Raw genomic sequence first — 115343 nt, forward strand, 5'->3', positions numbered from 1 at the left:
GGGTATAAAAATGGGGGCTTAAACAGTTCAGACTTTGCATGGTTTTATTTATTCTTTTATTCTAATCAATTAAAGTTAGCATTCGTGATTTATAATTTTACCTTGTTCAGTCAGTTTAACAAGAGCTGCATAACCAATTCCTTTTTTAACGACAGTTGCCATACCTTCATTAACAAGTAAATTTAATGTTTTTAGTTCGTCTTTGTTTAATTTTGTATATCGGTAATAACCATCACCAATTTTGTGAATTAATCTGCCTTCTCTTGTCATTCCTAAAACAGTAGTCATATTTTTCCCTTCTTTCGAAAGTTGTTTAGATTAATGATTACATACTTATCGTAAATTGTTTGTGCAAATTTGTCTGTGTATAAATTGTGAAATGTTTTACAATATTAAGTCTGTCATAATTTGGAAGGATAAACATATTTTCATCCCGCCATACTATTTTTGTGTCTACTAAATGGAGGTGTGTTGGTATGTCATTTCAAAATCGCGGTGTCGGACATCCTGAACATCAAGATGATCCTAATAAATTACATATCGTCGCAGTACGAAAAAATGGCGATGGTGATATTACAGATGTAAAATTCCAAAATGGTGAAATAGTTGGGATTGAGCAAGCCATAGCAATGGCAGAGCTTGAACAAATTGAAGATGTGAACACAGGTCTAACTCGTGGAGATAATCCACATAAAACACTCCGTTCTTATCCTGACGGTGATCCTACAAATAATTTAAGTAACTTACCTACTTTTTAATGTTTAATCTCTAAAAGAGGATGTCTCAAACGTATTAACTTTTTGGGACATCTTTTTTTGTGGAAACGAAAACCCTAAGCTAGTCATGTACCAAAGGAAAAGAAATGAAAACGATCCAAGTCTCAATCGAAAATCAGGTTCAACGAAAAGACATCGAGGGTGTTAAGGAGGAGTAGTTCAATTACTTAATTGCTAAAATACATAATGACTCCTATTACTACTGGAAAAATAAAAATCATACTAATTCCAACTATTATCCATAATTTTTCTAAGTTATCATATTTTCTACCTTTTAGTTTGATAAGTATAGGACATTTATTTTAAATAACCTAAATCTTTGCATGCCATTTTTATTTTTGAATATTTTTTTCTTCGACAGTTTAAAAGATAATGCAATTTTTTTAATTTTTAACAGCAATCAATAGATTCCCCCTTCTTTAGATAACTGTATCATTTTAAATTAGAATATTTACGAAATAATGTTGCGAAATCCCAAACTTTAAATTGAAAAACATATCATTAGCGTAAATCAACAGAAAAATATGATCAAAAATCGATGAAAAATTCCAACAGATTGTGTTAGGAATCGAAAAAGTGATCCAAAAAGATAGATGTAGAACATGAAACAGACATTGAAACGAGCCTATCCAAAATACCACGGATTGGGGTCTAATTTGTGTTGCCTATAACCTAAAAAAGTGGAAATCCACTTCTAAAAACAAAATAATAGTCGGATATTTCTCTCCAAAAAACTCCATTTTTGTAAAAAACCTCAAAAAATAAAGAATTGAAAAAAACTGCCTCAAAATGTCTTATTCACCGACTTTTTAGACAGCCTCTTTTATATTTTCGATTGATTAAAAGGAAAAAAGTACCAGTAATGTAAGGAGCAATTTTTAATTTTTTTGCCTTAGTTCGAATTTAAGAAATTTGAGATTTGATCAATATCTCTTTGCGTAAGAACCGGTTCAATTGTAATGACTGGATGAATGATTTCTCCTTCAAGTAAGAAATCAGAAATAATAAAATCAATGTTTAATTCATTTATAATTGTTGATTCAAACTCACCTAATTTAGGAAGAAGAAAATCAATTTTATGATCAAAGGCAGAAATTAATTTCGTTTCAATATAACGATGAACGCCTGGACCATTACTTGTTAATAATAAAACTTTCTTCCTTGTTGATGATAAGTTAATTTTAGAAGCTTGAACATTTAATGCTACTTTCGCAATTTTATCTCTAGTAATTTCAGGGTAAGAATATTTTTTCGTCCAGATTTGTAATGCTTTTGATACCTTTTTATATAGGTCTGAATACTGATTTTTAACATATCGGTCCATTGAATAGGATGGTTCTTTTTTATCGATTGAGTATAAAATGAATGAGTATCTTTGGAATTGGTCATGTAATGTGTAAAGAAACTCCTCGTCCTCATTTAACAATAAACCTGTTTCTTCCTTTAATAGTTCTACTAGGTGATAGAGTTCCTTATAATACTTTGATTTTTGATTTCGATATAAATAAAGAAATTCGTTTTTTTCCATGTTGTCAAAACTGTAATAGGGAAGAGTGGATATTAATAACGAGAACGCAATGCGTTCATTCATTGAAATATGATGTTTATATTGATGTTCTAAATGATTACAAATTTCATTCGCAATTTTAAAATATTTTGATTCTAAAATTTTATTTATCGATTGATCAGCTAATTCAAGTTGCATTGTTTTATCGATTCGATATAACATTGTCCCTAATAAATAAACGTACTTATTTGCTGTAGAAGGATATAGGAATAATCTAAATTTTTCAGTAGTATCTAGTACAATTTTTTTAATATCTTGAAATGAGAATGCTTCAATTGGCCATTCTTGATCATTCGAATTGGCGGATAAAGCATCTAGAATATCTCCACACAAAAGCCGAATTTCAAATTCTCTTCCGACGATTTCGAGCGGCCCACGTTTTAAAGTTAAATGGTAGGCCTTCAATAATTCCTCAACGCGGTCAAGTATTGGATAGACTGCAGGTTGTTGTATATAAAGCGCGTTTGCTAATTCTGCAATACTTTTAATTTGAGTAAATTGTATTAGCATAATAGCTTGAAATTTCAATGAATTTTTTACATAAAGTGAACGAATTTGATTAATTGATGAAGAAATCGGTTTATTAATATAAATCCCTTTACCTTTTATTGTATCAATTTGCCATCCTTTAGGCAGGTGAGTGTTAATTGCCTGTAGATCATTTCGGATTGTTTTTTCGGTACAAAGTAACTCGTTAGCTAATTCTTCAGTTTTAAACCACTTATCTTCTTTACTTAAAATATCGATTATTTGTAATTTCCGCTTTGTTGATTTATCCATAAAAAATCTCCATAAATTATGTCTAATTTATTACTATTATTTCTTTTAAACTTCCCTCTTAATGCAGTGAAAGTTTATTTTATCTATTGAAAAACACCTTTTCATGCGATTTTTAGCTATAAATGTGAATTTTTTTGGATGATAAGTTATTATTTTTACCTAAATCAAAGGTAAAAAACATCATGGGAATCATTTTACTACAGCGATATAATGACATCGTTGAACAAAAAAATTTTATGAAGGAGTAGAGTGAAATGAAATTTACTAAAGTCGTGCTTGTTAGTGTAATTGGAATGTCATCATTAGTTGGAGTTGCTCACTCAACTTTTGCGGAGGTATCATCTGTAGGGAATTCAAAGTCTTCTATAACATTTGTTGCTGGAACAGGTCCGGTTGCACCTGTTGATCCTATAAATCCGATTGATCCATTAGAACCATCAGATCCTACAAATCCAACAGATCTGCCAACAGGGAATGCTGGTTCATTAACATTAGATTATGTTTCATCAGTTGACTTCGGTGTAAATGAGATTTCAAATAAAACAGAAGTCTATTCGGCTAAATCTAAAAAGCCATTTATTCAAGTGTCAGATCGCCGTGGTACTGGGGAAGGATGGTCAGTAACTGCTAGAGCAAGTAAATTTACAAATGGAACAGAAGATTCTCTACCTGGTGCAATCATTACATTTAAAAATGGCTCCGTTATTTCATTAAGTACAAGTGGAGCTCCTGTAGCAACAGAGTCAATTGTTTTAAAAACAGACGGAAGCACAGCATCACCTGTTGTTGCCGCATCTGTAGGTAATGGTTTTGGGACATGGGTAACTCGTTGGCTCGGGCCAAATCCAGAAGTGAATGATGGAGCGTTAAATGATAATGTCACTTTGACGATACCAGCAGGCTCGGCAACGATCGGTAATCATGAGGCAACTATCACGTGGACATTAACGGATGCTCCTGGTTTATAGTAGTTATTTTGAAAAATAAGATTTAATGGGATGGTCTTCTTATTGAACCTTTTTTAACTGTTTGATAGTAAAAATGATATAAAAGTATTCATTCTAAAGGGGGAATATAAAAATGGAACTTAAACGTCAAAAATTATTGCTAATTTTATCTGCTATTTTGTTAACTTTATCGTTCATCCCTCTATCTGTAAGGGCAGAGAATACTATCGATTTTTCCGTAAAAGCAATCATTCCAACAAATCAAATTGATCATATGAAATCTTATTTTGATTTAAAAATGTCTCCAGGACAAAAACAGGATTTTAAAATTGAGGTCTTTAATAATAGTAAAAAAGAAGAAACAATCGAAGCGAATATTACTTTTGCAACGACCAATAATAATGGATTAATCGATTACTCTGAATCGAATAGTAAAAATGCAGATAAATCACTAAAGTACCCCTTAACTAACTTAGTATCAGAACCTCAAAAAGAAGTTGTTATTCCAGCAGGTAAATCAAAAGTAGTATCTTTTTCAATTACAATGCCAAAAGATGAATATAATGGAGTTATTTTAGGTGCAGCTCACTTTAAGAAAAAGATTGATGAAACAAAAAAAAGTTCTGAAAACGAGAGCATTAATATAAAAAATGAGTATGCTTATGTGGTTGGAATCAAATTATCGGAAAACAGTAATGAAGTCGAGCCGAATTTACATTTACTTGACATAAAACCTACATTAGTAAATTATCGTACAACAATTGCAGCGACAATCCAAAATAGCGAATCTTCTATTGTGAAGGATATGAGTATAGATGCGCAAATCTTTAAAAAAGGTTCCAATAAAGTTTTATATAGTTCGAAAAAAACTGAGATGAGTATGGCACCTAATTCAAATTTTGATTACGCAATCGATTTAAATAACCAACCTATTGAATCCGGAACTTACCGATTAAAGATGAAAGCAATCATCGGAACCCAAATATGGGAATGGGATGAGCTATTTACGATTGGCAAAGAAGAAACTGATTTAAATAATAAAGCAGTTGAAATAAAAAATAATTATTTCTGGTATTATATCGGAGGAGGATTAATCCTTTTAATTGGGATCATTTGTTTAATTGTTTTCTTAAGAAGAAAGAAGGAAAAAGAACAATCGAATAATAATGAATGATTTTATATAGAGTAAATTGTATTAATCCGTTAGTTCACAAATGTATCTTAAAACAAATGCTATTTTGATAAAATAAAAAGGCTCATTTCGATATTGAAATGTAGCCTTTTTTATTAAGATGATATGATTTCATTTCTCATGAAATTGATAAATTGTTTTTCAACTTTTGATAAAATTTTCTTTTTTGAGGTGATTACCCCAAGCTCTGAGTTCACAGAATCATAATCTACGAGATCGATTTCAACTAGTTCACCATTCGATAAATATGGATGATTTTTTAATGAAAAATTTGGTCCCCATGTTATAGCACTGCCATTTAAAATTGCTCGTAATAACTCTTCAAGATGGTTGGATGAAAATAAAATATTTAATTTTCCTATATCTTGTTGGAAGTTATTTGTAAACCATCTTATGTAATCACCGTTATAAAGAACGAATTTTTGCTGAAGTATTTCTTCTGGAGTTATTTTTTTCGAAATGGCAAAAGGGGAATCTTTTTTTGCATATACTTTCATCTTTCCATCTATTAATCCTTCGTAATGAAATTCTTCTAATTCTTTCTTAATGCCTTCGTAAAGACAGATGATTCCTATATTCGCTTGATTTTTTTTTACAATTTCAATTGTACGCTCTGTTGTGTTTTCTAATATGTCTATATGCAAATTTGAATGTTGGTTTTTAAAATCAACTAACGGAGGTAATAAGTAATTAATAAAAGCGGGTACCATTGAAACTTTAAGTTCACTGAGTTGGGAATCTTTATTTTTCTGAGCTATTTCTTTTAATTCTGCGTATTTTAAGAGTACTTCTTTTGATTTTTCCACGATTTGTACTCCATCTACTGTTAATCTTGCGCCTAATCTAGATCGATTGAAGATTTTTATTCCTAGCTCTTCTTCTATTTTTGTAATCGCTTGACTTATACCAGACTGACTTATATGAAGATTTTCTGCAGCGATTGAAATCGACCCCGTGTTAGCGACTTCTACTAAAATCTCTAGTTTTTCTATATGCATTACATTGACCACCTTTAGCTTTCATACATGAACTAAAACTTTACTAAGATAGAATTTTATTTCAGTTTTTATATTACAAATCGTGAAGTTATATTTAAAAAATGTAAATTTACTTAATCATTTTGCAAATATAGAATTGTGTTTAACTAATAGTATTATTCTATTTTTTCGCTTGAATCATATGTAATTGAAAAATAATACGTTCTAATGTTGAATCAAAACATTCGATTTATCAAGTGCTTTCTTATATTTATAAAAATTTACAATAAATGATACTTTTTGTTCAATTTTATCGTTGCCTATTATAGAGGAGGCTAAATATGTTAGTTGGGGAAATCATCAAATATTATCGAGAGAAAAAAGGAATTAGCCAGTCTAACTTAGGTAAAGGCATTTGTGGTAAAGCGTATATTAGTCGATTTGAAAGTGGAAAAGTTACATTATCTCCTGAAATTATAGACAAATTAGCTAAAAAACTAGAAATTGATATTAACAAAGAAATCGAATCTTTTTGTCTAATTGAAAACCAATTAAATGATTGGAGTCAAGCAATCATTATGCAAAGATCAGTACTGATAGAAGGCATTAAATTAGTATTAGATCAAAATCCGTTTATTATGGCTTCTAAACATGCAGTAAATTATATGCTGTTAACTGGGAGATATTATTTGTACAAAAATATGGTTAAGGAAGCGAAAAATATAATCGAATATGTAGAAAAGGAGCTTCCAAAATTATCTAATTATGAAAAAAACCTTCTTCTGCACATTAAAGGAATATATTGTATAAGTACATTTAGAACTACCCAAGGTGAAGAAAGTCAGACTGCTGTAAATCTTTTAAAACAAATTGACATAGTAGATTATAATAATGAAGAATATTACTATCATTTAGCTCAAGCGTACCATTATGCAAAAGCAAAAATATCAGCATTTACTTATGCAAAAAAAGCACTTCAATTCTTTAATCGAACATATAATTACGTGAGTGCTATGAATGCTCAAATCTTAATGCTAATGCAATTCGATAGCAAAAGTGAAATTGATTTTTTAAATCTAGTAGAAAACTATAAGGATTTAATTCATAATTGTATGATTTTAGGTGCACAAGAAAGTAAAATAACTATTTTATTTAATCTAGGAGAAGAGTTTTATAAAAGAGGAATTTATGACGAGGCTGTCAGATATTATGAACAAGCATTTTTACTAACTGACAAATCGTCTACACAGTATTTAAGACATTTGTATCATTTTACCGAAGCATGCCTAGATGGAAAGTTACTAAATAAACAGAGTATTTTAGAAAATATCGAAATAGGTACGAAATTAGCAAAAAAACAATGCCAAATTTATTATAATCTATATAATTTATTAGCACTGAAATGTAAAAAAAATCAAAAACAATATTTTGAGTTTTTAGCAGAAGTAGTTGTTCCACAGCTTATAGCAACTAATAATGCTTCGTTTTTTGTACAATATGGAAAGATTTTATATAAACACTATGTGGAGAAAAAGGACTATAAAAAAGCCATTGAGGTAGATCAAAGTTTTAAATTGATGAACAAGGTGTTAAGTTAAAAGTCTTTAGATAACGATTATTCGTTGTCTAAAGACTTTTTTTATGATCTAGGAAATTGATATTTATTAAAAATAGTAAAATCTTGTCCAATGTTTATAAACATTGGACAAGATTTTTGTCGAAACTCGTTCGATTTATTCTATAGAACCAGTGTTAAAGGGGCGCTATAACCCAATTGATAAAAGAGTGGAAATTCACAATAATGAATTTAAATAAATGACAAATTGTTTGTTTATTTTTTGGGAAATAAACAAATGTTTTGTCAAAGTAAGTTTATTTTTGTACTTCAATGTAGAAATCTACCTTGTTGTAAATTTTTAGGAGGAAGAAAAATGGGGAAAAAGACAGAGAAGAAGTTTTTAAAAAGCTTTACCGTTTTAGCTTTAACATCGAGCTTCATATTGGGTTCACTTGGAGAAGTATCGAATACAACAAAAGCAGCAAGCCCCAAAAAGGTTGAAGATATTTTAGCAAAACTAACTTCAGAGCAAAGAGCAGCACTTGAACAGCTTTCGACTAGTGAACAAACTGGTCTTCAAATTTCTTCAGATATTAATTTAAATTCTACAGATCAAACAAATGTCATTGTCGAGTTTGCTAATAAGCCAGCAAAAGTTGCTCAAGTTGAAGCAAGCGTAGAAGGTAAATCTTTAACTGAAAAAGAAGCAGCAAAATTAGTCGATCAAGATCATGAGACATTTGCTGAAGATGTTGGTCAAGTATTAGAAAGTGGCAAAACTAAAAAAGTAGATTATACGATTAATCGCTCATATAAAAATGCCTTCAATGGTGTTTCAATGAGTCTACCAGCTAACCAAATTAAAAACTTATTAAAATCAAAAGCTGTAAAAACAGTTTGGAGTAACCAAACTTTTTCAATTGATCCTCCTAAGGAAACCAGTCAGTTAAAAGCAGATGAAGCGAATGTTGGAAACTATACACCTTATGACGCTTTAGATCGATTACATGCAGAAGGCTTGACTGGAAAAGGAATTAAAATAGGAATATTAGATACAGGGATTGACTATAACCACCCAGATTTGAAAGATGCATATAAAGGTGGATATGATTTCGTAAACAATGATAATGATCCAATGGAAACAACATACGAAGATTGGAAAAAGTCCGGCCAAGCAGAAATTCTAAGTGGCAGTGCGTACTATACAGAGCATGGTACACATGTAGCGGGAATTATTGGCGGTCGTGGAAAAGCGAATAGTGAATATAAAACTGTTGGAGCGGCTCCCGAATCTGATATTTATTCATATAAGGTACTTGGTCCATATGGTAGCGGGACGACTGATGCAATTCTTGCCGGAATTGACAGAGCAGTAAAAGACGGCATGAATGTTATTAATATGTCATTAGGTGCAACGTTAAATGACCCACTATATGCGACTTCAATTGCAGTAAACAACGCAGTTCTAAGTGGAGTAACGACAGTTGTTGCAGCAGGTAATAGTGGGGATCAAATGTATACAGTTGGTTCACCTGGTACAGCAGCTTTAGCTTTAACAGTTGGTGCATCATCTATTGCACTTGATATCTATCAATATGCAGGAGTTCAAGATGGTAAAAACTATTCTTTAAGACAATTAGCAAGAAATTATAAAGATGATTTAACAACATTAAAGGGCAAAACGTATCAGCTTGTTGATGTTGGTCTAGCCAATCCAGCAGACTTTAACGGAAAAGACTTAAACGGAAAGATTGCATTCATTAAACGTGGTTCAATTGCATTAATTGATAAAATAAAAAATGCAAAAGCAGCTGGTGCAGCTGGCGTTTTAATGTATAACGATGAAACGAATAAAGAAGAAGGTGCGATACAATCATTCCTTGGTGAATCAGTCGATGCGATTCCTGCATTCTCTGTTTCAAATGGCGATGGTAATACAATTTTAGCTGCAATTAAAGCTGGTAAAACAGATTTCAGCTTTGGCGATTTTACAAAACTTAAGACAGCTTCAGACGAATTAGCACAATTTAGTTCAAGAGGACCATCTCGAGTAAATTACGATATTAAACCTGAAGTAACTGCACCTGGCGTCTCAATTCTTTCAACAGTACCATTCTATGTAAACGATAAAAACGTTGATGGATCAAAACCAGAAGATTATAAATATGCATATGAAAGATTGTCTGGAACTTCAATGGCAACACCTTATGTAGCTGGTGTGTCTGCTTTATTACTTCAATCAAATAAAGATTTAAAACCAGAAGATATTAAATCAATTCTAATGAATACAGCAGACCCACTTTCAAAAGCATATAGTGTATTTGAAGCAGGAAGTGGCCGAGTAGATGCTTTTGAAGCCATTCACTCAAATGTAGAATTAGAGGTAGTAGACAAGACACCTACGATTATTAATGGACAGCAAAAATCAATTCAAGAATTAACTGGTGGAATGAGCTTTGGTTCATTTGGATTTGATGATCAAGATATCGCTGATTCACGTACAGTTACATTAAAGAACCGTAGTGAGAAAGCAAAAACATTTAGTGTAGATGTGAAATTCCAAACTGGATTAAGAGGTTCTTTAGATGCAGCTAAAAATAATGTAACGCTAACAGGACCTACATCTGTAAAATTAAATGGAATTGGCCAAAAATCAATCAAATTTAAATTAAACATTCCAAAAACAGCAAATAAAGGAACATATGAAGGGTATATCACTTTCACGAACACTAAAGATGCAACTGAAACATATCAAATTCCATTTGGTGGACGTGTAATAAATGAAGGCATTGATTCAGTTGACGCCTTACCAATGTTTTCAACTGATACAGCATGGCCGGAAAATGCATGGCCTTTTGAATCATTTACATTTTCATTAAAATCACATATGAAAACATTGGATGTTATTTTACAAAATGCGATTACAGGTGAAGACTTAGGATTATTAGGATCATTAAGTCCAATATTATTGAATGAAAACCAAACTTATTATGTTACAAAAGGATTTACAGGAACATATTATCCATTTACTGGTGACTCTAAGAATCCGATTAGTTATCAACCAGAATTTGCACAACCAGGACGATATAAAATAAAGATGGTTGGATCAAATGAACATGGTAAAACATTTACAAAATCTTCTGAGTTCATTTATGACCAAGGTGCACCAACGATGACTTCTAGCTTTGATTCATTAGATCAAAAAGTAATTGAAACGAATGACAGTCAATTTGATTCAAATGGACAATTTTTATATGACTTTAACATTAACTTAAATGATTCTGAAACAGAAGAAGCAAGTAAGCTAGGTCTTCCAGTCGATCAATCAAACAATTCAGTTGTTACATTTTTTAATAGTTCATGGCCAAAAGCACCAATTTATACAGATAAAAATGGAAATTACTCTGATAAACTTGTCGTTAGAAAACAAGCGGCACCTTTACAAGTACAGTTTTATGGAATGGATTATGCAAGAAACACTATAGGAAATGCATTTAATATGTTAAGAGTTGTTTTTGTGGATCACAATTTACCTTATTACTATTTAAAGGCAAATAAACAAATCGTATCAAATGGAGACACAGTCAATTATAGTGTTCGTTCAAATAATGTTAAAAACTTAAAAACATCTAAAATTACAATACCAGTTGATCCAAACCTTGCTTCAATTGAGAATGTAGTAGTGAATGATGCAGTTAAGCAGTATGGTGATGCGCAAGTTTCTGTAGCGGCTGTTCAAACAGATCCGTCTAATACGAACTATACAATTACATTTACTTATTTAGGTGACAAAACATTACCAGAAGACTTACAATTATTTAATTTCGACCTTAAAACGGCTAAAAAGTTTACAGATGGACTTTATGGAGGATCTGCATTTAATTGGTTTACAATGACAGCTTCAACAATTGATCAATCAAATGTAGAGACTAATAATGTCTACTCATACATGGAAAGTATCAAATATAAACCAACGTATTCAAGATTAGAAGGGACAGTACAAGTAGAAGGGGCAATGGATTCCTCAGGTCAACCTATTTACGCAATGGATCTAAGTAAAGTTGGAGCAAATGTAACCGTTACTTCTTATGACGGCAAAACAACTGCTACTCCGTCAAGTTTAAACAAGAGTGGTCAGTATATCATTGAAGGTCTAAAAGCCGACGTAACTCCTTATACATTAACTGTTGATGTACCAGGTCATTTCACTATGAACAAACAAGTTGTATTATCCAATAATGTACGTGGTGAAGTAGTAGGAAAAAGAATTGCCTTTAATTTACCAATCGCAGCAGCAGGAGATGTAAACAAAGATAATGTGATCGATATTCTAGATGCATTAGCAGTACAAACATATTGGGGTACTAATAAAGCAACTGCAGACTTTAACTTTGATAAAGTAGTTGATAAAAAGGATATGGATTATATTGTTGAAAACTTTGGACTAAAAAATCCGACTGTATCAAGTGCGCCAAAAGCAAAAACTGCATATAAAGGCGTTACATTAGATGATGTATTAACTCAATTAGGATTACAATAATCATAGAAAAAGAGAAGTCGTTTATCGACTTCTCTTTTTCTATTCTTGGCTAATTGTAAGATCGCTAGGATTCTCAACTAAAAAGTATATAAGAAATTTCAGGAGATTTTTATAGTATAAGAATTTCTTATTTAGTTATCAATATTTCGAATTTCATTAGAATATTCTGATTATGTATACTGTATATAACAAATGGGGAAGGAGTTCGAATAGGGTCGAAATTTGATAAATTATCCGTATCTAGAGCACATCTTGTAATAGGACCTGATTGAATTCTATCAAAATATTATACTTTGTTTTCGGGATAACTGGATAAATGGGGAAGAAGTATTAATAGAAAAAAATTGTAAAAAAAAAAATTAGAGTAAGAAAATACAGCTATGGAAATAAATTAAAAGGGGTGTTGTGTTTAACAGAGGCTTAGAGTAGTAAAAACAAACAATACAAACAACAATGGATGAGGAGAACTAGAGAATGAAGAAAAAGCAAACAAGCAAACTGCTAGTAGGCGCACTAACTGCTAGTTTCGTATTTTCACAAACTCAAATGCTTAATGTATTTGCACAAGGCCCAACTAAATTAGATAGTGCTGTAGAAAACCTTAAATCTAATGTAGAAAGCAAATTGAATCTAACAGCAGAACAACGTCAAGCTCTTAAGAACATTGACAAGTTCAATGCACGAGGACTTCATTTAACGGACGACGTGGACTTAGATAGTTCAAAAACTGTATCAGTTATCGTTGAGTTCAACAACAAACCAAAGAAAGTCGCTATGCTTGAAGCGGCTGTAAATGGACAAGCCCTATCTTCTTCAAAAGCACAAAGCGATGTAGACAACGACCATGCAACATTTAAAACTGATTTAGAAAATACATTTACATCAAAATCAGACGGAACATATAAAGTGAAACGTGAATTCAAAACTGCATTCAACGGGGTATCATTACAAGTTCCTGCAAATAAACTACAAGAGTTAGTACAATCAGGAGCTGTTAAAGCAATCTATAGTAACCAAACTGTACAGTTAGACGAGCCTAAGTCTCCTAAGTCAGAATCACTTAATACTGAAGGAAGCACACATGGAATGGCAGCTGAGCGTTCTTACCTTAAAATAGACCAACTTCACAAAGAAGGGTTTACTGGTAAAGGCGTTAAAGTCGGTATCCTTGATACAGGAATTGACTACAATCACCCTGACTTAAAAGACGCATACAAAGGTGGTTATGACTTTGTTGATAATGACAATGACCCAATGGAAACAACATACGCTGATTGGGTAAAAGCTGGTAAACCACTTATTAATGGTGGTGTTGATCCATACTACACTGAACACGGAACTCACGTAGCGGGTACAATTGCAGGTCGTGCAAAAGCTGACAATAACCTTTCGACTCTAGGGGTTGCTCCTGACGCTGATATCTATGCTTATCGTGTACTTGGCCCAGGCGGTGGCGGTACGTTTGAAGGGATTATCGCTGGTATTGATCGAGCTGTTCAAGATGGCATGGATGTTATCAACCTATCTTTAGGTGCAGTTTACAATGATCCATTAACACCTCAAAGTATGGCACTTAACTATGCTGTATTAAGCGGTGTAACATCTATCGTTGCAGCAGGTAACTCTGGCGATGCAATGTACACAGTAGGAAATCCTGGTAATGCAGCTTTAGCATTAACAGTAGGTGCAAGTGATGTCCCAACAGCGATTCCAACAATGAAAGGTCACGATGACACTTTAAATTTCGATACGCAATTATTAGCAAGAGGATTCGATGACAATATTGCATCATTAGCAAATAAGACATATCAAATTGTACGTATTCCTGGATTTGGTGAATCTTACAACTATACTAACTTAGATGTTACTGGCAAAGTAGTTCTAGTTGCTCGTGGTTCAACTACAATCAATGATAAAATCTTACAAGCTAAATTAAAAGGTGCAGCGGCAATCCTGATCTACAACAATGACACAACTGGTTATATGCCATTCTATTTAGCAGAAGGTACAGACTTTATCCCTGCATTTAACTTAACAAATGCTGATGGTCTTGCATTACAATCTAAAATCTTAAGCGGTAAAACAGAATTTACTTTTAGCGACTTAGCTCAAATCACAACAAAAGGTGATGAGTTAGCAGCATTCAGTTCTCGTGGACCATCTCGAGTAACGTATGATATCAAACCAGAAGTTACAGCTCCAGGTGTAAGCGTACTATCAACTGTTCCTGGCTTTATTCATAGCCCAGATAATCCATCTGACTATAAATATGCATATGATCATATGTCAGGAACATCAATGGCAACTCCATTTGTAGCAGGTGTCGCGGCATTATTAAAAGGAGCTAATCCTAACTTACAACCAGAAGATATCAAAGCACTTTTAATGAATACAGCTGATCCATTAAGCAAGACATACTCTGTATATGAAGTTGGTGCAGGTCGAGTTGATCCAATGCAAGCCTTACACACTTCGACTGAAATCAAAGTAAAAGATAAAACACCACTTATAATTAACGGAAAATTAAAAAACTATAAAGAAATAACAAGTTCTTTAAGTTTTGGTAATGTTGCTTATACGGGCAAAGATTTGGTAAATTCTCGTGCAGTAACAATTGAGAACAACAGTTTAACACCAAAAACGTTTGATGTGAAAGTGTCATATCAAACAGACGCAAGAGGTTCTAAAGATGCAACGAAAAATGGTGTATCTGTAGACTTTGACAACTCATTTAAAGTACCTGCATACGGTAAAGTAACGAAGGATGCAATCTTAACAATTCCAAAAAAAGCTGAAAAAGGAATCTATGAAGGGTATGTAACGTACACAAATCATAGTAATCCATCTGAAACATATCGTGTTCCGTTCGGAGTTCATTATGTTGAAGAAGGAATTAAAAATGTTACTCTTTCTCGTCACTCGCTTACTAATGACCGAAATGCATTAGCAAGCATGATTATGGATCCATCTATTAATGCAACAATAACATTGAATTCTCATATGAGATATTTATACTCAATTCTTTCTGATGCAAAAACTGGTGAAGATTTAGGTATGGCGAATTCATTCGATGGAATGAATTTCCAAGAAGGGAAACCAACTTTATTCAATCCGTTCTCAGGATTCTACTATCCGTATGCTGATAGCACTCACAAAACTATTAAGAGAGTGGGAACTTTACCTAGAGAAGGTCATTACAAACTGAAAATCGTTGGCGTAAATGATGATGGTCAAGAATTTGTTAATTCACAAGATTTATTCATTGATAACACAGCTCCTGATCATTTCGATGTGAAAGTACCAGGTGAAAAAGAAGGAAGCCCATTCGTTGAATTCAAGAAAGGTGAAACAACAATTCCAGTTACAGCCTCTTTGCATGACCAAATGGTTGATCAGATGAAAGCAGTTGGTATCGATATTAATCAAGGTACAAATGGAATGCCTTATTCTTGGAACAGCAATAAAATCACTGGAACGCTAAAATTAGATGAAAACGGAAATGGTGCAGACCAAATTGCATTAACTTCACCATTCACTCAAACAATCTTTGTTGGTGGAGACCAAGCAACAAATGCGAACGCACAAAAAGTGTACTACTTTGTTCAAGATGATTATGCTTATGTATACGGTAACCCACAAGGACCAACTCGATATAATCAAATGATTACGCATTATGGAGATACAAGAACCGTTACGCTTACAGCTAATAATGTAAGCAAAGTAAAAGAAGCTAAATATAATTTAACTGCAGACTCGGTTGATACAAACATCGTGGATCTTAAATTAACTCCTGAAGCGAAAGCGTTAGGTGGTGTATTAACAACTACAACAACACCTGGAAGTAATACAAATGTTAATACTAGTGTTACTGTTACATTCGACGGAACAAAAGAAGTAACAGGAGACATTCCAATGGTTGATGTAACATTTAAAATCCAAGAACCACAAGTGGTTAAAAGAAATTCAAGCTTAAAATTTAATGGTTCACCACAATTTAAAAATGTTGATGGTGTTGTAACAAAACCTTTAGGTGTGATGGCAACGATTGTTATCTTACCGAAGTTCTCGTCAATGGGTGGATATGTCTATGCTCAAGGATTGTTAAATGCTGATGGGACATTCAATGACAGCTCTACTAGAGATTACACAGCAATGGGCATCAAGACATACGTTCAAGATAAAGACGGCAAAACTTACGCTGGAACAATGGCTAAGAACGGTCAATATCTTGTAAGCGGACTACCACTTACTCATGACGACATGGCAATTGTCTTTGATGTTCCTGGACACTTTACAACATACACTAATTTCCATGGCGCGTATGGAAACCTTGGTAATGAAGATTACGGAGTTGCTGCTTATATTGGTTCTGACGTTTATACAGCAGTAGGCGGTGACGTTAATAAAGACAACGTAATTGATATCCTAGATGCGCTTCAAATACAAACGTACTGGGGAACAAACAAGCGTAGTACAGACATCAACTGTGACGGCACAACAGATGTAAATGACTTTGCATATGTTTACTACAATTTTGGAATGGGTAACCCAACAAATCCAATTCAAAATCCAAAAGCTAAGAAAACTTATAAAGGTCAAACGTTAGACAGCATCATCGTAGAATTAGGTTTAAATTAATTTAACTGGTAACCTAAACAGCTTCAGAGTTGTTTAGGTTACTCTCCATTTTTTAACGAATGGCTAATAAGTATTGGTCAAATTATATCAGCACAATCTAGAGAATAGTAAACCCTGATAAAATATATTTTTAGAACTTTGTCTTCACGATGTAAGCCTGTTCTCAATACGCGAGAACAGGCTTTTTAATTTTTTATACCTAACATTTTGTATAATGTTAAGTACCTAATATAGAAAAATATAGTTTGTAGTATACTAATAGCGTTGATAGAAGGAGAAGAAGATGAATATCGAAAAATTAGTATATCTTATCGAAGTCGCCAAAACAGGTTCCTTTTCGATTGCATCACAAAATCTTTTTGTAAGTCAGTCTGCCATTAGTCAATCGATTATTAGTATCGAAAAGAAATTTGGTATAAAATTGTTCGAGCGTAAAAGAGGTAATCGTGCGATTCTAACGAGTGATGGAGAAGAAATTATTACGAATGTGAAAGAGATTTTTATAAAATATCAAGAACTTATCGAAAAAGTACAAATGATTAATAATAATGTGAATGGTAAGTTAAAAATATCTACCACACCAGGTTTTTTTGCAGTCCTTTTAAACCCAATTTCATCGATCAGAGATGACTATCCTAAAATCAATATCGAGATTTTTCAAAAGCCTGGACAGGATATTATTGAAGATATTTTAGAAGAACGAAGTGATATAGGCGTGTTACCATTTATAAAACATTTACTTGAAAATGATGATCGCCTAGTCTATCATAATTTATTTGAAGCAAAAATGAAATTAATGGTAAATAAAAACTCTCCATTAGCAGAAAAAACAGTTGTTACACCGCAACAAATCGTCAATGAAACAATGATTACCTATGATGGGGAATTCATTCATTGGTTTAAAAAACTTTTCTATAGTGAGTTTGGCATAATGAATGAGTTATTTACCACTACTAATACTGATACATTAAAAAAAGCGGTCGAGGAAAACTTAGGTGTGTCATTTGTACCTGCCTTCAATGGGGTTAATTACAATTTGAGTGATGATGTTATATTACTCGATATTGTAGATTACGATGCTGTCAATCTTCAATATGTATGGATCATGTCTAGTAAAAAGCATTGTTCAAGTATGATAACTGATTATATATTGAAATTAAAGGAAGAATTAAATTCTTAAGGAGAAGGGGCTGTCCTATAAGTTAGAGTAACTAGCTTATGGGTGGCCCTTTTTAATTTTAAACTGTTTTAAGAATAGCACACTGTTTCTTAAAATATATTCAAAATGACATAGTAGTATTTAATATAGATCGGCAGCATTCGATGGATCGTTGAATTGGTTGTGGTTTTAACAAATAGTTTTTTTGTTTTTGAGAGATGTAATTCATAAAATATAAGAAAAACTTATAAAGTTATTAGAAGTTTATAAACTTTACGCTCGAATATTGTCGAAATAGATCGTTTTAGTGGGTAAACATTGGATTAATCTACTACATATAACCCGATTGAGTATTTTTGGAATATTTATAATAATTAGATTAAGGAAGTGGAAATGAAGAGCGATGAATGAACGAATTTAAAGACTTATAGTATTTTAGATTCAAAATTCCTCTACTATTCTAACATCATTTTCTGTGTATCTTACTACAATGGGGGAAGAGTATGTTAAAGAGAACGAGTAAAAGTAAAATTGCAAAAAGTCTTACTGTAGCTGCTTTATCAACAAGTTTTATTTTAGGTTCTTTGGGCCACGTATCAAATGTAACAAAGGCAGAGAATGCTTCAACTGCGGAATCCATTTTAGCTAAATTAACTCCACAGCAAAGAGAGGCGTTACAAAAGATTTCAACAACTGATCAATCAGGACTTTTTCTTGAATCAAAAGTGAATCTAAACAGTGCAGAAACTGTTTCAGTAATCGTTTCTTTCAAACAGAAGCCTAAGAAGATTGCTATAATAGAAGCGGCATTAAAAGGACAAGCTTTATCGGGTGAAAAAGCAGCAAGTAATGCAAATGCAGATCATGTAAAGTTTAAATCAGATTTAGGTTCATTATTTAAATCGAAATCTGATGGTGTTTATAAAATCAAACGCGAATATAAACATGCATTTAACGGGGTAGCGTTAGAAGTCCCTGCAAATAAACTAAATGATTTAATGAAATCAACAGCTGTACAAGCGATTTATAGCGATGTAACAGTGAAATCGGAGCTTCCAGTTGAAGGGAAAGATTCCTCTACAAGTTCAACAGGTAAAGGAATGGCAGATGAGCGTTCTTACTTACAAATTGATAAATTACATCAAGAAGGCTATACAGGAAAAGGAGTAAAGGTAGCTGTACTTGATACAGGTGTTGATTATAATCATCCTGATCTTAAAGGAGCGTTTAAAGGGGGTTATGATTTTGTAAGTAATGATAATGACCCGATGGAAACAACACTTGATGATTGGGTAAAAGCTGGTAAACCTGGAGGCACTTCAGGTGCAGCAAATTATATAACAGAACATGGAACACATGTATCCGGAACAATTGTAGGGCAAGGAAAAAATGAAAGTGAAGATGCAACAACCGGTATTGCTCCCGATGCTGATTTATATGTGTACCGTGTATTAGGACCAGGTGGAAGTGGAACAACGGATAATATCATCGCAGGTATTGATCAAGCAGTTGCAGATGGAATGGACGTTATGAATCTATCATTAGGAGCTAACTATAATAATCCTTTAATTCCGGAAAGTATTGCGATTAATAATGCAGTATTAAATGGAGTAACTGCAGTAGTTGCAGCTGGTAATGCTGGAAATAAGATGTATACACTAGGATCACCTGGAACAGCAGCTTTAGCATTAACAGTAGGAGCTAGCAGTGTTCCAATTACGACACTTGGAGGAAAAGGTGCGATTGATAATGTAACTGCTTCTTTACTTTTAATGGCCAAAGGCGCTGGGGATGACATTTCAAAATTAAAAGGTGTAACGAATTCGGTTGTAGATGTAAATCTTGGAGAAGCATACTCGGGTAAAGATGTTAAAGGTAAAATTGTTCTAATGAGTCGCGGAACTTATACATTAGATTCTAAAATTGCGGTTGCTAAATCACAGGGCGCTGCAGCAGTTCTTATGTATAATGACAACCCATCTGAAGGACAAATTCCAACATTCTTAGGCGATGGTGTAAACTTCATTCCAACGTTCTCTTTATCTAACGCAGATGGACTTGCGTTAAAACAAAAGTTACAATCAGGAGCTGTTAACTTTACGTTTACTGACATAGATGAAGCGAAAACTCAAGGCGATACATTAGCAGATTTTAGTTCAAGAGGACCAGCAAGATTAACTTATGATATTAAACCGGAAATTACAGCTCCTGGTGTAAGTGTATTATCAACAGTACCAGGATTTATCAACAGTCCGAATAATCCAACTGATTATAAAAACGCATATCAACGTATGTCGGGTACATCAATGGCTACTCCATTTACAAGCGGTGTTGCAGCATTATTAAAACAAGCTAATCATAATTTGCAACCAGCAGATATTAAAGCGATTTTAATGAATACTGCAGATTCTTTAAGCAAACCATATAGCGTGTTTGAACAAGGTGCAGGAAGAATTGACCCATATAATGCAATCCACTCAACAATTGAAATTAAAGTACAAGAAAAAACACCAATGATTGTTAACGGAAGAGAAAAACAAATCAATGAAGAAACAGGGGCACTTAGCTTCGGTAATGTATCATTTAATGGAACTGATTATTCAGACGACCGTTCAGTTACTTTAATGAACAGAGGCGAAAAGACGAAAACTTTTGATGTGAAAGTTAATTTCCAATCAAACCTACGTGGTTCTAAGGATGCAGCAGCAAATGGAGTAACTGTTCAAACCTCTTCATTTGTTACAATAAAAGGAATTAGTCAAAAGAAGACGGCTATTACATTAAATATTCCAAAGACAGCTGAAAAAGGAATTTATGAGGGATATGTGGTTTATACAAACAGAGATAATCCTTCTGAAACATATCGAATTCCTTTTGGCGTACATTATGTAGAAAAAGGATTCCAAAGTATGAGTCTTACACGCCAGTCGTACTCAACTGACCGTAATAATTTAAATAACGGATTATTTTATCCATACTTGCTAGCTAATTTCTCACTAAAATCACATATGAAATCAATCGATGTCGTATTGACTGATGCAGTGACAGGTCAAGATTTAGGCGTAATGAATTCATACGATGGTGTCGCTTATGATGAAGGTACAGAGTACCAAATCGCAGCTACTGTAGGGGCGTATTATCCTTTTACAAATGACCCAACAAACCCGGTGAGCAAAAAGCCTCTATTACCAAAAGAAGGTTTATACAAAATTAAATTAATTGGATATGATGATGATGGTAAATCATATACAATCGCCCAAGATTTTTTAGTAGATAATACAATGCCAAATAAGTTTGATATTCAAGTTGACGGTGAGAAAGAAGGTAATCCATTTATAGAGTATAAGGCAGATCAAACGTCGGTACCATTTACTGCACAAATTAATGATAAATCAGTTGACCTAATGAAAGCAGCAGGTATGAAAGCTGATCAGTCTCAAAACATTATCGCTTATTACTATAATAGCCCATGGATAACTGGAACAATGAATTTAGATGAAAATGGCTTTGTAATAGATGAAATTGCAATGGATCCAAGCTCACAATTCCTATCATTTAGATTCCTTGGAGGTGACCAAGCAACGAATGCATTTGGTGATAAGCAATACATTTTCACAAAAGAAGGAACTCCATATGTTTACGGTCAACCACAAGCAAAAACAAGATCAAATCGATTGATTACAAAACCAGGTGAGACAAATACAATTACGTTAACTGCTAATAATGTCGCTAAATTGAAACAAGTAGGCTATAGTTTTACAACGAATACAGCTGATACAAACATCTTAAGTATTGCATTAAATCAAGCGGCTAAAAAACTTGGCGGACAATTAAATGTATTAACAACAAATCCTACTAGTACAACAGTTAAATCAGACGTAAATGTAATATTTGATGGGACATCTGATGTATCTGGTGATATTCCAATGGTTGATGTCACATTTAAAATTCCTGAATTAAAAGATATTGTAAATTCTAGCTTTTACAATGTGACAACTACACTTACAGATGTAGATCATACTGTCACAAAACCTTATACTTATATCGTTCCAATCGCAATTCTACCAAATATTTCAGCTGTAACGAGCTTTATCCATCCAGAAGTTTTCCAAAGAGCTGATGGTACACTTCTTCCAGTAGATTTTACTAAAATTGGAGCAAACGTAACGATCGTAGACAGTAAAGGAAAGTCATACACTGGAACAATGAATACAAGAGGGCAGTTCTACATTACTGGATTACCAGTTACTAGCGATGAATTCACAGTAATTACCGATATTCCAGGGCACTTTACTACATCTGGTAAGTTTGACAATGTGTTCAATACAATGGACGGTCTCATGTATGGTATTAAAAAAACAATTGGTACAGAAGCAGTTGATGTTGCGACTGCAGGTGATGTCAATAAAGACAATGTAATCGATATTAATGATGCAATTGCAATTGAAACATATTGGGGTACAAACAAACGCTCAGCAGATATTAATTTTGACGGGACAGTTGATGAGAAGGACTTTGCGTATGTAGAAAAGAACTTCTTAATGCAAAATACTGCTGTAAACAATGCACCAAAACCAGTTAAGAAATATAAAGGTAAAGGTTTAGCAGATATTAAGAGTGACTTAGGGATTCAATAAACTAGATGTAAATTAAGATCTTTATAGATTAGATGATAAAGGTTGTTTCATTAGTCTTAGTACTTTTGAGGCAGCCTTTTTTATCGTAATAAAAAGGGATGTCTCATAGTTAGAAATCTAATCAATGAGACATCCGCTTTATATTTATTTGAATGACAAAAAATAATTAAAAGGCGAAGCAAAAAACAAAAACATTCTTAATCGATTGTTGTCCAATCTTGCGACCATTTCATTAATTCCTTAATAACTGGTTCTAAAGCCAGTCCTTTTTCTGTCAAAGAATATTCGATTCGAACTGGTGTTTCTGGGTAAACTTCTCGTTTTACAATACCTGCTTGCTCTAAATCTTTTAGTCTTTCTGAGAGGACTCGTCCGCTAATTGGCAAAGTTGATTCGATTGTACAAAATCGTTGTGAACCAGAAAGAAGTTGAAAAATTATCAAAATTGCCCAGCGTTTACTAATTAATTCTACGCTTTTTTCAAACCGAGGGCATAATAAAGAAAAATCCATTTAAAACCACCTCACCTCTATCCATATTATAACTAAATTTGTATTAATAACAAGATTACTATACATAATTTTATTACTTGACGTAAGTTTGTTACTAAATTAAACTTACTTACATAAAGTAACTAAATAATTTTTTTAGTAAAATAAGATATGTCTTTTAAATAGGTGGCAAAACAACATGAATATGAATACAGATGTATGTATTGTAGGTGCGGGACCAGGTGGTGCACTATTAGCTTATTTGCTTGCAAAAAATAATATTTCGACTGTTCTTGTAGAACGGCATAGTGGAATTGATAAAGAATTCAGGGGAGAGCATCTAAATTCTGAAGGTGAACAACTATTAAAAAAGCATCATCTTTATGCAAAAGTTAAAGAATACGGACTACTACTAATGGATCGTGTTGAATATTGGAATAATAATAAACTAATAAAAAGTATTTTTCCATCACAAGATTCTAAACACGTAGGTATTCATGTTCCACAAAACCATTTATTAAATGTTATTTTAAAAGAAGCAAATAAATATAAAAACTTTGAACTTTTATTAGGCACACGTGTGACCAAACTAATAGAAGATCAAAATGGTCGCTACATTGGTGTTAAAGCAATTAGGAATGGAACTGAAATAACAATTAATAGTTCGGTTATAATTGGTGCTGATGGACGATTTTCAACGATCCGTAAATTAGCAAATATACAAACAGAAATCATAAAACATGGATACGATTTACTTTGGGCTAAAGTACCAAGACCTGCTAATTGGGATCCAACAGTTAGATTAACATTGATTAATAAGCAACAATTGGCTTTGTTTACTCAAGCAGGAGGGTTTATTCAAATTGGATGGAACATAGAAGAAGGTTCTTTTCCGAACTTAAGAAGTAAATCTTTCAATCCTTTTGTAAATCAATTAATCGAAGCATTTCCAGAACTGACAGAAACCGTTCAAGAAAGTATAAAATCTTGGAACGATTTTGTATTATTAAATGTTCAAAGCAGTCGCAGCAAAACATGGGTAAAAGACGGCTTAATAATAATGGGTGACGCAGCGCACACAATGAGTCCTACTGCTGCGCTTGGTGTAAATATTGCAATGAAGGATGCAGATATTTTAGCAGAAATCATACAAGAAGCTATTCAAAACAATGATACTAGTACAATAGTGTTAAAGAAATTTGAATATGCTAGACGAGGAGAAGTTGAAAGCTTACAAAAGCAGCAACTAGAACAGGAAAGTAATTTCAAACACCACTTTGATGTAACGATTTAAAAATGGACAAGTAAAAATGAAGCATATTATAACTATAGGAAATCTTGTAAGAAAACAGGAGGAAGCCTCATGATCAACGAAAAAGTAGTTTCTTTATTAAAAGAGAAAATTAATGTAATAAAAAATAATGATAAATCAATTTATTTAGTTGGACCAATTAAACTTCCAGTTAATTTAGACGGAGAAACTGTCATTTTTCAATGGTATTGTTGGCTACGCTGTGAAGATATCGAAGGGGATTTTTGCAACGATGGTTCATATAACACTGAAAAAATTATTAGTAAACTAGCTTCATCAAATTTAGCAGAAATGCAACAATCAAGCGTATTAGTTTACGGTGATTTTGAGAATTCAGAGGATGCTCTGATTCGAATGCATAGTATTTGTCATACAGGTGATATTTTTGGAAGTAAACGTTGTGATTGTGGATTCCAATTAAAAGAAGCAATGAAAATGATTTCATCGAATGAATCAGGTGCATTATTTTATTTAGCAAATCATGAAGGAAGAGGAATCGGCTTATTTAGTAAAGCGATGGCTTATGTTTTACAAGAGCAAGGATTTGATACAGTTGAAGCAAATGAAGAACTTGGTTTTGTAGATGATGCACGAAACTATGAAGATGCGATTCGAGTATTAAAAACACTTCGTTCAAAACCAGTTACTTTAATTACTAACAACCCAAGAAAATTAAATGCTCTTCAAAATTCTGGAGCTAATGTATCAGGCAGAATTCAATTATGGGGAGACAAATCGAAGTATAACGAAAAGTATTTAGAGACTAAAATCGTTCGTTCTGGTCATTTTAAAGGAGGACGTACAAATGAGTAATCATGAATTTTATATGAATTTAGCCATTCAAAACGCAATGGCTACGAAAGGTCAAACCGATCCCAATCCATTAGTAGGTTCGGTAATCGTAAATGATAATCGGATTGTTGGAATCGGTGCCCATCTAAAAGCCGGTGAACCTCATGCTGAAATTAATGCGCTAAGAATGGCAGGTGATAAAGCTGAAGGTGGAACAATCTATGTAACGCTTGAGCCATGTTCTCATCATGGACGAACTGGTCCTTGTGCAGAGGCGATTGTACGTGCAGGTTTGAAAAAAGCTGTTGTTGCTACACTTGACCCAAATCCACTAGTTGCAGGAAGAGGAATAAAAATCCTTCAAGACGCAGGAATTGAAGTCATCATCGGAGTTTGCGAAGAGCAATCGATCAAAATGAATGAAGTATTTAACAAATATATTGTTAAAAATATTCCTTTTGTCGTAATGAAATCAGCGTCTACATTAGATGGGAAGATTGCTACCCATACTTCTGATAGTAAATGGATCACTTCAGCTGAAGCCCGAAATGATGTTCATCAATTAAGAAATGAAATTGGTGCGATATTAGTTGGTGTTAACACTGTATTAAAAGATAATCCAGAATTAACAACTAGAATTCCAAATGGACGTAATCCAGTAAGAGTAATTCTAGATTCAACTTTAAAAATTCCTTTAGTTTCAAAAGTTGTTACTGATCAACAAGCAGAAACATGGATCTTCACAAGTCAAAAACACACTGAACAAAAGAGAAACGAATTAGAAAACTTAGGTGTAAAAGTATTTGTTACAAACGATTTAAATCGAGTTGATTTAAACGAAATGCTAAAAATTCTAGGTGAACAGTCAATCTCCTCTTTATTAGTAGAAGGTGGTGGAGAAGTGAATGCTTCCTTTATGAATCAAAAATTAGTGGATAAAGTGATTGTCTATTTAGCTCCTAAACTAATAGGTGGGAAAAATGCACCTACATTTTTAGAAGGTACTGGGCTAGATAAAATGGGACAAGCGATTGAACTTGAAGAGATTGAATTAACGAAAATTGGTCCCGATTATAAATTCATAGGCTATCCAAACTATACTACTTCATGAGGAAGGACTCTTAGAATGAAATTCGGATTCGATATTGACGATACTTTGATTGATTTAAGACAACATGCTTTTCACATTTATAATAAGAAATTAAATAAAAACATCCCAATCGAAGCTTACAATGAATTAAAAACTGTTGAAATACATGAACCATTTGGCCTAACGGCAGAAGAAGGAAGCAAAATGTGGAAAAGTAATCTAGAAGAGACATACTTTACTACATGTCCCCCATTTCCATATGCAGTTGAAACATTACAAGAATTAGAAAAGCAAGGACACGAAATTTATTATGTGACAGCAAGAAATAAAGAATATGGTGAACGAACAAAAGAATGGTTAGTAAAAAATGGATTTCCAGTTCATCATGAACGATTTTTTTGCGGAATGAAAGATTCCGAAAAAATTCATATCATAAAAGAATTAGCCTTAGATTACTATTTCGATGATAAACCAGAAATAGTAAACACACTCTCAGAATTAACTTTAAAAGCGTATGTAAAAGACACCTCATATAATCGAGGATTGGATATCCCACGTATTACTTGCTGGTCTGAATTAAAAGAAATCATTGAGAGCAATTAGTAAAAAAACACCTTTAATGGGTGTTTTTTTGTATGCTGTTGAAATGTAAACTTGTAACGGTTTCATGAGCTCAAGAACACGTTCTGAGTAGGTAAACATCAAAATTTTGAAAAAGGGGAGTTACTCATGAACCCACTATGAGGAAGTAAAACTATGTATTAGATCGACAAACTGAAAAAACACCCATGATAGGTGTTTTTTCTAGTAAGATGTTTGTAAAACTTAATTAAATCTTTTAAATCCTAAAAAATGTTCGTTCCAATATGGATTGTTTATTTTAGAAATAGTTACTCCTGAACTACTACTTGCATGGATAAACTCATTATCATTAATTACTATACCCATGTGGGACGGTCCGTAAGTATAAGTGTTTTTGAAAAAGATTAAATCTCCAGGTTGAAAGTCGTCTACGGTTTTTAAACTTGAATTATTATACCAATAACCAGCAACATTTGTTCTAGGAAGTGACAGGCCAGATTTTTTGAATACATAAGAAATAAAACCACTGCAGTCAAAGCCAGATGGCGTTTCTCCTCCCCAAATATAAGGTACACCTGAATACTTTTTCGATACGTTGATTAAAGTTTGAACATTGAATGATTGAGAGTTATTTGAATCAACTTTATTTGTTTCTGTCTGATTTGTATCTGTTTGATTTGAATCTACCTTGTTTGAATCGGTCTCTTTTCCGACATAAGATGCACTAATATATCCAGTTGTTCCATTATATTTTACCTTATACCATCCACTAGATAATGAAATGACATCTAGTTTTTGATTTTTGTTAACACTACCTAAAATGTGATAAGAAGTTCCAGCACCAGACCTTATGCGGACACCATTACCAGTAGAAATATAGTTTCCTGAACTAATAGTTTGATTCGTATTATTCGATTCGGTAACTTTTCCAACATAAGATGCACTAATATATCCAGTTGACCCATTAAATTTTATTTTATACCAACCATTAGAAACTGAGATGACATCTAGTCTTTGATTTTTATTAACACTACCTAAAATCTGATAAGAAGTACTGGCACCAGATCTTATGCGGACACCATTACCAGTAGAAATATAGTTTCCTGGACTAACAGATTGATCCGTATTATTCGATTCGGTAACTTTTCCAACATAAGATGCACTAATATATCCAGTTGATCCATTAAATTTTATCTTATACCAACCATTAGACAATGAAATGACATCTAGTTTTTGATTTTTATTAACACTACCTAAAATCTGATAAGAGGTACCAGCACCTGATCTTACACGGACACCATTACCAGTTGATTTGTATGTACTAATGTTATTTGAATATAGTTTACTAGATTGCAGAGTTTTTTTGGAATCAATCGGGGCTGCAGCTGCAGTAGTATTATATGGAATTTGAATTGTTAATGTTGAAGCAAGTCCAACTAATGCTAATGAGTTTAATGTTCGCTTTTTATTTCTTTCTCCTTTCATGTTTAACTGAATTAAGGTACTTGCTGATTTCGTTTTCATTACTAACCTTCCCTCTAACCAATAACTGAAATAACAAAGAAAAAGTCCCTTACCTCTTTTAATAGTAAGGGCAAATCTAAGATTACATGAACTTGGTAATTAAATTATTTAAAATGTGAAATCACATTTAGTTTAAATTCTAACATAAAAACATAGGTATCTTCACTTATTCAGTGTCAAATTTTACCGAAAAAGTAAAATTACCTCAAAATTTACTAAAAAAAAACAACAAAAAATAGGAATCTCTTATTATTCAAAAGTGCAAAACTAAATATTTTTTTAGTAAGTACAACTAAGCTTATTGTCTTTATGAAAGTTTTGCTAAGTAAACTAATAAGATAGATTATACAAGTTGTCAAGAAATACAAGTGTACAAAAGTCTATAAAAATTCAATCCTATCATTAACTGGAGGTGCTAATCAAAATGACAAAGCTAGAACTTGATATCCAAAATATACGAATTACAAAACATACGGATTATAAAGGCTATAAAATTAGATTATCGATTAATCAACAGCAGTATGTACTTTTAGTCGGTAAAACAAACTTATTATTTCCTTTGTCTCTCATTCACAATTTTAATGAAAAAAGTACATGCAAACTTTGCAATAAATTAGTTCTTCCATCAACAATTAGTCAACAAGTTTGTTCAGCATTATTAAATAGAAGAAAAGAATTATTAGCTTATTTCCAAGAACATTATTCTGAACAATTTTAATCAGGTTTAAATTGGCTTATGACAATCGTCGACCAAAGCAAAATAATAAATTATTAAAGAAATCGTGATTATTAATTACTTTTTAGGTAGTTTTTATTTTTTTATGAAAATATTTAACGATAATGAGTCATAAAAATAGCATTTCGTCATATATTTTGTTGAAAACGGAGGTGTTATATAACATGGTGATTCAAGACTTAGATATTCAAAACGTTGTTATTAGTAAGCTTGGAGGATACGACGGTTTTAAAATTAGCTTTTTTGTTAATCATCAAGGTTACATATTATTAGCTGGAAAACAAAAAACGATTTTTCCTTTGTCTATTAAACATGCATTTATTGAAAAGGAAAAGTGTCAGTTTTGCAATAAACTTGTATTTAAATCTGCGATTAGCCAGCAAATTTGTTTGAATCTCCTTCTTAAGAAAGGTGATTTATTATCGTATTTTCAACAAAATTATCCAGAACCATTTGAGCAAATCTAGTTTTTTTGAAAATCGGCTAGGAAAAACCACTAAAGGAAGTGGTTTTTTGTTTTGAATTGACTACATATAAGTATTTAACCTCCAATAATTTAAAATAGTTGATTAAGAATTGTAGTGATCAAGTAAAAAAATACTATAGAAATGCGACTATAATTATTGTACTATTCATATAATTCTATTTTTATTGGAGGATATTTTCATGTCTAATTCTTTATTGCCGACTAATACTGTTTCTTTAATATTTTATAATAATCAATACGAGGATCAATTAAAAAACTATTTTCTGGCTGATGAGCATTTAAAATTTACTGGTCTACCTATTGATAATATTGAGAAATGTGCAATAGAGGCTGATCGTCATGCGATTTTAATTTTGAGTAATAATGATGTTGCAGGATTTTTTGTTTTGCATGGTTGGGATGGAGTTAGACAATATAGTGATAATAAAAATGCAATTCTATTAAGAGCTTTTTCTGTTGATACAAATTTTCAAGGAAAAGGGATTGCAAAACAATCTTTACATTTATTGCCTTCTTTTGTAAAAGAGAACTTTCCTGAACGAGATGAAATTATTTTAGGTGTGAATCATAAAAATATTGCTGCTCAGCATGTTTATTTAACAAGTGGATTTATTGATAAAGGAAATAGGGTCATGGGGAGAAAAGGTGAACTCTTTATTATGCATATGGATCTAGTATAATTTTAGAAAGAGAGGAGACTCATGTACGGAGTTGTAGCGTTATTTGATGCAAAAACTGAACAAATCATTAAAGATATTTGGACAGAGTTAAGAGAAAAATCGATTTCTTTCTATGCTGATGAAGTAGTAGATCGTAAACCGCATATTACTTTAGCAAGTTATCATGATTTAGATAAGTTAAGTTTTATTGAACATTTAGATGATTTTTATGAAAATAAGCAAGAGATTGAAATTAGTTTCACTTCAATTGGATCCTTTTTAAATACTGGTATATTGTATTTTTCGCCAATTGTTACTAAACATTTGATTGAGTTTCATGAGAATTTTCATATTCAGTTTAGACAGTTTAATGATGATCCAAATTCTATGTATCTACCTGAAAAGTGGGTACCACATTGTACTTTAGCCAATCGATTGTTACCGGATAAACTTGTAGAGGCATATAATTATTGCTTACATCGAAATGATACGATTGTAGGAAAAATACAAGAGATTGGTATTATTGAGATGGTTAATAAAAGTAATGCACCAATTATCTATTCTAAGTCTTTAAAATCTCTAGGTTGAAAAAAAGTTCAAGTATTGTACTTGAACTTTTTGTTGTTAAATCTTTTTAATTAACCGTATCAATTGCTTTTAGTTCATAAAGCATATAAGTATTCTTATTTCTCCATTCGATTTTCTGTATTACAGCTACACCAAAAGGTTTTTCATCATTTTTTCTTGTGACATTGATTGGTGTGTCAATTGGATATAAATGGTATCCGTTTTGTTCAAGCGTGAATAGATTGTTTTCATGTCTAATGGCGTGATCATTCGTTACAATTAACCAATTAAATTCAAATGGCATACTCATATTTTGAAAACTCCTTAAATTGAATAGATAGTATATTTACTATAGAAAAGATATAGCACTTAAAAATATCTTAATATATTTTTGCGCTGAACACAAAAAGCGATTGTATAAAATTATACAAGATAAGTAATACCCAATGCTGGTATAAAGAAAGGCTTGTATCGATATTTCAATGGTCAAGCTGGCAATCCGCTATCTTTTACATCGATACAAAACGTATGGTCATTGATTCGGTGATTCGACTATATAATAAAATAAACGGTATTTTTTGTAATTGCTTTTTGGAAGGGGCTGATGTTTATGCGAAGAAACAAAAATGCGGCTCTTATTGCAATTTTATGGTTAGTCATGGTGATTTTTATTATTATAAATGCATTACGTCATATTCGAGTATATATGGTATATAGTTCAGGCCTAATGCCTTTTATTGTTTGTGGAATGATTCTCTTTGCGATTATTATCCTTTATGTAAATGGTTTGAATCAGCGGAGATAACAGTAGTAGGAACCCATTTTGTTTAGGGTTCTTTTTTTGGAAATTGCTGAACCTGGTGGGGGATTTCAACTTTTGTTCGGTTGATAAACCCAAAAAACTTTGAGTAAGTAAGCTATTTAATTTTCTAACATTAAAAAACGAGGGTGTCCCATAAAACATTGGGGACACCCTCATTTTTTCTTATAAATAGAAAAGAATGTAAAATATAATTGACACTGATAATCATTATCATATAGAATTACAATTGAAAATGATTATCAGTGTCAAAAAAGATTGATTCTCTAATTTAAAAGTTGCTCAGGATAGGTAAGAAAGAGCCATTAAGGAGGCCGTTGATGGATAAACATTTCATTATTTTAGAGCCATTTCATCAGCAAGTAACATGCTGTTGTCCAGGTCAAAAGCATCAACACGTAATTGAATTTAGTGAAGGTGATGTATGGACGATGACAAGTGAGAGGAAATACGTTGATTGTTTAGGATGGCATTATTTAATTGATAACAACGATGATTTTGAATTTTATTTGCATGTTGAAGACATAGAAAACTTATACGAAAGTGGTGTGCTTTGTTCCAACTGGGATTTAGATCTGAAATTAAACCATTTGAATTTTAAAATAAACGAAGCACTTGATGTGAATGATCGCGAGTCATTTCTTACAATTGCAAATGAATTACGTAGTTTAAAAGAATTAAAGAACAAATTCTTCACTAATAAAGACGCTGTTTAAATAATAGTCATAAATAAAACCTTTGAATGAGGAGAGAGAAGAATGGCTAAAATTTTAATCGCTTTTGCAAGTATGTCAGGTAACACAGAGGAAATAGCTGAGTTAATTAAATCTAGTATAGATACGATGGGGCATGATATAGAGATGAAAGAAATTGAACATATTAATACCCAGAAATTAGTAGAGTTTGATGGCATTATATTAGGGGCTTATACGTGGGGGGACGGAGAGCTTCCATATGAAGTAGAAGATTTTTACGATGACCTCGAAAACCTAAATTTAACTGGTAAAAAAGCTGCTGTATTTGGATCAGGTGATCATGCTTATCCTAAGTTTTGCGCTGCAGTAGATCTTTTAGAAGAGAGATTAAAAGAATGTGGTGCCCAAATAATACAGGAAGGATTAAAAGTAGAATTAGCACCGGAAACGGAAGAAGACATTGAGCGTTGTGTTACGTTTGCAATTAACTATATTAGCCAATTTGAAGATCAATTTGAGGAAACTGTATGAATACCATGTTCAGTTCTACAGCAGTAACAAGAACTGAACATGGTCGTACGATTATCGCTACCCAAAGTATTAACGAGGAAAATTGTCGTTGGAATCAATGTTATAGTACAAGAAGCAATGTTAGTTATTTAGATATTAGTACACATAATGACATTGTGTATACAACCTCCAGTCAAAACGACTCAGGCTATAGCACAGTTTCAAGGGTATATTTAGAAAATCAATTAATTGTTCCGTGCGAGTACGTTAAAGGTCATGGCTGGCGAATTTGCAATGAAAACGAAAATTATATCGTAGCTGGACAATATGAAACTAGGTTTTTTGAGAAAGATTCTAAAAGAGTATGCTAAAGAATTGAGGAAAAAAAAGGGTCCATCGGTCAATGTGGTGACAAATGGAACCCTTTTTTATTTGAAAATTATTTCACTAATCCGCCTCTTAACTTAGTTACACCAAATTCTAAATAACATTTTAAACAGCTAAGCATAAATACCCAGCCTTCTTTATTATCGATTAAATGATGAACATATTCCGGGTTGCTTTCACTAAAGCCTTCTTCCACGACTTCAATGATTGTGTTATTTTGATCTTGTTCGTTTAATGTAATCGTTACGATATTTCCTTCTGCTGTAGGACCCCAAGCAAAGACAATCTTCTTATTCTCCTCAACTTCGATAATTTTTATTTTACCTTCTGCATTGTAAAGATCGTATTTTAAAGTAATGACTTTTCCTTCTTCCCAACGTTCAGAACTAGAAGAAAACCAAAAGTTTCCTATTCTAGTTGGATCAACAAATGCTTCGAATATATCTTTTGCCGGTGTGAAAATCTTAAACTTAGTCACATTATTCATTTCATGATCATCTCACTCTCAATTTATTTAATATGTATCATCAAATTTCGTACAAATATATTTTATACTTTAATTTTTTTATTGGGAATATATATGTTGTAATTTTCAGATAATAGATCATTACGCAAAAAAAGGATAGGAATTTATCCTATCCTCATTTATAGTTCAATAGCGATCCGATTCATGCCCCATATTTTTGGCTTTCTCAGATGCGGCATCAGCTGCCTCAGTACTAGTATGTTCCGTTTGACTACGATTCGCTTTTTCTAATCCTTCGCGCACTCTGCGTCCGTATTCTTCATCAGCTTTTGTAAAATAGCCGACCATCGTTTCTTGAATATGAGGTTTACATACTTTTAGTGCATCTACTAAATTTGAAATTAATTCACTTTTTTCAGTTTCGTCGAAAGCACGGTATGTATTACCAGCTTGGAGAAAGTCGTTAGGTCGGTCAATTTTTTGGCGTACTAATTTATTATTGTATGCAGGCTCATGATCTTTTCCACTCTTTGGTGCTTCTTTTAATCCACCTAGTGATGAAGGTTCATAGTTCACATGTGGGTTTTGACCTGGCGCTGCGTCAACTTTATATTCCATTTGTCCATCACGTTGATTTGTTGCTACATGTTTTTTAGGTGAATTAACTGGTAGTTGTAAGTAATTTGTCCCAACTCGATATCGTTGTGTATCTGAGTAAGAAAAAGTACGGCCTTGAAGTAATTTATCATCTGAAAAATCAAGTCCATCAACTAATACACCTGTTCCAAATGCAATTTGTTCAACTTCCGCAAAATAGTTTTCTGGATTTTTGTTTAATACCATTTTTCCTACTGGTAAAAAAGGAAACTTTTCTGGATCCCATAGCTTTGTAGGATCAAGTGGATCAAAATCAAGCTCCGGATGTTCATCATCACTCATGATTTGTACACATAATTCCCACTCCGGATAATCGCCTTTCTCAATAGCTTCGTATAAATCTTGAGTAGCATGATTATAATTTGTTGATTGAATTTCATTAGCTTCACGTTGTGTTAAATTTTTGATTCCTTGTTTTAGCGGTTCCCAGTGGTATTTAATTAGAACGGATTCGCCATCTTTGTTTACCCACTTATATGTATTAACACCGGACCCCTGCATTTGTCGATAGTTAGCTGGAATTCCCCATGGTGAAAAGATAAAAGTAACCATATGAGTGGATTCTGGTGTTAGATGAAGAAAGTCAAACATTCTTTCAGGATCAGGAAGGTTTGTTACTGGATCTGCTTTGAATGAGTGAACCATGTCTGGAAATTTTAAAGGATCACGAATAAAAAAGATTTTTAAATTATTACCGACTAAATCCCAATTTCCATCTTCTGTATAAAACTTTGTAGCGAAACCTCGTGGATCACGTAAAGTTTCAGGAGAATGTGCACCACCTACAACTGTGGAGAAACGCACATAAACAGGTGTTTTTTTTCCCTTCTCCTGAAATAATTTTGCTCTAGTGTATTTAGCGATTGGATGATCGCCTACTTTTCCATAGGCTTCGAAATATCCTTGTGCACCGGCCCCGCGTGCATGTACAACTCGTTCTGGAATTCGTTCACGATCAAAATGAGAGATTTTTTCAAGAAAGTCATAGTTTTCTAATGTTGTTGGTCCCCGATTACCAACGGTTCTAACATTTTGATTATCTGTTACTGGATGGCCTTGCCGATTCGTTAATATTTCTTCATTATTTGGTTGGTTATCCATAATTTTCCTCCATTCCATGCAAATACAAAATTTAGATTGTCCATAAGTTTGGAACAATATGCAAATTTTTCCAGTAGTTGTATCTAATTTAATCCAACCTGAAAAGTTTACAAATTGGATACATCTCATGACTAATTTTGAAACATTGATTTAATATTATAGAGATGTATTAGGAGAGGAGGAATTTAATATGAAGAGAAAATTATTAAAAGCATTTGTATCCACGATGGCTTTATCTGGCGCATTATTAGTTTCAAATGGTGTAATAGCTGGGCCGACACAAGTTAGTGCAGCGGTTTTAAATGCTCCGATTAGTGTATATGAGGTAACTGCAAGTGTATTAAACGTACGAAGTGCTCCAAATACGAGCTCAAAAGTAGTTGACACTTTAAGAAAGAAAGATCAAATTGAGATTGTAAAATTCTATAATGCTAGTTGGGCACAAATTAAAACAACAACTACTAAAAATGGTATAGCTTATGTAAGTACAAAATACTTACAAAAAGTACCAACTACTGTTACAACAAAAGCCAATTTAAATTTGCGTAGCGGTCCTAGTACAAAATATAAAATTCTTACAGTAATTCCTAAAGGTGCAAAAGTCAGCTTCCTTGGCTACCAAACTGAAGGGAAAACCAAAATCGATTATAATTGGGCAATCGTTTCCTACAATGGTAAAAAAGGATTTGTGAGTACTAATTATTTAAATATGAAGTAACCACAAATGGTTACAGTGAAAAAAGATTACCTTAACTTTTGAGTTAGATGTTTCATATCCCTATTCCCCAAAAAAAGAAAGTGAGCTAATAACTCACTTTCTTTCGTTAAACCTAATTAGGAAGTACCTTATAAGCTAACTTATTAATAATCTCTTTATGTGCAGGGTATTTATTATGTAATTGCTCTTGAGTAAATAATTCAAAATCTTTAAAATCAAATCCAGGTGAAACCATGCAGCCTACTAATGAAAAAGTATTTTCTTCCATAACTGATGAACCGAAAATTGAATTTTTTGGTACTAAATATTGGGGAACTTCTCCATTTTCTAAATTAAGTCCTAATTTTATTTCTTCGTACTGACCATTCTCATGTATAACATGAATCGTTAATGAACTACCTGCGTGAAAATACCATAATTCATCAGATTTTAATCTGTGAAAATGAGAAATATCATGTGATTGTAGTAAAAAATAGATACTAGTATAAAGGAATCTATGATCATCAAAGTTTACGGTTAATTCACAATCAGATATTTGCTCACTTGGTTGATAGGTAGATTTATAATATCCCCCTTCTGGATGTGCTTCTAGTCCAAGTTTAGAAATCCAATATTCTGGATTATTGTTAAACATTTTATCAATCCTTTCTATTACTACTCCAACTATAATAACTTAATTTTTGTTATTTCTATGATAAATATGTTTCAAAATATCTTATTTTAATTCAAAAAGTGCAGAATTTTCCCAATATACAATTTAATGGAAATAGATTACATTAAACTTATTAAATGAAAATATATGGAGCGAAATATTCGATGGTTAAAAAGGGGATCTTATATTTAGTAGCATTCTTTACGATTTCGATTATTATTCATGTAACAATATTGTCTAATGATGAAAAACCGGAAGTTAAATTTGAGCTAGCAGATAAAACAATTCCTTATAAAATAGCAAATTATTCTTGGGGAAAATTATTAGATAAAGATCAATCAACAAATGAAACATATAAAACTATTAAAGAAGAGGTAGCTATTCCAGCACTAGAGGGAGAGCATTTAAGAATATATTTTTCTAAACAACCCGAAAATGTAGAAATATTAGAGCATATTGGGACGAAGAAGGCATATATTTATGACCAAAATTTAGAACATTACGGAAGTTACTCTTTCCAACTAGGATCTAAAAAAGGGGAGAGAATATATGAAGTAAAAGGTATTTGGAAGGGGAATAATTATTTTACTTATTTGATAAAAGTAAAGGTTATTTAATAGAAAGGCATTACTTCAAAACTAGAAGTAATGTTTTTTATTTCCACTAATTTTTAGTAATGATTAATTTCGAAAAAAAGTGTAAATGAGGTATAATAATAAATGGTAAGTGTTTGGCGTAAGTCAAATACATAGAAAATTAATCGTAGATTTAAAGTTGAAAGAGAGTGGAACAAGATGGGTCGTAAATGGAATAATATTAAAGAGAAGAAAGCTTCAAAAGATGCAAATACTAGTCGTATTTATGCAAAGTTTGGACGTGAAATATATGTAGCAGCGAAGCAAGGTGAGCCGGATCCAGAATCAAACCAAGCTTTAAAAGTTGTACTTGAACGCGCGAAAACTTATAGTGTACCAAAGCATATCGTTGATCGTGCGATTGAAAAAGCAAAAGGTGGATCTGAAGAAAACTTTGATGAACTACGTTACGAAGGTTTTGGACCAAATGGATCAATGGTAATTGTTGACGCGCTTACTAATAATGTAAACCGTACAGCAGCAGAGGTTCGTGCTGCATTTAACAAAAACGGTGGTAATCTTGGGGTAACAGGTTCTGTTTCATATATGTTCGATGCAACGGCTGTAATTGGACTTGAAGGTAAAACTTCAGATGAAGTTCTTGAAATCTTAATGGAAGCGGATGTTGATGTTCGCGATATTTTAGAAGAAGATGACGCTGTTATTGTTTATGCTGATCAAGACCAATTCTATGCAATACAAGAAGCGTTTAAAAACGTAGGGATTACAGAGTTTACAGTAGCTGAATTAACTATGTTAGCGCAAAATGACATAACTCTTCCAGAAGATGGACTTGCAAAGTTTGAAAAAATGTTAGATGTTCTTGAAGATATAGAAGATGTTCAACGTGTTTATCACAATGTAGATTTAGGTGAATAAAATCTTAGAAAATAACAACGCGTTCATATAGATGAGTTAATTTTCATCTGTATGAACGCGTTTTTTTTATTAGTGTAAGCATTTGGTTAGGATTGCTCATAGAAATTTTATGATCCATAAATTGGTAGACAGGAAAATATGAATAGTACAGAGAATAGTATTGTTAGTCAAGGTTTGCTAAAGAATGATGAATAATCATATTCAATTTGAGGAGATCAATAAATATGGATAAATTAATAAAAAACGGGTACAAAGCTTTTAAGTACGCGGCTCTTAGAATTGGTGTTTTTTTGTTAGTTTTAGCAACTCCAGTAGGTATTTTAATGAGCTTTAATGCTAATGCAGATGAGCGACAAGAACAAGAAATAAATTATTATGAACAAATCAAAGGCGAAAAAAGATTGAAGTTAGAAGAGCAACGAAGAAATGCAGTTATTCAAATTAAAAATAGCTCAAACAACATTGAATCCTTAACGACGTGTGATGATGAAGCAAACTCGTTATGTGAGTAAAATGTTTGCGTTTATCTAAATTAGATGAAATACATATTTTAAATTTTTTTATAAAGAGGTAAATTATGGAAAAGACGATTAAACAAAATAACTTCACTCATAGGGACCTGGCTGTTTCATGTTTTAATAAAGTGTGGGATTTACTTGAATTAGAAAATAGATCACAAAGTGAATCAGAAGAGATGGTTCATTTATGTCATAGTTCTTTTTGGCATTGGACAAAAGTAGAGAACCATACACCAAAAAACATATCGATTGGCTATTGGCAATTATCAAGAGTGTATGCTGTTATAGGGGAAGGACAAACAGCTTTAGATTACGCAAAAAAATGTGTCAAGATTAGTTTAGAAAAAGAGTTAGAGCCGTTCTACATAGCTTATGCATATGAGGCTTTATCAAGAGCGCATGCAAGACTAAATCAGTCCCAAGAAAGCTTAGCTGCTAAAACTAAAGCGTATGAATATGTAAAAGATGTAATGGTTGAAGAAAGTAAAGATTTGTTGTTGAAAGACTTAGATACTATTTAATCATTTTTGGTATAGGGTGACTTAAAAAGGAGGTCTCAAAGTCAGAGTACTTTTGAGACCTCCTTTTTTGTATAAATTTTAGAAAACTATAAACCAGGGCAGGGAAATAGATTAAATACAAAAAACAACCATAAGGGATCTATTTCCTAATGGACGTTTCTTTTATGATGGTCTTTATTGAGAACGTATGTCTATTTAAATAACTTTTAAATTATAAATACTTGTAATAACCCATTTATTTTTAAATTTAACAAGATCCATTGTTACATTACATATATTTCTACCATTTTTAAAATTTCCTTCGGGTTTTATCCCATCAACAAATGTTATTTCATATTTTATATATACTGTAGTTTTATGATCTTTCTTATTTAAATGAATGATAGATAAGTTATCACCGATAAATTTTGCATCAAGAACATTAGACATTATCTTAGTAAAGTAGTAAGAGTGATTGCTGATTTTTAATGAATCTACAACAATTGAATTATAAAGCTCAACATCTTTCCACTTTAAAGCTGTAATATAGTTTCTTACAGAATTTTGTACATTTTGTTCTATTATTAGTTCGGTAGACGCTTCATTGTCTAATCTTTTCTGTTTTTCTTTTTCAATAGATAGTTTTAATGTTAATATAATAATGACGGTTATTCCAAAAATTACCAAATATAAGGCGAGTGATTTTTTTGTCATATAGGACCTCTATGAGTATAAATGATGTTGGATGATTTCTAGTAAAACTTGTTGGCTTAAAAATTAAAAACTATATTTAAATTATTTATAGAAATAAAAATTGCTTATATCAAAAAAATCGCAAGATGTAATGATTACATCTTGCTTTAAACTGGTTATTAAATGGGGGTGCATTTAAAAAATACTAATGAAGTTATTAGTCGTTAGTATCGTTTAATTGCTTGTACTAAAATCATACCACTCTGTTTGAGATTTTTGTATTGGGAAAATTTTTTGAATATAATTTGTATGAAAAAAATCGAAAAAGTATATTAATCTGTCGGAAAATTTAATAAAATTTAATTGTTAAGAGAAAAATAAAAATATTAATATAGGAAATTAAAAGTTTCTAATCATATAAATTTCTATTTTAAATAAAGCAGAACAGGAGATTTTATTATGAATTATGGCATGATGATCTTTCATCATCGAAAAAAATTAGGATGGACCCAGGAGAAATTAAGTGAAGGAATTTGCTCTGTTTCGCATTTAAGTAAAATTGAAAATGGTACAAAAGAGGCTGGTATAGAAACGATTGAATTACTTTTAAAAAAGATGCGAGTTGAAATAGATGAAAATGACAGTATAGAAAAAGTGAATGGTCAACTTAAACGATTATGGAATTCAATCGAACGAGCTGACTATGATTCTAGTAAAATGCTGTATGAAGAATTAATTAATCAAGAGGAAAGTATAAATTATACGAATATATCAAATGATTTTTGTATTACAATTTGGAGATATTATATATTTATAGAAGATCTTAAAATGGCAAAGAAAAAATGGAAACAACTTGAGATAAAAAGGAAGAAATTTTCCCAATATGAAACGATTAAATATTTGTTTACACTATCAATATATTACATAAAAGAAAAAAGATATAATGACTCTCTTCTAGTAATGGATGAAGTACAAGAAATTACGCCAAACCTTGAAATCGATTTCCAGGAATATTGCTTCTATAGAGCTTTAGTATATAGCTTTATAAATCAGACTTCCTTATCTATGTATTTTTGTAATAAGGCGATACCTATTTTTCTACAAAATAATAATATTAAACGGATTCTAGATGCAAAAATGTTGCTTGCACTTCAATTAATAAAGAGCAAATTCTTAGATCGAGCCGAGCAATTTCTAATAGAAATATTAGATTCTTCAGCCATATTAAGTGATAAAACAATACATATGAGTGCTTTACATAATTTAGGCTATTTATACTATCATTCTAATCAACATAAAAAAGCAATAAAGTATTATCAAGAATATTTAACGAATATACAGGAGGGGACTGAAGATTATTTTTTAGTCATTTCAAATATAGCGAATAATATGATGATCATGAACGATAACGAGACGGCTACTAAGCTGTTATGTAAGAATCTCTCTAAAATAAAGGATAAAAATAGTGCATCTTATATTCGAATGAAAGTTTTATTACTAGAAGCGAAAAAAGACGAAGCAAATTTAGTTAAATATTTACGTGAAGTTGGCTTACCATTATGGGTTCAAACCAATGATTATGAAAAATTAATCAAATACTATGATGTTGTTACAAATTACTACGAAAAACACGAATCATTAGAAAAACAAAACATGTTATATAAAGAATACAATAGCACTCTATTAAAAATTATCGAAAGCAGGAAATAACATGATGAAAAGACTATCCAACATTATAACAATATTTTGTTTGTTCACTGTTCTATCTATTAATTATGGTCCTAATTTAGTTTCCGATGGTTATGAGACTTCAATTGTTTCAGATAACCCAGGAACGCAGACGAACTCAGATGATATTAATCAAAATGAGTCTACAGATGAAGGGTTTCAACCATATGATCGATCAACTCGTTCTTTGGGAGATGAGCCGATTCATCCTAAAGTAGAAAAATTATTATTTATTCGAAACTAAATATATCCATTAATAAGTATCATACATTTTGTGTGGTACTTTTTTAATTAGGAGGTAGGAAGGCAATGTCTTTTGAACAATGCTTTAAAATAAATAAATTAATGCAGGATTTTAATAAAGGCTGGTATATAGCTGGAGGATGGGCGATTGACCTTTTCTTAGAAAAAAAGACAAGAAATCATCATGATCTTGAAATCGTCATTGCACGAAATGATCAGCTATGTCTTAAAGAGTATTTACATAACTGGACGTTTAATAAAGTCTTTAGAGGCAAATTATCAACTTGGGAAAATGAATATTTAGAACTACCTATTCACGAAATACATGGCGAAAATGATAAGACAAAAGATGAATTAGAAGTTTTATTAAATGAAATCGAGTTAAATGAATGGAAGTTTAGAAGAGATAAATCGATTACATGTAAGCTTGACTCACTTTATAGTGTTTCAAATGAAGGGATTCCTTACTTGAATCCAGAAATAGTGCTTTTATATAAGGTTCGTAATACGAGAGAAAAGGATCATCAGGATTTTAAAAACGTGAAGGATTATTTAGATTCCTCACAGAAAACATGGTTACGTGAAGCGATCTTGATCCATCATCCTAATCATGAATGGCTTGAAGATTTAAAATAAAAAGATGTTATTTTTTAGATTAAAATAGACCGGGAAGTAATTACCCGGTCTTTCTTACTTTTTGTAGTTTAGTATAAGCTATTAATTTCATTAGCAGCCCGTATCCCTGATTCAATTGCACCTTGTATCCATGCGTGAGAACGAGAAGTGTGCTCCCCTGCAAAGTGTAATCTTCCCTCAGGACTGCTTATATAAGAATTCAGTTCTTCCTCTTGTCCCGGTTCAAAAAATGTAAAGGCACCAATTGAAAATGGATTTTGACTCCAGCTAAAGGAGGTTCCAGCTACATATTCAGAATAAACTTGTTTACCCCAAATCTTAGCCAAGTCCCGTAAAGCATACTGAATGCGTTCTTCTTCAGTTAAAGCACTCAATGTTAGCGCCTCATCAGACCATGTATAGCTTGCATTCACTACTGCACTACCAGTGTTACCAAACCCTGTACTAGGATAGAGTGAAAGTCTGGTAGGCAAATCGGTTGTTGACATACCACCGAATTGACCATATTTCTCCCAAAATCTACTTTTAAACTCGATTCCTATTTTTGTTGCAGACATGTAGTTTATTTCGCGAATTGCTTTTCGTTTGTAATAAGAAATCGAATGGAATGGTTTAATCTCCACAAATCTTAAGAGTGAAAATGGTATAGCTATGATGGCAAAATCAGCGTTCATACTGTACTGGCTTGAGGTATTTTTGTCAGTTGTTTGGATTGTTATGGAATTACCATTTTGAATAATTTTCGTCAGTTTTTGATTTAATCGAATAGTATCTTTTAATTGAGGAAGAAACGCTTTTGGTAATAAGTCCATTCCTCCTGTTATTTCATAAAATTTCGTTGCGGATTTAAAAGCGACTTGTTCCCTCAATACTTCTAAAAAGGACATTCCCATAAATGCTTCAAAATCTAGTAGTACACCAATCATATCAACTGCACCTACTGAAAAGTATGAATTTAAAAAGGAACCAAATGAAATATTACCATACCCTTTTTCGACGATTTCCCAATTCGTTATTGGATTTTGATTAATAAAGTTGATAAATGGCTGCAATGCTTGATCCAATAATACATCTGATGTTTTTCCTTTTTCGTTTGCTGCTACTGGAAAGTTTAATAGATCGGGATTTTTTTTATAGTTAGCTTGATTCGTTTTTATTCCATTTACATAAATGAGATCGTTTGGCGTTTCATTAATAAATTCATTTACTGGCAAGTTGAATTTTCGAATATATCCTAATGTTAAATGATGGATATTTGGGATTCGTAATGGACCAGCATTTAAATATAGTCCATCACTAAACGGGGCACGCAAAGTATAAGCGCGACCTCCAATTCGATCATTTGCCTCTATAATGGTGACATGGTGTCCTGCATCCTTTAACAATGAAGCTGCTGTCAAACCGGCCATTCCAGCACCAACAATCACTACTTTTTTGGGGAATTCAGTTTTTCTAAGTCCGTTTTGAATAATTAAAATCATTTGTTCAGTTGTTAGTGGAGAACTTGTCATTTATTCTCCTCCTTTACAATTCCTTCGTTATACTGTATTCGCATTCAAGAAAACGTATGTAATTGATTGATTTAAATTTGAAGGTGTATTATTAATCTTTTTTATAACAATTAAAGGAGAATGCTGCCAGAAAATATAATAATAGGATATCTCCTTCTTTTATTACTTTCATACTTTGGTCGTAGACAGATTGATACTGCAGGATGTTATCTAGATTTTTTAATTTCCATAAAATGAGATTAGTAGAAGTTTTCAATTGGAGGTTAAAAAATGAAAAAAATATTTATTGCTGCTTTATTAATAATTACATCAGTATTCGTTTTTGCTAGTTGTTCAATTTTTAACAATGAAAAGGTAAAAGAAGAAACTGTTACTATTCATAAAGATCAAGCTAAAAAATTGGATGTAAATTTAGATTTAGGTGCCGGAGTAATGAATGTTTCAAAAGGTACAAAAAATTGGGTAGACGGTACGATTGAATATAACAATATATATTTAAATCCAGATGTATCATATAAACTTAAAGATTCCACGGGAGAAGTAAGAATTGACCAATCTAAAAAGCATTTTCCAAAAGTGAATATTGGCAAATATAAGAATGAATGGAATTTGAAGCTTTAAAATAAACTTCCGGTTGATTTAAATGTGAATACAGGCGCATCAAAAACAAATCTTGATTTACGTGGACTGGATTTAAATAAATTAGAAATCGAGGCTGGAGTCGGAGAACTAAATGTTAATTTAGGTGGACAATGGAATAAAAGCTTCGATGCAAATATTGAAACTGGCCTTGGGAAAACGACCATCGTGTTACCTTCTGATGTAGGTGTAAAGATTAATTTAAGCAAGGGAATTGGCAAGGCAAATATTGCTGATTTTATTTCGAAAGGTAATGGTGTTTATGTTAATGAAGCATATGAGAACGCTGATGTTAAATTAACAATAAATATGGACTTAGGTGTAGGAGAGGTAAACTTTAAGGTAGATTAATAATCAATTTGAACGTAATAGAAAAATAGTTTCATATATATTTTTATTTTTAAGGAGGAATTCAATGATAAAAAACGCAGTTGAATCAGTAATTGATTGTATGGCATCAGGTAAGGGGATGTCTGATCTACAAAGAATTCAAACAGAACATCGTTTTAAATTAGTTGAGTTTTGGAATATAGAAATGGGAAGTAAAGTATTAGAAATAGGTTGTGGTCAAGGAGATACGACTGCCGTTTTAGCTTATAGTGTCGGGGAAAATGGACTTGTTCATGGTATTGATATTGGCCCAAGAACATACGGAAGTCCTATTTCATTAGGGGATTCAGCAGACTTCTTATTACAATCGAATTTAGGTAATCAATTAAAAATGGAGTTTGAAATTGACATATTATCGTCAACTGTTGATTTTCGTGAACATGAGTTTGATTATATTGTTATGTCCCACTGTTCCTGGTACTTAAAATCAAAAGAAGAATTGATTGCTGTCTTAAAAAAGATTAAAAAGTGGGGTAAAAAATTATGCTTTGCTGAATGGGATACTAGAATTAGTTCAATTGAACAATATCCACATTTATTATCTATTTTAATTCAGGCTCAGTATGAGTCATTAAAACAGAATAGTGAATCAAACATTCGCACCCTATTTACTCCAAATGATATTAAAAATATTTGTGAAGATTCAGGATGGAACATAATGAATGAAACAACGATAAACTCCCCAAATTTACAAGATGGTAGCTGGGAAGTTAAAAAGACTTTAGAAGATATAGATATCGAACTAAATAATATTGAAAATTTACCAAGTAAATTAAATGAACTAATCCGATCAGAAGTAAAAATGCTAGAAGAGTCTATCACTTCTATTGTAATCAAACCTTTATCGGTATTTGTATTTGTAGCGAAATAAAACTTCAAAATTTAAAATGAAAAAGCATCTAATTTTTTAGATGCTTTTTTTTACTATTGAGGATGATAGTTTCTATGATAAATATATGGAAAACTTGGGTAGTAATACGGATACAAGTATATTGCTTCAACTGAAGAAAGTGGTACAGTGACTTTTTTATATACTCGGTATCTAGGGCTAAAAGTTGCACCACTGCTTTGTCTTACTTCAAAATATCGTGATTCAGGTGCGGCGAGGTCTTGTGGGACGAGTAAGTCCGCGCTACTCAAATTGTTATCTAATAATACCCCTTCTAATAATGCTCTTTCAGAAGTTTGAAACACTACATGGCATAGTTTATATTTTTTACATTTATCTTGCATATTTCGAATATGGTAATTTTCCATGGAATCCCTCCCATTTATATTCATTACTAAATGTATGATTTCAGATAAAGCACTAGAATATTGTCCAAACTATTAATGATCAGAACATAGATTAAAAAAGAACAAGATGTTTCCAAGTTGTAAATTTTTTGCATTTATATGAAAAACGTTTAGTAATTCCATACTGAGCCATCTATAATTTTTTCTAAGGAAATTATTAATAATCAAAAAATAAAATATAAGGAATAAAGATAAAAACATAAATTATGAATTTAGGTGAGGTAATTGCAAGCGAAAGTATTAATTGTAGATGATGAAAAAAGTATTGTAGATCCATTAACTTACGCATTTCGTAGAGAAGGATTTATCGTAGAATATGCATTTAACGGAAAAGAAGCATTGGATAAGATTCCAGCTTTTAAACCGGATATTTTAATATCGGATATTATGATGCCTGTAATGAATGGTTTAGACTTATGTAAACAAATAGGAAATAAAGAAGGACTTGGCATTATTTTACTTACAGCTAAAGATGATATTATTGATCGAGTTTTAGGATTAGAGTTTGGAGCTGATGATTATATAACAAAACCGTTTGATATTAGGGAATTACTTGCTAGAACTAGATCTTTACTCCGAAGATTAAAAAAACAATCTTCACTTGATGAAAAAAAGAGCATTTCAATTAATAAGCTACAAGTAATTCCTGCTCAAAGAAAAGTGATAGTTGATGGAACCAATTTAGAATTAACCCCAAAAGAATTCGACCTTCTTGTTTTATTAATTTCTAATATTGATCGAATTTTTAGTAGAGATGAATTATTAGATTTAGTGTGGGGAATGGAGTATATCGGTGGAACGAGAACTGTCGATATTCATATCCAACGTTTACGTAAGAAGCTTGGTAATTCTTATCAACATTTAATTCACACTGTTTTTGGAGTCGGATATAAGATATCTAGTGAAACTAAATGAAATTAAGTATAAAAGTTAAGTCGAGCTTGTTTTTAGCTATGCTATTAATTGGAACTGTCATTGTATTAAGTATATTAGTTTTACAAGGGATCAAACAAAACCAGCAAAAACAAACTGAAGAAACTCTTGCTAGGCAAAGTAAATTAGCAAATGTATATGTGAAGCAAGTTTATTTAAGTCAAACATCGGAGAATCCTCAAGATTTTTTTAAACGATATGGTCGGGAAATCGCTAGACAGATTGGGATTATTAGTAGTCTTCATGTCACAATTTTTAATATGGATGGAAAAGTTGCAGGTGACTCTCTTCCTTTACAATCTACAAGAGATGTAGGAGATACGTTAAGTTATGCGCTAAAAGGTAAAATTGCATATCAGGAGAGTGGCGAAACATTATCTTATTTTGCACCTATTTATAATGCTAATAAGCAAATAGGAGTTGTTCAGTTCGATTATTCATTAATTAATAATCAGGAGTTTTATGATAGTACCATTAAACTGTTTACAAAAATTGGTTTAATAACGACAATTCTTAGTTTTATTATTGGATATTTCTTTTTTAATACTCTTGTTATGAGTATTTTAAAACTTAGGAAAGTAACGGAGGAAATTAAATTAGGAAACTATCCTGACCGGCCTACTTTAAGTCGAAAAGATGAGCTTGGTTATTTAAGCCAAGCGATCTTTTACATGAGTAATGAAATTCAACATAATATAAAAGGCATTCAACAAGAAAAAGAAAATCTCCAATTAGCTGTTGAAAAGCTTAAAGTTTTAGAAAAACAACAAAAGCAATTTATTGGATCAATTACTCATGAGTTTAAAACCCCACTGACTGTAATAAGGGCTTATATCGATTTATTAGACATGTATTCGGATGATCCAAAATTATTAGAAGAAGCAATTAGTAATATAGGAAAAGAATCACTTCGACTTTATGATATGGTTGAAAAAATATTAAAATTAGCAGAACTTGAGAAATATGACTTTGAAATTATAAAAGAAAAAGTCGATGTATTTTCCCTTTTAGAAGACATCTGTTTAAGAATGAAAGGGAAAATGACTAAGTTTGGCTTATCAATCCGCACAAATTTTGAACATGCAACCATTCTTATTGATAAAGAAAGCTTTACATTAATCATTATGAATTTATTAGATAATGCGATTAAATATAATAAAACGAATGGTGAGATAAACGTTTCAAATAGGGTTGAAAATGATCGCTTAGTTATTAATATATCTGATACAGGGATTGGTATTTCCTCGGAATTAGTGGAAAAAATATTTGAACCATTTTTTACCGTAAATAAGGACCGTTCGCGTCAATCTGGGGGATCTGGTTTAGGGCTTGCTTTAACAAAAGATTTAATTGAAAAGCAAAATGGTACGATTCGTGTTGAATCAACAGAAGGTAGTGGATCCAATTTTATCATTACATTTCCGTTAGTTAAGTAAAAGTTTACAAATTGGAAACATGAAAAGGTAAAAATTGAAACAACTTAAACGTATCATAAAATCGAAAATAGGAGAGTGATGCGATGTTTAACAAGTGTTTGATGAAAGTATTTTTTCTAGTTAGTACATTTCTACTAATAACTGGATGTCAAAATCAAAATGAAGATATAGTGATTGAAAAAAAACATAAAAAAATTACCGTATTAACAGGAAATGAAGAGGTTGTAACAAACGAGTTAGCCCTTGAGAAAATAGATCGTTATGAAGGGATTCGTGGGACGGATTGGTTGGATGATCATACGATTTTAACTGAACAAAAAAATACGAAATTACCAAAATCAGTTATGACAGATAATGGTGAGTATACTTATCCCATTAATTTATTTTCATATGATCTAAGCACGAACAAATCGAAAGTATTAGCAAGTGAGGAACATGACCAAGTAGGAGCCGTTATTTCACCTGATAAAAAGCATATTTTTTATAAGATAACAGAGGATGGAACTTCTGGTACTGGCTATATTATAAATTCTGAAGGAACCGGTAAGGTTAAAGTGTCAGAGCCGGATACCATTTTTGCATTTGCGACAGAGGGACGATGGATCAATAATGAAACAATCATTTATTCAACAATATTTCAGCAAATGTTTTCAGCTGATATTAATGGACAAGTAAGAAAGATTGATGCTAACTCTGATAAAGTTAATTTAATTAGAAAAAAATACAACGAGCATAAAGTTGAATGGGTTATTCCGTCTCCTGATCAAAAGCAATTCGCTATTGTTAGAAAAATTGCACCAACTAAAAGAGAGTTGTTTATTACCGATGAAAATGGAAGAAAAACAGTATCTTTAGCTACTGGAACTCAAATTTTCGGTGCAGGTTGGTCGCCAAACTCCAAAACATTAGCTTTTTCCGTAATTTCGGAAGATAAGGGAGAAAGAGGATTATTCGTAATCGATGTCAAATCTAGAAAGATAACACAATTATCGACTGATTTAGACGAGCTTGCTGGACCAATTACTTGGAGTCCATCTGGTAAAAAACTATTGGTTTCTAAAGTGATATTAAAAGAGCGTCTAAATGAATTTGTGTCTTATGTATTAACGTTGAAAAATTAAGAAACGAAATAGTTTCTTCTATAGGAAAGTGAGAGAAATGCTCACTTTCTCTTTTTTCACTTTAAGAAAGGATACGAAAATATATTTCCAGTATAGAGATAAAAAGGAGAAATAAAAACATATGAGGAGTCGGAAGGATAAAAGTACTGAAAAAAGAAAAAGTAAAAAAATAGTTATATGGATTATGACATTGTTTCTATTTGGTTGTTTATCAGGATTTAGTTATTTTATTTATAAGAAAGTTTATGAAGAAAGCAATTTAGTAAAAAACGAAACTAAAAATAAAGTAGTGGAAAAACCAAAATCGATTAATAAGCCAGCTACAAAGCCACCAGTTCAAAAGCCAGAAAATAACAATACTACAATACCAAAAAATATAGAAACGTCTATTAAAATTAGTGCAGCTGGTGACTTTACACTTGGATTTGATGAAGATTTTCAATATGTTAATTCTTTTCCAGCAGAAGCAAATAAAAATGGATTAGCTTATTTTACAAAAGGGCTAAATAATATCTTTAAACAAGATGATTTATCAACTGTTAATTTAGAAACGACGTTAACGAATTCAAAAATTAAGGCAACTAAAACATTCCGTTTTAAAGGTGATCCTTCTTATGCCAAAATATTAACGTTAAGTGGGATTGAAGCAGTCAATTTAGCCAATAACCATAGCCATGATTATTTGCAAAAAGGTTTTGAAGATACAATTAACAATTTAAAAAAAGAAAAAATAGGTTATTTTGGCTATAACGATCAATATGTAACGACGATTAAAGGGGTTAAAGTTGCTGCACTAGGATATGAAGGTTGGAATGATTCACCTGACTTAAGGATTAAAATTAATAATGATATACAAAATTTAAGAAAAAATGGTGTAAAAATCATTCTAATCCATTTCCATTGGGGAATCGAGCGAGACTATGTACCAAATAGTACTCAAAAGAATTTGGCCCATTATGCAATCGACCATGGAGCTGATTTAATACTTGGCCATCATCCACATGTTGTTCAAGGAATCGAAGAGTATAAAGGAAAATTTATAGTATATAGTTTAGGGAATTTTATGTTCGGCGGAAATAAAAACCCTAAAGACAAAGATACATTTGTTTTCCAACAAACCTTTCATCTAAATAATGGGATACTCACAAATCAAAAAGAAATAAAAGTTGTTCCATTTTCAGTTTCTTCAGTATCTTACCGAAATAATTACCAATCATTACTTTTAAAAGGCCCTGAAGAACAAAGAGTTAAGAAAAAAATAATTTATGTTTCAAATAAGATTCATGGATCTAGTTGGACTCAATATGAAAAATAAGAAAGCAATCCTTGAATGGGTTGCTTTCTTTAATATACCTTGGATTTTTAAACCAAAAGTTATCTATACAAGATATTTTTTGCAATAATAATGCTATTTTTTGGAAGGGATTTCTTCAGTTATAACGAATTATTCTTATATAACGAATGAAAAGAATACCCTAATAGTAAGTTGATTGCCAAATAAAATTTAGGAGGAATAAGAATGAATCTACAGCTTATTGAATTCCTTAGTATTATTTTCGTATCCTTGATTTTATCTGTTTGGGTAGAAGTTAAAATGCAAAATAAAACACAGAATGTATTAGCTACAATGTCGATTGCATTTAATATTAACCTATTCATCCTAGGCATTGCGAGTATTTGGTGGATCCTTAATGCTAGTGATAACGCAAGTGTGATTTCAGGTATTCAGTTATTATTAGCAGCATTTTTAGGAAATTTATTAATTAATATCGGTGTATTCTTCTTTGTTAGAAACAAGGTAGTTTCGAAAATTTAATTTGATCGATTAGTTTGTTAAGATTTGATAGACATAAAGTAAAACCTAGCATTACTCTATTTTAAATGAGTAATGCTTTTATTTTTGCAGTGTTAACAAATTTTGCAGTGTTAACAAAGTAGAAAATGAGGAGAAATCATGAAATTATACATTAGTCATATGACACAGTCTTTCGCTACTGATATTCTTAATTGGAGTTATGATCCACCTTACGATTTTTATAATAATGAATTAAGTCGAGAAGGATTAGCTGAATTGTTGAATAATCAGTATTTTGCAGTAATCAACCAAGAAGAGAACTTGATTGGCTTTTTTTGTATCGGGCAGTCGGCACAAGTACAAAAAGGGAACGAGTTTGGTGTTTATGAAAAAAGGATGGTTGATATCGGATTAGGAGTTAGACCTGATTTAACGGGAAAAGGATTTGGGAGTAAATTTTTTAAATTTATTCTTGGAGAAATTCAAGGGATGACCAATCTTTTCACATTTAGATTAACAGTTGCTAAGTTTAATAAAAGAGCGATTCGGCTTTATGAAAATTTTGGATTTAAAGTGGAAAATGAATTTTGTACTGAGCGTGCTGAATTTATCACAATGGTAAGATCACAATGACATTACGCCTGACTTTTAATCATAATTTAACAACTTAAGGAAAAAAATAAGTTCGTAATAATAGATTGACATAAAACCAAATGGTTGTATATAATTTTAAATGTAACCAAAAGGTTTTATATTGATTGGAAAGAAGGGTCAAAATGGGCGTACAAAATCAAGTTGAAGATATTAAGCAAACCCTTATCTATAATGCACCTATTCAAAAAGTCTGGGAGTTCGTCTCAACATCGGAAGGTATATCTGCATGGTTCATGCCAAATGACTTTAAACCAGTCGTAGGTCACGAGTTTCATTTGCAAGGTCCATTCGGTCCATCACCTTGTAAAGTTTTAGAAATAGATGAACCAAATCGAGTATCGTTTACTTGGGATGTTGATGGTTGGGTAGTATCGTTTAATTTAAAAGAGCTAGGAGATCAAACTGAATTCACACTAATCCATAGTGGATGGAAAACAGCAGATGAAATTCTACCAAAACCAAACCAAAAAAGTGGTATTGTCCGCGACAATATGAATGGTGGTTGGGCTGGCATTGTTCAGAAGCTTAAAAAGGTTGTTGAAAACTAGTGTCTAATTCTGCACAAAAATATGACGTATTTCAAGCGATAGCCGATCCTACTAGAAGAGAAGTACTTAAATTATTAGCTAATAATGAATTACCGATTTCAGAGATATCAAGTAATTTCCCGATGAGTCGAACAGCAATTGCAAAACATCTTCATATCCTTTCAGAAGCTGAATTGATTAGTGGAAGAAAAGTTGGCAGAGAAAGAAGATACAAACTACAACCAGATGCATTTTTAGAGATTAAACAATGGTTATCATATTACGAGCAATTTTGGACAAATAAATTATCCATCTTACAACATTTGGTTGAAAATAAAGAAGAGCAAAGTATAAAACTAGTTAAATCAACTATAGACAGTAGTAAAGAGTAAATTCGGGGCGAATCTAATATAGGTTCGTTTTTTTTGCATAGACATTTTTAATTATACCTATATAATAAACTAATGTGGCAAAAAATTATTATGAATGAATAGGATCATACTTGAGGAGTTAAGCAATGCATAAAGGGATATATATTTTAGCAATTGCAACATTTGTCGCAGGAACCGTTGAGTTTATTATTACAGGTTTACTGTCAATGATTGCAGGGGATTTACATGTTTCAGTTGGTGCGGTTGGTCAACTAGTTTCAATTTTTTCAGTCGTATTTGCATTTGGGGCTCCTATTTTTATAGCACTCACTTCAAAAATAGAACGAAAAAAATTACTATTAATCGCATTAACAGTATTTTTCGTTGGAAATATTCTTTCCATCATTAGTCCGAATTTCACTGTATTATTAATCGCTCGTATTATACTTGCAGCAAGTTGTTCAGTTGTAATTGTCGTTTCAATAACGACTGCAGCAAACATCGTTTCTCCTGAAGTTAGAGGCCGAGCAATTGGAGTTATTTTTATGGGGATCAGTTCATCTCTAGTATTTGGTGTTCCATTAGGTACGGTGATTGGAGAAAACTTTGGTTGGAGAATGACCTTTGTCTTAGTCGGTTTATTAAGTTTATTGGCTATGTTAGGGATTTATAAATTCTTACCGAAAGTTAAAGGACAGCCTACAATTCCATTGATTAAGCAAATAGCAACACTTAAAAATAAACGTATTTTATCGATTCAACTAATTTCTTTTTTACAATTAACAGGGCATTTTACAATTTATACTTACTTTACACCATACTTAATGAAAACGATGGGATTGTCTACTAACATGATTAGTATTGTTTTACTAGTATTTGGTATGGCAGGAATTTTAGGTGGATGGTTAGGTGGGTGGTCTACTGATAAATTTGGTGGAAGTAAGACATTGGTGTTTAATTTAGGGTTATTAGCTATTTCTATTTTAACTTTAACATTCGCACCTAGTTCAATTATAAGTTTATTTATGATCGTTATTATTTGGGGAACTGTGTCTTGGTCAATTAGTCCAGCGATTCAAGATAGTTTAGCGAGAGTGGCAAAAGATTCTGCTGATATTCAAGTTGGGTTAAATAACTCATTTTCTCATTCGGGGATTGCTTTAGGTTCAAGTTTAGGTGGAATCCTAATTACTCAGTATGCAGTAACAATGAACGCATTAGTAGGAGGTATTATTGTTATTTTTGCATTACTTTCTGCTATTTATTCTTTTGCTCTGACAAACAAGGTGAATGAGCGTAAGTTAATATAAAATAAAAAATGCTTGGAGTTTATTACGCTCCAAGCATTTTTAATAACAATCTTTGTTGAATAAAGACGTGGCATTCTATCCCTTCTTTTGTTGAAGACGACCTTCAGCAATCGAGTGTGCCTCTTCAATGAGTTGTTTCACTTTTTCTAAATTTTTGCCCTTAGGATTAAGGATGCAGATAAAGTGTTGCTTTGCATAATGAGGGTGTGGGAGAAACACATTTAATAATGAATAATCAATATCCCCTTCCAATTGATAAATGTTGAGTTTGTTGTATGTCTCTTTGCTTATTCCGATATTGATGCGAAATACTCCATTCCGTTCAAGATTGGACACATTATCAAAATCATTGTCTGATTTGGCAATGGTTACGAATGGTAAACGGTGGTCATCACCAACAAAGAAAATTTTTTAATATTAACATAAATAACCATTTTACCCTTATAAAATTTCAGCACATTATTTAACTTAGGGTTTTATAGGATTGTTTTTTATTATTTATTTTTTAAGAATTGGACATTCTAATAATGTAGTTTTGCGGTATAAAACTAATCTTAATTAGAAGGTGATTTGTATGGAAAATAAACCAGCACATTTTGATGGCAGTGGAATGAATGAAGAAGCATTAGATCAAAATTACCAACAAGAGGATTATGAAGTAACAGATGAAATGAGAAATAACATAAGCGGAAATCCATATTTTTTTGAGTGAATTTGTAAGCGGTACATTTGGTATCGCTTTTTTTTTGCATTTTTTTGAATTTGTCTATGTTATTTAACTCCTTAATCAAATATGATTTATAGAAGAAGGAGGGATCATAATGAGTTCATTTGCCAAGATGCCAAAACCTCCATATTATGCGGTAATTTTTTGTTCTAAAAGAACTGATGGAGATAATGGGTATAGTAAGATGTCTGAAAAAATGGTTGAATTAGCAACGAGTCAACAAGGGTTTCTAGGGGTTGAAAGCGCTCGTGATGATGGGATGGGGATAACGGTTTCATATTGGGAGTCATTGGATGCTATAAAGGCATGGAAAGAGAATGCAGCGCACAAAGTTGCTCAAGAGCGTGGGAAAAAAGACTGGTATGAATCATTCGCATTAAAAGTGTGTAAAGTTGAAAGAGATTATTATTTTGAAATGGAGTGATTAGATTAAAAGAACTAAAATAGAAAATGTAAAAAAATAAAATAATTGGAATATATTTGAATGAAAATGATAGTTATTATCAATACTATAAATAAGAAAGGGCAACCATCGAAATAGGTTACCCTTTTAGCAATTACATTCCAGCTTCAAATGTTTTACAATCTGTTTCAGCATTATTTCTAGCTTGTTTCCCTTTATGGCTCACAACATAAATGGAATCTGCACTACATTTGTTTCCAGAAGCCCAATATTTACAGTTATCAACTTCGCAAAGAACATCTTTTGCCATTATAAGACACCTCCCTTAATTTTATCATTTACATTAATTAGGGGATTGATACATCGATAATCGCTTTTTTAGTGTAAATTAATTCAAGCGAGGATCTATATAAGGCAAATTTAAAACCTTAGCGAATTCGGTAAGAATTTTTTATTGTGCACTCTTTGACCTTGGTTAAATACATTGGAAATTGAATATAATATCTTTAACTTTTTAATACAATTCTTTTATTTTATAAAGTTAAAATCCAAAGACTAAGCTCAACATGTATTTTTCTTTAACTTTAACTTATCTTTTCAGGCTGGGATGGATAAAGATAAAATTGTATACCAAAATCAGGTATTTATGGTATAATTCCTTATAAATCACACTAAAAAATATCATTTGGTATACCAAGGTTAAAGGGAGGATGGTGATACAGTTGTTGAAGTATGTGTTTGGAATCGTAATTTTTTTCTATTTATGTTCCTCTTTGTTTCAATGGGATTTACAATTTATTATTTCTTCTTTATGTGCCTTTATTGTTCTTTATACGATGTTTACTGTTAAATCGCTAGTTAGAACAATAGGAAGTATTTTTTTACTTATTGGATGCACTCTTCTTTGGAGAAGCAATGCAAGTATAAAAGAATATATCCTTTCATTCGGTCCAATGCTTGATTTGCTTACTTTGTTTGCAGTAATTCCAATATTAGGTTTTCCGGTTAAACTAGGTGGTTATGCAAAGGGCATTCAAGCGATTATACAGAAAAAAGTAAAAACATCTGGTCAATTGTACATAATGACATCAGGAATTTCATACTTTTTGAGTATGTTTATGAATTTGGCAACTCTACCAATGACATATTATTCTATTCAACCATCTTTAAGTCTTTTTTCTATAAAAAAAGAAGATCGTTTTATGAGTCGAGCCATTACCCATGGATTTGCGATGCCTCTACTATGGGCACCCATCACACCAATCGTAGGTATTGTAATTGGGGTAACTGGGGTAAAGTGGGCATCTATTTTACCATACGTATTACCATTAAGTATTTTAGGGATTGTGTTAGATTGGGTATTGGCATCAAGGAATTCACGGAAAAATGTTACGAAAGGGCATAGAAATGATTTAGTAACAGATGAAACTGCTGCTTCACTAGAAGGTGTGGTTACACAGGGAAAAGTTTTTCATATTATCATAGCTATTATTCTATTCAATCTTATCATTTCATTTGCAGAACATCTTTTTTCCTATTCTTTTGTTATTATCGTATCAATTCTAGTCATTCCGTTTGCGCTTGGTTGGTCGCTACTGATTAAGCAACATATTGCATTTTTACATAGTTTTAAGGACTATTTTCATACCTATTCTTTTAAAATGAAAGACCAATTTTTTATCTTTTTGTCAGCTGGTTTTTTTATTTCTGTTGTAAAAGATACGAATATTAATGAAACAGTAAATATTGCAGTCACTCATTTTAAAGATAGTGTAGGACCAGAGGTATTTTTAATTCTATTACCGTTAATTCCGTTAGCATTTGCGTTCACAGGGCTACATCCTGCTGTAACCTTAACGTTAATGGCTGAAGCGCTTGATCCACAAAGCTTAGGTATTTCACCGTATATTTTAACCGTGTCATTACTTGCCGGAGCCATTTCTGCGTTTTTAGTAGGTCCATACAATGCGACGATTGGATTAATGTCGAGCATCGTTAAAGAGAACTCATTTAAAGTATCGAATTGGAATATTCCATATACAATTAGTTATCTACTTATTGTCATGTTTTACTTGTTTGGTTTAGAGTGGCTTATTTAGAGGGATCAAAAAGACAACATGCTAATTGTTGTCTTTTTTTATTTATAAAATTAAGAAATAGCACTGGATCAGTGCTATTTCTATGTAATCTATACTGTTAGAATGTCTGACTTCACTAATTTGGAATGTTGAGAGTCTTCACTGTTTCCTTGAGCTTTTACTATTTCGTATAATTCTTCATGTGCTGCTTCGATCGTTTCAAATGTCTCAAAGAACTTTACGCGAATTTCATTCACGTATTCTTTTCCTTCATACTTTTCGTAAAGTTTAATTTTAATATTGTCATCTAACACTTCAGCAATTGTATATTTAGCTTTTAGTTCGTTGAAAAAGTAAAAGTGGTATGTTTCGAGTGCCTTTAATCCTTCGTTATCCACAATCGTTTGAAACGTGTCTTTATTCGTTAAAACAATATACTTACCCATCTTTGCACACTCCTCATTTAATTATGTAGTATTGAGCATAAGGTATTTTGTATACCAAATTTCTATTCATAGTGTAATACAGATGAAAATATTAATCAATAATTTTCTGAATTTTTAATCAAAAGTTATTTTTAAAGACAAAACAGTCTGTGTTAAAAATTTCCAAATAAATTATAGTATTTACATTCTAAAAAATTCGAATTATAATCAGATTAAATTTTTCAAATTTTGAGAAAATTACATTGGAGGGATATATATGCCAAAAGTACGCTTGCATGTAGAAGGAGAGATTATTGAGCAAGAAGTGCGTGATGACGCAAATTTAGTCGTGTTGGCAGGCATCCGTCAATTTCCAAAACTGAAATACGGGTGTGGGATGGGAAAATGTACAAAATGTGCATGTAGAGTGCTAGAAGGAGCAGAAAAGCTTGATCCGCCAAACTGGAAAGAGCAGAAAATGCTAGGTGAAAAGGTTGAAGAAGGCATTCGATTATGCTGTCAGCTAACGATCAAAGATGATATTGTCATTTCACAAGAAAATATAAATGCCACAAAACCGAAAGTTGCAAAACCAGTCAATGCACAATAATTTTTTTGCACTTTCTAGGTATACAAAATACCTCTTTAATTTAACTGTTGGATCATAGAACGAGAGTAGAAGTTTTTGTAAGCGGATTCAACTATGAAAGGGGGTGAAAGTATGAAATCATATTTGTTAACTGAGATGACTTGGGAAGAAGTACAGGATGCACTACATACTGTAAAACTAGCAATCATTCCAATTGGTGCACACGAACAGCATGGGCCTCACATGGTTGAAAGCTGTGATGCTGTACTAGCCGAAAAAATGGCTGAGAAATTAGCTGAAAAAATGTATCCTCATGTAATTGTAACGCCTACTGTTAATATGGGAGTCTCGCATCATCATTTAAACTTCCCAGGAACAATTTCATTGCAACCGACTACTCTTATAGCAATTTTAAAAGATATGATCGTATCTCTTAAACAACATGGTATTCAAAAATTTTTATTCTTAAACTCTCACGGTGGCAATCAGTCAACTTTAAATGTTGCTTGCACCATGTTGTCAGAAGAGCTAGGTTCTGAAATCTATTATGCTAAAACGACTGCATCTGCTAAACTATCAATCTCAGAATTTATTCACTCGCCATTGTTCGGTCACAGCTGTGAACGAGAAGTGTCAGAAGCACTTTACTTGGCTCCTCACTTAATTAGACCAAATAAAATTACAAAAGGTAGTATCCAAAATGAAGGCAAATGGAAGCAGTTACGACCTGGTAAAGCTATTCAAGGGTTTTATCGATACGAAGAGATGACGACTAATGGTTGCATTGGAGATGCAACACAAGCAAGTTACGAAATAGGGGAAAAGATTGTAGGTGAAGCACTCGAAAACCTTTCAAATGAACTCCAAAAGCTATTACATCTAGAAGAAGAATGTAAGTTGTAAGTACCTATAAATGAGAGGGTGGAGTTTATGGATTTAACTGTTGCTCACTGGCTTTATGGTATCATGACACTTGTTGTTATTGTGACTATGCTGTTTCGAAAAGGGGTTGTATTGCCTACTATCATTGGAACCTTTCTTGTAGCTGTTGCTTATAAGGGATCAGTTGTTGGTGGATTTCAAGCGTTGTTCAACGCAAACCTTGTAGCAGCAAAAGAGTTATTTACTATCTTTTTAATCATCACTTTTATGGTGGCTTTATTACATTCTTTAAAAGATACTGGTGCAGATGAAAGAATGATTGCTCCTATGCAAAAGGTGATGAAAAACGGACATATTGCTTTTGCTGTTTTATTAGTGGTCACATATGTCATTTCTTTATTCTTCTGGCCTACGCCTGCTGTTCCGCTTATCTGTACATTATTAGTACCTGCGGCTATTCGTGCTGGCTTGTCGCCGATTGCTTGTGCCATGGTTGTTTCGATTGCAGGACAAGGTATGGCATTATCTTCAGACTATATTATGCAAATTGCTCCAATGCTTACTGCAAAATCAGCAGGTATTCAAACATCAGCTGTGTCAGGTAAGGTAATGATTCTCTCTTTAATTACAGGGGGAGTTGCAATCGCGATTACGTATTTTACTGAACGCAAATCGATCGGTAAATCAGAAAGTGATGCTTCATTGCAACATTTAGAGTCACTTGTAAACAAAAACTCTTCTGCAAATGAAATAGCTGCTGCAACAGAAGCAACTGTGGATCATAGAGAGCGTGAAAAATGGGGTAAAATTTTTGCTGTATTAGTCCCAGTGTCACTACTAGCAGTTATCATATTTATGTTTTCAACGAAATTCGGAAATGGAAAAATGAGTGGTTTTGAAGGAGGAGACGGTGCAGCATTTATCGGTGGTGTTGCAACTATGTTGTTAGTAGTAACATGCGTAGCGTTCCGTCGTTTACAAGCTCTTGATAAAATTAGTGAGCATATTACAGAAGGATTCGTATTTGCATTTCGTGCAATGGGACCAGTTATTCCAATTGCAGCATTTTTCTTTTTAGGTAGTTCGGATTTTAGCGGTACTATTTTCTCCTTAGGAGAAAATGTAGCAAAGCCAGCGTTCTTAGTTGATTTAGTTCAGGCTGGTCAATCGATCATTCCTCATAATTCGGTTTTAACGGCATTTGGTCTATTAATTACCGGAGCTATTACTGGTTTAGAAGGATCAGGTTTTTCTGGATTGCCACTAGTAGGAGCTTTATCAGGAGCATTGGCACCTGGAGTTGGAATGGAGCCTGGAACGCTAGGAGCTATCGGTCAAATGGGATCTGTGTGGACAGGTGGTGGAACGTTAATTGCGTGGTCATCATTGGTAGCGGTTGCTAGTTTTTGTGGTGTGAATGTTTTAGAGTTAGCGAGGAAAAATTTACTTCCTGTTGCTACAGGATTAATAGTCTCTACCATTGTCGCGCTCATTATATGGTAGAGCACTTCTTTAAAATTTAGAAAAATTAGAAAATTAAATAAAAATGTATTTACAAATAAAAAACAATGGGTTAATATAAGGTTAGTTGGTATACCAAATACAAAATACAAATAAATACATACTTTTAGTAGTTTTTTATAAGTGTTTTAAGTGATTTGGTATACTTGAATTGTTTAACTAATCTATTAAATTACATAAACATATTGGAGGAGGAGTTTGGATGACTAGATTATTATCTAAAGATGAGTTTCGTAAGGAATTAGAAGAAGCGATTAAAGGGAACCACAGCCAAAAGGCACCTTTTACTGTAGCATGGGCTGAAGGAAAATTAGAGCGTAGTCACTTCGCTCGCTGGGCTGAAAATCATTACCATTATGTTGGGCCGTTTGCAGATTACTTAGCTTATATCTACCATAACACTCCAAACTTACCAAAATATGAAGATGCAAAAGATTTCACATTACAAAATATGTACGAAGAAGAAATCGCTGGCGACCGCCATACTGACTTATTAATCCGATTTGCTGAAGCTTGTGGAACAACTCGTGAGCGCGTGTTAGATCCAAACAACATGGCTCCTACAACATTAGGTTTACAAAGCTGGTGTTATTCGGTAGCAGCACGTGAAAACTTCGTAGTAGCAACTGCAGCGTTAGTTGTTGGACTTGAATCTCAAGTTCCAGACATTTATCGTAAGCAAACTCCAGCATTACGTGAGAAGTACAACTTTACAGATGAGGAGATCGAATTCTTCGACTTACACATCGTATCAGATGAAATTCACGGAGAGCGTGGATACAAAATTGTACTTGATCATGCTGATACTCCTGAGCTACAACAACGTTGCTTAGAAGTAGTTCGTACTGGTGCAAAAATGCGTCGCATGTACATGGATGGCTTATGGAGAGAATATCTTGAAAAGGATTTAGGTGCTCTAGTACAAGCATAATAGAAAATAAAATGGCAGTTTCCGTATAGGGAACTGCCATCTTGTTCAGAAAGGATGATAAATTTGCTAACTACTAAACTAGAAACTTATAAAAATTACATATCTGGAAATTGGGTCGAGTCTGTAAACAATAAAACGTTCCAAAGCGTTAACCCATCTAATAAGGAAGATATTGTCGGCACATTTCAAGCGTCGACAGAACAAGACGTGATACAAGCAATAGATGCAGCTCAAAAGGCTTTTCCTGCCTGGGCACAAACGCCACCTTCTAAACGTGCTGCAATTTTAAATAAGGCAGCAGCAATACTTGAACAGAGAGTAGAACAACTAGCAGAGGAATTAACAAGAGAGGAAGGAAAAGTAATTACTGCAGCCAAACAGGAGGTGCTTCGCTCAGCTGAAACACTTCGTTATTATGCAATTGAAGGACAAAGCTTTACAGGGGAAACGTTCCCAAATGATGATCCAAATATGAGAGTTACATCAGAAAGGGAGCCTCTTGGTGTTATTTCAGTCATTACACCATGGAATTTCCCATTATCCATACCATCTAGAAAGATTGCTCCAGCACTAATTACTGGAAATACAGTAGTTTTCAAGCCTTCATCTGATACACCTTTAATTGCATTTAGACTAGTTGAGGCACTACATGAAGCCGGTATACCAAAAGGAGTCATCAATTTTGTAACAGGAAGTTCATCCGATATCGGGGATATTTTAGTAAAACATCCTGCTATACGAGGAGTTACTTTCACTGGGTCTACTAGTGCTGGGGAACATATTCATCAAAATACATCCTTTACTACAAGAACACAAATGGAACTTGGTGGAAAAAATCCTTTAATTGTAATGGATGACGCAGATGTTGATTTGGCAGTTAACCTAACAGTGAATGGAGGATTTCACCTTACTGGTCAAGCATGTACAGGCACTAGTCGTGTAATTGTTATGAAGGAAGTAAAGGAACAATTTGTTCAAAAATTAGTAGAAAAAACAAGTACTTTAAAAATTGGCGACGGTTTTGACGAAGGTGTCATTATTGGCCCATTAGCAAATGAAAAACAGTTAAAAAATGTGCTGAAGTATATAGGTATTGGGAAAGAAGAAGGGGCTACTCTTGAATATGGTGGCCAACAACTTACGTTTGGAAAATACAAAAACGGCTACTATATTGAACCGGCTATCTTTACGAATGTAAATCCTGAAATGAGGATTGCAAAAGAAGAGATTTTTGGCCCTGTAGTTGCTGTAATTGAAGTAGAAAGCTATGAAGAAGCATTATTAATTGCTAACGATGTTGAATATGGATTATCAGCATCGATTGTTACGAATAATTTGAAACTCGCTCATCAATTTACAAAAGATGTTCAAGCAGGGACAGTTAAAGTAAATCGTACAACAACAGGTAATTTGATGAATGCACCATTTGGTGGAGTAAAACGCTCTAGTACTTCTACATTCCGTGAGTCAGGTAGAGTTGGACTTGAATTTTTTACCCAAATAAAAACAGTCTATATCGGTTACTAAAGGAGGATTTTTAAATGAAAAAAGTATTAAAATTAGAACTAGATGAAGCAAAAGTAATGATTGAAGCTGCTAAGAAAAAATCTGAGGAAATCAACGTTCCAGAGACGATTGCAATTGTAGATGACGGAGGATATGTTATTGCACTTGAACGTATGAATGGTGCTCGTATAACGGGTCCTGAAATTGCTATTGCTAAAGCATATACAGCAGCGGGGCATAAACGCTCGACTCATTTATTCAATACAGAACCAAACGGGCCAGCCCTACCTGGAAATGAAGCATTTGGAATCCAACATATGTTAAATGGAAAATTTGCCATCTTTGTCGGCGGTTTTCCAATTGTAGTAAATGGTGAAGTCATTGGGGGCGTAGGGATCAGTGGTGGAAATGGTGCTCAGGATACAGCAGTAGGTACTGCTGCCCTGCAAGCTTTGCAAGAGCTCCTTTCAAATGACGGTTATGAAGTCGTTACTGCTGCAGACATTAAAAAATAATACTTAGGAGGCGGTTAGGTGTTGTTCCTACATCGCCTTTTTTGGTGTACAAACATTTTTATCGAAAATAAACAGGAGTAAAGTTTGTATTTGTATGTATGAAAAGTGGTTAAATATAATAAAATCTACTTATCGAAATATAGGATTTAAGAGATAAAAGAACTACAAATTAGAGGTTCATGTGTGAGGACGATTGTGCTATATTTTCAACTATGTACTCGATTACTCATTTAATAGTTACTATAATAGAAATATCGATTTACTTTTAACGAAATGATGATAAACTATTTTAAAATAGGCAAGAAATGGGAGGCAGGTGAATGGAATGGAGATGGAAACTAATTTTCTTTCAATCCGGGAACATGCGTATAGATATTTAAAAGAATTGATTTTAGAGGGGCATTATAAGCCAGGTGATCGCTTAATTGAACGGGAGCTTGCTGTTAAGCTAAATATTAGTCGTACACCTATTAGAGAGGCTTTATTCCGCTTAGAATCACAAGGGTTTGTAAAAACGGTCCCTCGTAAAGGTGTTATCGTTTCGAATATTTCTGATGAAGACATTATGGAAGTGTTTACGATTTTATCTTCACTAGAAGTATTAGCAGCAAAATTGGCTGCTAAAAAAATGACGGATGAAATACAAAAAGAGTTTGATCAGAAAATTGAGGAGCTTCTTTATATTGAAGAACACTCAGACGAAACCTTTGAGAATGAACATATCGAAATGAATCTTCTTTTATATAAGGCAGCGAGAAGTCCGAAGCTATTTGAAATTTTATCCGGATTAACAGATTATATTCATATGTCTGCTAATATGGGGTACGAAACGCCTGGAAGACGTAAGGAATCATTGAGAGAACATATTGAAATCATGAAAGCGGTACGAAATAAAGAAATAGAAATGTCGGAGTATTTAACGAAAATTCATATCGAAAATTCTAGACGTGCTTACATGAACTACATAGAAAAAAGAAAAGAAAAAACGACATAAAATAGTTGATGTTTTTTCTAAAATAATAAAAGCCCCTATTCATTAGACAATTTTGATGTCTAAAAAATAAGGGTCTTTTTATTTTAGCTTCGTATTTAAAAATAGTAAAAGTGAAAATATTAGACACCAATAACGATAGCTGACGTTCTATTTTTTAATGTATTACAAATACTCATTGCTACAATATACCCAGTCTTTGGATTAGTAGAAGAAGGAATATTTTGCACCTTTACTTCCATTTCACCAAAAAATCCCTTAACGAAAATTTGATGTGAATTTCTGGCTATGTTTGGATCTACATAAACTTGAACTTTTGTTTTATCAAATCCGATTCCGGCAAGGCTCAAAGTTGCTGAAACATTTGTACTTTCTGGAAAAAGCATAGAAGATTCTCTAGCAACACCATTATAAATGCAAATTGGCTCTTTAACAGTGTCTAAATCTACCTTTTCCTCTGCTATCGTTCCTCGCCATGCACTCGGTGGTTTTCTCGTTACAAGTTTTACTTCATCAACCTCTTGTAGCATTGAAGCAGCTACACGATCTAATCCTGCAATCGCAGCAGAAGGGATGATGATCTTGCTGTTAGTAAGCTTTGCAGCATTTTCAAGTTCTACTAATAATGTATCATCTGCTAGTGCACCTACAGAAGAGATGATTAAATCACTACTAGAAGATAGTGTCCTCTTACCATACTTGTACACAGCATCATGTCCTGCAGCCTCAATTATGATATCCAATCCTAATCCGAAAAAAGCCTCTTCGTTGTCGTAAATTAAATCGCTAATATGTGTTTCGTATTGATCCTTTCTCCGTACGAGAACGGCCTTTAATGATACATCGCCAGCCTTGCCCTCGTTGATATATTTGACGATGTCTTTTCCAATCGCTCCATATCCGATTATTCCAATAGTAAGCATTTCATCACCTCGTTTTTTGAATATTTAGTTCTCTTTGGTATACAAAATATTATATCAGACCGGTATATAAAAACAAATAGAGTAATATAAATTAAGAAAAATAGCTTAATTTATGTAATTTATATATTGTCAGAAAATTATAAATATGGTATATTGTATACCAAAGAGGTAAAGAGGAGGATTTAATTTATGCCGAAACTGAATTTTGCTACTAGTGGAAAAGTATTAGAAGTACCGGAAAACTCCAATATTTTACGTATGTCTCTTCGATTTGATGGAGAACTGCCAAATCGATGTGGTGGAGGCGTTTGTGGATCATGCGTTTGTAAAATTGAAAAGGGTACTGTTGATCATATAAAAGTACAGGAGCGTCGAAAACTTGGTGAAGAATGGTTAAGCAAAGGATTCCGATTAGGTTGCCAAGCTTTCATCACTGACGAAGATGTAACGATTTCATGGAACGAAGAAGTAACAGATGAAGTGAAAAAACGAAAATTAGATCATCCAAAAAAGAAAGTGACATCTACACCATAAAATCCAATTTTAAGAGCGGGAGTGAATGATATGTTGTTAGTATGCGACAAACATATGAAAGAAGCCTTAAAGTTAGTAGATATGACTCAAATACAAAAAGCTCTGACTAATGAGACATGCACGCTTTGTAATGAGGAGACCTCGTTATTAATGAATATGGTAAGTCCTAATCCAGTCAAGAAAAAACCATGCGGAAATTGCGTGAAGTGCTCTTGTCTTATTGCAAACTAAAAGAAAGATAAACTAAAGGGATGGATTTTATGAAACAATTAAACATCTTTATCGCCTTTTTTAGGAGCAGCATGCTCGGATACGGAGGTGGACCATCAACCATTCCTTTAGTACATAAAGAAGTGGTTGAACGCTTTAAATGGATGAATGATGAAGAATTCGGAGACGTGCTCGCTATTGGAAATACACTACCAGGACCGATTAATACTAAAATGGCAGGATACATTGGATTCAAAGTAGGCGGTAAAATGGGGATGATCAATGCAATAGTTGCAACAACCATACCAACGATTATTTTAATGGTTATTTTATTGACTACACTAGTGACATTTAAAGATCTAAAATGGGTGCAAGGAATGACTAAAGCAATTGTTCCAGTAGTTGGAGTCATGCTTGGTGTACTAACTTGGCAATTTGTAGAAGCTTCCGTTAAGGGACTGAAATGGCCATTTACAATCGGACATATTTTAGCAGGGATCGTTTTAATGCAATATTTTCATATACATCCAGGAATTATTATTGGAGGGCTATTATTATTTGCGGTCATTAAGCCAACCAAATCAGTAGAAGGTAAAAAATCAAAAGGACTGTCTGCATAATGATATATTTGAACATTTTCTGGGCGTTTTTTGTTGCTAATATTTTAGGGTATGGAGGAGGCCCTGCAACTATTCCTCTTATTCAAAAAGAAGTCATCACAAGGGGTTGGCTTACGAATCAAGAATTTAACGAGGCTCTTGCGATGGGGAACTCTTTACCTGGACCAATTGCTACAAAAATGGCAGGGTATATTGGATTTCATGAAGGTGGTATACTAGGTTCATTTTTGGCTGTATTCGCTACAATTGCACCCTCACTAATTCTCATGCTGACTTTAATGGGAATATTGTATAAATATCGTCATTCGATTCAAGTTAAACGAATGACTCTATACGTAAAGCCAACAATTGCAGTTTTACTTGGCGTTATGGCTTATAACTCATTTCAAGATTCATATTTTCAAATTGGGATTGGACAGTTTTTATTTTTAGGAGTAATCAGTTACATATTAATGGAGAAAGTAAAGCTACATCCTGCTTTTATTGTTATGGGAGCTTTGTTATACGGTGGATTAAATTTATAATTTGAAAAAAGGGTAAGCAAATTTCATTAAAATTTGCATACCCTTTTTTGCACATTAGAAAGGATAAATTTTCTAGCGATGAAGGGACTAGTCGTAGTTGCATAAAAGTGAAGCTTTTGTCCCTGTCTCCACATAAAGTTCGCCAATCGGCGAGTTTTCTTTAGAATGTTTAATACATGTTTTTGTAATTTGTTATTGTAATCTACTTTCAACTTGTTGACAAACCTGCTCAGCTGTTAAGCCGCCTGCCTCAATTACTGATCCTTTTGTAGCAGTATCTTGCATTCCCATTACGTTTGAATCAAGTCCTGTTACTACGCAGCAATCGCAACCATTTGCATCTGATTCTTGTTTTAATTCAACAACATCGTGTCCCGCTGAACGTAATGCTTCTTGGACATTTGTTAAAGATTGTTCTACTCCGATTCTAGCCATAAAAAACACCTCCTCAGAAATATAAGATTTGCAATTTACAGGAAAAATATTCTTTGAATAAAGAAGTTTAAGTTTAGAAAAAGTAAAGATGGAGGTGTTTAATATGGGAAAAACTAAAAAAGATCCATCTAGAATTGGCTTAGGATCACCGAATGTACAAGGTCAAGGGACTACAACATCTGAAACTGGTGTGGAGATGTCCTCTAGTAGAAAAAAACAAAAAAGAGAGATTAAATAAAGACGATTGGTCTTAGGATTTTTTTGAAAGAAAAAAGAACCTATCTCATAAAATAAGGGAATGTCTCGCCACCTATTAATAATAGGTGGTTTTTTATTATTTAAGAGGAATCTGCGATCTGTAGGAAGAATTAAGAAGTTAATTATATAATCTTGTTATCATACATTACATCAATTATGGCGTAATGTATTTTCTTTTTAGTTAACCCAATGGAGAAAGTAGATGAAATGATGAATCATATTGTAAATGGTGATGTGGTTGGAGAAAAAATAAAGTCTTTAAATGATAATATCATCGTATGGAGAGAAATGTATGATTTTGGGCCACATAGCCAAGATTGGACTTTAGAAGAAACATATAAAAGAAGAGCAGAATTTTTTGAACAAAAACTACAAATTCCATCGAGTTTTTTTATTGAAAACTGCAAAAGCCAATATCAATTATTAAATGAACTATCCCGTTCTGAGGAAGTTGTTCTATGGTTCGAACATGATCGATATGATCAGGTGACGATACTCTACTTATTATCAGAATTATCAGCACTTGGATTTCAAAAAATCTCGATGGTTAGTATATATGAATATGAAGGAATTGAACCATTTCACGGATTAGGTCAATTATCATCTGAACAATTAATTGAATTACTGCCAACTAAACAGGAAATTACAAACGAACAAATAGAAGAAGCATGTGCAGGGTGGAAAGCCTATTGTTCAAATAATCTAGATGAGCTCAATGAATTTATTCAAAAATGTCATGTACTTCCGTTTTTAAAACAATCTTTATTAAGCCATATGACATATTTCCCTTCTCAACAGAATGGATTAAATGAAGTAGAATTTTTAGCATTATCAATGATTAATGAAGGTATTATCACTTTTGCAGAACTATTTAATAAAATTGTAAGACAAAGAACAAATGATGGAATAAGCGATTTATATTTCGCAGCAATTTTAAATGAATTAATGAAAGGTGATAACCCTTTAATAAGTAGCGACAGTAAATTACCAAGCTACCAACAATATAACCAAAGAGCAAAACTTGAATTAACAAAATGGGGATTAGACGTACTAAAAGGGAAAGCAAATCGTATGAATTTAATTGGGATCGATTGGTGGATTGGAGGGGTTCATTTAGTTAAAAATGCACGGTAATGAGGAAGATAATGGGCCAAAATTGGAGATCTACTTCCTCATAGAAGGTTCATGAGGAAGTAAAAAGGTCAGAAGCGGAGATAAACTTCCTCATAAAGTGGCCATGAGGAAGTAAAAAGGCTAGAATTGGAGATTTACTTCCTCATAGAAGGTTCATGAGGAAGTAAAAAGGCCAGAAGTGGAGATAAACTTCCTCATAGAGTGTCCATGAGGAAGTAAAATGGTCAGAAATGGAGATCTACTTCCTCATAAAGTGTCCATGAGGAAGAAAAAAGGCCAGAAGCGGAGATCTACTTCCTCATAAAAGGTTCATGAGGAAGTAAAAAGGCTAGAATTGGAGATCTACTTCCTCATAGAAGGTTCATGAGGAAGTAAAAAGGCTAGAATTGGAGATCTACTTCCTCATAGAAGGTTCATGAGGAAGTAGAAAGGTCAGAAGCGGAGATAAACTTCCTCATAGAAGGTTCATGAGGAAGTAAAATGGTCAGAAATGGAGATCTACTTCCTCATAAAGTGTCCATGAGGAAGTAAAAAGGCTAGAATTGGAAATCTACTTCCTCATAGAAGGTTCATGAGGAAGTAAAAAGGCTAGAATTGGAGATAAACTTCCTCATAGAAGGTTCATGAGGAAGTAAAAAGGCTAGAATTGGAGATCTACTTCCTCATAGAAGGTTCATGAGGAAGTAAAAAGGCCAGAAGTGGAGATAAACTTCCTCATAGAGTGTCCATGAGGAAGTAAAAAGGCCAGAAGTGGAGATAAACTTCCTCATAGAAGGTTCATGAGGAAGTAAAAAGGCTAGAAGTGGAGATAAACTTCCTCATAGAAGGTTCATGAGGAAGTAAAAAGGCCAGATGCGGAGATAAACTTCCTCATAGAAGGTTCATGAGGAAGTAAAAAGGCCAGAAGCGGAGATAAACTTCCCTATAGAAGGTTCATGAGGAAGTAAAAAGGTCAGGAATGGAGATCTACTTCCTCATAAAGTGTTCATGAGGAAGTAAAAAGGCCAGAAGTGGAGATAAACTTCCTCATAGAAGGTTCATGAGGAAGTAAAAAGGCTAGAATTGGAGATCTACTTCCTCATAGAAGGTTCATGAGGAAGTAGAAAGGTCAGAAGCGGAGATAAAGTTCCTCATAAAGTGGTCATGAGGAAGTAAAAAGGCCAGAAGCGGAGATAAACTTCCTCATAAAGTGTTCATGAGGAAGTAAAAAGGCCAGAAGTGGAGATTTACTTCCTCATAAAGTGTCCATGGGGAAATTAAAAGACAAGAAGAATTATAGAGGTGGTAATATGCGCCCGATACTATTAGGAATATTAGCGGCATTGTTCTTTTCAATTACATTTATTTTAAACCGCTCGATGGAATTATCTGGTGGGAGTTGGATTTGGAGTGCATCCTTAAGATACTTTTTTATGGTACCTTTTTTATTAATCATCGTAATTACTAGAAGAAATTTGTATGATTTATTGATAGAAATGAAAGGGAAATTAAAAAGTTGGGTTATATGGTCAACCGTTGGATTCGGTTTGTTTTATGCACCAATCTGTCTAGCAGCGGTTTATTCTCCTGGATGGCTTATAGCTAGTTCATGGCAGATAACAATTTTATCTGGGTCACTTTTAGCACCATTTTTCTTTATTTCAATTCAAACATCAAATGGAACTCGGAAGGTACGTGGAAAAATTCCTTTTAAAGGATTAGGAATGTCTTTACTAATCATATTTGGTATTTTGTTAATGCAAGTTGAGTTAGCAACAAAAATAGCTATTTCAACGGTTTTAACAGGTATTTTGCCAGTTATTATTGCCTCATTTGCATACCCACTAGGTAATCGGAAAATGATGGAATTATGTGATGGAAAGCTAGATGTATATCAACGCGTTTTAGGAATGACTTTAGCAAGTTTACCATTTTGGATCATCCTATCAATCTATGGCTTATATACAATAGGACTACCAAGTCAAAGTCAAGTATCACAATCCTTAATTGTAGCGATCTCATCAGGAGTAATTGCTACTGTATTATTTTTTCGAGCTACCGACTTAGTAAGGGGAAATATGCAAAAATTAGGAGCAGTAGAGGCAACTCAATCAATGGAAGTACTGTTTGCAGTAATTGGTGAGATGATCTTTTTATCATCGGCATCTCCTTCAATTATTTCTTGGATCGGAATGATTATTATCATGATTGGTATGATCTTACACAGCTACCTATCACAGAGAGGAAAGTCCGTACAAGAAAAGGAAACTGTTAATTTATGAATAGTAAATCAGTGGAATTTCAGTTTGAATACTGAGATTGTAGGAAGAGGTAATTTAATATGTATAAAGAATTCAATGAATCTCTTGTATTAGATAATAAAAAGAATTCGATCTTAACACCAAAAGATTTTAGTATTAAAGAATGCCAAGTATTTTTAGCCCGATCTAATAATGAGGTACTCCATCAAGTTAATGGGGAAAATTTTTTAAAACTTATTTATGGAGATCATTATTATCTTAAATAAGGAATAGTAAGCAAATAAAAATTTTAAAAGGAAGCCAATTCTACAAAGGAATTTCAGTTTAATAATAGAATAGTATTAGTGCCTAAAAAATTACTTTTACATTCTTGTTTAATCATGACAAAATATAAATAAGAAAAATTGAAGAGGACGGGACTATGATTAAATTTTTTAAACGATTATTTAGGAAAGAAAAAACAAATCAAGTTACATTGCCATTAAAAGAAACTCGTTCCCTTTCAAAAGTGGAAATCGAATATATTATTAGTGAGTTTACTGATAAACAGAATAAATTAATAGAAGATATGAAAAAAAAATCAGTTAATACTGACGATATTGAGTTTTATGAACTAATCACAAATAGGATCACGAATAATTTAAAGTACAGAATACCATTTTTAGAAATTGAGTTAATTTATTTAAATAATGTATTAAGGGGAAAGAAAATAAAATCAATAAAATATAAATTGTTTCATCAAGTCAAGGATACTGAAACGACAGAAATAACAGATATGGTTATCAATCAAGGATACTCATTCGTTCCATCAGTAGGTTATTTAAAAATTGGATGATATCATAATAAAGTCCCACAAGATTATGTACCTTGTGGGTTTTTTTTGTTTTACTAGAAATAAAATCATCTTTACAAAAAGTTCAGGTTAGAAATCTGAACCTGTCACGATTCCATTTGATCATTTGTAACATCATTCACAGTCGCGGTTGATTTGGGTAGATCGTTAACTTCATAAGCAACTCTTATTCCAGATTCGATTGCTCCTTGAATCCAACCTGGTGCTGTAGAAGTGTGATCACCCGCAAAATGGATTAGTCCCTCGGGAGTTGAAATATATGGAGCAATTTCAGTTTGCTGGTCAGGTTTGAAAATAGCAAAAGCTCCACCTGAAAAAGGATTTTCTGACCAACTAAAAGTATTACCAGTCATAAATTCATTATATATTTCTTTACCGTATATCTTTGATAAATCTTCCAGCGCATTCTCTATTTGTTCTTTTTCAGATAAGCTATCCCAAATTGATGCGTTATCTTCCCATGTATAGCTTGCTAATATGACACCTGGGCCATCTGAACCAACGGATTGACTCGGGAAATAGGAATAACGAACAGGGAGATCAGAAATCATTTTTCCTCCAATAAAACCCTCTTTCTCCCAAAATCTAGTTTTAAATTGTAAACCAATTTTAGTCGAAGGAACATAATGTAATTGTCGAATTGCTTTATATTTGTTATAAGTAAACAAATCACGTGGAATGATTTCAACGAAGTTTAGTAATGAAAAAGGTATAGTAATGATGGCTAAGTCTCCAGTTACAGAATATGCCTGTGAGGTTTGTGTATCCACTGTATGAATCGTGACAGAAGAGTCGTGTTGTTCAATTTTTTTCATTTTTTGATGATAATAAATATTTTCTTTTAGCTCTGGTAGGAATGAATAGGGTAAGTGATCATTTCCACCTTTAATTTCATAAAACTTTAGTCCAGGCGTAAATAGGATCATTACTTCTCGAAGTAAGGCAGTGAATGAAAGTTCAGGGAAGCCTTCCATCCCAAGCATAACCTTAATCATATCAATGGCTCCAACTGATAATGTTCTGCCATATGGATTATATTTCAAATAGTACTCCATCGAAAAACGATCAAGTAATTTAATAACGATTTCCCAATTCTTCTTTGGATTCTTTTTTATGAAATCAGTTACTGGTTGCATGGCGTATTGAGCCAAATATTCAGCAGTTTTACCTTTTTCAGATGGTGATGTTGGGAAGTTGAGAATGTCTGGATTTTCTTCATAAAGCTTTTGAATAGTTCTTACATTGTTTACGAAAATAATATCATTTGGGGTGCTATTAATGAATTCTTCTAAAGGAAGGTTAAATTTTTTAATATACTCTAAAACAAGCAAGTGAATAGAAGGGATTCTCATAGCACCATTTTCCATATACTGTCCTGCAAAAAAATTACGATTAGTAAAAATACGACCACCAATCCGATCATTTCCTTCGAGAATAGTTACCTCATGTCCTGCTCCTTTTAAAAGTGAAGCAGCTACTAAACCTGATATCCCAGCACCAACAATAATAATATTTTTAGGTTCAAATGTTTTTGGTAGTCCTGTACGAATTGTTTGAAGCATTTGTTCCATTGATATAGGGGGCTCCATACTAACAGTCATAATTTCGCTCCTCTATTGTTTATGACATTCATAGAAGTTTATTCAAAAATAGAGGAATATAGAAGAGTAATATGGCATAAAAAAAGAGCTTAAAAAACAAGCTCTCAGTTTTTAGAAAAAGTATTCTCTATAAATTTGCTACTTTTTACGTCTAAATAGGTTCACGATAAATACAATAATTGCAATAATTAAAAGAATATGAATTAGTCCGCCCGCGATATGGAAAGTAAAAAAACCTAGTACCCATAAGATTAAAAGAATAAAAAATAAAATCCACATAATATGAACATTCCTTTCTTAATGACTGTACTATTACCTTGTCCAATTTTTACTTTCATATCCATTTATTGTGTTCAAAAATCAAAAAGCTACCAAAATTGGTAGCTTTTTAGTGTCCTGAAAATATTAACCGATTTCAGACTGAGTGGTTGGCGGGCGATCTGTATTAAAATTTATCAAAGACAGTGTATGGCATTTGTCTCTTATGTCTTGATTTATTAAACCATGATTCGATTTTTGCTTGAGCGTCACGATTAATTTCTTTACCTTCTAAATAATCATCGATTTCATCATATGTAACACCTAGAGCAACTTCATCTGCTAATTGTGGGCGATCTTCTTCAAGGTCAGCTGTTGGAACTTTTTCATATAGCTTAGGTGGGCAATTTAGTTCTTTAAGCAGCATCTTTCCTTGACGTTTATTTAGACGGAAAATTGGACAAAGATCTGACCCACCATCGCCATATTTAGTGTAGAAGCCAGTAACAGCCTCAGCGGAATGGTCAGTGCCTAATACAACACACCCATTCATAGCAGCAATGCTATATTGAGCTTTCATTCTTTCACGTGCCTTTTCATTACCTTTTGCAAAGTCAGTCAGGTCAACGCCAATAGCTTTTAATGTATTAACACTTGCATCTACAGCCGCTTTAATATTCACTGTGTAAGTCTTAGTTGGTTGGATAAACTTTAACGCTTCCTGGCAGTCATCTTCGTCCATTTGAACGCCATATGGTAATCGAATTGCGATAAATACATATTCTTTTTCTGATTGCTCATTATTTAATTCATCTATAGCTATTTGTGCAAGTTTACCCGTTAAAGTTGAATCTTGACCACCTGAAATACCTAATACAAATCCATTTAAAAAAGGATGTTTTTTAAGATAGTTTTTTAGGAAATCAACACTTATTCTTATTTCCTCTTTAGGATCGATAACTGGCTTTACTTTCATTTCTTCGATGATTTCTTTTTGTAAACTGTTCAATCTTCATTCTCCTTTTGATACAGATTATATTTTTTTATATAAGCGTAGCAATCTTCTGGCAATAAATATCTAGGCTCGCCTCCTTTAGCAAATTCTTCTCGGATATATGTTGAACTTATCTCCATCGCTAATCCTTTATCAATCAGATGAAATCTTGAACCGTTATCATTATTTCTTAATAAGGGAGAACGAGAGATCGTCTTTAACATATCAATTCCATCACGGGCCATTACAATGAATTTATTTTCGGAAACTAATTGATCACCGTATTTCCATTTTCCTTCTGCAATGTCTTCTAGGAGATCAGCACCCATTATGAAATACACTTCATCTTCACTATATTTAGCTTTAAAATGGTTCATTGTATAGTAGGTGAATACTTCCCAAGCCTCTTTATTCATTTCATAATCGTCTGCAATAAACTTTGAGTTGTTTTGAATTGCCAATTTTAACATATTCCAACGATGTTCATCAGTATTATGTAATTGTTTATCTCTTCTTTTTGAAGAGCAAGGTAAAAAGATAACTTTGTCTAATTGACAACGATGAGCAATCGTACTTGCAGTCCATAAATGAACGTTTGTAATCGGATCAAATGAACTGCCATAAATCCCTATTTTAGCCATTTTTCATTTCCTCTGTTTTCTTTATAGCTTCTGCTATTTTTTCCATTTTGTTATCCCAACATTTTTGACTTAAGTCTACAGGATATTCTTCAGGGTTTAATGCTCGCTTGTATTCTTCCCAAAGTACACTTAAGTTGTTTTCAGCAAAATCTTGAATATCTTTAATCGCAGGCAATTTGTAGACTAATTCACCTTTTGTAAAGATTTGGTGATGAAGTTCTCTAGCTTCAAAATTAGTTACAAACTTACTGATGTATGGATGTACCGGGTGGAATAACTTTATTTTTTCCTCAGACCCTGGATCTTCATCTTCAAGGGCAATATAATCAGCCTCAGCGTGATGGTTAACTGTATTAATTATTCGATACAATTTCTTTAATCCAGGAGTTGTTACTTTTTCAGGATTTTGAGAAATTTTTATTGTATCAATCATTTTCCCAGTTTCATCTTCAATACTGACTAATTTATAAACTGCTCCCAGAGCCGGTTGATCATATGCTGTAATAAGCTTTGTTCCGATTCCCCAAGAATCAATTTTTGCTCCTTGTGCTTTTAAATTTAAAATTGTATATTCATCTAAATCATTCGAAGCAACAATTTTTGTATTTACGAAACCAGCTTCATCGAGCATTTTTCTTGCTTCTTTCGATAAATAGGCTAGATCACCACTATCAAGTCGGATTGCTGCAAAGTTAATTTTATCACCTAGTTCTTTGGCAACTTTGATTGCATTAGGTACTCCGCTTTTTAATGTATCGTATGTATCAACAAGGAATGTACAGTTGTAATGACGATCTGCATATTTTTTGAAAGCGATGTATTCATCTCGATATGCTTGCACAAGCGCATGAGCATGTGTACCTGAAACAGGAATGTTAAATAATTTACCAGCACGAACATTACTTGTCGCATGGAATCCACCAATATAAGCAGCCCTTGCTCCCCAAATAGCAGCATCAAATTCTTGAGCACGTCTTGTTCCAAATTCCATTAACGTATCATTACCAACGATATGTTTAATTCTCGATGCTTTCGTAGCGATTAATGTTTGATAATTGACAATGTTTAATAAAGCAGTTTCAATTAATTGTGCCTCTAATAGCGGAGCCTCAACTCTTAAAATTGGCTCATTGCCAAATACTAATTCGCCTTCTTGAATTGCTCGAACTGATCCTGTGAATTTTACATTAGACAGGAATTGAATAAACTCATCTTTATAACCTAGTTCCTCTTTTAAATAGTCAAGATCTGAACTACTAAATTTAAAATTTTGCAAATAACTGATTATTTTTTCTAACCCCGCAAAGATTGCATATCCATTTCCAAATGGGAGTTTACGAAAATAAAGTTCAAAAATAGCGTTTTTATTGTGAATATTGTCTCCCCAGTAAGTTTCAGCCATATTAATTTGATAAAGATCTGTATGAAGTGCAAGGCTATCATCTTGAAAGTTATAATTCATCTTATTTCCGCCCCTAAAGTATTTTTAAAATGACTTAATGCCCATTCATGCCCAGCTGCATTAAAACTTGCTACAGCCTTTTGATGAACGACTATTTTATAACCTTTATTATAAGCATCGACTGCGGTATGTAATACACAAATATCAGTGCAAACTCCTATTAAATGAAGTTCGTTAATGCCTCTTTCATTTAGTTTAATCTCAAGGTCTGTTCCAGCAAAAGCAGAGTATCGAGATTTATCAAGCCAAGAAACCGCTGAATTGCTTTTTGTCAAATTGTATAAATCCATTAATCCACCATATAAATCTCTTCCTTTAGTATGTCTAATATTATGAGGTGGAAATAATTTTGTTTCGGGATGGAACGGATCATTCTCATCATGGACGTCTACAGCAAATACAACATAATCTTGATTTTCAATAAAATGTTTAGTTATTTGAAGAATACTTTGTTCAATATCTTGTGCAGGTTTACCACAAGTTAATGAACCAGCATCTGCTACAAAGTCATTCGTATAATCAATAATAATGAGTGCTTTTTTATCCATTTATGAATCACCCCAACTGTAAGAATGTTAATTTCTTCACATAATAGCAAAAATTAAATTTGTTTTTCATCTTCAATATTATTATAAGTTAATCCATATGAAAACCTAAATCTTGGAAATTTAGTAGATGATTTTTTATATTATTAACTTTACAATTTAAAATTACTATTTTTTGTAGATATTGTAACCTAGTTTCGATTAAAGGAAATTTCTGAAATGTACCGAACTAACTAATAGATTAATGAATAGTTTGAAGAGGTGACATGATGGAAGTCGTTCGCGCAAAATCAGAGCATATTTTTGATGTGGCAAATTTATTTAATCAGTACAGAATGTTCTATAAACAAGAAAGTAATTTAAACGGAGCGATTGACTTTATAACGGAACGTATCAATAACAAAGATTCAGTTATTTTCCTTGTGAAAGAGGAAGATCAATCTATAGGATTTACACAGTTATATCCTTCATTTTCATCGGTATCAATGAAAAAGTTATGGATTTTAAATGATTTATATGTAACTGAGACAGCAAGGCAAAAAGGAGTAGCTCAATTGTTGTTAAATGCAGCAAAGAAATTTGCAATCGAGTCGAAAGCAAAAGCATTAGATTTACAAACAGCGATTGATAATAAATCTGCACAAGCTTTGTATGAAAAAAATGGCTATCAAGTTGATAAAGAATTTCTTTCGTATTCTTTAAATTTAGAAAATCTAAAGTAAATCGTCAAAAAAGAACTATTACCAAATGCTTTGAAATAGTTTAATAAAGTTAGACCATAAAAAAACTAAATTAAAGGAGAACAAGAATGCTTACAGTTAAAGGCTCATTTAATGAAGCCAAAATATTTACAGATAATGTGGATCAAGGAGCAATTGGGCAAATTATTGAATTATGTAATCAAGAGTTCGCAAAACGTTCTAAAATTAGAATTATGCCTGATACTCACGCAGGAAAGGGATGTACGATTGGGACGACAATGACGATTCAAGATAAAATCGTTCCAAATCTCGTTGGGGTTAACGAAATCGGCTCCAACGTAAAAAAACTCGCTCAATTGCTGGAAACCCTAACGTGAAATATAGTCGAGGGCAATCAGCAGCCAGAGGTTATGGTGACATAGTCAAATGGTTCAGAGACTTGCACGTTGTTAGCAGACGATTGTGCAGAATTATTCTACTTACTAATGATAGATGGAATAATTAACACGGCGAGCCTACATGAGGAGCTGCATACTCCGATAATTGTAGAGAAGGTATAGTCCACTCTCTAAGAAATTAGAGGTTAAAGTACGATATTGGTTGTGGAATGGAAACAATAAGAGTTTCACAAAAAGAAATCGATTTTCAAAAGTTAGATGCAGTCATTCGTAAACATGTTCCATCAGGGTTTTCAATTCGAAATAATAAACACGAATTTGTGAAGAAAGTTGACTTTTCGAAGCTATATTGTTTTAAAGAACTAAATGAAACAAGAACAAAACTTAGCTTAGGATCGCTTGGTGGCGGAAATCATTTTATAGAATGCAATGCTGATGAAGACGGGAATATTTATTTTGTTATTCACTCTGGTAGCCGAAATTTAGGTAAAGTTGTAGCGGAGTTTTATCAGAAAAAGGCGTATGAATTGTTAAAGAGTCAGGCAGAAAATCGTTCAAAAGTCATTCAGCAATTAAGGGATGAGGGCCGTGAGAAAGAAATTGAGGCAGCATTAAAAAACCTACCTTCACAATATATTCCAAAGGATTTAGCTTATTTAGAAGGAGTTTGGTTTGATCGATATATGCATGACATGGCAATTGCACAAGAATATGCTTTATGGAACCGCAAAGCAATGATGGATGAAATCGTAAGGAATATGGATTTAACGGTTGTTGAACAATTTACGACCGTTCATAATTATATTGATATCGAAAAAATGATTCTTCGTAAAGGAGCGATTTCTGCTCAAAAAGGTGAGAAAGTATTGATTCCAATCAACATGCGTGATGGTAGTTTGATTGCAGTCGGAAAAGGAAATCCAGACTGGAATTATTCAGCTCCTCATGGTGCAGGTCGAATTCTCAGTCGTTCAAAAGCAAAAGCAACTCTTTCACTAGATGAGTTTAAAGAAACAATGAAGGATGTTTGGAGTACTTCAGTTTTAGAGAGTACGCTTGACGAAAGTCCGATGGCTTATAAGGAAATGAAAGAAATCATTGAAAATACTAAAGATGCCATCGAAGTCATAAAAATCATTAAACCACTTTATAATTTTAAGGCAAATTAAATCGATTAGATAACAAACTGAAGCCACCTATAGGGTGGCTTCAGACTGTTGAAATAAAACATTGTCAATATAGAACAACAAATGTCTAAGTATATATTTTTTAAGCAAAAATTTAACTCATAACAGGTTCATGAGGAAGTAAACCAGCGGTATGTTCTTTTCCAGAATAAACTACACTGCAATCAGTCTGAAAAATTTACTTACATATTGATGCAATACTTTAAAAAGAGTCTTGCTTTTTCTATGTATAAGATTATCAAGGGGGCAAAAAAAATGTTTGATCAATCTAATTATGAATGCCGTGTAGAATGGGGAAAAAGGGGGGCAAGAGAAGCAGCTAAGCGCGGGGATATTACAATTATTGTTGATGTTCTTAGTTTTTCATCGACTGTTGTTTCAGCAGTATTTCAAAACGCAATCGTCTATCCATATCCACCAAATTTAGATGGAAAAGCTTATGCTAAAAAGATAGGAGCGGAGTATATATTAGGAAGAAATGAAGCGGCCGTTTTAGGGAAGGCAACACTTTCACCGGTCTCATTTAATGAACGTCATGCCAATAATAAATTTGTTTTATGTTCGCTAAATGGGGCATTTTGTTCATGGATTGCTTCAAAGGTGCCAGCGTTATTGATTGGTTCTTTATTAAATGCGTCTTCGGTAGCGAGATTTGCTAACCGTCTAAAAAACGAAAAAAGTGTTAATATTACAGTCATTCCGTGTGGTGAGGTTTGGAATGATTTACATGAAAATGAGGATGCACTACGACCTTCTATTGAAGATTATTTAGGAGCAGGAGCAATATTAGCAGAGTTAGAAGGAACAAAATCACCTGAAGCGGAAGTCTGTATTGGTGCATTTCTTCACTCGAAACATAAAATAAAAGAATTGATTTGGGAATGTGGAAGTGGAAGAGAGCTGAGAATGAAGGGCTTTGAAGATGATGTTATGCATTGTAGCCAATTAAATCATTTTAACGTAGTACCGGTTTTACACAATGATTGCTTCGTTAATAGCCTTGAAATGGAATAAGGATGAAACTAAATTCATCCTCATCTTTTTTACCGCTCAAAAATAGCGTATGAACTAACATTTTTTAATAAAATTTTAGGTTTACTACCATCTAGATTGGCGATCCATACGTTACCGACAACATCTAATTCCCCTTTTCTTGTCCACATTATTTTATTAGTGGTCTTAGAGTAGACTGGGTTATAATCCCCCTTTCCAACTGGTGGATTAGTTATTTTCAGTTGTTTATGAGTAGAAAGATTGATCACGTTTAATGACGGTTTTGGGCGTTTCTTTTCATCATTTGACCACTCACTTTCTTTTACTCTTGATACTACAATTGATGTGTCATCACACCATGTAAATCCTAATTCAGCATAGTGTGGTGGTGTTAAATTTGTAGATGTAAATGCTGGCATTTCAGTAATATTCATCTTTTTATTTTTGTATCCGGAAACCAATCTTCCTCCACCTGCAATGTATCCTAATATATTTTTATTTTGGGCCCATTTTGGATTATCTAAATGTAAAATAATTTCATCTTGAACTTCAAAAACCTTTCCATCTGAAGAAATGATACATAGCATGTCGCTATCCATAGACCAAGAAGCTGTTGGATTAACGATAAAAGAGATCCATTTTTGATCAGGTGAAAATTGAAATGTTGACGCATTTATAGACGGAATGGAGGTATTTCCTTTTGTTAATGTTTTCGGAACAACAAAAAATTGTTTTACATTGTTTGTTACACTAGTAATATTTTTTAAATCATTTGGTAAATTGATTTTATATAAAACTGGATTTGTCCAACCGTCTGGATTTAGCGCTGCTGCTGATGAAGCTATAAAACCTTTACCGTTTGGAGTCCAATTATAATCATCCACACCTAGTGCAATATTGTAAAAATTATTAAAATCAGAAACATTTAATACACCGCTATCTAAAAAAGCAAAAATATTTTTAGTAGGAGACCATTTTGGATTCTCACCATCGAAAATAATTCTTTGTTCTTTTTTTGTTTTCATATTATAAATCCATATTTCTGACCGAGTAGGATAAGATGCGGTAGGACCAGTAGGTATTTCTTTTTGGTACATTAAATAATTTCCATCAAATGACCATTTTGGTTGATTCGTATAAACCCCTTTTGCTTTTGTTATTTTTTCCTCTTTATTATTTATTTTTATCCATACGAATCCATCGCGAACAAACGCAATTTTTAATGGGTTAGCACTTGTAGTATCGGCGTAACTAAAGTTCGGAAAAATCAAGCAAACAACGATCAAGAAAATAAGTAGTAATTTGCGATTCATAAATTCACCCCGTTTTACTAAATTTGCTTTATTTTTCCCAAGAAATTATCTAAATATCAAAAGGTGAATGTTCAACAGCCTAAAACATTAATGCTCGAGTAGATAAGGTATAAAAAGTAAAAAAAGAGGTGGCTTTTCATGGAGAAATGGATTGGAGCAGCTGGAATTTGTATCAATCTTAAAGGGCAAATCTTAATGGTTCTTCAAGGGAGGCCAGATGAAAAAAAGCGTTGGACTGTTCCATCAGGCGGTTTAGAAAAAAATGAATCGATTGAAGAGTGTTGTAAAAGAGAGGTACTCGAAGAAACAGGATATGAAGTTGAAGTAATTAAGCAATTGCTTATAAAAGAAGGTATCTCATATGGTTTTCAAGTAGAAGTACATTATTTTGAGGTTGAAATTATTGGTGGTGATGCCAAAATTCAGGATCCGGATCAACTAATATATGAAATTGCTTGGAAATCAGTTGATGAAATTTTTGAATTAGAACTTAGTTTTCCTGAGGATCGAAACTTATTAATCGACTTGATTAACAAAAAAGTTAATAAGCAATAAAAAAGCCGTTTGATAAAAATATCAACGGCATGTTTTTGATTAGTTTAATATTCTTCTACAGTTGCGATATACGGTAGGTTTCGATATTGCTGTGCATAATCAATTCCATAACCTACGATAAATTCATCTGGAATGACAAAACCTACATAATCAACTGGTAAATCGATTTTTCTTCTTTCGGGTTTATCTAATAAAGTACAAATCTTAATTGATTTTGGCTTGTGCATTTGAAGATGGTCACGTAAAAAGTGCAATGTTAAACCACTATCAATGATATCTTCAATTACAACAACGTTTTTATCAGTAATATTTTCATCTAAATCTTTTAATAGTCTTACTTTTCCAGTTGATTCCGTTTGGTTACTATAGCTGGAAACAGAAATAAAGTCTACGTTAATATTACTCTTCATTTCACGAACTAGATCAGCTGCAAATACAAATGATCCCTTTAAAACAACTATAAGGATTAGTGGTTCGTTATTAAAGTCTTGTTCAATTTGTTTTGCAAGTTCTTTTACCCTATTTTTTAAATCAGTTTCAGAAATTAAAGTGTCTTTAATTCGATAAGCCATGTATATTACCCTCTTTACTAATTATTAACTACTTTTTTACTTTGTTAGGTGAGCATTCATCATTATCTCCATTTTAACTATATTTACTAATTTGTAGTATTTAAAAGTTAGTTTAATGAACATTCATCAATTTGGTAATAATAACCACATAACATAAATGGAGGTATCCAATGATGAATGAAAAGATTGATTATAATGGCTTGCCGAAGCACTCAAAGCCAATATGGAGAAGTGGACTAAATATTCCTACTTTTGAACCATATAATGATGACGCAGAGTTTGATGCCGTAATCGTTGGTGCCGGAATAACGGGTATTTCAACCGCTTATTTTTTAACGCAAGCGGGTATGAAGGTGGCTTTACTTGAAGCGAATAAAATTATAAATGGAACAACTGGTCATACAACAGCAAAAGTAACGGCACAGCATGATTTAATATACGACGAGCTAATTCAACATTTTGGGTTGGAAAAAACAAAAATCTTTTATCATTCTACTAAAAATGCGATGGACTTTATTAGGAAATATACGAATGATAACCAAATAGATTGTAATTATGAGGTCCAAGATGCAACAATTTATACGACTTCAGATGATTATGTAAGAAATTTAGAAAATGAATTGAAAGCCTATCAAAAGATAGGAATTGACTCATTTGGAGCAGTAAAAACATTATTACCTTTTGATACAAAATATTCAATTACAATGAGGGATCAGGCTCAGTTTCACCCACTAAAATATTTGATTCATTTATTAAAAGCTTCCATTGAAAACGGATTAAAGGTTTATGAAGAAACTGTAGTCATTGATGTTGAAACAGGCAATAGTCCAGTTGTAGTCACTCAAAGTGGTAGAAAAATTAAATGTAAGCATGTTGTTAGTGCATCCCATTTTCCTTTCTACGATGGTAATCAATTGTTTTTTACGAAATTACATGCTGATCGTTCATATGCCCTAGCTGCAAAAGTAAAAACAGCATATCCAGGGGGCATGTACATAAGTGCGGAAAATCCAAAAAGGTCTCTAAGATCATTTAAATATAATAATGAAGAATTAGTACTAATAGGTGGGGAAAGTCATAAAACTGGTATAGAAACTCGTACAATGAGTTTTTATGAAAATTTAAAGCTATTTGGTGAAGAAACTTTCGGAATTGAAGATGTAAAATTTAGATGGTCTGCCCAAGATTTAATCACTTTAGATAAAATGCCTTATATTGGCAGACTATCATCAAAACATCATAATATTTACGTTGCAACAGGTTTCCGTAAATGGGGCATGACAAGTGGGACTGTCTCTGCCCAGTTAATTAGTAATTTAATTTTAGAAAAAGAAGCAGTTGATGCTGATGTGTTCACTCCTTCGAGATTTCAAGCAGATCCTAGTATCAAACATTTCTTAATGCAAAACCTAGATGTAGCAAAACATTTAATCGAAGGAAAATTAGAACCCGTTTCTAGAAAAATAGAAGAGTTATACAATGATGAGGGCTCAGTAGTAACACTAGATGGGAAAAGAGTTGGAGCATATAAAGATGTAAATGGGAAAGTTCATTGTGTAGACACAACATGTACTCATTTAGGTTGTGAGGTCGAATGGAATAATGGTGAAAAATCATGGGATTGTCCTTGCCACGGTTCAAGATTTTCAATTTATGGTGACGTTTTAGAAGGGCCAGCCGATCAACCTTTAAAACAAGTATTTGTTCAATAGCTTTAATCTTTAAGATGATGAGGGATTTCTCAGGTGAGTGAGAGATCCCTTTGCATTGTTTCGTATTCATCCCATGCAGTTTTAACCCAATAAAAAATTCAAACTTTTAAATTTCTAAAGACAATCTATTCAAAAATGTCTTAGCAATTTGTGATGAAAACTTTCCATCGTGTCGAACCCAAACATAATGAATAGGTAAATAATTAGGCAATTTAATTTCAATCGGAACAAGGCCTTTATTTTTTAAAAATGAAAAGTCTAAACCGATTGTTATGCCTAAACCGCTCACTACCGCATTTTCAATAGCGAGCGTATTATTCGTTGTAAATAAAATATTTGTCTTTCCAAATATAGAAATATATTCTTCTACGAAATTTTTGATAATTGGATCGTCATAAAGAATTAGCGTTTCTTGTTGCAGTTTTTCAGGAGAGAGCGATTTTAAAGAAGATAAGGGAGAACTTGAGCTAACTCCAACAACCATTTTACCTTCTAGTAATCTTTCGTATAGTAATCCACTGTTTTTAGGAATGATCTCCTCGGACACAATTAAGCCTATATCAATTTTGTGGGACTGTAAATTTTCGATAATTTCATTAGGGCCCCTTTCAAAAATTTCTATTTTTACATTCGGAAAGTCTTGTTTAAAACGAGATACAGTATTAACAAGTAGGTGAGTTGGGCCAGGTATCGTTGCAATTCTAAGTTCACCAGATAAAGTATTTTTAAAATCATTTGCTTCTTCTTTTAACTCATTTACTTTCATTAAAATTTCAGTTGCTTTTGCAATAATTACTTTTCCTTCTCTAGTAGGTATAGCACTTTGCCCCCTTGAGCGCGTGAAAAGTGATACACCTAATTCGTTTTCTAACATTGAGATTGATTGGCTAATTGCAGATAAAGTGATGTGTGATTTTTGGGCTGCCAAAGTTAAAGATCCCGATTTTGAAACCTCTATAATATATTGTAATTGTTCAAGATTCATTTTTTTCTCCTAATTAAGTTTTAGTGAATTATTAGTAAGTATAACTAAATTTTATTTAATATGAAAGGTTGTTAAAATGAAGTTGTAATAAAGATCTATGCTTAAAAAATCATTTATTAGATCTTAAGGGGGAAAAATAATGAAAACAAAAAGAGTAGCAGTAATTACAGGTGGAGCTAGTGGGATTGGGAAAGAAACCGCTTTAAAGTTTGCAAGAAAAGGTGATCAAGTTGTAGTTGCAGACTTTAATGAAGAACTAGGAAAAGAAGTAGTTGATTTAATTAAAGCTGAAGGTGGAGAAGCATTATTCGTAAAAACGGATGTTTCTAAATTTGAGGATATTGAGAGTTTAGTTGAAAAAACAGTTGAAACATTTGGCCGTATCGATGTGATGTTTAATAATGCAGGGATTGGTGCGAATTCACCATTAATTGATATGAATTTAGAAGTTTATAACAAAACAATAGGCGTTAATCAACACGGAGTTGCATATGGCATTATGGCAGCTTCACGTAAAATGAAAGAGTTAGGGATAAAAGGTGTCATTATAAACACGGCATCTGTATTCGGATTTTTAGCATCACATGGTACTTTTGCTTATCATGCAACGAAGGGCGCTGTCATTATGATGACGAAATCAGCAGCTCTTGAATTAGCTGAATATGGTATACGAGTTGTTGCAGTTGCACCTGGAGCAGTTGATACGCCAATTATCCAAGGATATAAAGACAAAGGGATTATTGATATGATGAAAGCAAAAGTAATGGGCAATAAATTGACTCAACCAGAGCAAATTGCAGACACAGTTTACTTACTTTCTTTAGAAGAAGCAAGTGCTATTAACGGTAGTGTCGTAATGGCAGACGAAGGGTATGCATCATTCAAATAAATAAAATTAAGGCTGTCTAACAATAAAATTAGGCAGCCTTTTAGTTAAATTTGCTTATATTCCATCACATAACAATCTCTATATTCGCCTTCATGTAACTCATGTTTCGGAAGTAATCGAACTTTTTTAAATCCACATTTTTCATAGCATCTAATGGCACGTGCATTCCATGTTTGTGGATCTACTACCACTTTCATTGCGTTTTGATTATTTACTAAGAAATTCACCATTGATGAGACAAGTAAACTTCCAATCCCTCGATTCCAAAAATTAATTTCGCCAATAAATTGATCCATTCCGTAAATAACCTCACTTGTATTATCATAACCATATTCAATTTTGGATTCATCGTCTAGTTTATAAAATTGTAAGTAGCCTATTTCAATATTTTCATAAACTACAATACACATTTGAATAGAAGGATCTTTAGTAAAAAAAATACGTTTAACTTTTGCAGCGTTGAATGGATTATCACGGCCTTCATAATATTGTAAAACTTTTGGGTTCGAAAGCCATTTTGCAAGAAGGGGAATATCACTTTCTTGTAATTGACTAATAGTAAGTTTATTTGATTGGAATATCATGTACAAACAAACCTCCTTACATGTTAAATGATTGTCATTAAATCATATCATCTTAGAGAAAATCTTGATAAGTTTAAAAGTCGGAATTTTTTAAAAAATAAATAACTTAATGCTAAAATATAAATAATTATAAATTACATTAATCTGGTAGGAGGAGAAAAGCGGTGATTAAAAGTATATATGAAATTCATTTAGAAGTGGGTTTTACGAAAAACTAGGTATTAAGCTTGCTCACAAAATTGAGAAAAGAAGAGTAGCTTTCTTTTTTATTGGTGAGGACAAACAAATGCTCGGAATATGGGAAGTAGAGAAAGGAAAGGAATTTCACAAAGGTCACTTCGCTTTTGGGGTAAGTCTACATGAACTAGAGAATAGTATTAAATGGTTAAAAGAGAGAGGTATTCAACCAACTGAAAACTTTTTTGGACTAGATCCAATTGAACCTGTTGTACATACTTGGATGCCAGCAGCAAGTGTATATTTCCAGGATCCTGATGGAAATAGTTTAGAATTTATTACGCTGCTTGATGGTGAATCTGTAAAAACAAGTGAAGTTCTCTATTTAAGTGAATGGAAAGAAAAATATTCAAAATAACTCTATTGATATTTTTTTCTTTAAATGGTGTGAAATCAATCTATACACCTGCCAGATAATAAGTGTAAATAAAAATCACTTAATTTGCTCGTTTTTTATTTTTACAATTGGTATTTAAACATAATTTGTCGAATATAGTTATTCCGAAAGCAAAATAATATTTTATCAAATTTACCGTCAAAGCTTCTATTTCATTCAGTCATTAATTTTCAAATGAAAAGAGGGGGAAATTTGAGAAAGATTCGAGTTAAACCAAGTAAAGGGCAGTCTTTTTTAGGTTTTTTGATTGGGGTAGTTTTTATTGTCCTCGGTTTTACCATTGTAATACCAAAAGCTGGATTGTTCGGATTGATATGGACCGGAGTTGCTCTAATGATTACGATTATTAATGGATATAACGTGTTTAGTGATCGTGGTATATCAAATGATAAAGTTAATGTTGAAGAGTATATTATGAGTGAGAAATTGGACTTTGAAGTGAAACTTCGTAAATTAAATAAATTAAAAAATGACGGGGTAATCACTGATATTGAATTTCAGAAACAAAAGGAAAAAATTTTTAACCGGGATATGTAGAGCAAATTATAAGCGGTTGATCATCTGAAAGAAGGAAAAGAGATGGTAATAAAATTACTACTAGAAGTTATGCTACCTCTATTTTTTTATGTTTTATTAGGTTATTTCTTTAATCGATTTTTTAAACTTAACTTGCGTACTTTAACAACCCTCTTAGTTTATTTATTTCTTCCAGTAGCAGTATTTATGAAAATATATGATAGTCCGTTATCTGGTAAAGTTGCAGGGATTGTTTTATTTTACTTAGTTATTCAATTTGTCCTCATGTCCATAATTTCGACATTAATATGTAGATGGAGAGGAATTGAAAAATCTATGCAAGGTAACTTTACTAATAGCATCGCATTAAATAATTCAGGAAATCTTGGATTACCAGTAAATGCGTTAGTATTTAAAAATGATCCTTTTGCATTGAGTATTGGCGTTTTAATCGTTTTGTTTCAAAATATCATGACATTTACTGTTGGGGTATATAATGCAGAGGCTTCAGTTAAAATGAAAGAAGCAATTATAAAAATGCTTAAGCTACCAATCATATATAGTGTAGCAATTGGCTTTATCCTGCAACTCTCTCATGTGAAATTAAATCATGAAGTGGTTACCATTTTAAATCCGATTACTGAATCATTCGCCCCATTTGCGCTACTTACACTTGGAGCTCAATTAGCTGAATCGGGGAAAGAAATTAGCTGGAACAATTTAGCGATTAGTAACTTCTTAAGATTAATTGGTGGTCCGATTATTGCATTTGCTCTCATAAAAATTTTCGGTTTTGAAGGCGTAGTTGCAAAAGCCCTCTTTATAGGTAGTGCTTTTCCAAGTTCAAGAAACAGTGCATTACTATCATTCAAAGGTCCGTACGCAAGTTTTGCAGCACAAACGGTTATTACTTCAACGATATTAAGTAGTCTAACTTTACCAATTGTAATCCAACTTGCTAATACGTTTTATTAATGTGTTTAAAAATTCATTCCAATTGCTAGAAGCACCTCGGTTTTCCTTAAATTAAAAATAAATGTTTGATTCAAAAATAATATTTACACTGCATCAATAAATTAATTTAGGGGTGATGAATAGAATGAAAAGATTATTATTTATTGGACTCATAATTTTAAGCATATTCTGTTTTACAAGCTGTCAGTCAAGTGACTACGGTAAAAAAGATGATCAGTCATCACATGTTGATACGGGAAAAACACCAGATAAAGGTAATCAAAATCCGCCTAAAAAGGATGAAACAAAGCCACCCGTTAAAGTTTTTACACCAGTTGAAAACGATGCATTTAAAGTAACTTCAGTCGCAAATGACTCAACTAGCGAAAATGTATTAATTGTTGAAGGGAAAGCTCGTGTTTTTGAAGCAACATTTTTATATCGAATAGAAGATGGTCATAATGTGTTAGCGGAAGGTCATACAATAGCTGACATGGGAGCTCCTGAATGGGGGAACTTTAAATTAGTCATTCATTACGATCAACCAACTAGTCCAAATGGAGTGCTTACACTATATGTAGCAAGTGCAAAAGACGGCCAATCAGAAAATATACTAAACATTCCGATTCAGTTTCCTAATTATAAATAAGTAAGGAAGATGAGGTAGTGAGAATCAAATTGCTTTTTAGTATGAAAATGACTTTAGCAAATGCTAAAGTCATTTTTTTTGAATTAATAAAAAGCTTTTACCAAATATATTCTTAAATAAATTTTAATCGTTTTCAAGTGGAATTATTAGAAAATGTACACAATAGGTAGTATTATCAAGATAATTAAGTTAAAGTATTAAAAAATTCTAATAAAACTCTAATTGAATTTTAAAATATTCATAAAGCCATTTTCATCTTAAACAGATATCCTTATACAATACAAATAATAATTTTATAGATGTTATTATAAAAAAAAGAGGGATAAAATATATGAAAAAAATATTAATTATAGAAGATGAGAAAGAATTAGCAAATTTTATACGATTAGAATTAGAATATGAAGGAAATGAAGTTCATATTTCAAATGATGGTAGAGACGGATTAAACCAAGCGATTGACCAAGAATTTGACTTAATCTTGCTTGATTTGATGCTTCCTAATTTAAGCGGAATTGAAGTTTGTAGACGAATTAGAGCGCATAAAGACACACCAATTATTATGATTACAGCAAGAGATAGTGTTTTTGATCGAATTTCTGGATTAGATAGTGGTGCAGATGATTATATCTCAAAACCATTTGTTATTGAAGAACTTTTAGCTCATATGCGAGCAATTTTTAGACGAATCGACCGTTCAACAAATTTACACTGCTTAAAATTCAAAGATTTGTCTCTAGATTCTGCAGCTCGAGTTGTGAAAAAAGATGAAACGATCATCGATTTAACTAAAAAAGAATTCGATTTATTGTATTTATTAATGAGTAATGTAAATCGTGTATTAACTAGAGAAATATTATTAGAAACTGTATGGGGCTATGGCTCTACAATTGAAACAAACGTAGTAGATGTTTATATTAGCTACTTAAGAACAAAACTAGATGATAAGAATAATACCTATATTCATACTGTAAGGGGTACAGGGTATGTAATGAGGATGTAGAGGTGAATTTTACCTTGATGAATAAGCTTTCGATTAGATGGAAAATAACAATTACAATCGCTGTGCTTATGTTTGTCATATTTACAGTATGTAATCTTATTCAATCTGCTTTAATTCAAATGTCTGTAATGAAACAGCAACAACTTCGAATTGAAAAAAGATTAAATGAAGCGTCAGCTTATTTAGATGAAGAGTACAAAACAAAGAAAGTAAATGCTAACTCATTAGTAGAAAACAAAGTGTATTTTGAAAAAATTATACAAAATAATGAAATGATTCGATTATTAGATAAAGATGGAAAAGTAATTTTTACAGTTTCTAGAAAAATGCCTAAAATTCATATTAATAAAAATGACTTCGGAGAAATCCAAAAATATAGGTTGCACAATCAAGAAATATTAATTAATAGTAAGTCGTTACATTATAAGAATTTTGACGGTGTTATAGAAGTTGCGATGAATGTAGAAATCTTTTCGAAATTAATTAAAGAAGCTTTCATGATTTTTATTCTGGGAACAACGATTTCGTTAATTTTAAGTATATTAAGTGGTTATTTCTTATCTAAAAAAATATTAAATCCTATTAAAAATTTAAACCAAACAATGATTAAAATAAAAAATAATCAATTAAAAGAGCGAGTTTTTGTAGGAGAAACAAAAGATGAGCTGGCTGAACTCGGTCTACTCTTTAACGAAATGATGGACGAGTTAGAGACATCAATAACAAGGCAAAAGCGATTTGTTGAAGATGCTTCTCATGAATTAAGAACACCACTAGCAATCATTCATGGTCATTTATCACTCGTTAATCGCTGGGGGAAAAAAGACGAATCTGTTTTAGAAAACTCATTAAATACTTGTATTAATGAAACAAACAGAATGATTATCTTAACGAATGAACTGCTACAGTTGACGAAGCTTGAGAAATATAGTGAAAAACTCGAACAATATGCGCCAACCAATATTAATGAAGTATTAAACGAAATCATAAGCAATTATCAGCTATTACATGAAGATTTGGAAATTCGCTTCCATACTCCTAATCAAATTGTCGATAAAGCCAATATCGCAAGAGAACATTTAATGCAAATATTAATTATATTGTTTGATAATGCAGTTAAATATAGTAAAGAACACACCATTATCGACATAGCTACAGCACAAGTTGCAAACAAAATTGAAATTCAAGTGAAAGACAACGGAATTGGTATTAAAGAAGAAGATATCAATCATATATTTGACCGATTTTATCGAGCAGATAAAGCAAGAAGTAGAGCGAATGGCGGTAATGGTTTAGGTTTATCAATTGCAAAAAACCTAATTGAAAATTATAGTGGAAATCTACAAATTACAAGTGAAATTGATGAAGGCACAACTGCCATTATTACAATAAATACGATTTAAATAAGATGGTGTATTTAAAAGAAGTAAAACCACAAGATTGCTACAGGATCTTGTGGTTTTTTATTTAGTAATTAGTGAAAGCATTCTCTATTCTCATCAATATAATAGTGAAGCAAGGTATTTTATGATAAAGTTGAATTAAAAGAAAATTCTTTTAATTTGGAGGGAGTACAAAGATGAGCTTTGTTAGTATTGCGATAAATAATGCAATTATGATTGAAAGTCTACGTAGTGCTGGTGTAGAAAACATTCAGTTAATAAACGCAATGAAAGAAGAGAATTTCGAGTTTTTAAATCAATATGGTAAAGGTTTTCCTGATTGGCAAACATTAATAAATCTGTACAAAAACAGTGAAGAAAATTTTAATAAAATAGTTAATGATGGCTATCAAATAAAATTTCTAACAAAAGGATCCTTAATGACTTTATTAAGATATAAATTTGGAATTGAAGTTGAAAAAGATTATGAAGATATTGGAACTGCCATACAAGGAGTTTATTTATCTGAAGAAGCAATTGATTTAATTAAGCATACGCTTTCTGCAAATTGGAAATTAAGTACATATGTTGATGGAAAAGATGGGCTTAAAAAAGTGCGTATTGAATTAGTCAAAGGTAGTGAAGTTATTACAAAGTAAGTTTAGAAGAGGAACAATCTGTATTGTTCCTTCAGACTGCCCGAAAACGCTCGCTTTCTTCGTTGCTTCGCCTGTCTGCGGTGCTCATTACCGTCTAGGGTAACTTAAGCTCCTCACCAGGCTTCGCGCCTCGAAAGACAAGCGCTTGCAATCAGTCTGAAAATCAGATTTTTTGTACTTTGTCGACACACTGGTGGGGCAATTTATATTGTTTCTTTTTTTACTCACTGGAAACCGTTTAATGGAAATGACATTCACAACAAAAAAGAATAAGGGGTAAAACGATGTGCGTAAAAAAACTTTTTTGGGAAGATCCTTATCTTGCTAAAACTTCTGCAATTGTTACGGAAGTGGAGGGTAGTGAAGTTACTTTAAATCAAACTATTATTTATGCTTTTTCGGGTGGCCAACAATCAGACGCTGGGAGAATTGGAAATTATGAGGTGATTGAAGCTAGGAAGAACGGATTAGATATTATCTACACTTTACCTGAAATTCATGATCTTCAAAAAGGACAAGAAGTAGTGGTTGAAATCGATTGGGAGAAACGATATCGAATAATGAAGCTACATTTTGCGGCAGAAATCATCTTGGAGCTAATGTATCAAAACTATAATAATCCAGAAAAAATTGGAGCAAATATTACTAGTGATAAAGCTAGAATTGATTTTTATTGGGATGGAAAAATCTCTGATACATTCCCATTTTTAGAGAAAAAAGCAAAGGAGCTCATTGATGCGGATTTGGAAATAATTAGTGAGTTTGATGATTTAAAAAATCAGAGAAGATATTGGGAAATCAAAGGCTTTGGTAAAGTTTCGTGCGGTGGGACACATATTAAAAGAACAGGAGAAATTAAAGATATAAAGCTAAAACGAAACAATAAAGGTGGCGGGAAAGAACGGATCGAAATTTATTTAATTTGATTATATTAATATATTATTTAGAAAGACGATTTAAAAGGTTGAGGTAATGACTTTTTGAATCGTCTTTTTTATGTAATTTTTTATTAAATCTAGAACTTTATCAAATTGACACAATTTTACGGTGGAAATATGTCGAAAAAAAGTAAAAAATAGACAATTCCTTACTAAATATGGATAAAAATGTCCCAATTGACTGAAAAATATAAAAAAATATAATTGAATTTAATGAATCAGAGAAATAGAAAGTGATATTCTGTATTCCTTTAGTTTGCAAATGTGTTTTAGTAGTGTTCTTAAAATAATCATATCAATAGAAAAGAGGGATTAAGTGAGGAAATCAAAAAATAAAAAATTAAGTAGAGTAGTAAAGGGCTCTGCGGTGGCAGCCATTTTTTTATCGATGTTATTCCCAGCTAACCAAAAAGATTATGCTTCTGCAACAATTGTAAATAGTAAAACGTCTGAAAAAATCTTAGCTTCGTTGACCAAAGAACAAAGAGATGCTTTAACGAAGCTAAAATCGTTGGAGAGTGATGGACTACAAGGTTTTGATAAAAAGGACTTAAAGAGTAGTACTGACATATCTGTTATTGTCGAATTCAAATCTAAGCCAGAAAAGATTGCTATTTTAGAGTCTGCATTAGAAGGGAAATCTTTAACTCCTACTGAGGCGAAGAGGAGAGTAAAACACGATCACACTGCTTTTGAAGAGGATTTAACAAAAATTTTACCAACTTCTAAGGAGAAAAATGGCGGAAATAAATATAATATTACTCGTTCATTTGATACTGTCTACAATGGGGTTTCTATGAAACTACCAGCAAATGAAGTTGAATTTCTATTAAAGTCTGATTCAGTTAAAGCTGTTTATAAAAGTGTAGAATTTACAATCGATCCACCATCTGAAAGGGGTAATCCAGAGAACCAAGATTCAATTAAGAGAATAGAGAGTTTACCATTTTTAGGTGTAGATAAGCTCCATAAAGAAGGGATTACAGGCAAAGGGGTAAAAGTCGGTGTAATCGATACAGGAGTTGATTATCATCACCCTGATTTGAAGGATGCATTTAAAGGTGGATACGACTTAGTAGATAATGATCCAGATCCGATGGAAACTACATATGACGATTGGAAAAAATCTGGTCGTCCTGAGTTTGATCAAAATCTATCAACTTACTATACAAATCATGGGACACATGTATCGGGAACGATTGCAGGAAGAGCAAAAAATACTGGTGGTGTAGCTGTTAAGGGAATTGCACCTGATGCTGACCTGTATGTCTACCGTGTTTTAGGTCCATATGGAACTGGTGATATGGACGATATTTTAGCTGGTATTGAAAAAGCTGTTGAAGATAAAATGGATGTGATTAACCTTTCTCTTGGAGCTAACATAAATGATCCGATGTATCCGACAAGCACAGCTGTAAATTACGCTGTACTAAATGGTGTGACAGCATCAGTATCGGCGGGAAATAGTGGGCCGAATTCTTATACGCTAGGTTCACCTGGGGCAGCTGCACTTGCATTAACGGTAGGGGCAAGTAGTGCACCTATTTCAGTAACTAAATATTCTGGTGTTCTTAATGGAATCGAAACACCATTTCAGTTAAGTACGCTCTATAATGATTTTGTTTCAGATTTAAAAGTATTTAATGATCAAACGATAGATGTAGTAGATTTAGGTGTCGGTAATGACTCAGATTACTTAAATAAGGACGTTACTGGAAAAGTTGTTTTTGTAAGTACTGGTGTTATTGGGACACAGTCAAAAACTGTTTATGCAAAAAATCACGGTGCAAGAGCAATCATTGCATATAGTAATATTCCAAATGCAGGTCCAACACAATTCGTAAAAGAAGATCAAAACTTTATTCCTGCATTTTCGATGAGTTATGAACAAGGTTTAGATTTTAAAGCACAATTAGCAGCGGGCCATACTAAACTGACTTTTAAAGATTTGAAAGAAGTTAACACTGATGCAGACAAACTTGCTAGCTTCAGTTCACGTGGACCATCCAGAAGTAATTACGACATAAAGCCAGAAATTACAGCACCTGGCGTAAGTGTATTATCAAGCGTGCCTGCTTACTCTATTTACAATAATGATCAAACTAATTATCAATACGCATATTCCCGTATGTCAGGTACTTCTATGGCAGCACCACATGTTACAGGGATTTCAGCTTTATTACTTCAAGCAAATCCAATGCTTGAACCTAGTGATATAAAAACGATATTAATGAATACAGCAAAGCCTTTAACAGACAACTATAGTGTATTTCATGTGGGCGCTGGTCGTGTCGATCCTTATCGAGCAATACATACTGGGATGAAAATACAAGTTCAAGATGAAACAGCCTTCCCATTAAATGGGGAGAATGTAAAAGTAAAAGAATTAACAGGTGGACTTAGCTTTGGTAATCACTATGCAAATGAGGATATTTTAGTAGAAAAGAAATTGAACTTTACAAATTTAGAATCTAAACTGAAGAAATTTAATGTAGATGTTAACTTTCAAACAAATGTGAATGGTTCGCTAAATGCTAGCGAAAACGGTGTAAGTGTAAATATTCCTTCAGAAATTAAAGTACAATCGTTAGATGCTAAGAAAATACCTGTTTCTATTAATGTTCCAGCGAGCGCTAAAGCAGGTATTTACGAAGGATATATTATTGCGACAAATAAAGATGACAAGAATGAACAATATCGAATTCCATTTAGTGTCCGAACAACAGAGGAAGGGTTTAATTCAACAACATTATCTAATCAATCAATGTCACCTTCATTTTTACATGTGAAACGTAGCTTTAGTGCGTATCAATTTATAGACTTAATTTTTAATTTTAAATCACCGATGAAACGAATGGATATCGTTTTACAAGATGGAAAAACAGGAAATGATTTAGGTGTAATTGGAACGATCGATCTAAGTTCGGCATACGATGGGACAAATTATTTACTAAATACTTTCTTTAATGGTACATACCATGCTTATACTGGTGATACAACACAGCCAATTTCACCGATATTAAGTTATGTAAAACCTGGACCATATCGAATTAAACTAATTGGTACGAGCACTAGAGATAAAGTGTTCGTAAACTACAATGATTTATATATCGATAATAATATCCCTACTATGACAACATCATTTGATGGAAATGAGTCTCCTGTAATGGAATATCAACCTGGTCAGAAAACAATTCCTGTTCAAGTAAGTGTAACTGATCAAGAAGTTGCAAATATGAATGATTTTGGAATGAAAGTCGATCAATCAATAAACAAAGTAAATTATTCAGTTAATGGTAACTTCAATCCTGTACTACCTGTCGGGGTAGATGGGAAAATTGATTTAAGTGTACCAATAAACGAAACAAGCACATTCATGACCTATACTTTGAATGGATTAGATGGTGCGAATAACACGACACAAAAGAAAAGTTACTACTTTGTTAAAGTTGGTACACCTTATGGATATATAAAAACAGATAATGTAAATGTGAAAATGGGCGATTCAGTTAACGCTACGTTTGTTTTAAATAACGTACAAAACATGAAATCAGCAGAATGGACACTTAATAATATAGGTCAAAACTTCGATATTATTGAGGCAAAGGCAAATGAAGCACTAAAGGATTTTGGTGCATCAGTAACTGTTGAAACGACTGGAAATAATTCAAAAGTAAAACTAGCTTTAGATGAAACAAAATCGTTTAGTGGAAAAATTCCTGCGATTAATTTGAAATTAAAGGTGAAGAGTACAACGTTTGCGGTAAATGCTCTTGTAAATCCAACAATTGCTTATACGAATGATCAAGGTAATCAAATTACGCTTTCTTCAGCTGGAATGGAGTGGTTAATCCAACCAATATTCTCTGAAGTATTTGGAACAGTAGGTGCTGAAGCTTCAGGATACAATCGAAATTGGAATTGGACGACTTCTGGTGCTACAATTCGAGTGATTGATCTAAATGGCAAAGTATATGATGGCTCATCATCTCTTGTAAGTTATGGAGATTACAAAATTTCTAATCTACCTTTAACGACTAAACCGTTTATTTGGGAATTAAAAGTGCCGGGTCATTTTACAGTGAAACGTGAAATTCCTATCGGATTAGATAAGAATGGTACAATTTGGGGACAAACATTACAATATTTTAGCGACAAAGCAACTGCAGGAGACGTTAATGGAGATGACGTAATCGATGTCTATGATGCGTTATATATTCAAACATATTGGGAAACGAATAAACGAAGTGCGGATATTAATAATGATGGAATCGTCAACATAACAGATTTCCAATTCGTAGAAAAAAATTACTTAAAACAAAATCCATCAAACCAAAATGCGCCTATTCCGAAAACGAAATACAAAAAGCAAACAATAGATACAATTAAAGCACAAATAGGAATCTAGTGGGATAAGAAAAAATGGCTACCTTTCAAAAGATTGGTAGCCATTTCTATTAAAAAACCGACCTCTTAAAAATCAAAATTATCAGGGTCTGGACCTACACGTTTATTTGCATCAAGTGTAGCGATTTGTTGCATATCATTTGATGAAAGCTCGAAGTTGAATACTTCAAAGTTTTCTTGAATTCGTGAAGGTGTTATTGATTTAGGAATAACGATTACATTGCGTTGTAAGTGCCAACGGATGATGACTTGGGCAGTTGTTTTACCATACTGATCGGCAATCTCTTTTATAACAGGATTTGTTAAAGCCTCGCCACCTTGCATTAATGGGCTCCATGCTTCTAATGCAATGCCGTTTTTATGACAATATTCATGTAATTCGTTTTGTTGGAACATTGGGTGCAATTCGACTTGATCGACCATTGGTTTAATATTTCGATTAGCTGCAATATCCTCTAAGTGATGGATATGAAAATTTGAAACACCAATTGCTGGCACAAGTTTTTCGTCGTAAAGTCTTTCTAATGCTTTATATGTATCTAAATATTTCTCTTTTACTGGCCAGTGAATTAAATAAAGATCAACATAATCCAGGCCTAACTTTTTAAGACTTTCTTCGTAAGCTTTTAAGGTTGAATCATACCCTTGATCAGCATTCCAAACTTTTGTTGTAATAAAAAGTTCATCTCGGGCAACACCAGATTGACGAATTGCTTCACCTACTTGTTCTTCATTTTGATAGACAGCTGCAGTATCAATGTGACGATAACCTACTTCAATTGCTGTTTTGACTGCATCTACACCATCTTCTGGTGACACACGCCACACACCTAAACCTAATTGAGGCATTTTAACTCCATTATGTAATGCAATCGAATGTTCAAACTTCATTTTAATTCCCTCCTTATCAAAGACTATATTTAGTGTACAATATAAACACAAAAAATAAAAAAAATTTGAAAGATATTAATAATAAAGTATTTCGTTTAATTGTGTATTAACAATCAAAAAAAATAAAAAAAACGGTATAAATGAACTCATAATTTTAGAATAATACTATAAATGAATGCAAAATGTTTGTAAATTTTGAGCTTTTCATTCAATATAAGTGTAGGGAAATGCTCTTTATTTTTTGTTTGGAGGGGAAATTATATGTTAGATCAGATTTTAGATTTTAATAAGAAGTTTGTGGAGAATAAGGAATATGAGCAATACATAGCTTCAAAGTTCCCGAATAAAGAGGTTGTAGTTGTTACTTGTATGGACACACGTCTTGTTGAACTTTTACCAAAGGCTCTTGATATAAGAAACGGTGACGTGAAAATGATTAAAACAGCTGGTGCTGTTATTGCGCATCCGTTTGGTTCTGTTATGAGAAGTATTCTAGTTTCAATCTATGAACTTGGAGCGAAAGAAGTATTAGTAATCGGTCACCATGAGTGTGGTATGGGTAATACAAATCCTACACGAATGAAAGAAAGTATGGTTGAACGAGGAATAAAAGAAGAAAACTTAGAAATTTTAGGTTTTTCAGGTTTAGATTTAGATAAATGGTTAACTGGATTTACAAATGTATACGATAGTGTTAACCATAGTGTATCAATTATAAAAAACCACCCACTTGTTCCAAAAGAGGTTGAAGTTCATGGTTTAGTAATTGACCCACATACTGGAAAATTAGAATTAGTTAATCGAGATGAAAAAACTGTCAAATAACGATTTTTTTTAAAAAAGTTATCCGTTTATGAAGGATAACTTTTTTTATGGTGTTGAAATGAACATTTATTGTCCCTCGACCAACTAGTTACGTTTACCAAGATTCAAACAAATCTCTACCATTTAATGGCTGAACAGGGCGGCTATTTGGATTGAAATAATTTTGATAAGTTTGGATTTGTTCTTCGGAAAATTGTATCGGTTTATTATAGATGATCCATTTAATTCCTTCAGTACATGGAGGTGTTGTAAAAGAGCCAGTGTACGAAAATTTTTTACTAGTATACGGAATAAAGGATTGCAAATTTAGTTTAACAACTTTCCCCACGAAATCGTCATCTATAGGATTTGTATGAAGGATTTTTTGAAATTCTTTATTTAATCTACCACTTTCAACAACTACTCCGATCGTAATTATCGATTTTTGTTTACTTTCATTTATAAAATGAATCTCTAAATCACTCCGTTTTCCATTTATCGTATGTTCACTTGGAGTATGGAAATGAAATTGTTGTAATGTATAGTTTATTCCATTTAAATTAATTGAGTTGGAGTGATTAATTGGAATAAAATTTAGCGTGTATTGTGATTTTTCTATTTTAAAAAGATCATTATGATAGTTTATTCCTAAAGGTAGTGATTTTTTCTTTGTTTGATCAATATTAACTGGAGATTGTTGCTTACCATTTGAACATAGTGCATATTCTTTATTGATTGAACCCCAATAATTAGGTCCAGTTTTACCTGTGTAAGACCAGTCTTCATTTCTTGCAGCTGTAACCGCTGATTTATTTAGGTGAAACTCATGTATAATCTGGTTTTTTGAACAAGCTGAGAGTGTAAAACTAAATAGTATAACGAACAGAAAAAAATAGTTCATTCTATACTTTCCTTCCTTAATATGTATGATACGATACATTTTAGACAACGATGTTAAGGAACAAACCTTTTATAAAGGGGGAGAAGATGATGACATTAGAAGAAGTTATGAAATCATTAGAGGAAATGGGTACGGAACAAACAAAAAAAACATTTATGCGTCATGGTGCCAAGGAACCTTTTTTTGGGGTCAGAATTGGTGATATGAAAAAGCTTGTTAAATATGTAAAAAAAGATCAAGATTTAGCTTTGGCACTTTATAGTACTGGAAATTCAGATGCGATGTATTTAGCCGGTTTATCAATTAATCCAAAATTAATGACAAAAGAACAGCTTCAAAATTGGGCAAAAGAAGCTCAGTGGTTTATGATTGCTGAAAGCATTGTAAGTGCAGTTGCCGCAGAGAGCCAGTATGCAATCGAGTTAGCTAAAGAGTGGATGAATTCAGATGAAGAATTAATTGAAACTTGTGGATGGAGTACTTATAGTCATTATTTATCAATTGCACCAGATGAAGAGATTGATAAAGAAGAAGTTCGTAAATTACTTAATTATATTGAAATGAATATACATACTTCAAAAAATAGAGTTCGCTATACGATGAATGGGTTTGTAATTGCTGTAGGAAGTTTTGTCCCAAGTCTAACTGTTGAGGCCACGATGGTCGCTCAAAAAGTCGGAAAGGTCCAAGTAAACGTTGGCAATACAGCATGTAAAGTACCTCTTGCTACAGATTATATTGAAAAGGTTGAAGCAAAAGGTAAACTTGGCGTTAAGAAAAAAACATGTATTTGTTAATTTGATAGATCACCTATTTGTAATAGGTGACTTTTTTATTGAGAAAAAAAACATCTATTCAGTAAAAATCCTCGAGAATATAGGATTCTATTTAATTTTAGATGCAATTGATGATGAAAATAGTAAATTAACCAAATATTATCGTTAAGACTGGCATAAATATTAGAAACCATTCAATGATCTAAAAGGAGAATCAAATGGACGTTAATATCCAATTTAACGAATTTCACTATGTTTCTGCTATTATTATTACGCTAGTAAATTATATTACTCTTGGAATTTTACTATTTTGGATCTATCGGACAAATGAATTGAAACCAGAAGTATGGAAGGCTATTCTTGCAATGCTTATCGGTTTATTTGTTTTTAGTATAAATCTAAACTTTAATCAATACCGAATTGAAATACCAATTTTACCACTTGGGGCCTGGATTTTAATGTGGATTTGCAAACGTAATGATAACCAAGAACGTTGGGGAAAATATAGACGTTTTGTGTGGGCTGGTTTTTTGATTAGATTTTTCTTTTTATTTACAAGCTTGCTACAAATGTTAATTGATTCAGTATTTAGTTGATGGTGTTATGCGTTGTTTTCCACTCCAATAATGATTAAAATAAGATTAACGTGTATATATTGGAGGAAATGATGAAACGAAAAACAATTTATAATGTCCTTTCAGCTTTAACAATTTCCATGTTATTTACAGGATGTAGTCATCAACAAGCTGAAAAGAATACTACTACGAATAACCACGAAAATCATGCTGAACATATTCAAACAAGTGATATTAGAGAACAAACAATTAATAATGAAACTTTGCCGAAGTTTTTAGGTGAAAAAGAACAACAAATTCAACAAATATATATGGTGGCAGCACGACATGCTGATCTACTTAAAAATATTCCATGTTATTGTGGATGCGGTGAAAGTGTAGGTCATAAAAGTAATTTAGACTGCTTTATTCATGAGGAAAGAGAAGACGGTTCAATCGTGTGGGATAGTCATGCAACTACATGTGTGAACTGTATGGAGATTGCAGTTGAATCAGCGAAATTACAGCAAGAAGGAAAAACGCCGTTAGAAATTCGAAAATACATTGATAATAAATATAAAGATGGATATGCCAAGCCAACAAATACTCCGTTGCCAAAAGGACAGGGTGTATAGGTTAATCAGGGGATATCAAATAAAAAGTCAGACAGTTACTTAAGAATTTCTAGTAACTGTCTGACTTTTTTAGTCTTCGATCATTCTTAAATAATTTATGTATTACTAATTCTTTCTTAATTAAATTTTACAAATATTATTTTGACACATATGAACATTCACTCATATAATAGATGTATAGAAAACATATGAATGATTGTTCATGTATTCATAGGAGGACATTTAATGATCGAAGAAAAAAAGAAGGTCGATGAAGTTTGTGATGAAGCTTGTCAACAAACAGTTATGCATGAGGATATAATTCTTTCTGTAAAGGAAAGTATGTTAAATATTGAAACACTGACAGGAGTAGCAGAACTTTTTAAAGTTCTTGGAGATAAAACTAGAACGAGAATATTGCATGCACTCAGTCAATCTGAGATGTGTGTATGTGATTTAGCTTATTTATTAGAAATGACTCAATCATCTATATCACATCAGTTACGTGTATTAAAACAAGCGCATTTAGTAAAAAATCGTAAAGAAGGTAAAGTAGTTTATTATTCGTTAGCAGATGACCATGTTACGCAAATTTTCAATCAAGCATTAGAACATATTTTAGAGGATTAAATTAAGTGTTTCTTGAGAGGAGTTGAGTTTGTTGGGTAGGGGGCAGAGGCAAGTAAATAGTGAATTAAAATTAGAAGGTCTTGATTGTGCTAATTGTGCAATGAAGATTGAAAAAGGAGTTTCCACACTTGAAGGCGTTGATGCATGTTCAGTAAATTTTGCAACTTTAACAATGACAATTACGACGAGTGAGGAACAAAAAGAATCAGTTATCGAGAACGCTAAAGATAAAATTCGTGTATTAGAACCGCATATTAAACCTGTTTCAAAAATGGATACAAAACATGAACAAGAGAAACAGGGTATGAGTAATGAAACGAAGAAACTTATTGTCAAATTAGGGATCGGTACTGCTTTATTAATTTTAGCTCAATTTCTTAATGTACCGCCGTTCTATCAATTGCTTATTTTTATAGCTGCCTATTTAATAGCTGGTGCTGATGTTGTTATAAAAGCGATTCGAAATATTTTTAGAGGGCAAGTATTTGATGAGAATTTTCTAATGGGAGTAGCTACAATAGGTGCGTTTATTATTGGAGAGTACCCCGAAGCTGTTGCAGTCATGCTTTTTTATCAGCTAGGTGAATTGTTCCAAAGTATTGCAGTAAATCGATCACGGAATTCGATTTCGAAATTAATGGATATACGACCTGATTTTGCTAATTTAAAAAAGGGTGACAAAATAAAGCAAGTATCTCCTGAAAAGATTCAAATTGGTGATCTAATTATCGTGAAACCTGGGGAAAGGGTTCCGTTGGATGGGATTGTAAAAAGTGGATTTTCAAGTGTTGATACGTCTGCATTAACGGGTGAGTCATTACCAAGAGAAATCGTTGAAGGTGACGAAGTATTAAGTGGATTTATTAATGTTCAAGGTTTACTCGAAATTGAAGTCACAAAAGAATTTAACGAATCGACAGTCTCAAAAATATTAGAGCTTGTTCAAAATGCAACAAATAAAAAGGCACCTACTGAAAATTTTATCACAAAGTTTGCAAAGGTTTATACACCTATTGTTGTCATTACAGCAGCGATTATTGCGATCATCCCACCAATGATTATTCCAGGTGAGACATTATATGATTGGGTATATCGAGCATTAATTTTCCTAGTTATTTCTTGTCCATGTGCTCTAGTTGTTTCAATTCCTTTAGGATTTTTTGGAGGAATCGGAGCAGCATCAAAATCGGGAGTATTAGTAAAAGGAAGTAACTATTTAGAAGCATTAAATGATTTGAAATATATTGTGTTTGATAAAACTGGAACGTTGACGAAAGGGCAATTCCAAGTTAGCTCAATTATACCTACAAATGGTCATTCGAAAGAGGAGCTACTAGAATTAGCTGCGTACGGAGAGTTTTATTCTAACCACCCAATCGCATTATCAATTCGTCAAAAGTATGGTAAAGAAATTGTCGAAGCAAAACTATCTAACTATACGGAAATCGCAGGGCATGGTATTAGTGTTACGATTAATGGAGAAGTACTGTTAGTAGGCAATTCAAGATTAATGGAAAGTCAGTCTATTTTATATGAACCAACGAAAGAAGTGGGCACAACGGTTTATTTAGCAAAAAATAAGCAATTTATCGGATCAATTGTCATTGCAGATCAACTAAAAGATGATGCAAAAAAAGCTATACTTGAGCTTAAAAAAGTTGGAATTAAAAAGACGATTATGTTAACCGGTGATTCGAACTTAGTTGCGAAATCGATTGGTAAAGAATTAGGAATAGATAATATTTATTCAGAGCTTCTTCCACATCAGAAAGTAGAAAAGCTTGAATTGATCGAAAAAATAAAATCATCGAAGGAAAAAATTGCATTTGTTGGGGACGGTATGAATGATGCACCAGTTTTAGCACGAGCTGATATAGGGATTGCAATGGGAGGAATTGGTTCCGATGCAGCGATCGAAGCTGCTGATGTTGTATTAATGTCGGATGAACCTTCAAAAATTGTTGATGCAATTAAAATCGCTAAACGTACAAGACAAATTGTATGGCAAAACATCTTTTTTGCTTTAGCGGTGAAAGGATTTTTCCTATTACTAGGTGTAATCGGAATCGCTACAATGTGGGAAGCAGTAATTTCAGATGTTGGTGTTACTGTATTAGCAGTATTGAATTCGATGAGGGTACTAAGACTGAAATAAAGCTAAAAACTCAGACTAAACGTAATTAGTCTGAGTTTTTTTTGTTTAAGCAGAGCGTTTTCTTTTTTTGATAAAAAGGAAAATAAAAACGATCAATCCAATCGCTAAAATTCCATAAATAATACTTGAATACACATCCATATACTCAACGATCGTTTCCCATGATGAACCGACTGATGCACCTATTAAAACTAAAATTGTATTCCATATTAATGAGCCTAAAGTTGTAAATAACAAAAAGATCCAAAAATTCATTCGGGCCATTCCAGCTGGTATAGAAATTAAACTACGTATTAACGGAATTAGTCTACAGAAAAAGACTGTCCAAACACCGTATTTTGAAAACCATTCGTCCGCTTTATGGACATCCTTTTTAGTTAACCGTAAAAAATGCCCCCAGCGGTCTACGATTTTTTCTAACGTTTTAATATCTAGTAAAGTACCTATCCAAAAAAGTATGATTGCCCCAATTACTGATCCTGAAGTTGAAAAGAAAATAACGCCCATTTTAGATAGTGAAGTTTCTGTCGTCATGAACCCACCAAACGTCAAAATTACTTCGGAAGGAATTGGAGGAAATATGTTTTCTAATGCAATTAATAAAAAGATACCTAAATAACCATATGTATCCATTGTTTCAATAATCCAGTTTTGCATGAAATTACCTCAAGTTTGTTTTTTATTTTAAGAAGTTTTTACGTTTCCTTGTGAAAAAATATACTATGTAACTAGTGAATTAGGCAAGTAATTGGAAAACTTCTTCCCATAAAAAACAACTAATAAACAATGGATCAACATTGTAGGAGGAAATTTTTTTTAGAAAGTCAGAGGATTTAGTACAGTCGATAGAGAAATAAAGTAGATTAATATAAAAGCAGAAATTAGTACTGGTTACAATACTTCTCCTAAATCTGAAGAAATGTAATTAGCTATTTATGATTAATGTCTATGTAAAAAAAGGAGGATGGCTATGTTTAAGGTTCAATTAAGTGAGGATTTATCAATCAATTTATTAACACCGAACTATGCCCAAGCATTAGTAGAGGTGCTGAAGGAAAATCAAAACTCATTAAAAGAATGGTTGGTTTGGGCTGAAAATATTCCATTGATTGAGGATTATCAAAAATCAATTATACCTATGTGGTTACAAAAATTTGCAGATAATAATGGTTTTGAAACGGGCATTTTTTATAAAAATGAACTTGTAGGTATGTTAGGATTACATTATATAGACTGGTCGAATCAAACAACTGAAATAGGCTATTGGTTGAGTGAACACCAGCAAGGTAAAGGAATAATGACGCGTGCCGTAGAAGGGTTAGTATCATATTGTTATGATGAACTTAATCTTAATCGAATTGTGATTAGAGCAGCTGTTGAAAATCAGAAGAGTAGGGCAATTCCAGAACGTTTACATTTTAAACAAGAAGGTGTCCAAAGAGAGGCACAGCAAATTAGGGAAAAATTTTATGATATAGCTGTTTATAGTATGTTGAAAAAAGAATGGAAAAAGTAAATGAATCAATTTGCGTTAGCAAAAAAATGCTAACGCTTTTTTGTGGAGTCAGAATGATGGAGGGGTAAAATAATGACTTATCATACAATTTTGTTCGATTTAGATGGTACATTGACAGACCCAAAAGTAGGGATATTGAATTCGGTGAAGTATGCATTACAGAAAATGAATCTAGCTATTCCATTAGAAGCAGAGCTTTTAAAATTTATTGGGCCACCGATTCAGCAATCATTTTCTGAAATTTGCCAACTTAATGAAAAGAAAGTATTAAACGCAGTTCGTTTTTATCGCGAATACTTTTCGCAGGGTGGTATGATTGAAAATAATGTATATGTTGGGATACGTGAACTTCTAATCGATTTACAAAAAGGGAAAAAAAGATTATATGTAGCAACTTCTAAACCAACGAAATTCGCAATGGAAATATTGAGTCACTTCCAACTGGATGAGTTTTTTATTCAAATTGTTGGAAGTGAACTAAACGGTACAAGAATTAATAAAGGCGAGATCATCGAGTATATTTTTGAACTGAATAAGGATCTTTCTAAGGAAGATTCGGTAATGGTTGGGGATCGATTTCATGATGTAATTGGTGCAAAGGCCGCTAAAATTGACTCGATTGGAGTAACTTACGGTTATGGAAGTGAATTGGAATTAACTGATGCAGGAGTGAATGCAATTGTAAATAGTGTAGATCAGCTTAAAAAGATGTTAATAAATGAGAGAATAATAATGGTCTAATAATGAAGGAGGAGATTGATTGAAAAGTGGAAAAATGCACTATGCTTGGATTATTTTAATTGTTACGTTCTTATCCGTCATAATTGCTGCTGTAACAAATACGATGTCTGGAGTGATGATGATTCCTTTTGAAAAGGAATTCGGTTGGAGTAGGGCATCAATCTCTGGTGCGTTTGCGATTTGTATAACGCTTGTTGGATTCTCTGGTCCATTTATTGCAGGTCTATATCAAAAGTTTAGTGTTCGAAAAGTATTGCTAGTAGGTATGGGAACCTTATTAACAGCTATCTTACTAACAACAATCATGTCGCAAATTTGGCATTTATTTATCATTTGGGGAATCATTATTGGATTTAGTGCGGGGGCATTTTTGACGGTGTTAAATGCGTACGTAGCAACAACATGGTTTGAAAAAAAGCGTGGTTTAGCACTAGGCCTTTTAACTTCTAGTTCAGCAGCAGGTCAACTTGTTTTCTTGCCACTTATGGCATATATCGTTGATCATTATTCATGGAGAAATGCCGTTTTAACTATATTTTCTTTTGGTGTTTTCATTTATGTATTACTATGGATTTTCATGAAAAATGATCCAGCAGACGTTGGCGTTTTACCATTAGGAGCAGAAAAAAGTAATAAGAAGCACGCGAATAATGTTAATCCAGTGAAGGCGGCTTTTGATGGGTTAAAATTAGGTGCTAAATCGAAAGTTTTTTGGTTATTAGCTGGGAGTTTCTTCGTTTGCGGGTTTTCAACTAGTGGTTTAATCGGTACTCATTTTATTTCACTTTGTATCGATTATGGATATAAAGAGGTGACGGCTGCTAGTATTTTAGCGTTCATGGGAATATTTAATATGATTGGAACGACTTTATCCGGATATATTTCCGATCGCTTTGATAATCGTTGGTTATTATTTTGGTATTATGGTTTAAGAGGTTTATCATTACTTATTCTTCCTTTTGCTCTATCGACTAATTCACTAATTTATTTAAGTGCTTTTGCCATTTTCTATGGAATGGATTGGATTGCTACAGTTCCTCCAACTATTAAACTAGCAACAGATCATTTTGGAAAAGAGAAGGTAGGCGTAATTTATGGATGGATTTATACTGCCCATCAATTAGGTGCTGGGGCAGCAGCATATGGTGGCGGTTTAGTTTATTCTTGGTTAAATGCCTACCAATCAATCTTTATTGCAGCAGGTATCTTTTGTATAGTCGCAACTTTATTTGTACTAAATATTAAAAAAAAGAGTGGTATTAAATCAAAATCTTTCTGTGTAGAAGGAAAAATAATACAAAAAAAATGTAATAATTGAGGTAGAATGGATGACTTATCTTTATAAAATAACAAAAGAAAAATATAAAATAATGCGCGAGAAAAACTGTTTTTGGGAAGGTAAGATTCGTAAAATTTGTGAGCTTGAAAAGATAGATTTTGAGAAGCTTACTCGATTTTCGTACGGTGGAAATATTGTTTTTAGTATAGATGGTGAAATTGTCATTAAATTATATCCTTCTTATGTGAATGAAGAGTTTATAAAGGAGAAGCAAGTTCTTGAGTTTTTAAATGGCAGAACTTATTCCGTTGATGTCCCTAAATTAATTTCAACTGGTCAATTTGAAGGCTGGAGCTATTTAATAATGAGTGAACTAAAGGGGACTCTTTTAATTGATCTATTTGATGAGCTGTCTTTTGAGGAAAAAAAGCAAATTGCGTTTGATTTAGGAAAATTAATAAGAGAAATCCATGACGCAACGATCTCAACGAAACAAACTGATTATGATCAATGGAATCAATTTATTACGAATCAATTCATGCAAGTAGAAAATCATCATAAAAACAACGGAATGAATGATGAAATATTTACCCAATTAACAAGCTATGTAGATGATGAAATATTGCAACGAAAAGAACAAATCGTGTTATTAACAGGAGAATATACACCATTTAATTTAATCATGAATAAAGTTGATGGCATGTGGAGGTTTACTGGTTTAATTGATTTTGCTGATTGCTTTGTAGGAAACGCAAAATATGATTTACTTGGGCCAATAGCGTTTATGTTTTATCCAATTGAAGGACTAAATAAAATTTTTCTAGAGAGCTATGGCTATACGAATAACGAATTAAATCAGGACTTACAAAAAGAATTAATGGCCTATTTATTACTACATCGTTTTAGTAATATTCGTTTCTATCAAGAAAAGTCTGAAGTAGCTAAGAAAGCTACTTCGTTAAAGGAATTAGAAAAGATATTTTTTAATTTCAAGTAAATAATAATAAAAAGTGCATCGAGAATGGATTGAATCAGTTAATTTCGATGCACTTTTTGTATTCAATCTAGTGCAATTAAAAATGGATATAATTCAGCCGTCATGACATTCTTTTTAACAGCTGGATCATTTTCCATGATTTCCTTTGCATGTTGTAAGCTCTCTGTTTTTAAGATGACAATACCAAATTCAGCTTGTTCGGTTCTTCCTGCTAAAGATACTTTCTTTTCTTTATTTAAGTTCTGTAAATAATGAAAATGCTCCGATACAATATTTCTTTCTTCTTGTGTTGAATCATGTAAAAAGGTTGATCGAACTGGTTTTAAAACATAAATAAAGTTTTCCAATTAAGCCACATCCTATCGAATAATATAATTATACTATAGCACGTGATCACTAATTGTAAGGGGGATTATTATGCAAGACGTCATTAAAGAAAAACTAAAGCAAATCGAAAATGAACATGACGTAAAAATACTATTTGCAGTTGAGTCCGGTAGTAGAGCATGGGGATTTCCATCTAAAGACAGCGATTATGATGTCCGTTTTGTCTATGTTCATCGCAAAGATTGGTATTTAAGCATTGACCAAAAACGTGATGTAATTGAATATCCAATCAATGATTTACTCGACTTAAGTGGGTGGGACTTAAAAAAGGCTCTTAATCTTTTTGCAAAATCAAACCCGGCCTTATTAGAATGGTTAAGATCTCCAATTGTTTATTATGATGATTTAACGATTTCAGTCGTTTTAAGAAAAATCGGTAATGAAATTCTTTCTAAAAAGGCGTGTATTTACCATTATCTCCATATGGCCAAAGGGAATTACCGTGATTATTTACAAGGGGAAGAAGTTAAGATTAAAAAGTATTTTTATGTATTAAGGCCAATTTTAGCTTGTATGTGGATCCAAAAATATAATGAAATCCCACCGGTTTTGTTTGATGAACTCTTAAAGATGGAAGGGTTAGAACAAGATTTTTTAGAAGAAGTAGAGAAGTTATTAATCCGAAAAAAACAAGGTGAAGAATTAGATTTAGAGCCTAGAAAAAAAGCATTAAATCAATTTATTGAAAATAATATTCAGATTTTCGAAGAGTATGTGAAGGGGATTAAAGAATCAAACAAGGTGAATATTGAGTACTTAAGCGAACTTTTTCGAACTACTATTGAACAATCATGGGAAAAATAGAATAGACCACACACTTTTTGGGAAAAATTTCTTTGTATGTTAACAAAGAAATTGGAGTGTGAATGAAGTTGGCAAATTTAGAAAGTCTATTAAATCAACAACTGGCAAATTGGAATGTGTTGTATGTAAAATTACATAACTATCATTGGTATGTAAAAGGACCTAATTTCTTTACTTTACATGAAAAATTTGAATTGTATTATGATGATGCAAAAGTAATGGTAGACGAATTAGGAGAACGTATTTTAACAATTGGTGCAAAACCAATTGCAACACTTCGTGAATACCTAGAAACGGCTACGATCAAAGAAGGTAATCATACGTTTTCTGCAGAAGAAATGGTATCTGATTTGATTAAAGACTATGAAAAAATTGTACAAGAATCGCGTGATGTAATCTCGGTAGCAGAAGAAAGTGATGACCAAGAAACAGCTGACTTATTTCTAGGTAAAATTGCTGAAATCGAAAAGATGCTTTGGATGTTAAAGTCATTTCTTGGTAAATGAATAAATATTAATACAGGTGTATTAACCAATCATTGGATAGGATTGGTTAGTTCACCTGTTTTTTATTGTACCTTATTTTTTTGTCTTGTTTTCTAGCGTGAATCAAGTGTTTGTAAGGGTTTTGATGACCCGTTAAAATTTTTTATAAAAATCTAACGAAAAAAACTAAAAAACCAATTGTATAATTATTTATATATGTGTATAATCATTCATTATATAAGAATCTGATGCTTCTAAAAAAAGGGGATGGATTTATGAGTAAAGTATTGAAAGAAAACCATGTAAAGAAAAATGGTTATATTCAAAAGACAAAAGGGAATGTTACAAAAGGAAATTTTAGCTCTGTAAAATGGTCAGATTTTAAAGGGAAAAATTTTCTTTCTATAAGTGAATTTTCATCAAGTGAATTGTTATTTTTACTTGAAAAATCATTAGAGATGAAAAATATGCAAAAAGCGAATGAGGCACATCCTTATTTAAAAGACAAAGTACTAGGGATGATTTTTGAAAAGAATTCTACGAGAACGAGACTATCATTTGAAATTGCGATGATGCAATTAGGTGGTCATGCAATCTTTATGAGCAGTAAAGATTTACAGCTTGGTAGAGGTGAAACTGTTCATGATACATCGAAAGTATTTTCTCGTTATGTAGATGGGGTGATGATTCGAGCAAATACTCATGAGATGGTGACCGAGTTTGCTGAACACTCGTCAATTCCAGTTATTAATGGGCTAACAGATCTGCACCATCCTGCACAAATCATGGCTGATTTCTTAACAATCCTTGAACATAAAGGTAGATTAAAAGGTTTAAAGATTGCTTATGTAGGAGATGGAAATAATAACATCTGTCATTCTTTAATTGAAGGTGCAGCTAAACTAGGCGTTTATTTAACGATTGCATGTCCCGTTGGGTATGAGCCAAATAAAGTTGTACTTCAATCGATGAAGCATGTTGCAAAAACAACTGGTAGTGTTATTGAGGTAGTGAATAATCCTGTAGATGGTGTAAGTAGAGCTGATGTTGTGATAACGGATGTTTGGACCAGTATGGGGCAAGAGAAAGAAACTGAAATTCGTTTAAAAGATTTCAGCCCGTATCAAGTAAATGATCACTTATTAGAAAATGCAAAAGAAGATTATTTATTCTTGCACTGTTTACCTGCACATAGAGGGGAAGAAGTAACGGCTTCAGTTATTGATGGTAAGCATTCGGTAGTATTTGATGAAGCAGAAAATCGACTTCATGCTCAAAAAGCGATTCTAGTTGCATTAATGGGTAATTTATAATTCTAAAAATCTACTATTTTTTTTAATAATTTAATCGGGGGTAATGACATGGGAAATGAGAAAATTGTTTTAGCATATTCAGGTGGTTTAGATACATCCGTTTGTATTAAATGGTTACAGGAGAAATATAACTACGATGTGATTGCACTTTGTCTTGATCTAGGTGAAGGAAAAGATGTTGAAGCTGTTCGTCAAAAGGCGTTAAATTTAGGAGCAATTAAGTCATATATGATTAATGTAAAGGACTTATTTGCAAATGAATATATTGTTCCAGCACTAAAAGCAAATGCACTATATGAAGGAAAGTACCCACTATCATCTGCTTTATCAAGACCTTTAATCGCAAAATTATTAGTCGATGTAGCAAAACAAGAAGGTGCGGTTGCAGTTGCACATGGTTGTACTGGAAAAGGAAATGATCAAGTTCGTTTTGAAGTTTCAGTCATGGCCTTGAATCCAAATCTTAAAGTAGTTGCACCTGTTCGTGAATGGGGCATGACTCGTGATGAGGAAATACAGTACGCAAATGATAATGGAGTTCCAATTCCGGTCGATCTAGATAATCCGTTTTCAATTGATGCAAATATTTGGGGAAGAGCTTGTGAAGCAGGTGTATTAGAGAATCCGTGGAATGAAGCACCTGAAGAAGCTTTTGATTGGACGAATGCAATTGAAAATACTCCAGATGTTCCTGAGTATATTGAAATAGAATTTTCAAAAGGTGTACCGATTAGCTTAAACGGTCAGCCTATTGATCTAGTTCAACTAATTGAACAATTAAATGTTCTTGGTGGAAAGCACGGAGTTGGAAGAATTGATCATATTGAAAATAGATT

Annotated in this window: 114 protein-coding genes and 3 pseudogenes (1 of these 117 cut by a window edge); 86 read left to right on the top strand and 31 right to left on the bottom strand. The window is 32.6% G+C overall.

Going from position 1 to position 115343, the window contains the following annotated elements; genetic code table 11:
- Positions 1 to 75 precede the first annotated feature (75 nt).
- The gene (locus ACSBO6_RS04000) at positions 76 to 288 is read right to left on the bottom strand and encodes a hypothetical protein (protein WP_098843893.1); all 213 of its coding nucleotides are present in this window, start codon (positions 286 to 288) and stop codon (positions 76 to 78) included.
- A gap of 188 nt (positions 289 to 476) precedes the next feature.
- On the opposite strand from ACSBO6_RS04000, the gene ACSBO6_RS04005 reads away from it, so the two are divergent.
- A complete protein-coding gene (locus ACSBO6_RS04005; RefSeq protein WP_098843894.1) occupies positions 477 to 758 on the top strand; it encodes a DUF3892 domain-containing protein in 282 nt (93 codons plus the stop codon).
- Between the two features lie 910 nt (positions 759 to 1668).
- On the opposite strand, the gene ACSBO6_RS04010 is transcribed toward ACSBO6_RS04005, so the two are convergent.
- The gene (locus ACSBO6_RS04010) at positions 1669 to 3123 is read right to left on the bottom strand and encodes a BglG family transcription antiterminator (protein ID WP_098843895.1); all 1455 of its coding nucleotides are present in this window, start codon (positions 3121 to 3123) and stop codon (positions 1669 to 1671) included.
- Positions 3124 to 3377: 254 nt separating this feature from the next.
- On the opposite strand from ACSBO6_RS04010, the gene ACSBO6_RS04015 reads away from it, so the two are divergent.
- The gene (locus ACSBO6_RS04015) at positions 3378 to 4091 is read left to right on the top strand and encodes a WxL domain-containing protein (protein ID WP_098843896.1); all 714 of its coding nucleotides are present in this window, start codon (positions 3378 to 3380) and stop codon (positions 4089 to 4091) included.
- A gap of 112 nt (positions 4092 to 4203) precedes the next feature.
- Complete coding sequence (locus tag ACSBO6_RS04020) at positions 4204 to 5244, top strand: WxLIP family cell surface protein (protein WP_098843897.1); 1041 nt, start codon at positions 4204 to 4206, stop codon at positions 5242 to 5244.
- 113 nt (positions 5245 to 5357) lie between these two features.
- Here ACSBO6_RS04020 and ACSBO6_RS04025 read toward each other — a convergent pair whose 3' ends face one another.
- A complete protein-coding gene (locus tag ACSBO6_RS04025; protein WP_498844204.1) occupies positions 5358 to 6260 on the bottom strand; it encodes a LysR family transcriptional regulator in 903 nt (300 codons plus the stop codon).
- Between the two features lie 320 nt (positions 6261 to 6580).
- On the opposite strand from ACSBO6_RS04025, the gene ACSBO6_RS04030 reads away from it, so the two are divergent.
- The 5 genes from ACSBO6_RS04030 to ACSBO6_RS04050 all read left to right on the top strand — a co-directional run bounded on the left by ACSBO6_RS04030 (position 6581) and on the right by ACSBO6_RS04050 (position 22771).
- Entirely contained in the window at positions 6581 to 7837 is a 1257-nt protein-coding gene (locus tag ACSBO6_RS04030; RefSeq protein ID WP_498844205.1) for a helix-turn-helix domain-containing protein, read from the top strand.
- A gap of 333 nt (positions 7838 to 8170) precedes the next feature.
- Positions 8171 to 12337, top strand: a complete 4167-nt coding sequence (locus ACSBO6_RS04035) for a S8 family serine peptidase (protein WP_498844206.1) — start codon at positions 8171 to 8173, stop codon at positions 12335 to 12337.
- Between the two features lie 474 nt (positions 12338 to 12811).
- Positions 12812 to 16975 carry a S8 family serine peptidase gene (locus ACSBO6_RS04040; RefSeq protein ID WP_498844207.1) on the top strand — a complete coding sequence of 1388 codons (4164 nt, stop codon included), beginning with the start codon at positions 12812 to 12814 and terminating at the stop codon, positions 16973 to 16975.
- Between the two features lie 283 nt (positions 16976 to 17258).
- Entirely contained in the window at positions 17259 to 18155 is an 897-nt protein-coding gene (locus tag ACSBO6_RS04045; protein ID WP_498844208.1) for a LysR family transcriptional regulator, read from the top strand.
- Between the two features lie 482 nt (positions 18156 to 18637).
- Positions 18638 to 22771 (top strand): S8 family serine peptidase, encoded by a 4134-nt coding sequence (locus ACSBO6_RS04050; RefSeq protein ID WP_098843903.1) that lies wholly within the window; start codon positions 18638 to 18640, stop codon positions 22769 to 22771.
- Positions 22772 to 22968: 197 nt separating this feature from the next.
- Here the strand turns inward: ACSBO6_RS04050 and ACSBO6_RS04055 are convergent, their stop codons facing one another.
- Complete coding sequence (locus ACSBO6_RS04055) at positions 22969 to 23283, bottom strand: winged helix-turn-helix transcriptional regulator (RefSeq protein WP_098843904.1); 315 nt, start codon at positions 23281 to 23283, stop codon at positions 22969 to 22971.
- Positions 23284 to 23461: 178 nt separating this feature from the next.
- On the opposite strand from ACSBO6_RS04055, the gene ACSBO6_RS04060 reads away from it, so the two are divergent.
- From ACSBO6_RS04060 to ACSBO6_RS04075, 4 genes are all read left to right on the top strand, one after another.
- Positions 23462 to 24556, top strand: coding sequence for an FAD-dependent monooxygenase (locus ACSBO6_RS04060; protein WP_098843905.1), 1095 nt, complete (start codon positions 23462 to 23464; stop codon positions 24554 to 24556).
- A gap of 69 nt (positions 24557 to 24625) precedes the next feature.
- A complete protein-coding gene (locus ACSBO6_RS04065; RefSeq protein ID WP_098843906.1) occupies positions 24626 to 25387 on the top strand; it encodes a GTP cyclohydrolase II in 762 nt (253 codons plus the stop codon).
- On the top strand, positions 25380 to 26477 hold the full coding sequence (gene ribD, locus ACSBO6_RS04070; protein ID WP_098843907.1) for a bifunctional diaminohydroxyphosphoribosylaminopyrimidine deaminase/5-amino-6-(5-phosphoribosylamino)uracil reductase RibD: 1098 nt from the start codon (positions 25380 to 25382) through the stop codon (positions 26475 to 26477). Before ACSBO6_RS04065 ends, ribD begins: the two co-directional genes overlap by 8 nt.
- Positions 26478 to 26492: 15 nt before the next feature.
- Positions 26493 to 27059, top strand: a complete 567-nt coding sequence (locus ACSBO6_RS04075; RefSeq protein ID WP_098843908.1) for a 5' nucleotidase, NT5C type — start codon at positions 26493 to 26495, stop codon at positions 27057 to 27059.
- Positions 27060 to 27281: 222 nt separating this feature from the next.
- On the opposite strand, the gene ACSBO6_RS04080 is transcribed toward ACSBO6_RS04075, so the two are convergent.
- Positions 27282 to 28562, bottom strand: coding sequence for a C40 family peptidase (locus ACSBO6_RS04080; protein WP_098843909.1), 1281 nt, complete (start codon positions 28560 to 28562; stop codon positions 27282 to 27284).
- 424 nt (positions 28563 to 28986) lie between these two features.
- Here ACSBO6_RS04080 and ACSBO6_RS04085 point away from each other — a divergent pair, with 424 nt between their 5' ends.
- The 4 genes from ACSBO6_RS04085 to ACSBO6_RS04100 all read left to right on the top strand — a co-directional run bounded on the left by ACSBO6_RS04085 (position 28987) and on the right by ACSBO6_RS04100 (position 31032).
- Positions 28987 to 29280 (top strand): hypothetical protein, encoded by a 294-nt coding sequence (locus ACSBO6_RS04085; protein ID WP_498844209.1) that lies wholly within the window; start codon positions 28987 to 28989, stop codon positions 29278 to 29280.
- Between the two features lie 182 nt (positions 29281 to 29462).
- The gene (locus ACSBO6_RS04090) at positions 29463 to 29765 is read left to right on the top strand and encodes a hypothetical protein (RefSeq protein WP_098843911.1); all 303 of its coding nucleotides are present in this window, start codon (positions 29463 to 29465) and stop codon (positions 29763 to 29765) included.
- A 199-nt stretch (positions 29766 to 29964) separates the two neighbouring features.
- A complete protein-coding gene (locus ACSBO6_RS04095) occupies positions 29965 to 30465 on the top strand; it encodes a GNAT family N-acetyltransferase (protein WP_098843912.1) in 501 nt (166 codons plus the stop codon).
- A gap of 21 nt (positions 30466 to 30486) precedes the next feature.
- Entirely contained in the window at positions 30487 to 31032 is a 546-nt protein-coding gene (locus ACSBO6_RS04100) for a 2'-5' RNA ligase family protein (RefSeq protein ID WP_098843913.1), read from the top strand.
- Positions 31033 to 31078: 46 nt separating this feature from the next.
- On the opposite strand, the gene ACSBO6_RS04105 is transcribed toward ACSBO6_RS04100, so the two are convergent.
- The gene (locus ACSBO6_RS04105) at positions 31079 to 31321 is read right to left on the bottom strand and encodes a DUF2584 family protein (protein ID WP_098843914.1); all 243 of its coding nucleotides are present in this window, start codon (positions 31319 to 31321) and stop codon (positions 31079 to 31081) included.
- A 300-nt stretch (positions 31322 to 31621) separates the two neighbouring features.
- Between ACSBO6_RS04105 and ACSBO6_RS04110 the strand changes: the two genes are divergently transcribed.
- From ACSBO6_RS04110 to ACSBO6_RS04125, 4 genes are all read left to right on the top strand, one after another.
- Entirely contained in the window at positions 31622 to 31816 is a 195-nt protein-coding gene (locus ACSBO6_RS04110; protein WP_098843915.1) for a hypothetical protein, read from the top strand.
- Positions 31817 to 32151: 335 nt separating this feature from the next.
- A complete protein-coding gene (locus ACSBO6_RS04115) occupies positions 32152 to 32547 on the top strand; it encodes a hypothetical protein (RefSeq protein WP_098843916.1) in 396 nt (131 codons plus the stop codon).
- Between the two features lie 42 nt (positions 32548 to 32589).
- A complete protein-coding gene (locus tag ACSBO6_RS04120) occupies positions 32590 to 33057 on the top strand; it encodes a flavodoxin (RefSeq protein ID WP_098843917.1) in 468 nt (155 codons plus the stop codon).
- Positions 33054 to 33407: a hypothetical protein gene (locus ACSBO6_RS04125; RefSeq protein WP_098843918.1), complete on the top strand. Its 354-nt coding sequence runs from the start codon at positions 33054 to 33056 to the stop codon at positions 33405 to 33407. Before ACSBO6_RS04120 ends, ACSBO6_RS04125 begins: the two co-directional genes overlap by 4 nt.
- Before the next feature lie 68 nt (positions 33408 to 33475).
- Here the strand turns inward: ACSBO6_RS04125 and ACSBO6_RS04130 are convergent, their stop codons facing one another.
- Positions 33476 to 33910, bottom strand: coding sequence for an SRPBCC domain-containing protein (locus ACSBO6_RS04130; protein ID WP_098843919.1), 435 nt, complete (start codon positions 33908 to 33910; stop codon positions 33476 to 33478).
- 165 nt (positions 33911 to 34075) lie between these two features.
- A pseudogene (locus ACSBO6_RS04135) lies at positions 34076 to 35629 on the bottom strand (catalase); the annotation flags it as partial.
- Between the two features lie 208 nt (positions 35630 to 35837).
- Between ACSBO6_RS04135 and ACSBO6_RS04140 the strand changes: the two are divergent.
- The gene (locus ACSBO6_RS04140; RefSeq protein WP_098843920.1) at positions 35838 to 36365 is read left to right on the top strand and encodes an SH3 domain-containing protein; all 528 of its coding nucleotides are present in this window, start codon (positions 35838 to 35840) and stop codon (positions 36363 to 36365) included.
- Positions 36366 to 36477: 112 nt separating this feature from the next.
- Here the strand turns inward: ACSBO6_RS04140 and ACSBO6_RS04145 are convergent, their stop codons facing one another.
- Positions 36478 to 36999: a cupin domain-containing protein gene (locus tag ACSBO6_RS04145; protein WP_498844210.1), complete on the bottom strand. Its 522-nt coding sequence runs from the start codon at positions 36997 to 36999 to the stop codon at positions 36478 to 36480.
- 182 nt (positions 37000 to 37181) lie between these two features.
- On the opposite strand from ACSBO6_RS04145, the gene ACSBO6_RS04150 reads away from it, so the two are divergent.
- The 4 genes from ACSBO6_RS04150 (at position 37182) to ACSBO6_RS04165 (ending at position 39570) form a co-directional block, all read left to right on the top strand.
- Positions 37182 to 37634: a hypothetical protein gene (locus tag ACSBO6_RS04150; protein WP_098843922.1), complete on the top strand. Its 453-nt coding sequence runs from the start codon at positions 37182 to 37184 to the stop codon at positions 37632 to 37634.
- Between the two features lie 177 nt (positions 37635 to 37811).
- Positions 37812 to 38531, top strand: coding sequence for a YebC/PmpR family DNA-binding transcriptional regulator (locus ACSBO6_RS04155; protein WP_098843923.1), 720 nt, complete (start codon positions 37812 to 37814; stop codon positions 38529 to 38531).
- Positions 38532 to 38755: 224 nt separating this feature from the next.
- Positions 38756 to 39043, top strand: coding sequence for a hypothetical protein (locus ACSBO6_RS04160; RefSeq protein ID WP_098843924.1), 288 nt, complete (start codon positions 38756 to 38758; stop codon positions 39041 to 39043).
- 65 nt (positions 39044 to 39108) lie between these two features.
- Positions 39109 to 39570: a hypothetical protein gene (locus ACSBO6_RS04165; RefSeq protein WP_098843925.1), complete on the top strand. Its 462-nt coding sequence runs from the start codon at positions 39109 to 39111 to the stop codon at positions 39568 to 39570.
- A 195-nt stretch (positions 39571 to 39765) separates the two neighbouring features.
- Here ACSBO6_RS04165 and ACSBO6_RS04170 read toward each other — a convergent pair whose 3' ends face one another.
- Positions 39766 to 40263 carry a hypothetical protein gene (locus tag ACSBO6_RS04170; protein WP_098843926.1) on the bottom strand — a complete coding sequence of 166 codons (498 nt, stop codon included), beginning with the start codon at positions 40261 to 40263 and terminating at the stop codon, positions 39766 to 39768.
- A 438-nt stretch (positions 40264 to 40701) separates the two neighbouring features.
- Here ACSBO6_RS04170 and ACSBO6_RS04175 point away from each other — a divergent pair, with 438 nt between their 5' ends.
- The 3 genes from ACSBO6_RS04175 to ACSBO6_RS04185 all read left to right on the top strand — a co-directional run bounded on the left by ACSBO6_RS04175 (position 40702) and on the right by ACSBO6_RS04185 (position 42849).
- Positions 40702 to 41952, top strand: a complete 1251-nt coding sequence (locus tag ACSBO6_RS04175) for a helix-turn-helix domain-containing protein (protein ID WP_098844085.1) — start codon at positions 40702 to 40704, stop codon at positions 41950 to 41952.
- Position 41953: 1 nt separating this feature from the next.
- Positions 41954 to 42214 carry a hypothetical protein gene (locus ACSBO6_RS04180; RefSeq protein WP_098844084.1) on the top strand — a complete coding sequence of 87 codons (261 nt, stop codon included), beginning with the start codon at positions 41954 to 41956 and terminating at the stop codon, positions 42212 to 42214.
- A gap of 65 nt (positions 42215 to 42279) precedes the next feature.
- Positions 42280 to 42849: a nucleotidyltransferase domain-containing protein gene (locus tag ACSBO6_RS04185; RefSeq protein WP_098844082.1), complete on the top strand. Its 570-nt coding sequence runs from the start codon at positions 42280 to 42282 to the stop codon at positions 42847 to 42849.
- Positions 42850 to 42917: 68 nt separating this feature from the next.
- Here the strand turns inward: ACSBO6_RS04185 and ACSBO6_RS04190 are convergent, their stop codons facing one another.
- On the bottom strand, positions 42918 to 44360 hold the full coding sequence (locus ACSBO6_RS04190; protein WP_498844211.1) for a flavin monoamine oxidase family protein: 1443 nt from the start codon (positions 44358 to 44360) through the stop codon (positions 42918 to 42920).
- Positions 44361 to 44630: 270 nt separating this feature from the next.
- On the opposite strand from ACSBO6_RS04190, the pseudogene ACSBO6_RS04195 reads away from it, so the two are divergent.
- Positions 44631 to 45350: pseudogene (locus ACSBO6_RS04195) on the top strand (toast rack family protein).
- 64 nt (positions 45351 to 45414) lie between these two features.
- A complete protein-coding gene (locus tag ACSBO6_RS04200; protein ID WP_098844075.1) occupies positions 45415 to 46260 on the top strand; it encodes a class I SAM-dependent methyltransferase in 846 nt (281 codons plus the stop codon).
- 53 nt (positions 46261 to 46313) lie between these two features.
- On the opposite strand, the gene ACSBO6_RS04205 is transcribed toward ACSBO6_RS04200, so the two are convergent.
- Complete coding sequence (locus ACSBO6_RS04205) at positions 46314 to 46646, bottom strand: hypothetical protein (RefSeq protein WP_498844212.1); 333 nt, start codon at positions 46644 to 46646, stop codon at positions 46314 to 46316.
- A 264-nt stretch (positions 46647 to 46910) separates the two neighbouring features.
- Between ACSBO6_RS04205 and ACSBO6_RS04210 the strand changes: the two genes are divergently transcribed.
- The 9 genes from ACSBO6_RS04210 (at position 46911) to ACSBO6_RS04250 (ending at position 54832) form a co-directional block, all read left to right on the top strand.
- The gene (locus tag ACSBO6_RS04210; RefSeq protein WP_098844070.1) at positions 46911 to 47600 is read left to right on the top strand and encodes a response regulator transcription factor; all 690 of its coding nucleotides are present in this window, start codon (positions 46911 to 46913) and stop codon (positions 47598 to 47600) included.
- Positions 47597 to 49054, top strand: a complete 1458-nt coding sequence (locus tag ACSBO6_RS04215) for a sensor histidine kinase (RefSeq protein ID WP_098844067.1) — start codon at positions 47597 to 47599, stop codon at positions 49052 to 49054. The genes ACSBO6_RS04210 and ACSBO6_RS04215 overlap by 4 nt, the downstream gene beginning before the upstream one ends.
- Before the next feature lie 83 nt (positions 49055 to 49137).
- A complete protein-coding gene (locus ACSBO6_RS04220; protein WP_498844213.1) occupies positions 49138 to 50175 on the top strand; it encodes a hypothetical protein in 1038 nt (345 codons plus the stop codon).
- Positions 50176 to 50296: 121 nt separating this feature from the next.
- Entirely contained in the window at positions 50297 to 51490 is a 1194-nt protein-coding gene (locus tag ACSBO6_RS04225; RefSeq protein ID WP_498844214.1) for a CapA family protein, read from the top strand.
- Positions 51491 to 51694: 204 nt separating this feature from the next.
- Positions 51695 to 51991 carry a hypothetical protein gene (locus ACSBO6_RS04230; protein ID WP_098844058.1) on the top strand — a complete coding sequence of 99 codons (297 nt, stop codon included), beginning with the start codon at positions 51695 to 51697 and terminating at the stop codon, positions 51989 to 51991.
- A 138-nt stretch (positions 51992 to 52129) separates the two neighbouring features.
- Positions 52130 to 52603: a GNAT family N-acetyltransferase gene (locus ACSBO6_RS04235; protein WP_098844055.1), complete on the top strand. Its 474-nt coding sequence runs from the start codon at positions 52130 to 52132 to the stop codon at positions 52601 to 52603.
- 143 nt (positions 52604 to 52746) lie between these two features.
- Positions 52747 to 53172, top strand: a complete 426-nt coding sequence (locus tag ACSBO6_RS04240; protein WP_098844054.1) for an SRPBCC family protein — start codon at positions 52747 to 52749, stop codon at positions 53170 to 53172.
- Positions 53172 to 53543: an ArsR/SmtB family transcription factor gene (locus tag ACSBO6_RS04245; protein ID WP_098844051.1), complete on the top strand. Its 372-nt coding sequence runs from the start codon at positions 53172 to 53174 to the stop codon at positions 53541 to 53543. Before ACSBO6_RS04240 ends, ACSBO6_RS04245 begins: the two co-directional genes overlap by 1 nt.
- Before the next feature lie 125 nt (positions 53544 to 53668).
- A complete protein-coding gene (locus ACSBO6_RS04250; protein ID WP_098844047.1) occupies positions 53669 to 54832 on the top strand; it encodes an MFS transporter in 1164 nt (387 codons plus the stop codon).
- A gap of 75 nt (positions 54833 to 54907) precedes the next feature.
- Here the strand turns inward: ACSBO6_RS04250 and ACSBO6_RS04255 are convergent, their stop codons facing one another.
- Positions 54908 to 55240 (bottom strand): DUF6194 family protein, encoded by a 333-nt coding sequence (locus tag ACSBO6_RS04255; protein ID WP_353616059.1) that lies wholly within the window; start codon positions 55238 to 55240, stop codon positions 54908 to 54910.
- Positions 55241 to 55406: 166 nt separating this feature from the next.
- On the opposite strand from ACSBO6_RS04255, the gene ACSBO6_RS04260 reads away from it, so the two are divergent.
- Together ACSBO6_RS04260 and ACSBO6_RS04265 are read left to right on the top strand one after the other, a co-directional pair.
- Positions 55407 to 55544 carry a hypothetical protein gene (locus ACSBO6_RS04260; RefSeq protein WP_180232793.1) on the top strand — a complete coding sequence of 46 codons (138 nt, stop codon included), beginning with the start codon at positions 55407 to 55409 and terminating at the stop codon, positions 55542 to 55544.
- A gap of 109 nt (positions 55545 to 55653) precedes the next feature.
- Complete coding sequence (locus ACSBO6_RS04265) at positions 55654 to 55983, top strand: antibiotic biosynthesis monooxygenase family protein (protein ID WP_098844045.1); 330 nt, start codon at positions 55654 to 55656, stop codon at positions 55981 to 55983.
- Between the two features lie 133 nt (positions 55984 to 56116).
- Here the strand turns inward: ACSBO6_RS04265 and ACSBO6_RS04270 are convergent, their stop codons facing one another.
- Positions 56117 to 56272 (bottom strand): DUF1540 domain-containing protein, encoded by a 156-nt coding sequence (locus ACSBO6_RS04270; RefSeq protein ID WP_098844043.1) that lies wholly within the window; start codon positions 56270 to 56272, stop codon positions 56117 to 56119.
- A gap of 403 nt (positions 56273 to 56675) precedes the next feature.
- Between ACSBO6_RS04270 and ACSBO6_RS04275 the strand changes: the two genes are divergently transcribed.
- Positions 56676 to 58061, top strand: a complete 1386-nt coding sequence (locus ACSBO6_RS04275; protein WP_286138235.1) for a hypothetical protein — start codon at positions 56676 to 56678, stop codon at positions 58059 to 58061.
- Between the two features lie 89 nt (positions 58062 to 58150).
- Here ACSBO6_RS04275 and ACSBO6_RS04280 read toward each other — a convergent pair whose 3' ends face one another.
- Positions 58151 to 58486, bottom strand: coding sequence for a hypothetical protein (locus ACSBO6_RS04280; protein WP_098844040.1), 336 nt, complete (start codon positions 58484 to 58486; stop codon positions 58151 to 58153).
- 256 nt (positions 58487 to 58742) lie between these two features.
- Between ACSBO6_RS04280 and ACSBO6_RS04285 the strand changes: the two genes are divergently transcribed.
- The 7 genes from ACSBO6_RS04285 to ACSBO6_RS04315 all read left to right on the top strand — a co-directional run bounded on the left by ACSBO6_RS04285 (position 58743) and on the right by ACSBO6_RS04315 (position 65403).
- Positions 58743 to 59075 carry a 2Fe-2S iron-sulfur cluster-binding protein gene (locus ACSBO6_RS04285; RefSeq protein WP_098844038.1) on the top strand — a complete coding sequence of 111 codons (333 nt, stop codon included), beginning with the start codon at positions 58743 to 58745 and terminating at the stop codon, positions 59073 to 59075.
- 111 nt (positions 59076 to 59186) lie between these two features.
- Positions 59187 to 59957, top strand: a complete 771-nt coding sequence (locus tag ACSBO6_RS04290; protein WP_098844035.1) for a creatininase family protein — start codon at positions 59187 to 59189, stop codon at positions 59955 to 59957.
- Between the two features lie 27 nt (positions 59958 to 59984).
- Positions 59985 to 61439, top strand: a complete 1455-nt coding sequence (locus tag ACSBO6_RS04295) for a hypothetical protein (RefSeq protein WP_098844033.1) — start codon at positions 59985 to 59987, stop codon at positions 61437 to 61439.
- A gap of 220 nt (positions 61440 to 61659) precedes the next feature.
- Positions 61660 to 62388 carry an iron-containing redox enzyme family protein gene (locus ACSBO6_RS04300; RefSeq protein WP_098844030.1) on the top strand — a complete coding sequence of 243 codons (729 nt, stop codon included), beginning with the start codon at positions 61660 to 61662 and terminating at the stop codon, positions 62386 to 62388.
- A 54-nt stretch (positions 62389 to 62442) separates the two neighbouring features.
- Positions 62443 to 63915, top strand: coding sequence for an aldehyde dehydrogenase family protein (locus ACSBO6_RS04305; protein WP_498844215.1), 1473 nt, complete (start codon positions 62443 to 62445; stop codon positions 63913 to 63915).
- 14 nt (positions 63916 to 63929) lie between these two features.
- Positions 63930 to 64409: a GlcG/HbpS family heme-binding protein gene (locus tag ACSBO6_RS04310; RefSeq protein WP_098844025.1), complete on the top strand. Its 480-nt coding sequence runs from the start codon at positions 63930 to 63932 to the stop codon at positions 64407 to 64409.
- Positions 64410 to 64734: 325 nt separating this feature from the next.
- Positions 64735 to 65403 carry a GntR family transcriptional regulator gene (locus tag ACSBO6_RS04315; protein WP_098232970.1) on the top strand — a complete coding sequence of 223 codons (669 nt, stop codon included), beginning with the start codon at positions 64735 to 64737 and terminating at the stop codon, positions 65401 to 65403.
- Between the two features lie 119 nt (positions 65404 to 65522).
- On the opposite strand, the gene ACSBO6_RS04320 is transcribed toward ACSBO6_RS04315, so the two are convergent.
- The gene (locus ACSBO6_RS04320) at positions 65523 to 66323 is read right to left on the bottom strand and encodes an aspartate dehydrogenase (RefSeq protein ID WP_498844216.1); all 801 of its coding nucleotides are present in this window, start codon (positions 66321 to 66323) and stop codon (positions 65523 to 65525) included.
- A gap of 189 nt (positions 66324 to 66512) precedes the next feature.
- Here ACSBO6_RS04320 and ACSBO6_RS04325 point away from each other — a divergent pair, with 189 nt between their 5' ends.
- The 3 genes from ACSBO6_RS04325 (at position 66513) to ACSBO6_RS04335 (ending at position 68211) form a co-directional block, all read left to right on the top strand.
- Positions 66513 to 66857, top strand: coding sequence for a 2Fe-2S iron-sulfur cluster-binding protein (locus ACSBO6_RS04325; RefSeq protein WP_098844020.1), 345 nt, complete (start codon positions 66513 to 66515; stop codon positions 66855 to 66857).
- A 260-nt stretch (positions 66858 to 67117) separates the two neighbouring features.
- The gene (locus ACSBO6_RS04330) at positions 67118 to 67687 is read left to right on the top strand and encodes a chromate transporter (protein WP_098844016.1); all 570 of its coding nucleotides are present in this window, start codon (positions 67118 to 67120) and stop codon (positions 67685 to 67687) included.
- Positions 67687 to 68211 carry a chromate transporter gene (locus ACSBO6_RS04335; RefSeq protein WP_098844015.1) on the top strand — a complete coding sequence of 175 codons (525 nt, stop codon included), beginning with the start codon at positions 67687 to 67689 and terminating at the stop codon, positions 68209 to 68211. The genes ACSBO6_RS04330 and ACSBO6_RS04335 overlap by 1 nt, the downstream gene beginning before the upstream one ends.
- A 192-nt stretch (positions 68212 to 68403) precedes the next feature.
- Here ACSBO6_RS04335 and ACSBO6_RS04340 read toward each other — a convergent pair whose 3' ends face one another.
- A complete protein-coding gene (locus ACSBO6_RS04340) occupies positions 68404 to 68646 on the bottom strand; it encodes a YkuS family protein (RefSeq protein ID WP_098844014.1) in 243 nt (80 codons plus the stop codon).
- Positions 68647 to 68749: 103 nt separating this feature from the next.
- Here ACSBO6_RS04340 and ACSBO6_RS04345 point away from each other — a divergent pair, with 103 nt between their 5' ends.
- The 4 genes from ACSBO6_RS04345 (at position 68750) to ACSBO6_RS04360 (ending at position 73113) form a co-directional block, all read left to right on the top strand.
- Positions 68750 to 68884 (top strand): YuzL family protein, encoded by a 135-nt coding sequence (locus tag ACSBO6_RS04345; RefSeq protein ID WP_098844013.1) that lies wholly within the window; start codon positions 68750 to 68752, stop codon positions 68882 to 68884.
- A 227-nt stretch (positions 68885 to 69111) separates the two neighbouring features.
- Entirely contained in the window at positions 69112 to 70038 is a 927-nt protein-coding gene (locus tag ACSBO6_RS04350; protein WP_180232791.1) for a DUF1835 domain-containing protein, read from the top strand.
- A gap of 1289 nt (positions 70039 to 71327) precedes the next feature.
- Complete coding sequence (locus tag ACSBO6_RS04355) at positions 71328 to 72299, top strand: DMT family transporter (protein ID WP_098848556.1); 972 nt, start codon at positions 71328 to 71330, stop codon at positions 72297 to 72299.
- Positions 72300 to 72699: 400 nt separating this feature from the next.
- Positions 72700 to 73113, top strand: a complete 414-nt coding sequence (locus ACSBO6_RS04360; RefSeq protein WP_098848554.1) for a hypothetical protein — start codon at positions 72700 to 72702, stop codon at positions 73111 to 73113.
- Positions 73114 to 73217: 104 nt separating this feature from the next.
- On the opposite strand, the gene ACSBO6_RS04365 is transcribed toward ACSBO6_RS04360, so the two are convergent.
- The 6 genes from ACSBO6_RS04365 to ACSBO6_RS04390 all read right to left on the bottom strand — a co-directional run bounded on the left by ACSBO6_RS04365 (position 73218) and on the right by ACSBO6_RS04390 (position 78635).
- Positions 73218 to 74732 (bottom strand): flavin monoamine oxidase family protein, encoded by a 1515-nt coding sequence (locus ACSBO6_RS04365; protein ID WP_098848553.1) that lies wholly within the window; start codon positions 74730 to 74732, stop codon positions 73218 to 73220.
- A gap of 138 nt (positions 74733 to 74870) precedes the next feature.
- Positions 74871 to 75011: a lmo0937 family membrane protein gene (locus ACSBO6_RS04370; RefSeq protein ID WP_216600079.1), complete on the bottom strand. Its 141-nt coding sequence runs from the start codon at positions 75009 to 75011 to the stop codon at positions 74871 to 74873.
- A gap of 166 nt (positions 75012 to 75177) precedes the next feature.
- Complete coding sequence (gene nadE / locus ACSBO6_RS04375) at positions 75178 to 75999, bottom strand: NAD(+) synthase (protein WP_098848552.1); 822 nt, start codon at positions 75997 to 75999, stop codon at positions 75178 to 75180.
- Complete coding sequence (nadD, locus tag ACSBO6_RS04380) at positions 75996 to 76625, bottom strand: nicotinate (nicotinamide) nucleotide adenylyltransferase (RefSeq protein WP_098848551.1); 630 nt, start codon at positions 76623 to 76625, stop codon at positions 75996 to 75998. Before nadD ends, nadE begins: the two co-directional genes overlap by 4 nt.
- Positions 76618 to 78087, bottom strand: coding sequence for a nicotinate phosphoribosyltransferase (locus tag ACSBO6_RS04385; protein WP_498844217.1), 1470 nt, complete (start codon positions 78085 to 78087; stop codon positions 76618 to 76620). The genes nadD and ACSBO6_RS04385 overlap by 8 nt, the downstream gene beginning before the upstream one ends.
- Positions 78084 to 78635, bottom strand: coding sequence for a cysteine hydrolase family protein (locus ACSBO6_RS04390; protein ID WP_498844218.1), 552 nt, complete (start codon positions 78633 to 78635; stop codon positions 78084 to 78086). The genes ACSBO6_RS04385 and ACSBO6_RS04390 overlap by 4 nt, the downstream gene beginning before the upstream one ends.
- Before the next feature lie 266 nt (positions 78636 to 78901).
- Between ACSBO6_RS04390 and ACSBO6_RS04395 the strand changes: the two genes are divergently transcribed.
- The 4 genes and pseudogenes from ACSBO6_RS04395 (at position 78902) to ACSBO6_RS04410 (ending at position 81932) form a co-directional block, all read left to right on the top strand.
- A complete protein-coding gene (locus ACSBO6_RS04395) occupies positions 78902 to 79354 on the top strand; it encodes a GNAT family N-acetyltransferase (protein WP_498844219.1) in 453 nt (150 codons plus the stop codon).
- An 86-nt stretch (positions 79355 to 79440) separates the two neighbouring features.
- Positions 79441 to 79656, top strand: a pseudogene (locus ACSBO6_RS04400) (RtcB family protein); the annotation flags it as partial.
- A 284-nt stretch (positions 79657 to 79940) separates the two neighbouring features.
- Entirely contained in the window at positions 79941 to 80900 is a 960-nt protein-coding gene (locus ACSBO6_RS04405) for an RtcB family protein (RefSeq protein ID WP_498844220.1), read from the top strand.
- A 273-nt stretch (positions 80901 to 81173) separates the two neighbouring features.
- Positions 81174 to 81932, top strand: coding sequence for a 2-phosphosulfolactate phosphatase (locus ACSBO6_RS04410; protein WP_498844221.1), 759 nt, complete (start codon positions 81174 to 81176; stop codon positions 81930 to 81932).
- Between the two features lie 29 nt (positions 81933 to 81961).
- Here the strand turns inward: ACSBO6_RS04410 and ACSBO6_RS04415 are convergent, their stop codons facing one another.
- Positions 81962 to 83224, bottom strand: a complete 1263-nt coding sequence (locus tag ACSBO6_RS04415) for a TolB-like translocation protein (protein ID WP_498844222.1) — start codon at positions 83222 to 83224, stop codon at positions 81962 to 81964.
- 138 nt (positions 83225 to 83362) lie between these two features.
- On the opposite strand from ACSBO6_RS04415, the gene ACSBO6_RS04420 reads away from it, so the two are divergent.
- On the top strand, positions 83363 to 83779 hold the full coding sequence (locus tag ACSBO6_RS04420) for an NUDIX hydrolase (RefSeq protein WP_098845778.1): 417 nt from the start codon (positions 83363 to 83365) through the stop codon (positions 83777 to 83779).
- A gap of 44 nt (positions 83780 to 83823) precedes the next feature.
- On the opposite strand, the gene hpt is transcribed toward ACSBO6_RS04420, so the two are convergent.
- On the bottom strand, positions 83824 to 84351 hold the full coding sequence (hpt, locus tag ACSBO6_RS04425; protein ID WP_498844223.1) for a hypoxanthine phosphoribosyltransferase: 528 nt from the start codon (positions 84349 to 84351) through the stop codon (positions 83824 to 83826).
- 173 nt (positions 84352 to 84524) lie between these two features.
- Between hpt and ACSBO6_RS04430 the strand changes: the two genes are divergently transcribed.
- Positions 84525 to 86063, top strand: coding sequence for an FAD-dependent oxidoreductase (locus tag ACSBO6_RS04430; RefSeq protein WP_498844648.1), 1539 nt, complete (start codon positions 84525 to 84527; stop codon positions 86061 to 86063).
- 106 nt (positions 86064 to 86169) lie between these two features.
- Here ACSBO6_RS04430 and ACSBO6_RS04435 read toward each other — a convergent pair whose 3' ends face one another.
- On the bottom strand, positions 86170 to 87048 hold the full coding sequence (locus ACSBO6_RS04435) for a LysR family transcriptional regulator (RefSeq protein WP_498844224.1): 879 nt from the start codon (positions 87046 to 87048) through the stop codon (positions 86170 to 86172).
- Between the two features lie 139 nt (positions 87049 to 87187).
- On the opposite strand from ACSBO6_RS04435, the gene ACSBO6_RS04440 reads away from it, so the two are divergent.
- Positions 87188 to 87937, top strand: a complete 750-nt coding sequence (locus ACSBO6_RS04440; protein WP_498844225.1) for an SDR family NAD(P)-dependent oxidoreductase — start codon at positions 87188 to 87190, stop codon at positions 87935 to 87937.
- Positions 87938 to 87981: 44 nt separating this feature from the next.
- On the opposite strand, the gene ACSBO6_RS04445 is transcribed toward ACSBO6_RS04440, so the two are convergent.
- The gene (locus ACSBO6_RS04445) at positions 87982 to 88521 is read right to left on the bottom strand and encodes a GNAT family N-acetyltransferase (RefSeq protein WP_098845774.1); all 540 of its coding nucleotides are present in this window, start codon (positions 88519 to 88521) and stop codon (positions 87982 to 87984) included.
- A gap of 238 nt (positions 88522 to 88759) precedes the next feature.
- Here ACSBO6_RS04445 and ACSBO6_RS04450 point away from each other — a divergent pair, with 238 nt between their 5' ends.
- The 9 genes from ACSBO6_RS04450 to ACSBO6_RS04490 all read left to right on the top strand — a co-directional run bounded on the left by ACSBO6_RS04450 (position 88760) and on the right by ACSBO6_RS04490 (position 99661).
- A complete protein-coding gene (locus tag ACSBO6_RS04450) occupies positions 88760 to 89116 on the top strand; it encodes a VOC family protein (protein ID WP_498844649.1) in 357 nt (118 codons plus the stop codon).
- A 231-nt stretch (positions 89117 to 89347) separates the two neighbouring features.
- Entirely contained in the window at positions 89348 to 89692 is a 345-nt protein-coding gene (locus ACSBO6_RS04455) for an SHOCT domain-containing protein (RefSeq protein ID WP_498844226.1), read from the top strand.
- Positions 89693 to 89734: 42 nt separating this feature from the next.
- On the top strand, positions 89735 to 90646 hold the full coding sequence (locus tag ACSBO6_RS04460; RefSeq protein WP_098845771.1) for an AEC family transporter: 912 nt from the start codon (positions 89735 to 89737) through the stop codon (positions 90644 to 90646).
- A 124-nt stretch (positions 90647 to 90770) separates the two neighbouring features.
- The gene (locus tag ACSBO6_RS04465; RefSeq protein WP_180232898.1) at positions 90771 to 91274 is read left to right on the top strand and encodes a Gmad2 immunoglobulin-like domain-containing protein; all 504 of its coding nucleotides are present in this window, start codon (positions 90771 to 90773) and stop codon (positions 91272 to 91274) included.
- A 331-nt stretch (positions 91275 to 91605) separates the two neighbouring features.
- Positions 91606 to 92274 (top strand): response regulator transcription factor, encoded by a 669-nt coding sequence (locus ACSBO6_RS04470; RefSeq protein ID WP_098845769.1) that lies wholly within the window; start codon positions 91606 to 91608, stop codon positions 92272 to 92274.
- A 17-nt stretch (positions 92275 to 92291) separates the two neighbouring features.
- On the top strand, positions 92292 to 93677 hold the full coding sequence (locus tag ACSBO6_RS04475; RefSeq protein ID WP_098845768.1) for a HAMP domain-containing sensor histidine kinase: 1386 nt from the start codon (positions 92292 to 92294) through the stop codon (positions 93675 to 93677).
- A gap of 176 nt (positions 93678 to 93853) precedes the next feature.
- Entirely contained in the window at positions 93854 to 94315 is a 462-nt protein-coding gene (locus ACSBO6_RS04480) for a hypothetical protein (RefSeq protein WP_098845767.1), read from the top strand.
- A gap of 284 nt (positions 94316 to 94599) precedes the next feature.
- Complete coding sequence (locus ACSBO6_RS04485; protein WP_498844227.1) at positions 94600 to 95241, top strand: alanyl-tRNA editing protein; 642 nt, start codon at positions 94600 to 94602, stop codon at positions 95239 to 95241.
- Positions 95242 to 95569: 328 nt separating this feature from the next.
- Positions 95570 to 99661: a S8 family serine peptidase gene (locus ACSBO6_RS04490; RefSeq protein WP_498844228.1), complete on the top strand. Its 4092-nt coding sequence runs from the start codon at positions 95570 to 95572 to the stop codon at positions 99659 to 99661.
- Between the two features lie 65 nt (positions 99662 to 99726).
- On the opposite strand, the gene ACSBO6_RS04495 is transcribed toward ACSBO6_RS04490, so the two are convergent.
- A complete protein-coding gene (locus tag ACSBO6_RS04495; RefSeq protein ID WP_098845764.1) occupies positions 99727 to 100551 on the bottom strand; it encodes an aldo/keto reductase in 825 nt (274 codons plus the stop codon).
- 261 nt (positions 100552 to 100812) lie between these two features.
- Between ACSBO6_RS04495 and ACSBO6_RS04500 the strand changes: the two genes are divergently transcribed.
- Positions 100813 to 101376, top strand: a complete 564-nt coding sequence (locus ACSBO6_RS04500; protein WP_098845763.1) for a beta-class carbonic anhydrase — start codon at positions 100813 to 100815, stop codon at positions 101374 to 101376.
- A gap of 94 nt (positions 101377 to 101470) precedes the next feature.
- Here the strand turns inward: ACSBO6_RS04500 and ACSBO6_RS04505 are convergent, their stop codons facing one another.
- Entirely contained in the window at positions 101471 to 102256 is a 786-nt protein-coding gene (locus ACSBO6_RS04505; protein WP_498844229.1) for a carbonic anhydrase, read from the bottom strand.
- A gap of 89 nt (positions 102257 to 102345) precedes the next feature.
- Here ACSBO6_RS04505 and ACSBO6_RS04510 point away from each other — a divergent pair, with 89 nt between their 5' ends.
- The 5 genes from ACSBO6_RS04510 (at position 102346) to ACSBO6_RS04530 (ending at position 106985) form a co-directional block, all read left to right on the top strand.
- Positions 102346 to 103053 (top strand): DNA alkylation repair protein, encoded by a 708-nt coding sequence (locus ACSBO6_RS04510; RefSeq protein WP_098845761.1) that lies wholly within the window; start codon positions 102346 to 102348, stop codon positions 103051 to 103053.
- A 197-nt stretch (positions 103054 to 103250) separates the two neighbouring features.
- Positions 103251 to 103628 (top strand): hypothetical protein, encoded by a 378-nt coding sequence (locus ACSBO6_RS04515; protein ID WP_098845760.1) that lies wholly within the window; start codon positions 103251 to 103253, stop codon positions 103626 to 103628.
- Positions 103629 to 103747: 119 nt separating this feature from the next.
- Positions 103748 to 104221: a PCYCGC motif-containing (lipo)protein gene (locus tag ACSBO6_RS04520; RefSeq protein ID WP_483295178.1), complete on the top strand. Its 474-nt coding sequence runs from the start codon at positions 103748 to 103750 to the stop codon at positions 104219 to 104221.
- Positions 104222 to 104446: 225 nt separating this feature from the next.
- Complete coding sequence (locus ACSBO6_RS04525) at positions 104447 to 104830, top strand: ArsR/SmtB family transcription factor (RefSeq protein ID WP_056471958.1); 384 nt, start codon at positions 104447 to 104449, stop codon at positions 104828 to 104830.
- A 100-nt stretch (positions 104831 to 104930) separates the two neighbouring features.
- The gene (locus ACSBO6_RS04530; protein WP_483295177.1) at positions 104931 to 106985 is read left to right on the top strand and encodes a heavy metal translocating P-type ATPase; all 2055 of its coding nucleotides are present in this window, start codon (positions 104931 to 104933) and stop codon (positions 106983 to 106985) included.
- Between the two features lie 45 nt (positions 106986 to 107030).
- Here ACSBO6_RS04530 and ACSBO6_RS04535 read toward each other — a convergent pair whose 3' ends face one another.
- On the bottom strand, positions 107031 to 107642 hold the full coding sequence (locus ACSBO6_RS04535) for a DedA family protein (RefSeq protein ID WP_098845757.1): 612 nt from the start codon (positions 107640 to 107642) through the stop codon (positions 107031 to 107033).
- Positions 107643 to 107955: 313 nt separating this feature from the next.
- On the opposite strand from ACSBO6_RS04535, the gene ACSBO6_RS04540 reads away from it, so the two are divergent.
- The 4 genes from ACSBO6_RS04540 to ACSBO6_RS04555 all read left to right on the top strand — a co-directional run bounded on the left by ACSBO6_RS04540 (position 107956) and on the right by ACSBO6_RS04555 (position 111518).
- Positions 107956 to 108501, top strand: a complete 546-nt coding sequence (locus ACSBO6_RS04540; RefSeq protein ID WP_180232896.1) for a GNAT family N-acetyltransferase — start codon at positions 107956 to 107958, stop codon at positions 108499 to 108501.
- 72 nt (positions 108502 to 108573) lie between these two features.
- Complete coding sequence (locus tag ACSBO6_RS04545) at positions 108574 to 109242, top strand: HAD family hydrolase (RefSeq protein ID WP_498844230.1); 669 nt, start codon at positions 108574 to 108576, stop codon at positions 109240 to 109242.
- A 19-nt stretch (positions 109243 to 109261) separates the two neighbouring features.
- Positions 109262 to 110560: an MFS transporter gene (locus ACSBO6_RS04550; protein WP_498844231.1), complete on the top strand. Its 1299-nt coding sequence runs from the start codon at positions 109262 to 109264 to the stop codon at positions 110558 to 110560.
- Between the two features lie 10 nt (positions 110561 to 110570).
- Complete coding sequence (locus ACSBO6_RS04555) at positions 110571 to 111518, top strand: aminoglycoside phosphotransferase family protein (protein ID WP_498844232.1); 948 nt, start codon at positions 110571 to 110573, stop codon at positions 111516 to 111518.
- 62 nt (positions 111519 to 111580) lie between these two features.
- Here the strand turns inward: ACSBO6_RS04555 and ACSBO6_RS04560 are convergent, their stop codons facing one another.
- The gene (locus tag ACSBO6_RS04560; RefSeq protein ID WP_098845753.1) at positions 111581 to 111865 is read right to left on the bottom strand and encodes a YciI family protein; all 285 of its coding nucleotides are present in this window, start codon (positions 111863 to 111865) and stop codon (positions 111581 to 111583) included.
- Between the two features lie 70 nt (positions 111866 to 111935).
- Here ACSBO6_RS04560 and ACSBO6_RS04565 point away from each other — a divergent pair, with 70 nt between their 5' ends.
- The 4 genes from ACSBO6_RS04565 to ACSBO6_RS04580 all read left to right on the top strand — a co-directional run.
- Positions 111936 to 112709, top strand: a complete 774-nt coding sequence (locus tag ACSBO6_RS04565; protein WP_098845752.1) for a nucleotidyltransferase domain-containing protein — start codon at positions 111936 to 111938, stop codon at positions 112707 to 112709.
- A 62-nt stretch (positions 112710 to 112771) separates the two neighbouring features.
- Positions 112772 to 113215 carry a Dps family protein gene (locus ACSBO6_RS04570; RefSeq protein WP_498844233.1) on the top strand — a complete coding sequence of 148 codons (444 nt, stop codon included), beginning with the start codon at positions 112772 to 112774 and terminating at the stop codon, positions 113213 to 113215.
- A 254-nt stretch (positions 113216 to 113469) separates the two neighbouring features.
- A complete protein-coding gene (argF, locus tag ACSBO6_RS04575; protein WP_098845750.1) occupies positions 113470 to 114507 on the top strand; it encodes an ornithine carbamoyltransferase in 1038 nt (345 codons plus the stop codon).
- 48 nt (positions 114508 to 114555) lie between these two features.
- Positions 114556 to 115343 carry the 5' portion of an argininosuccinate synthase gene (locus ACSBO6_RS04580; RefSeq protein ID WP_498844234.1) on the top strand. It continues 427 nt past the right edge of the window, so only the first 788 of its 1215 coding nucleotides appear in the window; the start codon lies at positions 114556 to 114558; its stop codon lies beyond the right edge, outside the window.

This window comes from Bacillus sp. AL-1R (genome assembly GCF_052180195.1).
Lineage (GTDB): Bacteria > Bacillota > Bacilli > Bacillales > Bacillaceae_G > Gottfriedia.

Coding starts and splice junctions, on each gene's coding strand:
- ACSBO6_RS04000 (WP_098843893.1), bottom strand. CDS start 288: ATGACTACTGTTTTAGGAATGACAAGAGAAGGCAGATTAATTCACAAA.
- ACSBO6_RS04005 (WP_098843894.1), top strand. CDS start 477: ATGTCATTTCAAAATCGCGGTGTCGGACATCCTGAACATCAAGATGAT.
- ACSBO6_RS04010 (WP_098843895.1), bottom strand. CDS start 3,123: ATGGATAAATCAACAAAGCGGAAATTACAAATAATCGATATTTTAAGT.
- ACSBO6_RS04015 (WP_098843896.1), top strand. CDS start 3,378: ATGAAATTTACTAAAGTCGTGCTTGTTAGTGTAATTGGAATGTCATCA.
- ACSBO6_RS04020 (WP_098843897.1), top strand. CDS start 4,204: ATGGAACTTAAACGTCAAAAATTATTGCTAATTTTATCTGCTATTTTG.
- ACSBO6_RS04025 (WP_498844204.1), bottom strand. CDS start 6,260: ATGCATATAGAAAAACTAGAGATTTTAGTAGAAGTCGCTAACACGGGG.
- ACSBO6_RS04030 (WP_498844205.1), top strand. CDS start 6,581: ATGTTAGTTGGGGAAATCATCAAATATTATCGAGAGAAAAAAGGAATT.
- ACSBO6_RS04035 (WP_498844206.1), top strand. CDS start 8,171: ATGGGGAAAAAGACAGAGAAGAAGTTTTTAAAAAGCTTTACCGTTTTA.
- ACSBO6_RS04040 (WP_498844207.1), top strand. CDS start 12,812: ATGAAGAAAAAGCAAACAAGCAAACTGCTAGTAGGCGCACTAACTGCT.
- ACSBO6_RS04045 (WP_498844208.1), top strand. CDS start 17,259: ATGAATATCGAAAAATTAGTATATCTTATCGAAGTCGCCAAAACAGGT.
- ACSBO6_RS04050 (WP_098843903.1), top strand. CDS start 18,638: ATGTTAAAGAGAACGAGTAAAAGTAAAATTGCAAAAAGTCTTACTGTA.
- ACSBO6_RS04055 (WP_098843904.1), bottom strand. CDS start 23,283: ATGGATTTTTCTTTATTATGCCCTCGGTTTGAAAAAAGCGTAGAATTA.
- ACSBO6_RS04060 (WP_098843905.1), top strand. CDS start 23,462: ATGAATATGAATACAGATGTATGTATTGTAGGTGCGGGACCAGGTGGT.
- ACSBO6_RS04065 (WP_098843906.1), top strand. CDS start 24,626: ATGATCAACGAAAAAGTAGTTTCTTTATTAAAAGAGAAAATTAATGTA.
- ribD (WP_098843907.1), top strand. CDS start 25,380: ATGAGTAATCATGAATTTTATATGAATTTAGCCATTCAAAACGCAATG.
- ACSBO6_RS04075 (WP_098843908.1), top strand. CDS start 26,493: ATGAAATTCGGATTCGATATTGACGATACTTTGATTGATTTAAGACAA.
- ACSBO6_RS04080 (WP_098843909.1), bottom strand. CDS start 28,562: ATGAAAACGAAATCAGCAAGTACCTTAATTCAGTTAAACATGAAAGGA.
- ACSBO6_RS04085 (WP_498844209.1), top strand. CDS start 28,987: ATGACAAAGCTAGAACTTGATATCCAAAATATACGAATTACAAAACAT.
- ACSBO6_RS04090 (WP_098843911.1), top strand. CDS start 29,463: ATGGTGATTCAAGACTTAGATATTCAAAACGTTGTTATTAGTAAGCTT.
- ACSBO6_RS04095 (WP_098843912.1), top strand. CDS start 29,965: ATGTCTAATTCTTTATTGCCGACTAATACTGTTTCTTTAATATTTTAT.
- ACSBO6_RS04100 (WP_098843913.1), top strand. CDS start 30,487: ATGTACGGAGTTGTAGCGTTATTTGATGCAAAAACTGAACAAATCATT.
- ACSBO6_RS04105 (WP_098843914.1), bottom strand. CDS start 31,321: ATGAGTATGCCATTTGAATTTAATTGGTTAATTGTAACGAATGATCAC.
- ACSBO6_RS04110 (WP_098843915.1), top strand. CDS start 31,622: ATGCGAAGAAACAAAAATGCGGCTCTTATTGCAATTTTATGGTTAGTC.
- ACSBO6_RS04115 (WP_098843916.1), top strand. CDS start 32,152: ATGGATAAACATTTCATTATTTTAGAGCCATTTCATCAGCAAGTAACA.
- ACSBO6_RS04120 (WP_098843917.1), top strand. CDS start 32,590: ATGGCTAAAATTTTAATCGCTTTTGCAAGTATGTCAGGTAACACAGAG.
- ACSBO6_RS04125 (WP_098843918.1), top strand. CDS start 33,054: ATGAATACCATGTTCAGTTCTACAGCAGTAACAAGAACTGAACATGGT.
- ACSBO6_RS04130 (WP_098843919.1), bottom strand. CDS start 33,910: ATGAATAATGTGACTAAGTTTAAGATTTTCACACCGGCAAAAGATATA.
- ACSBO6_RS04140 (WP_098843920.1), top strand. CDS start 35,838: ATGAAGAGAAAATTATTAAAAGCATTTGTATCCACGATGGCTTTATCT.
- ACSBO6_RS04145 (WP_498844210.1), bottom strand. CDS start 36,999: ATGTTTAACAATAATCCAGAATATTGGATTTCTAAACTTGGACTAGAA.
- ACSBO6_RS04150 (WP_098843922.1), top strand. CDS start 37,182: ATGGTTAAAAAGGGGATCTTATATTTAGTAGCATTCTTTACGATTTCG.
- ACSBO6_RS04155 (WP_098843923.1), top strand. CDS start 37,812: ATGGGTCGTAAATGGAATAATATTAAAGAGAAGAAAGCTTCAAAAGAT.
- ACSBO6_RS04160 (WP_098843924.1), top strand. CDS start 38,756: ATGGATAAATTAATAAAAAACGGGTACAAAGCTTTTAAGTACGCGGCT.
- ACSBO6_RS04165 (WP_098843925.1), top strand. CDS start 39,109: ATGGAAAAGACGATTAAACAAAATAACTTCACTCATAGGGACCTGGCT.
- ACSBO6_RS04170 (WP_098843926.1), bottom strand. CDS start 40,263: ATGACAAAAAAATCACTCGCCTTATATTTGGTAATTTTTGGAATAACC.
- ACSBO6_RS04175 (WP_098844085.1), top strand. CDS start 40,702: ATGAATTATGGCATGATGATCTTTCATCATCGAAAAAAATTAGGATGG.
- ACSBO6_RS04180 (WP_098844084.1), top strand. CDS start 41,954: ATGATGAAAAGACTATCCAACATTATAACAATATTTTGTTTGTTCACT.
- ACSBO6_RS04185 (WP_098844082.1), top strand. CDS start 42,280: ATGTCTTTTGAACAATGCTTTAAAATAAATAAATTAATGCAGGATTTT.
- ACSBO6_RS04190 (WP_498844211.1), bottom strand. CDS start 44,360: ATGACAAGTTCTCCACTAACAACTGAACAAATGATTTTAATTATTCAA.
- ACSBO6_RS04200 (WP_098844075.1), top strand. CDS start 45,415: ATGATAAAAAACGCAGTTGAATCAGTAATTGATTGTATGGCATCAGGT.
- ACSBO6_RS04205 (WP_498844212.1), bottom strand. CDS start 46,646: ATGGAAAATTACCATATTCGAAATATGCAAGATAAATGTAAAAAATAT.
- ACSBO6_RS04215 (WP_098844067.1), top strand. CDS start 47,597: ATGAAATTAAGTATAAAAGTTAAGTCGAGCTTGTTTTTAGCTATGCTA.
- ACSBO6_RS04220 (WP_498844213.1), top strand. CDS start 49,138: ATGTTTAACAAGTGTTTGATGAAAGTATTTTTTCTAGTTAGTACATTT.
- ACSBO6_RS04225 (WP_498844214.1), top strand. CDS start 50,297: ATGAGGAGTCGGAAGGATAAAAGTACTGAAAAAAGAAAAAGTAAAAAA.
- ACSBO6_RS04230 (WP_098844058.1), top strand. CDS start 51,695: ATGAATCTACAGCTTATTGAATTCCTTAGTATTATTTTCGTATCCTTG.
- ACSBO6_RS04235 (WP_098844055.1), top strand. CDS start 52,130: ATGAAATTATACATTAGTCATATGACACAGTCTTTCGCTACTGATATT.
- ACSBO6_RS04240 (WP_098844054.1), top strand. CDS start 52,747: ATGGGCGTACAAAATCAAGTTGAAGATATTAAGCAAACCCTTATCTAT.
- ACSBO6_RS04250 (WP_098844047.1), top strand. CDS start 53,669: ATGCATAAAGGGATATATATTTTAGCAATTGCAACATTTGTCGCAGGA.
- ACSBO6_RS04260 (WP_180232793.1), top strand. CDS start 55,407: ATGGAAAATAAACCAGCACATTTTGATGGCAGTGGAATGAATGAAGAA.
- ACSBO6_RS04265 (WP_098844045.1), top strand. CDS start 55,654: ATGAGTTCATTTGCCAAGATGCCAAAACCTCCATATTATGCGGTAATT.
- ACSBO6_RS04270 (WP_098844043.1), bottom strand. CDS start 56,272: ATGGCAAAAGATGTTCTTTGCGAAGTTGATAACTGTAAATATTGGGCT.
- ACSBO6_RS04280 (WP_098844040.1), bottom strand. CDS start 58,486: ATGGGTAAGTATATTGTTTTAACGAATAAAGACACGTTTCAAACGATT.
- ACSBO6_RS04285 (WP_098844038.1), top strand. CDS start 58,743: ATGCCAAAAGTACGCTTGCATGTAGAAGGAGAGATTATTGAGCAAGAA.
- ACSBO6_RS04290 (WP_098844035.1), top strand. CDS start 59,187: ATGAAATCATATTTGTTAACTGAGATGACTTGGGAAGAAGTACAGGAT.
- ACSBO6_RS04295 (WP_098844033.1), top strand. CDS start 59,985: ATGGATTTAACTGTTGCTCACTGGCTTTATGGTATCATGACACTTGTT.
- ACSBO6_RS04300 (WP_098844030.1), top strand. CDS start 61,660: ATGACTAGATTATTATCTAAAGATGAGTTTCGTAAGGAATTAGAAGAA.
- ACSBO6_RS04305 (WP_498844215.1), top strand. CDS start 62,443: ATGATAAATTTGCTAACTACTAAACTAGAAACTTATAAAAATTACATA.
- ACSBO6_RS04310 (WP_098844025.1), top strand. CDS start 63,930: ATGAAAAAAGTATTAAAATTAGAACTAGATGAAGCAAAAGTAATGATT.
- ACSBO6_RS04315 (WP_098232970.1), top strand. CDS start 64,735: ATGGAGATGGAAACTAATTTTCTTTCAATCCGGGAACATGCGTATAGA.
- ACSBO6_RS04320 (WP_498844216.1), bottom strand. CDS start 66,323: ATGCTTACTATTGGAATAATCGGATATGGAGCGATTGGAAAAGACATC.
- ACSBO6_RS04325 (WP_098844020.1), top strand. CDS start 66,513: ATGCCGAAACTGAATTTTGCTACTAGTGGAAAAGTATTAGAAGTACCG.
- ACSBO6_RS04330 (WP_098844016.1), top strand. CDS start 67,118: ATGAAACAATTAAACATCTTTATCGCCTTTTTTAGGAGCAGCATGCTC.
- ACSBO6_RS04335 (WP_098844015.1), top strand. CDS start 67,687: ATGATATATTTGAACATTTTCTGGGCGTTTTTTGTTGCTAATATTTTA.
- ACSBO6_RS04340 (WP_098844014.1), bottom strand. CDS start 68,646: ATGGCTAGAATCGGAGTAGAACAATCTTTAACAAATGTCCAAGAAGCA.
- ACSBO6_RS04345 (WP_098844013.1), top strand. CDS start 68,750: ATGGGAAAAACTAAAAAAGATCCATCTAGAATTGGCTTAGGATCACCG.
- ACSBO6_RS04350 (WP_180232791.1), top strand. CDS start 69,112: ATGATGAATCATATTGTAAATGGTGATGTGGTTGGAGAAAAAATAAAG.
- ACSBO6_RS04355 (WP_098848556.1), top strand. CDS start 71,328: ATGCGCCCGATACTATTAGGAATATTAGCGGCATTGTTCTTTTCAATT.
- ACSBO6_RS04360 (WP_098848554.1), top strand. CDS start 72,700: ATGATTAAATTTTTTAAACGATTATTTAGGAAAGAAAAAACAAATCAA.
- ACSBO6_RS04365 (WP_098848553.1), bottom strand. CDS start 74,732: ATGACTGTTAGTATGGAGCCCCCTATATCAATGGAACAAATGCTTCAA.
- ACSBO6_RS04370 (WP_216600079.1), bottom strand. CDS start 75,011: ATGTGGATTTTATTTTTTATTCTTTTAATCTTATGGGTACTAGGTTTT.
- nadD (WP_098848551.1), bottom strand. CDS start 76,625: ATGGCTAAAATAGGGATTTATGGCAGTTCATTTGATCCGATTACAAAC.
- ACSBO6_RS04385 (WP_498844217.1), bottom strand. CDS start 78,087: ATGAATTATAACTTTCAAGATGATAGCCTTGCACTTCATACAGATCTT.
- ACSBO6_RS04390 (WP_498844218.1), bottom strand. CDS start 78,635: ATGGATAAAAAAGCACTCATTATTATTGATTATACGAATGACTTTGTA.
- ACSBO6_RS04395 (WP_498844219.1), top strand. CDS start 78,902: ATGGAAGTCGTTCGCGCAAAATCAGAGCATATTTTTGATGTGGCAAAT.
- ACSBO6_RS04405 (WP_498844220.1), top strand. CDS start 79,941: ATGGAAACAATAAGAGTTTCACAAAAAGAAATCGATTTTCAAAAGTTA.
- ACSBO6_RS04410 (WP_498844221.1), top strand. CDS start 81,174: ATGTTTGATCAATCTAATTATGAATGCCGTGTAGAATGGGGAAAAAGG.
- ACSBO6_RS04415 (WP_498844222.1), bottom strand. CDS start 83,224: ATGAATCGCAAATTACTACTTATTTTCTTGATCGTTGTTTGCTTGATT.
- ACSBO6_RS04420 (WP_098845778.1), top strand. CDS start 83,363: ATGGAGAAATGGATTGGAGCAGCTGGAATTTGTATCAATCTTAAAGGG.
- hpt (WP_498844223.1), bottom strand. CDS start 84,351: ATGGCTTATCGAATTAAAGACACTTTAATTTCTGAAACTGATTTAAAA.
- ACSBO6_RS04430 (WP_498844648.1), top strand. CDS start 84,525: ATGAATGAAAAGATTGATTATAATGGCTTGCCGAAGCACTCAAAGCCA.
- ACSBO6_RS04435 (WP_498844224.1), bottom strand. CDS start 87,048: ATGAATCTTGAACAATTACAATATATTATAGAGGTTTCAAAATCGGGA.
- ACSBO6_RS04440 (WP_498844225.1), top strand. CDS start 87,188: ATGAAAACAAAAAGAGTAGCAGTAATTACAGGTGGAGCTAGTGGGATT.
- ACSBO6_RS04445 (WP_098845774.1), bottom strand. CDS start 88,521: ATGATATTCCAATCAAATAAACTTACTATTAGTCAATTACAAGAAAGT.
- ACSBO6_RS04460 (WP_098845771.1), top strand. CDS start 89,735: ATGGTAATAAAATTACTACTAGAAGTTATGCTACCTCTATTTTTTTAT.
- ACSBO6_RS04465 (WP_180232898.1), top strand. CDS start 90,771: ATGAAAAGATTATTATTTATTGGACTCATAATTTTAAGCATATTCTGT.
- ACSBO6_RS04470 (WP_098845769.1), top strand. CDS start 91,606: ATGAAAAAAATATTAATTATAGAAGATGAGAAAGAATTAGCAAATTTT.
- ACSBO6_RS04475 (WP_098845768.1), top strand. CDS start 92,292: ATGAATAAGCTTTCGATTAGATGGAAAATAACAATTACAATCGCTGTG.
- ACSBO6_RS04480 (WP_098845767.1), top strand. CDS start 93,854: ATGAGCTTTGTTAGTATTGCGATAAATAATGCAATTATGATTGAAAGT.
- ACSBO6_RS04485 (WP_498844227.1), top strand. CDS start 94,600: ATGTGCGTAAAAAAACTTTTTTGGGAAGATCCTTATCTTGCTAAAACT.
- ACSBO6_RS04495 (WP_098845764.1), bottom strand. CDS start 100,551: ATGAAGTTTGAACATTCGATTGCATTACATAATGGAGTTAAAATGCCT.
- ACSBO6_RS04500 (WP_098845763.1), top strand. CDS start 100,813: ATGTTAGATCAGATTTTAGATTTTAATAAGAAGTTTGTGGAGAATAAG.
- ACSBO6_RS04505 (WP_498844229.1), bottom strand. CDS start 102,256: ATGAACTATTTTTTTCTGTTCGTTATACTATTTAGTTTTACACTCTCA.
- ACSBO6_RS04510 (WP_098845761.1), top strand. CDS start 102,346: ATGACATTAGAAGAAGTTATGAAATCATTAGAGGAAATGGGTACGGAA.
- ACSBO6_RS04515 (WP_098845760.1), top strand. CDS start 103,251: ATGGACGTTAATATCCAATTTAACGAATTTCACTATGTTTCTGCTATT.
- ACSBO6_RS04520 (WP_483295178.1), top strand. CDS start 103,748: ATGTTATTTACAGGATGTAGTCATCAACAAGCTGAAAAGAATACTACT.
- ACSBO6_RS04525 (WP_056471958.1), top strand. CDS start 104,447: ATGATCGAAGAAAAAAAGAAGGTCGATGAAGTTTGTGATGAAGCTTGT.
- ACSBO6_RS04530 (WP_483295177.1), top strand. CDS start 104,931: ATGAAGATTGAAAAAGGAGTTTCCACACTTGAAGGCGTTGATGCATGT.
- ACSBO6_RS04535 (WP_098845757.1), bottom strand. CDS start 107,642: ATGCAAAACTGGATTATTGAAACAATGGATACATATGGTTATTTAGGT.
- ACSBO6_RS04540 (WP_180232896.1), top strand. CDS start 107,956: ATGTTTAAGGTTCAATTAAGTGAGGATTTATCAATCAATTTATTAACA.
- ACSBO6_RS04545 (WP_498844230.1), top strand. CDS start 108,574: ATGACTTATCATACAATTTTGTTCGATTTAGATGGTACATTGACAGAC.
- ACSBO6_RS04555 (WP_498844232.1), top strand. CDS start 110,571: ATGACTTATCTTTATAAAATAACAAAAGAAAAATATAAAATAATGCGC.
- ACSBO6_RS04565 (WP_098845752.1), top strand. CDS start 111,936: ATGCAAGACGTCATTAAAGAAAAACTAAAGCAAATCGAAAATGAACAT.
- ACSBO6_RS04570 (WP_498844233.1), top strand. CDS start 112,772: ATGAAGTTGGCAAATTTAGAAAGTCTATTAAATCAACAACTGGCAAAT.
- argF (WP_098845750.1), top strand. CDS start 113,470: ATGAGTAAAGTATTGAAAGAAAACCATGTAAAGAAAAATGGTTATATT.